Origin of the sequence: Kordia aestuariivivens, assembly GCF_014397005.1 — a bacterium.
Classification (GTDB): Bacteria; Bacteroidota; Bacteroidia; order Flavobacteriales; family Flavobacteriaceae; genus Kordia; species Kordia aestuariivivens.
Genome location: NZ_JACGWS010000004.1, coordinates 115,344 through 230,686, shown reverse-complemented (window position 1 = coordinate 230,686; position 115,343 = coordinate 115,344). Strand labels below are relative to the sequence as shown.

Genomic DNA, 115,343 nt, shown 5'->3' with positions numbered 1-115,343 from the left:
TGAAGCTGACTTAAAAAGGCAATTGTGGATTATTGATGCTTCCTTTGAAATTGACGTGTCTAACGAAAACAAAATTCTGGTTACGGAACCTATCAATCCAAATGAAAACAAACAAAAACCGTCAAAAGAAGCACTTTTATCGGAAAGTCTAAAAGTTGCAGATTACATTACAAACACAATCAACCTAACAGATGATATGTGTAATTGGCTCGTTTTTAAAGCGGTAGATTTAGAAGGAAACAATTACAGAATAGCAGACGCTTTTTACGATTTATTTAGCGGAATGCCAGGAGAAATCTTATACTTCGGATATCTACACAAAATAACGGGCAACGAAAAATTCAAAAAAATAGCAATCAATGCTATAAACTATTTAGAGCAAAAAATTAAAGTCTCGGAAAGTTCCATAAATGTCTTAGGATTATACACAGGTTGGGGAAGTATGCTCGATCTCTATACAAAACTAGCGATACTTTGGGAAGATGATGCATGTATAGAAAAGGCAGAAGAATTATTAAATACGATCGATTTTGAAGCACATCTTGAAAAAGATCAAGATTATTCATTGGTAAAAGGAGCCGCAGGATTTATGGTGGCAAACATCAATTTCTATAACGAAACAAAATCTGCGAAAGCTTTAGATTTTGCTGAAAAAGCAGCAGCATATTTGCTTAAAAAAGCACAGTATTCTGGAGAAATGATGGCTTGGAAAATAATCAGTAAAGTTCCACTAAGTGGTTTATCGCATGGCGCTTCTGGATTTGCACTCGCATTCGCGAAACTTTATGCGGTAACTCAAAAACCATTATATCTTGAAACTGTACAAAAAACATTAAACTACGAAAAAACCTTATTCGTTGAAGATCAGCAAAACTGGCAAGATTGCAGAGATATGATTACAAATAGCTTTCCCGGAAAAACAATGTGTGCAACGACTTGGGCGCATGGCGCAGTAGGAATTGGTCTGGCTCGTTTAGAAATGCTAAAACTGGGAATTGAAATTCCAAACTTGAAAGAAGATTTAGAAATCGCACTACAAACTACATTAAAAAATGGATTTGGCGGAAAACAATCGTTAAGTTTTGGCGATTTTGGAAACTTAGAATTACTTATTCAGTACAGTCAGTATTACAAAGATGAAAAAACAGCTAAACAATTGCAAAACATAGCACAATCGCTCATTGAAAGTATAGAAAAAGAAGGCTGGAAAATTGGTTCAAAAAACATTCAATCTTTAGGTTTAATGACTGGAGTTACAGGTATTGGATATCAATTTTTACGAATGGCGTATCCGGATATTGTACCTTCGCTACTTGTGGGTTCATAAAATATAAAAGTGATGTTAACGAAATTAAAAGATAAAATATGGCTTCAGATTTTTGTAATCTACACGCGATATTTAATAGGAGGAACATTTGTTTTTGCAAGTCTTATCAAAATAAAAGGAACACGTTTTACTTTGGAAAGTGGTGCGGAAAACCCAATAAATAGTGCTTGGCATTTTTTTGAAACTCTGTATCAATCTGGATTGTACTGGAAATTTATAGGAATTGCACAGCTTTTGGCTGGTTTCTTATTAATGACACAACGCTATGCGAAATTGGGCGCTATTGCCAACTTTCCAATCATTCTAAACATTTTCATCATTACGCTATCGTACTATTTTGCGTTTACGCCAGTCATTACAGGCGGAATGTTATTAGCAAATATTATGTTGCTCTTGTGGGATTGGAATGAATTAAAAGTACTATTCAACTTAAAGCCTACCTACACAAATCATCCGCGATTAGAGCGCGATAAAACTTGGGAAATTACAGGATTACTATTGTTCCTATTTACATTTGGATACAGAGCATTTGTTGACAAATACCAAATATTTTTCTGGTTTGGTACGTGTTTATTAATTGGCTTGATAGGGTTTATAATTGGTTTAAGAAGAAGAAAAATATTGCAACCTAAATAATCTTCTTAATCACACGAAGTCTGTGTGTATGACGCTGTGTCTCAACATTGAAAATTCCTGAATGATCAATACGATCAATACGAACTTTTCCGTGTGCATGAATGATGTAATTATCTTCCATAATGATTCCAACGTGAATAATACTGCCTTCTTCATTATCGAAAAAAGCCAAATCGCCAGGTTCACTTTCCTCAATAAAACTCAGTGCTTCACCTTGTGTGGCTTGTTGAGAAGCATCACGCAGTAACTTATAGCCATTCAGTTTGTATACCATTTGGGTAAAACCAGAACAGTCAATCCCGAAAGGTGTTTTTCCGCCCCATAAATACGGCGCGCCTAAATACATATACGAAGTTTTAATGATATTTTCTTTTGGGAAAATTTTACTCACCGTATTTCCATCGTGTTGATGTGCAAACAGCGACAACGGATTTAAAACGGCGCCAATAGGAATCGGCATTAAATGTGAATCATCCGTAATAAATTCCACCAAGTCAGCAGACAAAATTAAATCTTCTTTGTCACTTTCTTTGTAAATATCTTCGGTAACTTCTAAGTATTGTTTATTATCAATCCAACCTTCATATTTATCAAATGCAATACGAATCTTGCTCCATTTTTTACGTTGCTCCAGCACTTTAAAATGTTCTCCATACAGCACTTGCGACACAAGTTCACTTGTATCACTCGGTTCGGCACGAAGCGGAACAATACTCAAATTGCAAATTCCGTATTGCATGTATAAAAGTCAGATGATTTTTAAAATTGAAAAATTAAGCTCTCTCTAAAACTAATGCAGAAGCACCACCGCCGCCATTACAAATAGCTGCAGCTCCTAGTTTTGCATTGTTTTGTTCTAAAACGTTTAATAGAGTAATTAAAATACGAACTCCTGAACAACCTAATGGATGTCCTAAAGAAACGGCTCCACCATTTACGTTTACGTTTTTATCGGTTAATCCAAGAATCTTCATATTTGCCAATCCGACAACAGAAAATGCTTCGTTGAACTCAAAATACTCAATATCTTCAATACTAAGATTTGCTTTTGCTAATGCTTTTGGAAGTGCTTTTGCGGGTGCAGTTGTAAACCATTTTGGTTCGTGTGCAGCATCTGCATAACTTTTAATGGTTGCTAAAACTTTTAATCCTAACTCCGCAGCTTTTTCAGCGCTCATTAAAACCATTGCGCCAGCACCATCATTAATTGTAGACGCATTGGCAGCAGTAACAGTTCCATCTTTCGTAAACGCAGCACGCAAAGCAGGAATCTTTTCCATCTTTACATTTTTGTATTCTTCGTCTTCGTTTACAATTACAGGTTCTCCGCGTCGTTGTGGAACTTCCACAGGAACAACTTCATTTGCAAACTTTCCTTCTGCCCATGCTTTAGCAGAACGTTCGTACGATTGAATTGCAAACGCATCTTGATCTTCTCTTGAAAACTTATATTCAGTGGCACACGCATCTGCGCAAACGCCCATAGCTACATTATCATACACATCTACCAAACCATCACGTTGCATTCCGTCTTCCATTTTTGCAGGACCAAACTTTGTTGCAGTTCTTGCGTGGTAATAATGTGGAATTAAACTCATGTTTTCCATTCCTCCAGCAACCACAATATCAGCATCGCCTAATGCAATTGCTTGTGCAGCTTGCATCACAGCTTTCATTCCTGAAGCACACACTTTATTAATTGTTGTACAAGGAACAGTATCTGGAATTCCAGCAAAAATAGCTGCTTGTCTTGCAGGAGCTTGTCCAGTTCCAGCCTGAACAACATTTCCCATAATTACTTCTTGAACAAGTTCTGGAGCTAAATTTATTTGTGCCAAAGCACCTTTAATAGCGGTTGCTCCTAATTTTGGAGCCGGTATAGTGGATAAAGCGCCTAAAAAACTTCCGATTGGAGTTCTTGCAGCTGCTACAATGACAACTTCTTTACTCATGATTTTTGCTTAAAGTTTAATTGCTGCGAATTTAATTATTTTTTAGAAGATATCCGTACAATTTATCAATTTAAGCGATAATAACACGCGCTTAATTTTAGTATTTTTGAATATTAACATATATTCGTTTCATGAAGAACATCATAACCAAGTTATATAAGAACCAATCGTTTGTCTATAAAACCTTTTTATACATTCTTACGACAGTTTTGGTTGTGTATCTTTTTCCGAAAGGAGGAAAGTTTCAATATGAGTTCCAAAAAGGGAAACCTTGGCAGTATGAAACTTTAATTGCGCAGTTTGATTTTCCCATCACAAAAACTTCAGATGAGATAGAAGCTGAAAAAGCGACCATTACTGCAAATGCAAAAACATATTATACCTATGATACAAGCATTGCAGAGCGTGTTGAAAACGACTTCAATGAAGAATTTAACGAGCTTTTTTCACAAGATAGCATTTTTGAAACACTGGCATTTTCAAAATTAAAAACAAAAGCTAATAGATTGCTCACAAGTTTTTACCGAAATGGAGTTATTGATACCGTTGATGATTCTAAAACAGATCAACTAGTAGTATTGATAAAAGACAATGTGGAGCGAAATGTGAGTTATAACGGATTTATAAAACTAAATAATCTTCAAAATTATATCAAAGATTTTGTAAGACAAGAAGTGTTGGAAAACTATGAAACACAGTTGTACAGCCTCTTTTTTGATGTGATAGAGCCAAATGTTTCTATTGATACAAAAATGACGAATAGTGTGCTTACGCAAGAATTAAGCACCATAGCGCCCACACGAGGAAACATACAAGAAGGTATCCGAATTATTGCCAAAGGTGAAGTGGTTGAAGGCGAAAAACTAGCCATTTTAAAATCACTTAAAAAAGAATACGAATCGCAAGTATGGAACGAATCTAATTATAATTGGATTGTGTTTGGGTATATCATATTAGTAGCATTGGCGTTGTTGATGCTGTTGTTATTCATTCGGAAATACCGTCCTGAGATCTACGAAAACAATAACAAAGTAACGTTTATCTTCATGAATATTGTGTTCATGATTGTGTTGACAACGTTGGTTGTAAAATACAATGCAAACTACGTATATGTAGTGCCGTTGTGTATTTTACCATTAATTCTAAAAGCATTTTTTGATGCACGATTGGGATTATTTGCACACGTATTAACCGTTTTATTACTTGGTTTTATTGTGCCGAATAGCTCAGAATATATCTTTTTGCAAATCATCGCGGGAATTGTCACCATTTTAACGGTTTCTGAATTGTATAAAAGAGCGAATCTCTTTATTTCTGTCGGACAGATTACGTTGATTTATATTGTAGCGTATTTTGCGTTTTACATCACGCATGAAGGCGGGATTAAATTTTCAGAAGTATTTAGTAGAAACGAATTAGGACAAGTACATGTAACTTGGATTTACTTCATGCAATTTATGTTGTGTGGATTGGCAACGTTGTTTGTACAACCGTTAATTTATATCTATGAGAAGATATTTGGACTCGTGTCAGATGTGTCGCTGTTAGAACTTTCAGACACCAATTCCAAACTCTTGAGGCGACTTGCTAATGAAGCGCCAGGGACGTTTCATCACTCGCTCCAAGTGGCAAATCTGGCGGAAGCTGCAGCAAGTGAAATAGGCGCAAACACCATGTTGGTTAGAGTAGGAGCGTTGTATCATGATATTGGAAAAATGAACAATCCGACATTTTTCATTGAAAATCAGGCAACATCCGTAAATCCGCACGACGAATTAGCACCAGATGAAAGTGCTTCCATGATTATTGATCATGTATTGGACGGAATTGAAATTGCAAAAAGCAACAAATTACCAGACAGAATTATAGATTTCATCAGAACGCATCACGGAACATCTACCGTATATTATTTCTATCAAAAAGCAAAAGAAATTGATGAAGATGTAGCGATTGAAAAATTCCAATATCCGGGACCGATTCCATTTTCAAAAGAAACGGCAATTTTGATGATGGCAGATTCTGTAGAAGCGGCTTCAAAAAGTTTGAAAGAGCCAACATCACAAAAAATTGATCAGTTTGTAGAGCGTATCATTGACAAGCAAATGGACGAATTGCAATTTATGAATGCAGACATTACGTTAAAGGAAATTGTAACCATCAAAAAAGTGTTGAAAAAGAAGCTAAATAACATTTATCATTTACGAATTGAATATCCAGAATAAACGGTAGTTAATTGAAAATTAAAATATTGCATAAAAAAGAAGAAAAAAACACTAAAAAAACACATAAATAGTTGTTTCATTTAAAATGAAAAGTTACATTTGCAACCGCAATTTAACGATTGCGTAAGTTCTTTAAATCATAAGAAACATTGGAGAGGTGCCTGAGTGGCCGAAAGGAGCGGTTTGCTAAATCGTCGTACCTAGAAATAGGTACCCAGGGTTCGAATCCCTGTCTCTCCGCTTTTTTTTAATAATTAGATAACCAATTCGGGGTGTAGCGTAGCCCGGTTATCGCGCCGCGTTTGGGACGCGGAGGTCGCAGGTTCGAATCCTGCCACCCCGACATTTTAGAGTTACTACGGGCTCGTAGCTCAGCTGGATAGAGCACCTCCCTTCTAAGGAGGCGGTCATAGGTTCGAATCCTATCGGGCTCACAAGAGCGGACAAATTAACATTTTTGTTTTTTTGCCCGCTTTTTTTATTGCTTAAACTTATTGAAAGTGAGCGTGTTAATTCAAATATTGAATTTGCTTTAGTGGTTCGAACTACATCATTTTTACGATCATACGTGATTCCTTCGGGGAACATAAGTTTTTGGAATTTTTGTTTTTCATTATAATTTCCTAATCTCCATATATTGTGCAAGTTACATAGTAAATCTATTGAATTATCTATATAGTTTTCGAGGTTAGAACTATCTAAACTGTTTTTTTGTATTTCTTTTTGAATTTCTTCTTTTTCTTCATTGTATTTCTTTGAATATTTTTGATATAACGCACCATCTATTTTACCAATTACAAAACGTTCTTCAATATTGTTGATGTTTTCATCAATAGTCTTTAAACTGTACTTTAAATGCGCTGTATTATCTTCATTAGCTGTATTGAAGTATTCAAAGGTATGCTTCAATTGTATCTTTAGTGGCGCAATGTATTTTTTATCTAGTTGATAGTTGCTTAATATGTCATTGAACTTGTCATGCAAATCATTTGCATTTTTGTTGCAAGGACAACCAACTGTTTTACATTTATAATAATAAATGTTTTTCTTCTTTACCAAATAACCCGTTAATGGACTTTTACAAGCAGCACATTTTGTAAATACCTTTAATGGTAAATTTTCGTTCGCTATATTATGTTTTGATTTATGATTATTCATTGCTTGAATACCATGCACTTTTAAAAACAAATCTCTTGGAACAATAGCTTTGTGTTTTCCTTCAATGAGTTGATCGTCTAGTAGACTGTGTGAAATTAGTCCACAATACACCACATTTCGAAACATGTTTGTTAATCGTTGTTTGTATATTTTTAATCCGTATTGTTCAAGTCTTTTCACAATTTCAACATTGGATAAGCTTTCATTGGCTTTCCATTCAAAAGCTTTTCTTACTAAGTGTGCCTTTTCACTTGGAATTATAATAGGAATGTTCTTTTCGTCTCGCATATTCTTATAACCAATCGGTGCAGTTCCCATCCAATAGCCATTTAATAAACGATGACGCATTCCTGTAATGGTTTTGTCTCTACGTTGGTCATTATCATACTTACTGAAAAGTAAGTTTAGATTTTGATAAAAGCGTCCTGTGGAAGTTTGTGTATCTGCGGGTTGTGTAACCGCTATGAGATTGATTCCTATGCGACGTATTTTGGCTAAGGTATGAATTGCACTTTCTCCCGCTCTTGAAAAACGATCTGTGCTGTACACAATTATATGTGAAATCTTTTTTGTTTTTACAAATGAAAGTAATCGTTGAAACTCTTTTCGATCATCTGTTTTGGCACTTTCATTTGTTCCACCGAAATAGCCGCAAATATCCATTTCATTCTTGTTGGCATATTCAATACAGTATTTTAATTGACTGTCTAAACTTGTGTTATCTCGTTGTTTGATGTCCGAAACGCGTGTATAAATGACTGCTTTGTTATTTCGAATTGTTGTATGCTTACTCCGCTTGGCGAAGCTTTGAAATTGATTCAGATTGCTCATAGTTGGTAATGATGTTATGAGTTATTAATGATAATTCTTTTAAGGTACTAATAGTATCGATAGCTTCTTCATTAGACACATCAGCGAAACCATCGAAGCTTTTTAATTCTTCAATAGAAATCGTTTTTAATGTTGTTATGTCTTTTGCTATTTTCATATAAAGGAACTACTGTGTTGTTTCTCATAGCGCTTACATAGCTACAAGATGTTATTCCCTTTTTGAAAATTGTAAGATTTTTTGAAATCATATTATTCGATATTACGAAAAATAGGAATCTAAACCAACTATTCTATGATTAATTAATAGTTAAAATCTTACAATTTTATTATTTAAGGGAACCATTGTTATTTTAAATTATTGTTTATTTCATTTTATTTTTAAAACTTCTATAAAGATTATTAGAAAGAAGATAACTCTGGTCGGATAGGGTCGGATAGCGTCGGATAGCGTCGGATGATGTCGAATAAATAGTCAATATTTAAGTGAAAATATGAATACGAAAAGAATTGTTTGCAAGCTAGCGTACAATAATGTAGGCTTTTGTATACTATTTATTATCTCAAAAGGTCGTTGAGATATAGAAAAGGGTATTCCTAAGAATCAAAAAAGCTCCAATCATTACAATTGAAGCTTCTATTATCTAAAGAATTTTAGTTTTACGATAAATTTAAAAAATGGATTATTCTGTTATGGTAAACGTTTTTATGATTTCTGTAGCTTCTATCAAAAAAATATTATGAAGAAATGAATAGAAAATATTTTCTTATTTCTAAACATACTTTTAGTCTATTTTATTACAAATTTTAATAACCGTAACTTACATACGGTAAAACCATAATTACATAAAATGAATGAAAATTCTTTATTTTACATTATATTTAATTATATAATATTACTACTTTAGCAATAACTTTACGGTATTTATAAGATGTAAATTTCTGACTACTATTGATTTCATATACATTTGATTTAACGTTAATTATTAAATCAATCAACCATGAAAAAATTAGTATGTATCTGTGCATTAGTATTCGGAGTATCATTTTTTAATAGCTGTACACCTAATAGTGTAGAAGAACAGGAATATGAAGAATTTCAAGCAACAGACAAAGGAGACGTCACAGCTCCAGGAGTCGAAGATGAAGAAGATTCAAACGACTAAAATTATTTTATACATAACTGCAATAATTTCTATTATTGCAGTTTTCTCTCATGTATTTTTTCCCACTACTAACTCAGAAGTAGCACAAGCAAGATCAATACATGCAAAAGTCAAAAAAGAAAGGGATAGTAAGTTTAAAGAATTAAGACTAAATAACGAACAGTATTCTAGTGGAGAAATTGCAAAAAATGATTTTGACGAAGAAAACAGCGTTTTATTAACTGATTACCTTAGATTATATGATGAGTCTATTTTGAAATACAAAGAACTCGGTTTAGTTAAGCAAAAATCAAAAGTGTTCTACTTTAAAAACATGAATGTTTTTCTTTATCAAATAAGTGTTTTCATTGTATTACTTATTTTATCAATACTGTTTTATATAACTCTTCAACTAATAGAATACGAATCATTAAGAAAGGCATATCAATTTTGTTCTTTTGTATTCATGTCAATTGCATTTTATTATTTAGTTTGGATTTTTTATCCAAAATCCGATTTACCTTATTTAGCCTATATTTTTACAATGTTTGCTATTGCTGTAATTTTGAGCATTGCAACACGGTATTTTTTAAAATGGATGATTCAAAAAAGATCTATCATATTTATTCATAAGGAAAACTTTAAGCGTTTATGGTATTTCATTATCAACATAACACCGAACTTTATAAGTGACACTAAAACGAAAGAACAATATGTTGATGGATATACAAAAGAAATAGAGGAATTTAAAATACCCTACAATGAAGAATCGTAATATAAAAAAGGTAAAGCAACTACACAAACTTGGTTATCTCAAAGAGGATTCTTCCAACAAAGCAATTTTTGAAATCGAAAGAAAAGTAGAGGAACTCCGCAAAGAAGTGGAGCGAACGAAAAGAGAAAATGACCATTATTTGAGTCATTTACCTAAAGGTATTAATTTAGCGTTTTAATTGGATTCTTTGTCGGTTTCTTGTGGTTGAATAATTCCAAATTCAATTAATCGTTGTCGTATTTTTTGCTCTGCAAGGTTATCTATGAATAACTTTAAATATTCTGATTTACTGTAGTAATCTTCTTTGTTTTTTACAAAATGATCTACCAACTCAATAAGTTCAAAACGAACACCAAGCTTCTCTAAAAATATATCTTTAGAGTCATTAGATTCTAGTAACATTTCCCCTGTACCTTCTGTTAACCATTCACGGGACACATTAAATTCAGTACACAAAATATCAGTTAATACTTTTAATGATTTTTCTCTTGGATTATCAATTACACTATTTTTAATTTTATCAGCTGAAACTTGTGATAATAAACCATTACTTACTTGTTGGATTTTATACCCGCTAACATCTAATTCTTTCATAGCTTTTCGTATACGATTTATATCCATGTTATTTATTTTGTATGATTATTATTGTTTTTATATAATTTTACTTATATTTGTTTTGGTCATCAACCAAAGGTATTAAAATAAAGCGCAAAGAAATGTGCTAGTCATCATTTACTAACTGATTCGATAACAAATAGAATTGAATCATTATGATAAAATCGAATAACCGAATTAATTACCTAAAATTAGAGGGAGATTCCCCTTACTTTTTATGAAATTTTTTAGTTTATTTGTAGTTAAGTACTGTGTAAAGATTCCCTTTGTCTCTAAAATTGTGTTGCAACTAATTTTTAACAAGGGCGTAGCTGAAAACCCTAATCAATAGAGTAGGCTTTATTTAATTTTATACAATATGAAAACAAGCAATTTAAAACAAATTGGAAAGGTTGAACTTTCTAATGTTTATGGAGGAACTAAAGTCTACAAAACACATGTAGGTGACCCCGAAAAACCTTTGTATACAGATGCTCACATTGATAGAGACGAAGATGGTCAATGGAGTGCTGGTGATGAATTTGTAGTAACCATGAGTTAATTGTCTACAAAAAGATGATTTATTTAAACTAAACAATTAACATTTTAACTTAATACACTATGAAATTAAAAAGCATAAATAAACTAGTAACTTTAAAAATTGATACTGCTGATGTTTATGGCGGATGGGATGGTATTCTTGCTACGGGTTCGGGTACTATAAGCGGTATGGATTATGAAAGTGATATACATGTAGATTCAAATGGAGATGGTAAATGGAATTCGGGAGAGTCTGTTCATTTTTATCATACAACGCCTACCATAAATAGAATATAAGTTTTGATTCAAATTATTATCCATGCTACTTATGAAAACTAAGTATTTTATAAGTAGCATTCAACACTAAATTTATGAAACATATAATTTATATGATTTTCTTTTTTTCGCTATTTGGTTTTAGTCAAGAATCAAAACCTAAAAAGATATTAGATTCAGACTTACTCAAAGAAATACAATTGATTTGTAACAGAGATCAACTTTTAAGAGGTTCTTTATTGACTGAAAATAAAGACTTATTAACTAAGGAGGAAAGAAAAATATTGTGGAAAGTTCAAAATGATATTGATGATTACAATACCAAAAGATTTATACAAATCGTAAAAGAACATGGCTTTGTAGACTCTAGTAATTCTAACATAAAGTCAGCCGCTACTTATGCAATATTTATGCACTCAGCAGAAAAATATTGGGAAGAAATAAGAGTCCTAATTGATGAGGAGAAGAAAAAGGGAAATATGAGCGAATCTGCACATGGTATTATTACTTGGCATATAAAAGGACGACCAGAACCAACTATTAACTACCTTCCAAACAAAGAAAATGATTCTCTTAATAAGCAGTAAATATGATGTTTCAACAAATATTGTAATTCAATGGTTGAATTATTATGGTATCGTTTTTTTGAGATTGCATACAGAAGAATTTAGTATGCTGAATTACTTTTCTGTAAGTAACAAATCAATAAGTTTAACCATAAACGATATAAACTTAGAAGCTATTACAGGAATATGGCACAGGCGTGGGAGGCTTAGAAATTTGCCTAATTCATTAAACGATTTAGGAAAAGTAACAACCTATCTCAAAAAAGAAGAAGATAGCCTTATTAAGTCGATAGAAACGAGTTTAAGAACTACTAAAAAATATATTGGTTCATACATAAGTGAAATCGAAAATTATAAGTTAGATCACTTAATAGCTGCTAAAGAATGTAATTTGAACATTCCCGATTCAATAGTAACAACAAGCAAGAAAGGTTTGTTAGATTTTCATTCCAAGTACGATCAAATTATATCTAAAGATTTACGCTACGCTATTAATATCAAAACGGATGATATAAGTATTAATTCCACAGGAACTTTTAAAGTTACAGATGAATTGATTTCTGAATTGGATGATCATTTTGCGCCAATTTATGCGCAAGAATATATTGAGAAAGAATTTGAGATACGAATATTTTTTATTGAAGATAATCTTTTTTCAATGGGTATTTTTTCTCAACAAGACGAACAAACAAGAGTTGATTATAGAAATTATAATGATGAAATTCCTAACAGATGTGTTCCTATAAATTTACCAAAAAACATAAAAGAACAACTACTAGATTTTACACGAAAAGTAAAATTGAATACGGGTTCAATAGATATGATATATTCAATTGATGAACATTATGTTTTTTTAGAAGTGAATCCAATGGGGCAATTTGATTGGTTATCAAAGAATTGTAATTACTACATAGAAGAAGCGATTGCAAAAGAATTTATGGAATTATGAAACTTCAAAAAATAGAACAATTGCCTTTGACATTCCATAAGGCTACGATTACAGAAAAATCAAAAATTAAACATTCAAAAAAAGAACAGTTTATCACGATCAAAAAAATAACATCTGATAAAGTTCAAACCGAAAAGTTTTATAAACCAATATCAAAAATATTCTCATTTGATGAAACTTGATACTCCTTTCAAATTATATGCGAACTGTGTTACTGTAAAAGGTTTTAATAGAAGTACTATTTGTGATCTTCAACGAAATGATGTTAGGACAATACCAAATGATCTGTATGATATACTAACAAATCATGAAGGCAAGACTATCAATGACATCAAAAACCAGTATCATAATGAGTTTGATGACATTATCGATGAATATTTTCAGTTTCTGTATGATAACGAATTTATATTCTTTACAAAACAGACCTCTATTTTTCCGCCATTATCATTAAAATGGTCTGATCCTGCGATTATCAATAATAGTATCATTGATATTGATAAAAATTCTAGTTATGATGTACTCAAAGTTTTAAAACAACTCGATGATTTGCATTGTAGGCATTTAGAAATTAGAAATTTTGATGTTGCAAGAGTTGATGTGTTGGAAAACATATTTGATTACTTAAAAGAAAACGAATCATCGATACAATCGGTAGAAATATTACTACCTTTTTTTAAAGATGTTGAAAAGTGGATAGATTCTGCAAAACATAAATTTTTACGTGTGTCTTTTATAAGAGTATTTAACTGTCCATTTAATCAAAATATAATGCCAAGTGGAAACACTAAAGCGTATATAATGTATACAAAACAGCACTATGAAAGTGAGCTATGTTGTGGAAAAATAAGTCAAAATTTCTTTGCTGCAAACATGAAAGCTTTTACAGAAAGTGTAAATCATAATTCATGTTTAAATAAGAAACTTTCAATCGATAAAAATGGAAATATCAAAAACTGCCCATCTATGCAGAAAGGATTTGGTTCAGTCAATGACACTCAATTGAAAGACATTGTAACTGATAAAGATTTCACAAAAGTATGGAGTATTACAAAAGATCAAATTTTGGTATGTAAAGACTGTGAATTTCGTCATATCTGTACAGATTGCAGAGCATACAAAGAAAATCCAACAGATGAATTTTCTAAACCGCTAAAATGTGGTTATAGTCCGTATACTAATGAATGGGAAGATTGGAGTATAAATCCATTAAAAAAAGAAGCTATCACATATTATAAATTACAGGCGGATACTGAAAAGCCTTAAACAGAGTAAGGAACTTAAATTTTATTACTAATGGAAAAACTAAATTCAAAAAAAATCAGTTTAACAGAAGCACATAACATAACTGGTTATGGTTGCTCTACAACATGGACTTCATCAAGCGGAACGGGAAAAGACTCCTATTTTGACGATAATGATAATGGTAAGCTAGACAAAGGAGATACTATATTTTTTGACGATGGAAGAGTTGGAACAATGGGACAACCAATGATTGCGTAAAATACTGAAAAAGGGGATTTCATTAAATTCCCTTTTAAAAACTTAAACTATGAAAAAAATTCTACTGTTACTTATTGTTCTCATTTCATGTAAGGCAGAAAAGAAAATGACCGATTCTGAACTATGTAATGTCTTATCAAATTTACATTTGCAAGATCAATATTATAGGGGTTTAGAAGAATTAGAAGATCCGTTTTTCGTTGTCTTAGATTCTTTAATAGGAGCAAACAATTTGAGCCGTTCTGAATATGCAAAACTCCCCAAAGAAGAACAAATAGCATTCGGGAAAATTGCAAGAAAAATTACAGACTCAAAGCCAAAAATATCAGAACGGGAGCAAGATTCTCTAATGAGATTGCAAAAAGAACTTGATTACAAAGCGACTGAAAAACTATTGGAAATTGTTAAAAAATATGGATTTCCAGACACGGAGAAATTAGAATGTGAAAACTATGCTGCTCCTTTTTTAATTTTTGGTCATTCTCCTAAAAAGTATTGGAAAGAAATTGATAAGATCATAGAAAAAGAAAAATTAGCGGGTCGTATCGTTGAAGGAGATTACAAATATATTAAGTGGCATATTGGCGGCAGAAAACAAAATGAAACAGATCAAATACAAATACAAGTAAATTAATTTTGGTTAAAAATAACACGTTAAGAATGAATTCATTTTTTCATGATAAGTTAATTAGAGTGCACTTCTCCGAATACAAGTGCTATATTCAAAACGTGTTATTGATTGCAGAATTTTAGTCGAATTCTGCTGTTTAGGGCAAGGCGATTGATGGCTTAATAATTTTATCGTCGTCTTGCTAACTAAACAAAAATAGGGTTTATTATAAATACTCAAAACTTTTAAAGGTATATAATAGCATTCTAAATTTAAAATAAAGTCATAAAATAAGAATTAGGCAGAATATTTTATCTGCTAATAAGAAACAAAAACACTCACTTTTTTCATAATTATCCGAAGTTGTGTATAACACAGCAAGTTATACCCATGTCTTTTTTTAACCTACAAAATACAATGGAATCAAAAATTAAAGGAATCATTTTAAGTTTATCCGCACAGGAGATCATCTTAATTGTAGTCAGTGTGATAGTAGTCATAATTGTGGCTAAACTAAGTTACAACAATTATAAAAACAGACGGTTTAACAAAGTTGATTTGCAAATTGAGCATACATTAAAACATCAAGAATAACATTAATTGATACAGCTAGTATATTTATAAATTTAAAATAAATAAGATGACAATTTTTTTACTAACAACATTAGTTCTCCTATTAATATTGAATCTAATAATATTATTTTTTGTTTATAAAATTTTTAAAAAGAATGATTCAATCAATAAGATACACTATCTCATTTCCAATAACAATAGTCGAATAAATGATACATATACCATTATTATTAGAAATGAAAAGTTAAAAAATAAAGAAATTGAAAATACATGATATAATTAATTTTTTTCATGTTTACCCTCGATATCATTGCTATTAATAGCCATTAATATGAATGAAAACAAACAAAATGAATTTCAGCGTTACGTTTTATAAATACTTAATTATTGGCGAATTAATAGTTATTGCAATTGGATTGATTGTATACTTCTATTGGCTTAGAAAAAATAAAAAGTATACCCCTAAAAAACGAAATAAAGTAGATGATGATATTGAAGAAGAACTGAGAAAAAATAAATAAAATCCCTAGTAATTACTAGGATTGTGTACAAAGGTTCGTAATACTGAGTATGCAAGAGGTTCGATTTTTTTTTAAGAAGGGAAAATCGGTGTCTATCACCCTCAGACAGGCAAAGCGGCTTAACATGGTAGTTTTAAAAATAGTCGCTTTGCTACCTTAAAAAAATCAGTTTTCACGAGAACTAAGGATAGCATACCGTATTTTACTTTTATTAAGTTTTTGGTGGGTGCTACTTGGGTAAGCTACAAGTAGTACTATCGGTATGTTATGATTGGGTTGGGGTAACAGCCCATGTCTAATTACTGTTTTTAGACAAACAGGGCGGTATGGGGTGAAATGTAAGGTTGTACCTAGCCGCCTTGTCATCATAAAAATAAAGTAAATACTCGCTTTTACGGATAAAAAACAAGATTCCCGTTTTTACGGGAAATGAATATGAATAAAGAGAAAACAATATTTATTAAAGGATTTGTTGTTGGGTTTTTGTCCGCAGCAATATTTTTGGTACTCTTTGTTTTAGTTGGTGTTTTTCTTTTTGTAGTATAATAATAGTACTCTTTTCCCTAAAACCCCCCAACTTTTCGGGTGCAGTTCATACCTGACTGAGGTTTTTTTTTGTTTTGTTGCAAGTTGTTGCATGTTGTTGCAAATCGTTGTAGCGTTTTGTTGCTACTGGACTATTTCTTAATGCTAGGACTACACGTTTTGTTGCTGTTGCAATATTTCTTGTTGCAAATCTCTAATTTCAAAATTAGAAATGGAACGTAATGCCCTTATAATCAGGTGATTTTTTATAAGCTTATGTGTTATTGCGTTTTGTTGCAAGTTGTTGTGTTTTGTTGCTGCTGTAATATTTCTTGTTGCTTGGGCTACAAGTTTTGTTGCTAGCGTTGCCGTTTACGGATTGCTTTTCGTTTCCAAATATTCTTATTAATGGTATTGAATAACTTGTAAAATCAACACTTAATTAGAAAAGGTATAGTTTTTAGTTGAAAAGCATTGATTTCAGTTGATTCTAATTGATAGCAATTACGTTTTGTTGCTGATACCATAATTCTTGTTGCTTGGACTACAAGTTTTGTTGCTGATGCTATATTTCTTGTTGCTTAGACTACAAGTTTTGTTGCTGATGTCATAGGTATCGTCCTAAAATTTGTCTACACATTATAGAGTGTCCCAAATTTTTATTAATAATGGCACTAACCCATATTTTCCATCAATTTTTCATTTGCTATATCAATAGCAAATGAGAAAAACAGCTTGACAGCTTTAGTAAATTTGAATTTATTTCCATTAATAATAATTAAATTCTTATTTCTCCATGTCTTGATAAATTTATCAAATTCGGAAACTGTAGTTTTTTCTAAAATCTCCCATTTACTAGATTGTCTTAATAATTCTTTAGTTTCGCTAATATCAAAAGAGCCTACTTCTATTTTATCTCTAAAATTTTTACCTGAATAATCCAATTCTCTTGAAAGTATGGCTAGGAATAAAGTAAAATCACGTGTTCTTTTTTCGTTTACTTCATTAGAAGATAAGTAGCTAAAATCCGCTTCAATATTTAATTTGAAATTAAATGATTTTTCGAAAAACTCTGTGTATTCATCTTCAAGTTCCTGTATTGTATAAAACAATGGACTTGGTGAGATAATGAATTTTCCGTCTAATAATTCATTAACTATTTTTTTATGCTCACTTGGATACTCTTTCATAAACTCGCACTTTAGGTATTTTTATAGAAGCGTCTTTTAACTCAATTGTAATTCTATCGTCTTCTTTATATTCAGCCACCAAATCTTCTTCCAATAAAAGGTTGGTAATAGAAAAATATTTCGATAATGTAATTTCATCAGTATGTTTTTTCAAAGCATCAAAACACCACAAATAAAAATCTTCAACTTTATCTTCTTTTAATAGCTGTTCTTTAAAATATGTTGAATCTGGAAGCCATTCTTGTTCTTCAACCTGCTCTTCATAATAAATGTCAGAAGTTTTGTAAATGAATTGATCTACAAAAAATTCTGCTTCACTATGAAATTCTTTGAATATTGCACTTCCTTTGGTTTTCTTAATTGGATTTGGTAATGGTACTATATAGTTTTCTGGATAATCTACATTTTCCACAAAATGATAAAATCCACTTAAAATGATAGAATCATTTTTAATTCGGTCTAATAGTGGTCTTAATTCTCTTGTTAGTTTTTGTAAATTATGGTCTAATTCGGCACGGGCGTATATTACAGAACCATAAAGTTTTTTATATTCTCTCTTTAACTTAAAACTGTCGGCAACATATTGTTTTTCGCTGGTATATTTTTGGATTTCAACAAGAGCTGAATAAAATGATTCAGGATGTCCTTTTTCTAAAATCTTATTAAGTGGTTCAATGTATTCGTCAATCCAAAAAACTGCTTTTTCTAATCTTTTTGATAAATCAGAATATTCATCTGCATTTACTTTTAATGATTCTGTGTCGCTTAATAGCCTTTGGGTTTGTCTATGAATATCATTTAGAAATACATCAATTACAGTTATAATACTTTGAATAAGAACAATTATTTTGTTAGGCTTGTTTGTTGTTTTTAATTCCGTAAATAGCTCAAAAATAGTCCTGTATCTATCTTTTAAAGTTTGAGGTAAATCAAGTGTAAAATCATCAAAAATAAATTGCAAAAAAGAAGTATAGTGAATATCTAATTTATAGTCTTTTGTTGGAAGCTGTCTGCAAAACTTAACATCAATTAGTTTTGTTATTGAAATCTTAGGGTCATTACTGATATTATATTCTTCAATTAATTTTTCAAGAATATCGTTATCTATAATAAAGTCTGGCTTACTAGAGTTAAAAGCTTCCTGTACAAATTCATAATGATTTTGCAGAAATTTTAATATGTATTTACCTGATAACTTAATCATCTTTATATTTTACAAATAATGCTTGTTGTTCTAAAAAGCGTTTACTTTTATAAATGTCTGTCCTAATTTTTACAACATTCTCGTCAGTCGATTCTTTTACTTCTTTACTTGGGTTTTGCTCTCTTCCTTGTTTTGTTTTAATTGTTCTTGAAAATGTATTAAAAAGTATTTCGTAATTCGATGGAATAAATATCTCTGCATTTGGAAAGACTTTTTTAACCATCAAATAGTTTTGCAATCCTTTGTAGTCGTAATCAGGAAAAATAAGAACTTCTTTTGCTTTTAACTTATTCAAAACGGATTTTCCTAAACCACCATAAGTATGGATAAACACAAAATTATTATCAATTACTTTTTCGCATAAGAGAAATGAATCTAAATTTTCTACAATACAAATTTTATCTGTTTCTAAATTATTTACTTGAGCACAAAAAGTACCAAATAAATTAGTTGATTTTTCTAAATCTACAATTTCAGAATTTATCTTAATGTTTTTAAAACCTCTTATTAAGATTACATTTTGACTCTTTCTTTTTCCTGTTTTTGTGTTTCTATATGTTCCAATATTGCCAACAGCAGAATAACTATCTTGAAGTTCTTTAGGAAACTTGCTTTTGAAAAATAGTTGCAAATTTTCTTTATCGTTTAAGATATAACTTCCACCACCTGTAACAGCTTGCGAATAGGAAATAAAATTACCATTAAGTAAAGTTTTAAAGTCGCCACTTTTTTTAACAGACGCACTAATAGAGGAAGAGTTAATTTTTCCTTCTTCTAAAAGTTTTAATATGAAGTTATAAAAAGTCTTATTCTGCATTACGATAAATTACTGGGAACGATTGTAGCTCGCCAAATGAAATCTTTTTCCTTCTATTTTTCGAATCTGTTTGAGGTTCTTTTAATAAATAATATTTCTCAATCCCTTCAACTTTTCTAGGTGACGCAAAAATTGGGACAAAATGATTTACTTTACAGAATTGGATTAAATGCTTGACGTTTTTTTGACCGATTGCATCAAGTTCATCTACATAAATTATTGTACGGTTTTCAATATTATTATGAACTAATTCTTTTAGAATATTTAAGAATAAATATAGTTTTAAAACAATATTAGTTCCTCTTGATTGTACTTGTTTAGAAAGGTCTATAGTTTCAGTCTTGCCAGTAACTTTAGTTATCTCTACATTTATTTTGAATAAATCAACTATGTTGATTGCTTTACCATTACTGTTTGTTAGTTGTCTTTGTAATGCTTCTTTTGATTCTGAATTTTCATTATTAAAGTCTAAACCGTCTGAGAATTTGAGCTGAGAAATTTTTTCTAAATCTTCGATTAAATCAGTATTGTCATCAATCTTTACTTTAACACTCTGAATATTTGAGATAGGATATTCTGCTAACCTTTGATTATAACTTCTCGAAACAAAAGTTTTAAAATCATTGTATTGTGTAATAAAAGAATGTGTTGGACTTCCAATTTCGTGGGAAAGTGTATCTAAAAGGTTATTTATAACTTTTTCAGTTTGAGGAATGTTTATCATTTCTTCATCAACATCTCGAATGAATTTTTTAATGTCTTTCACATCCATTTTCAAAACATTGTGTAAATCATTTTTTAGATTATTTCTATTCTCTTTAATGCGTAGAAATTTTTTATATCTTGATTGAAAATCTTCTGATATTTTTTCAAATTCAATATCTAAAATCTCTTCAACTTCATAAATATCTCTTGAATCGAATATTTCTTGATATTGTTTCTTAATATTAGCTAAGTCATCTTTGTATTTGGTTCTTTCTTTTATTTTTAGTGATAAGGTATTTTTTGTTTTGCCAATTTCTAAATCTTTATCTGTTATTTTTTGAGCATTATTTTTTAGTTCTTTTTCAAGAACTTCAATCGCCTTTTCGTTACTTTCATTTTTGAGTTTTAATTCAGGTTTTTTGTCAATTCTTTTTAGGAATTCTGAATTGGTTTTAATTGAACTACTTAATGCTTGAATTTCCTTTTCAACACCTTTTCTATTTTGTACAATTTGTAATTGAGATTTTTTTTCTATTAATTCTTTTTCTTTAACTAAGAGTTCTTCTTGAAGGTTTTTGATTGTAGGAAGCTCTTTCTGTATCTCAACATCTGTAACATCTATTAAGCCGTCAAAAAATTGTAAAGGGAAATCGGAATTTGTAATTTCTTTTATAATTTTAGATTTATCAAGTTCCGCTATATCTCGATTTAAAAAAGAATAAATCTTTTTGATTGTTTCCTCGTCTTTAGAAATGTTCTGATAAAGTAGATTGTCAAAGCGTTTAATCGCATTTTCTTTTTTATCAATATTAGTTTTTAGATTTCTAATAGCATCTAAAATTTCTCTCTCAGTAAATTTACTTCGCTCCAATTGACTTAGTTTAGAAACTAAATCAGTATGTTTTTTTTCTTCGTCCTTTAAATTATTCTTTAAGCCTTGATAAAGTAAATTATCTGTAGTCGGTTCATATTCTTTTAGTTCGTCTAATTCTTTAAATATTAGCTTATTTTCATCTATAAGTGTGGTGATTTTGTTTTCTAATGTAGTTTTAGCACTTATTAAAATATCTCTTTCTTGAGTTAAGTTTACATCTATTTTGGTTTGTAAATCTTTGATTGAAATGGAAAGCTCACTATTATCATCCGTCTTTTCTGTTAACTCTTGTTCAACTGTGTTGAATTTTTTTAGAAACGTATTTTTTAATTTACCTAGAATTGATTCTTGACTTATAAATTCGTCATTAAGTAGTTTTAGTTTTTCGAAATCTGTTTTAATCGAAATTAAATGTTGAAGATGTGTTTTCTTTTTCTCAAACTCTTCAATTTTTTCAAAACTAGTACTGGAAAGTACATTTAAAGGAATGTGTTGTTGACCATCTGCTACCAAAAGAGCATTTTTAAATGACTTCTCATTAATATCGCTAGTTCTAATTAAGTGTCTGTAAATGTCTGTGAAGTTATTTGAGAATGATTTTCTTCCGTTTCTCTTTACATTTTTTTTAAGCCAAACTACAGGGTTTTTATTTTTATCAGAATTGTAAACTAAATTGTATAATTCTTCATTTGAGAGTTTAATAGGAACATCTGTTGGGTTTTTAAGCGTAAGTAATTGAAGAACATTATTCCATCTTCTTGCTTTAAATTTTCCATTGTTTGTTTCTACAAAACAGGATTCATCATATTCTCCCGTAATTTTATAATACTCTATTGTGTTTTCTGGCGTTGCTTTTACAAGAATAGAATAGTAGCCATTTTTTAATATTTCAAAGATTATAAAACTATGAAGACTAGTTCCATCAAAATAATGTTTCATTGAATCGGACAATTTTCTATCATCTTCAAATCGCATTTGGTCTTTATCAGTAATGTACAAGAAGTTTAGCGCATTAATGAAAGAACTTTTTCCAACATTATTTTCGGCTGCAATTTGAATACTTGAACTTTCTCCAACATGAATACTAGCTTTTGCATATAGTTCAGAATTTATGATTACAATTTTATTTAGCATTTCTTTTTGAGTGTTAGCAAAACAACTTTTTAGTTTTTCTAGGATTAGTATAGTGAATGTCAACAAAAATATAATCATTAATCAGCTACACATGTCATATATTACTTATAAATATAATAGGTTTTTTAATAACCTTCAAGATTAATTATTATAATTCGTATATGTTTTCTTTAATTTTACTAAAATTATATCTTAAATTAATCATTTATTATAGAACTGAATGAGTAAAGATACAATTACACAAATACCCGATGCTGATTTATCAAGTGCTGGAGATGATTTTCATGTCTTATGGACTATGAAAAAAACTTTTGAACTTTTAAGTTTTGATAAAGATAGCCTCAAATTAATATATATAGAAGGGATTGAAAAAGAGTTGGCAAAAAAAACAGACCCAACTGGAGAAAAGCTCTTAGGTGTTGATTTAACAGAGTATTATGGTAACGAAGAGTTTGAAAAGGCGTCTAAAGTCGTGATTTCTCAATTGAAATACAGTACGCTTAGAGCTACCGAAAATTACACTTTTTCAAAACTCTATGAAAGTAAAAAAAGTGGTTCTTATGATGGCTCATTAATTCATAGGTTGGCTACTATTTTTAAAACGTTATTAGATGAGTATGGTAGAGATTTGGTTTTAAAGAAAGTTACTATAAAACTGGTTAGTAATAGAATGTTCAATATTAACCAATTGAACATTATAGGAAATATTCAGCAACACCTAAAAACGAATAAGCGAAAAATCAGCTTCAATAAAGTGCTAACGGATTTGTCAATAAACATAAGTTCGTTAAAGAAACTGCATAAAGCCTCAAAGCTAAACCTCACAGAATTTACTGATTTCTTTAAGTTGCTTGATTTTGAAGATTGCGGAGTAAATTCAAGATACAACTTAAAGCTAGAACTAATTAAAGCTATTTCTGACACTAGTAACAGTAGTAAAAGTCAGTACAATCAGTTGTTCCAGTTAGTTTGGAATAAAATGATGCCTGAATCAAGAAATCAAAGGATAATTTTGGTCACAGATTTAATAGCTAGTCTTGGTTTTAATAGTGGTAGTATCGAAAATTTATTTCCTGTAAGTCAAAAATTTGAAAAAATAGAAAACATTATTCTTCGAGAACAAATAAAAGGAATATTAGATACAATTGAGAATAACAATGATTCACTTCCTATTTGTCTTCATGGAAAAGCTGGTATTGGTAAATCAACAATCACTCAACAGATTCAAAAAGATGTACCTAAATATTCTGAATGCATAATATTTGATTGTTATGGAAAAGGAGCTTATCAGAATCCTGAAGATAAGAGACATTTACATAAATACGCTTTACTTCATTTATCTAATGAACTAGCAAAAAGATTAGGTGTAAATTTTTTAACTGATAGGAATGAATCAAATGAAGTTTATTTAAAAGAAATAAGAAAAAGAATTGTTAGAGGAATTGAAGTCTTAAAAAATAGAAATCCTAATGCTACGATAACTATAATAATTGATGCAGGAGATAATTGTGTAACTGAGGCTAATAGTAATGGAGAAAAAAACTTTGTAGAAGATTTATTAAGAATAGATATTCCAAAAGGTCTAAATTTAATTGTAACAACAAGAACTTTCAGAAAAGATATTCTGAACTTACCAGATAACTTTATTGATATAGAAATCGATCCTTTTAGTTTGAATGAAACAGAGAAGTTTATCAAGTCCTATTTCAAAAGTATTTCATTGGAAGAAGTACAAGAGTTTCATGAATATACTTATGGAATACCAAGAGTTCAATTAAATTCTATAGGAAGAAAGAAACAACAGATAGGTGAAATCATAAAATCTTTAAAGCCAAAAGGAAAAACTGTTGAAAATTTAATCTATGAAACAATTGAAGAAGCTAAAAGGAAAGTTGGGACGAGCGATAAACAGAAAGTTGATTCTTTTTTTCAACTTTTAATTACACTACCTAGACCAGTTCCTATTGATTATTTATCAAAAATATTAGATGTAAAAAAACCTTTTTTAGAAGACATTTCTTTAGATATATGGAGTGGTCTAATTTATCAAAATAATAATTTTGAATTTAGAGATGAGGATTTTGAAAATTATATAAGAAAGGAATATTTTTTGGATAATAAAGAAAAGAATAATCTTGCTGATGTTTTTTTATCTAAAGCAAAAACAGATTCCTATGCTTCAATTAATTTAGGATATATTTTATATAACTCTAATAGATATGAAGAGTTAAAAAGTATTGTCTTAAAAAAACAGTATTTAGAAGTTCCTGTTGATCCTATAAGAAGCAGAGAAATATATATTAGTAGAACAAAGTTGGCAATGAAAGTTTGTAAGGACAATGAAGACAACCTAACTTTTTTTAAACTAATACTTATTGCTGCTGAAGAGGCAAAAACAGATAAAACACTAACAACATTATTAACTGATTATCCTGATTTAGTTTCTAAATTTAATGACGATACTTCTCTAATTCGGTTAAAACTAAATTCTGATGAAAAGTCTTGGGCAGGTTCATTTCATTTAAAATTAGCAGGATATCTTTCAAGAAATCCAAAGAATAAAAAAGAAGCCCTTAGACATCTAAAAACTGCTAGAGATTGGATAAGTTGGAGGTTCCATTCAAATTTCAAAGAGGATGGAAACGATTATGAAAATAGATTTTCAATTTCTAGTATAGATATTGCTTATCAAGCTGAAGCAGTATTAAGGTTGTTTGGAGTTGAGGAAGCTATAAGTTCAATAAATCGATGGACTCCTAAAAATGTTAGATTGTCAGCTGGAGATTACTTAACAAATAATATTTTATCGTTAGATATCTCTAGTCAGATATCAAATTGGTTAAAGTATAATAAGTTTCGAATTGACGTAAAAATATATTTAATATGCAAACTGTTTAAGTTCGAAAAGAAAATTGACTTTAACTTAAATGAAATTGCTATGCATTTTCAAAAAATACTCTCCAAAACGAATATTAAATTTGAACAAGGTTTTCAGTTATGCATTGTCAACTTTTGTGAGATATTAGCTAATTACAAAATAAATGAGCGTACAATATTAGGGCTCTTATCACATCTTACATATTCAAAAATTAAAAGAACTCCAAGCTTTTATAGTCAATATGGAGACAGAGATGAGATAAGTGAAATGAATTTGTTTTTTAAAGCAGAATGTTTAAAACATTCATTAAAAAACAAAAAATTATCCCTTGAATATATTTATCCAAGTAAGTTTGAAAATATTGATAAAATTGAAGACTATAAGAAAAGAAATTCAATAGAAAGAGATAAAAAAGAGTTTAAAAGTTTTTTTAAGTATGCTGTTACCATATATCAACTAAGAAGTGATGTTTTCTGTAAAGTAATTAATGCAGAAGAAATTGCTAAAGAATTTGAGAGCATATGTGAGAGTTATAATAAGGATTATGATTTTCATTATACAAATGGATATCAATCTAAAGAGAGGCTGAATTATTTAGTTAGCCTTCTTGTTGAAATTATTACATTATCAAATAAAAAAGAATTAATAGAGAAGCTTAATCTTTCATTTAGTGGCAAGTCAAACCAATTGACTTATCGATTTTCGATTTTAGAAAAATTAATTCATTTAGAAGGTTTTTCTAATATAAACCTCACGTTACTTAATGAAGTTGATGAGCTAATTAAGAATAGTTCGCAGACATCACAAAACATGGTAGAGAACTATATTAAATGTGCTCTGTTAGGTAAGAACATTGATGATGAAACAGGAAAGTACTTTTTTAATGAGTCAATAAATGCAATTAATGAAATAGATTATGAAGCCACTTCAAAAATAAAGTGTCTCTATGAATTAACAAATTTAGGAATAGAAGAATCTAGCCCAAGATTAGCTTATGAATTTTCAAGATTTGTAGAATATGCTCATATAAAACTCCAAGGATATGATCATTTTCCTTATCACGCTGCTGTTTCAGGGATTTCAAATTTAGATATATCATCTACTTATACAATTCTTTGTAGATGGCATCATAGAGATGTCATTGATATATCAGAATACATTACTTTATTATTTCATAAATCTTTAGATAAAGGTTTCAGTACAGTTGAAGTTTTAAGTGCTTTATTTCATTTAAGTATATATCATTACCATTCAGATGATTTAATAGATTATCTTAAACTAATTCTTGCTAAGTATGATGAAAAAAGAGATGTAACAAATAAAACAAAGTTTATTCATACACTATTTAGAAACTTGACTTTAGTTAAAAATAAAAGTGTAATTGAAGTAATTTATGAAGAAATTAAATCAGGAGCTTTTATAGAAAAAGGTATTGTTAATGATCTAAAGCATTATTTAGATTTTAGAGAAAGTGTTGAGAAAGAAGAAAATTCGACATATATTAATGATTTCTCTAAAGAAAAATATAAACATAATATTGATTTATCTGCGATAGATATTTCATCTACAAAGAATTTAGAAAATTCAATTATTCAAATAATAAATCAAACCGAAAAACATAGTAATCGATGGGAAATAAACAATTTCTTATCGGATATAAAGAGTAACTGTTCTTCTAAAGAATATATTTCACATCTTGACGCATTGATAGATATAGACTCAAGTTTACTGAGCTTTTCTTCATTAGAAACAGCATTAAAAGAAAGATTAGAGGAATGGAATATTCATCCTGCGGTAAGGCAATGGAAAAAAACAAAATTTGATTATGTAATTTTAACTTGGTTCAAACATTTTGGTGATCAATATTTAAACATATTTAGAATTAAAAAATTGGCTAAAATGTTTAACATAGAAGATGTTGAATTAGCAGAAATCATAATTAAAATCATTCCAGAAAAAATAGAGTTTTTATCAGATGAATCAATTTATAACTCATTTCAATTAACAAATTTAAAGTTAAGTAAAAAAGAGAATGAACAATTAATAGATTGGTCTTTATCTCGTTGGAATCAAAATATAAGGTTAAATGAAAGCGATGGTATTTGGAATGAATCTTTAATTCCTCCAACCGATTCAAACGAATCAATTGCAGGCTTATTGAGATTCTTGTTAGGTCAACCAGACAAAAGTTTGAGATGGAGAGCAATACATTCAATTAGACAGCTTTTAAATTTTGGGAACAAAAACGTATTACAAATACTATTATCTCAACAAAATGAAGTTGATTGCTATCCTTTTCAAAATAAAAATTACATTTTCTATTGGATATCATCTAAGCTGTATTTGTGGATAGCTATTGAAAGGATTAGTAACGAAAACCCTAATTTATTAGAAGAGTTCAATACTATATTTCTAAATGAATTAAACAATGATGGATTACCTCATGTCTTGATTAGATTTTATATTAAGAGAACTTGTTTGAATTTATATAAGCATAATTCATCTATTTTTAATCAAGAAGAACTTATATCTATTAGAGAGTGTTTAGAAACAAAACTTAAAAAAGTACAGGAAAGAGAATATATTAATCAACCCAGCAGATATTCAAGAACTGAAAAAGAATGGAGGTTTGATTTTGATACTATGGATACGATTCCATACTGGTACAATGGATTAGGGGATATTTTCGGTGTATCTGGTTATAAGGTGGCAGACATTTCAGATAAATATATTGTTGAGAAATGGGGTTATACAGGAAACACAAGTAAAGATGATTATGCTAGGTCTAATCTTAGAGAAAGTGATTGGTCACTAACAAGAAATGACCATGGAAGTAACCCTGAAATAGAAGATTTAAGTATTTATTTTGAGTATCATGCTATGTTTTGTGCAGCAAACGACTTGTTAGATAACGAACCTCAATTAGAGAGAGATGAATGGGATACATGGGAGCATTGGTTAGACTCCAAATCTATTACGTGGGATAAGTTTTGGATTTCGGATTTGGTTGATCCAATTCCATTACAAGAAAAATTTTGGAAAATAGAATATGATAAATTTGATAAGACTTGGAGAGATAATATTAATGAGGATAAATTTGATAAAGAAATAGGCTTTACTGATTTTTATGATGATAGTTTTATAATTCCTCATGGATATTACAAACGCTATATGGGAGAAAATACAGAGTCAATTAACATTCGCTCTGCTTTAGTCTCAGAAAAAGGTTCAGAAGCATTATTAAGAGCTTTTCAGACTGCAAAAAATCATCATGATTATGCATTTCCAATAGAAGATGATGGAGAAAGGTTTGAAATAAATCAATTTGGTTTTACTTATAAGAGTTGGTTAAAATACGCTGAAGGAGAATCGGAAGGTTTAGATAAGCATGATTATTTGTACAAAGATATTGGATATAGTATTCCAATTATTGGAGAAAAAGTTCAAAAATTATTTCCTCTAGAGTATAGTAAGGATTTAAAGAAAGGTTTTTTAGAAAAAAAACAAATATCCATTTATGAAAATTGGAATGAAGTTACCGATAGAAAATATAGAGACTCAAATCAGATAGAAAGTAATGGGAATATTTTAAAAATAGATTTCAAATTCATATTAAAAATTCTGCAAAAAACGAATAAAAATATGCTTATAAAATGCCAAATTGAAAGGCAATTGAAAGAACATATTTATGATTACCAAAGTGATTTAAGACCATGGGATCAAACAAAAATATATTTATTAAAATCAGATGGAACAATTAAAGTACTCAGAGGAGAAAGTATTGAAATTAGGTAAGACTCTAATCTTAGAATTAGAACTTGATTATACAGGAAACACTCTTGCTAGATGGATGGCTCATTATATAGCTGAATTAATTCAAAAAGTTGAAACTTCAGAATCAGAAGAAGAAAAGGAACAGTTAAAAAAAGAATGCTGTGAGTTAATTCTCGAACTTTGGAATAAACGAGAAAGAGTACCTATAAAAAAGCCAACAGAAAGACTTAAGCCTATTATCTCTGTGTTGGAACTTTTAAAAGAAAACGAACATCCTTTTATTCCATTTATCCTACCTAGTAATTCAAAAAATATAAAAAGTAAAACTTGGTCTGAATTTTTAAAAGTGGTTAAAGAAAGTTCAGAAAGAATATTCAATAAATCTCTATTATCACTTATTGATGATAAAATTTTAGAAAAAGATAATCAATGGGTTGAAAAGCATGGAGAGTTTTTAAGCAATGAAGAGATAGTAATAATAAAATATTTAAATGATATAAATGAGGTAGAAATACAATTTGTAGATGCCGCAGATGATAAAATAGAGAAAAAAGATTCAGAGAAATTAGATGAGTTATTTAATCAATTAGAAAACTTTATTGATGAACAAAAAAATGCTCTTTTAAGCCTCAAAGCTGAGTTTAAAAAAGATAAATAAATTTAAGATGATGCGTAATACTTTTGTTTATTAAGATAAATTGAACACTTTTTAGGATAGTGTCAATGTATTTAAAAGCTGTTGCTTAGAATTAATAACACCAACAAAAAGACTAACCATAGATAGCTTAGATGCTGTCCCATCATCAATAATCTAAGATGCTTTTAATAATGAGGTATGCTCATTTATAAACACGCTAATTGCCTTTAAATCCTCCACCAAAAAGTTCGAACTTTGAATGTTCGCGGTCACAAAATCCCTTTCATTTATTTGGAAGGGATTTTTTGTTTGTTATATTTTTAAATTCATTGATAATATTCTCTTTTTAACTTTAACAAATGAGTGTATCACTTTTTATTTTTAAATTACCTTTGTGACAAATTAATTTAGTCTAATGAGATTGTGCCCGCAGACATTTTACTTTTTTAGAATATTACTAACTAGTTTAGTATTTTTTTTACTATTAGGTTGTGTTTCTGATAATCAGAGTTTTGCGGTCTTAGAAAAGGGTGTGATACATTTGAAAACGAATCAAGTTTCAAAAGCTAAAGAACTTGTCATTAAAGGAAATTCTCTTTTTTATTGGAAACAATGGCCTTTAACTGAAAAAGGTGTTTTTCAAAAGCAATTACTGACACAACCTGATACCATTCAATGGCCAACTGCTGTTTGGAAAAATAAAGGGTATAGTCCCAGAGGCTATGGAACATTTCGTTTTCGAATAGAATTAGAAAATTTTGAAAAACAACTAGTATTAAATTTGTCTAGAGTTTTAGGTGCTGCAGAAGTATGGGTAAATGGTACAAAGTATGAAGTTCATGGTCACCTATCCAAAATAAGTAGCGAGTCTGAAAATGCCATTCCACCGTTGTCAGTAGAATTACCAAAAGAAAAATCTTTGGATGTAATGATTTTGGTGTCAAATTTCAGCAGTCGTTTTGGCGGTGGATTTCCTCTTAAAAATACCATCACTGAAAAGGAAAGTTTTTATAAAACCAAGGAAAAAAGAGCAACACAAGAGAGTATCATTACGATCTTAATAATGTTGTTTGGTGTTTTTCAAATTATAACCTACACAAATTTTCGAAAAGAAAAGTATTTTTTATACTTCGGTCTTTTTTGTTTAATAGGAGGTTCAAGACAGTTGTTTGTTGGAGAGGCTTTTATTCTAAAGATTTTCCCAGAAATTTCTTTTGAATTGGTACAAAGACTTCGATATGTCTGTTACTATGGTGGTTTAGCGCTGATTTTCTTGTATCATCATTATCTGTTTTATGGTTACTTTTCCAAAAAAGTAGTATTGTTCTTTACACTGATTCCTTGTGTAGGAGTAATTTATGTGATAATATCCCCCATTTTTTATGGAACGTATAGTGCTCCCATTTTTCAAATTTTTGGCTTTCTAGACATCCTTCTATGGTACTGGTTAATAGGCAAAGCTATTATAGATAAGAGACCGTTTGCAAAATTTGTGCTTTTAAATGCTATTGTACTTACCATTGTATTTACAAATGATATGCTCAATGCAATGTTGATAATTCAGACTAAATTTTTGGTAAATATTGGACTTTTAACTTATGTAGTATTGCAGGTGTATTTAAATTATAAAATTGTAAATGCAGCGCAACTGGAACTAAAAAGGATGGCTAAGAAAGTACAGAAAAAAGAAGAAGAAATCTCAAAATTATTATTTGAATCATATCATCATTTAAAATCGAAACGAGAATTGGTAGATGATTTAAAGAAAACTACCTACGATGATAGTATATCTGTCGATGAAATCATAAAAAATCTTAGGTCAGAATTATTAGAGGATAATCAGCTAAATATCATAAAAAACGATATCGAAATATTAAATTATGATTTTATCCAACGTCTAAAAGCGAGTGCTCCAAAATTAACAGAAACAGACTTAGAGCTTTGTACCTACATCCACATGGGATTAAGCAGAAAAGAGATTGCCAGACTACGTCATATTACAGTAGAAGCCGTTAGGAAAGCCCGCTATCGACTGCGAAAAAAACTGGAACTTTCCGCAGACAAAGACTTAGAACATTTTTTAAATAATATTTAGTAATTCACTCAGTTGTTTTCTTTATTTACTATAAATATTTCTGACTTAGCATTAGAAAAATTACATCAAAAAAAGGTGTTTTTAGTTATAATTTCAGGCAAAAATTAGTCAGAAGATTAGTTGCATCAAGGTACTTTGCAGGTAGTGTTTTAAGAATGTCACCTTACTTCACATTTGACTAGACTCTTCATATTCAGTACTTTTTAAGCCTGTCCCTCTCATTGTCCCCCTTCATTTTTAGTTCGTATTAAGATTCTTTGTTTCTTTTGCTTACATGGTCATACAAGCTATGGCTATAACATCATAAGTCCCAAATAAAAACTTATCTACTTTACACATGAAAAAACAATTTTCACTTCTACTATTTCTTATCATAGGTGTTTTTGGTTTTGCCCAAGAATGCAGCATATTAATGACTCCTCTTTCCATTCAAGAACGCACTAATGAAGCTACGCACATTATTGAGGGAAAAGTCATGGCGAGTAATGCGTATTGGGATGTCAATAAACACAACATCTATACGGTACATACAATAAGTACATACAAAAGCTTTAAAGGTCAAAGTAATGTCACCTTTAAGGTAGTAACCAAGGGAGGAAAAGTTGATGATCATTTTCAGCTAACTTCTAGTTCAGCGCATCTTCAACCAGGAATGGAGGGTACATTTTTTATGAAAAATTTTAGAGGGCAACTCGCTATTGCTGAAAGCCTATATGAATTGGTTGGAGCAGCCCAAGGTGTTGTTAAGTATGACAAATTTACAGACAAAGCATCGGATACTTTTAGCAAATATTCATCTCTTGATGGCGAATTATATCCTTCCATTAGGCGAGCTACAGGATATATGGAACGAATACTTCAAGCACGACCTTTACAAAACAGAACTATGGCGATACTAGCAAACCCTATAGTTTATAGTTTTTCTCCACTAACAGCTACAGCAGGTACACAAACGGTATTTACCATTACAGGTACTAATTTTGGAACAGATACAGGAACGGTAAGTTTTACCAATGCTAATGATGGCGGAGCAACTTATACTACTGCGCTAGATTCTCAAATCCTGAGTTGGTCTAATACAGAGATTCAGGTTGAAATTCCGTATTTGGCAGGTACTGGAAGTATCGTCGTAACTAATACAGATAATAGTTCTACAACTACTACAGTTCCTCTTACAATAACATATAGTCATTTAAACGGAACAAATGGTACAGTAGATTACCCTTCAACCCTTCAAGATGACAATGGTAGCGGAGGTTTTACTTTTGACTATCATACCGATTTCGATACCAGCGCAGCCAAAACCTATTTTGAAGGTGCTTTCGAATTGTGGAATTGTGAATCTGGAATAAACTTCATTTTTGGGAGCACCACAAGTACTGATCAATCTATAGATGATGGAATAAATATTGTGCGTTTCGATAATGGAAGCGAACTTGCTTCAGGAGTCTTAGGAGAAGTGACAACCAGATATGCAGGTTCTTGTGGCACCACAGGCAGAGCTATAGTTAATGAGATAGATATTACCTGGAATGATAGTACCAACTGGTATTATGGTAGTGGAGATCCGTCTGCCTCTGAATATGATTTCAAAACGGTAGCCTTACATGAATTAGGTCATGCGCATCAATTAGGTCATGTGATTGATACAGATCTTATTATGCATTATAGTCTAGGTGCTGGTGAAAATAAATATAATTTAGGTACAGATGATATAAATGCATCGGTTTACACTATGAGTGTTTTTACACAATCTCCAGGTTGTAGTATTACTGAAATGAGCTCAATTACATTATGCTGTGACGATATTATTATTAATACAGCTCCGCAAGATAGTGATGCAGCAGAAGACGGCTCGGTACAATTAACAGCAGCAGCTACTAACTATGACAGTGTGCAATGGTACGTGAGTACCGATGGAGGAACGAACTATTCAACACTTTCAGATGATTCTAATTATTCAGGAACCAATTCAACCACCTTAACCATAAGCAACACACCATTAAGTTTTGATGGCTATAGGTATGCCGCTTATTTTACGAATGTTTGTAGTGAAACGTCTTCAACCAGTGCAGCAACACTAACGGTAACAGCTTATACTGCTATTCCTGATGCAAACTTTGAAGCTGCTTTGGAAGCCTTGGGTTATGATGATATCACAAGCGATGGAAAAGTGCCAACAAGTTTGATTGAATCAATTACAAGTTTAAATGTTGAAAACTTAAATATTTCCGACATAACAGGGATTGAAGATTTTGTGGCTTTACAAGAGCTAACCATTGCAGACAATTCTATAACCTCACTTGATCTATCCAATAATTTGGCAATAGAATCAATTTATGCTGGAAATAATCAGTTAACAAGTATAAATATCAGTAATAACACATTACTTGAAAGATTATGGGTGCATGAAAGTAACCTGACAAGTATTGATCTTTCAAACAATACTGCATTACAAGTTTTAAGTGTGAGTAATAACAATCTTACCTCTCTAGATGTGAGCAATAATACAGCCATATATAATCTGTTTGCAAGTTACAACTCACTAACAAGTATAAACGTTTCAAATAATACAGCTTTACAACAATTTCATGTCATAAGCAATTCATTGACTGCATTAGATGTTACGAATAATACATCAATGACCAACTTTCAATTTCATTTTAACAATCTCACGGAAATAGATTTAAGTAATAATCCAGCACTAAGTTTTTTATCGGGTAGAGATAATAACTTAACGTCATTAGATGTAAGTAATAATCCTGTATTGGCAAAAATATGGTGCGGAGGAAATGTCATTACTTCTATCGATATCACTAATAATCCGTTAATAACGGTTTTTCAAATGGGAGGTAATGCCTTAACCTATGCAAATCTTCAAAACGGAGCCAATACCAATATAACTGGCTTTAGTTTGGCTAACAATCCTAATTTAGAATGCATCACTGTAGATGATGCAGCTTATAGCACTACGAATTGGACTAGCGTAGATGCTACAACCAGTTTTAGTGAAGAAGAATACTGTTCTTATACTACGATTCCAGATGCAAATTTTGAAGCAGCTTTAGAAGCGTTGGGCTACGATGATATATCTAGTGATGGACAAGTCCCTACAGTACTAATTGAGGTAATTACGAATTTGAATCTATCTAACAGATCGATTGCTGATCTTACGGGAATTGAAGATTTCACAGCACTTCAAAAATTGAATGCTTCTGATAATAATTTAACTTCTGTAGATCTGACTAACAACACCAATTTGGAAGAATTAAACATATCTGATAATGTAAATTTGACAAGTTTGGATGTGTCTAGTTGTGTGTTATTAGAAAGAATAAACGCTGAAGATAATGCATTTAGCACGCTAGATCTTTCAGCCAACACGCAATTAGATGCTTTATTTGTGACGGATAACGATGCACTTACTGAAATTGATTTGACTACGAATTCGTTATTAAGGGTATTAACACTAGATAACCTAGACAATATAGCATCTGTAGATATAAGCCAAAATGTATTGATGGATTCTCTGAAAGTCACGAATAATATAATCTTGTCAGATTTCAATATAAAAAATGGTGCAAATACAGATATTTTCTTCTTTCTAGGAAATAATAATAGTAGTTTAACCTGTATTTTGGTAGATGATGCTTCGTATAGTACCTCTAGTTGGTCTGCGATTGATAGTCAGGCGAGTTTTAGTGATACGTATTGTAGATATACCGCAATTCCAGATGCTAATTTTGAAACTGCATTAGAAGCACTAATTACTGATGATGTTTCAGGCGACGGGCAAGTACCAACAGTACTGATTGAGGTGCTTACAAGTTTAGATGTTCGTACGTTAAACATATCAGACTTAACAGGAATTGAAGATTTTGTGTCTTTAGAAGCATTGTATTGTTCTGATAATAATCTAACATCTTTACATACATCCAATCTTGTCTCTTTACAAACCTTATGGGCGGTAGCTAATGATTTAACAACAATAGACCTTACAAATAATCCAGACATTACAGACATACGAATAGAAGAAAATAATCTTACTTCAATAGATTTAAGCAATCAAACCAACTTAGCCATTTTACAAATAGATCGAAACGAACTCACGTCAATTGATGTAAGTAACTCTCCTTCAATTACTCGATTTAGAGCCTACAGTAATACTATTTCAGTGATTGATTTATCAAACAATCCTTTATTACAAGAAGTTAGAGTATCTGGAAATGTGTTACTTTCTCTGAACGTTCAAAATGGAAATAATACAAACATTTCTAATTTTTCAGCCGATGATAATGAATTTCTAGAATGTATTCTAGTAGATGACGCTAGTTATAGTAACACAAACTGGACGGCCATCGACTCACAAACCATTTTTAACGAAACAGCATGCGCTATTGCGTATACAGCAATTCCTGATACTATTTTTGAAGCGACACTAGAAGGCTTAGGGTATGATGATATTTCTGGAGACGGACAAGTGCCTACAGTATATATTGAAGGAGTAACTTCATTAGATGTAAGTAGTTTAGGCGTTAGCGACTTAACAGGAATTGAAGACTTTACGGCATTGGTCGATTTAGATGCTGAGGTAAATAATTTAACGTCATTAGATTTGAGTACTAATTTACTTATAGAAACTATAGATTTAGATTCGAATGACCTAGTTACACTAACCTTACCAGCCAATGGCAGTTTAGTGACATTTATTTGTAATAATAACCCAAACTTAACTACTGTAGATTTTAGTGGAAATACTAATTTGCAAACCATTCAGTGTGGTAGTAATGGACTTACAAGCGTAAATCTAAACGGTTTAAGTGCGTTGAGTTCATTAGCATTGAGTGGTAACAGTCTGAGTACTATAGATATTTCATCGGCTACAAATTTGGCCACTTTTGTTATTGGAAATAATACTTTAACAAACATAGACTTATCTAATAACACGAGTCTTACCTATTTAAATGTAGAATCAAATAATCTAAGCAGTTTAGATATAAGCAACAACACAGCTTTAGAATATTTAATACTTTCAGAAAACAATATTACTTCCATTGATGTTTCCAGTCATACAGCTTTAGTATGGTTATATGCAGGAAATAATCTCTTAACAACGATTGATGTTTCTTCTAATATCTTACTTGAAAAATTATGGGTGAACGAAAATCAATTAACCAGCATAGATGTTAGTAGCAACATTATACTTAAGGAATTGGTATGTTATAATAATTCAATTACATCAATAGACGTTTCTGGGAATTCATTTTTATCATGGTTTTTGGTAAATGATAATGCGTTGACGAGCGTGAATCTCCAAAGCGGGAACAACACAAATATCACCAATTTTGCAAGTTATAACAATCCAAATTTAGCATGCGTTTTAGTAGACGATGCATCGTACAGCAATACCAATTGGACACTGATTGATAATACAACAAGCTTTAATGAGACAACTTGTTCTACTGAGTATACAGTGGCAATAGATGTCTTTTTACAAGGAGCTGCTTTAAACCCAAACACAGGTGAAGAAAATCTCATGCGAGACGATTTAAGAGTGGCTGGATTGATTCCAACCACAAGTCCTTATACCGACGGATTAACCTGTGAAGCAACAGTATTTGATACAACAGGAAACGATGCTATTGTCGATTGGATACTTATTGAAGTACGTGACGCTACAGACAATACAATCGTAGTTCATTCACAATCTGCATTGCTACAACGTGATGGTGATGTTGTGGACGTAGATGGCGTTTCGGATGTAACGCTTACATTAGATAGTGATACCTACTATATTGCCGTACAACACAGAAATCATTTAGGTGTTATGACAGCAACTGCAGTTACATTAATAAGTGGCTCTATCAACTTTACTGATGCAAATGCTGAGATTACCTATGGAAGCAATGCACAGACAAGTTCTGGTATGCCAAGTGACGTAATTGCCATGTGGGCAGGTGATTGTAATGAAGATAACAGCTTACAATATTCAGGAACGAGTCCAGATACACCAAATATTTTATCGGCAGTACTAAATGATGCTGGAAACTTTTTAAATTTCCCGACGTACAGTATCACAGCTTACAATACAAATGATGCAAATATGGATGGTATAATTCAATATTCGGGAACCAATCCCGATACACCTTTTGTATTACAAAATGTATTGGCGCATCCGAGTAATTTTTTGGGTTTCAGCACCTATCAAATTATTGAACAACTCCCTGAAAACACATCTAACTAATAAGAAATAATTGAGCAAAAACTCAAACTAACCTACACTATCATGAAAACTCAACAAATAACGATACTAGTCATAATTTTCATTGCATCTTTTATCTTTAAAGCGAATGCACAAGATGGCTATACCTATACATTAATAGATAATGGTTCCTACAATTACACTATTGGAGCTGTTCCAAATACGAGCTCAAACACTTTTGCAACTTCGGTGCAGAGTTATGGTTTTACCATTGTCCTACCAGATGGTGTAACGGCTAACATTACATCTTCGCTAGGAAATACTGCCAGTGCCACTTTTTTCGATGGAAATGCTGTTGGGCAATCAGCAATCGACGGATACCTAATCACAGAAACCTTAGGAAGTCCTGTGTCATTGGCAGCACCATCAGCAGGAACGACTTCTAATATAGTTACCATTCAACTTAATGAAACACCAACTTCGGGAACTATATATATATTAGAAAATAATTCCGCTTTAGCAACAACAGTAACAGCGCTAAAAAGTTTTATGCAAGCAGATATGGAAGATGATGGAATGGCAACATACTCGAACAGAGTCGACGCTAATGCTTCAGGAATCTCAGGGACTTCTTCGTATGATTTTTCTACACTTTTAGTAGAAACGAATGAGTTAGCAGAAATTTTGATTTATCCAAACCCTGTTAAAGACATCATCAATATCACAAATACGAATGGAAACTTAGTGAAAGCAGAAATTTATAATTTGAATGGACAAGTGTTGCTTACTAAAGAAAGTAATTTAACAACAATCAATATCAATAAATTACCAAGTGGAATGTACATACTAAAACTCTATGCAGATACAGCAAGTAAAACAATTAAAATACTTAAAAAATAATTTGATTCATATCTGTAAATAAGAAAATCATTTTCAAATCCTCTACCAAAAAGTTTGAACTTTGAAGGTTTGGGGGCACGAATAAATGAAAGGAGGCTGTCTAAAAAGTATTAGAAAGCGTCATTCTGAACTTGATTCAGAATCTCATTGTGCTGATATTTAATGATTATGACAAACCGAATCAAGTTCGGCTTAACTAAAATTCAACTTTTAAGACAGCCTCTTTTTTATATGCACGCTTGGAACTAATATTGTTTTTAGAGGTTTGATTTGTGGTAGTATAATGTTTAATTTATAATTAAAAGCTTATTAAGTTTGCTCATAGATTCGTCCCAAAGCGTAACAATATAAAGTCCTGATTTTAGTTGTTCTACATTAAATTCGTTCCTTAAATCATTCCATTTAGATACAATTTTACCTGATAGATCCTTGATTTCGACACGCGTTATAGTTTTGTTAGTATTAATTCTAAATGCTTTTGATGTTGGGTTAGGATAGAGTATAATATTATCTGTTATTTCTTCCTCAATCGAATCTGTGCTTAAGGATGCAGTACTGCCAACTTTCATTCCATTTCCCAAACTCGTTATCCATACCTCATCTAAATCATAAGGATTAAAAAAAATACGTATCGGATGTTGAAAAGTATAAGAGGTTATTCTATTAAAGTCAGGATTTACACTTGTTGCGTTAGAGGAATACCAGAGTCCTTCTGATTCTGTACTTACATAAACAATATTTGGATCTGTGGGATGTACAGTTGAAGATTCCACTCTATATGAGTCAAATACTAAATTCCAATTTTGGCCTCGATCAGTAGTTTTATATAGTCCGCCTTTATCATTAGGTGCTCCTCCCCATCCAGAATGTACAGATACGTACCAAGTATTTTGATTGATATCATTGGGATCAATATAAATATCTTTAGTCCAATAGTGCATGTCATCATCCATAGAGACATCCAACCAAGTAACACCTTCATCAGTAGAAATAAATACACCCGAACTGTTTGTAAAGCCATTATTTCGACGCGCAGACCAAGTAGATACTAATGTTCCATCATTCAAGACTTCAACATTAAAAGGATGTCCTTCAGTTCTTGTCGGTGCGGTTGTTTGCGACCATGAAGCCGAAGTCAAATTGTTTAAATCTGTTGTCTTATAAATACCTCCATTTATACTATTTACAACACTTACATACATTTTATTTGAATCGTTTGGGTCTAAAGCTAACCAAATTACAGGCATTGCAAAATCTTCAAGCATATTCCAAGTAACACCATTATCTGTAGAATATAATATTCCGCCTGTACCTCCATCAATTCGGCTATCAGTTAGGTAAGTACTTTGATACATATCATGAACAGAAGAAACAGCTGCAAATAATGTTCCTGTTGTAGGATGCTTGAGGACATCATAGACTGTATTATAATCAAGACCTGAAAAATCAAACGACCATTTATAACCGCCGTCAGTACTTCTGATAGCAGTAATATCAGTATAGCTTGCAAATATATTATTTGCATCTATCCATGTTAATTGCCAACTAGAGGTGTTTTCTAAACCATTTCCAGAATAGGCATTCCCTGTTGGAGTAGCACTACCAGACGAATTAGCATCTTCAGATTCAACATAGGCCTGATTCCAGGTTGCACCTCCATCTTCACTTACATGAGCAAATCCGAAGTCTGTAAATATAAGTTTGTTCGGGTCGTTTGGAGCTACATCTAGTCCAAATACGATTTCTCCATACCACCAATTTCGATCTCCATTAAAACCAGACCAGCCTGTTGTGATGTTTTGATTATTAGCTGTTAAAAATACCTCTGTCCAGTTTAAACCAGCATCTGTTGTTTTGTAAATTACAGGGAAATTTGTGGCGCTGTCTACGCCACCAACATAAAAAATATTATTATTGATTAAAGATGATGAAATAAAGAATAAGTAATGATTCGAATGAATGCCATTTGTTGCACTTTCCCAATTGGTAGCTCCTATTTCTAGAGTAATTAAATTACTATAAATATAGATGTCCAAAGGACGAATACCTGGATATAAATTTGTAGCCAGTGCGGTTGTTCCCATTAAGCGTACAGTTCCATTCTCTTTAGTTCCTGTAAAACTTAAAAAGCCTTCGCCTGTTGGTATCCCAGAAGTAGCATCAAGACTAAAGTTTGCGCCATTATCAATGGAAACAACAAGACCTATTTGAGTACCTACGTAAATATCAGTTCCATCCCAGAAAACTCCTGAGATAAAAAAATCTGAGCCATTATTATATACTGAAGTAAATGTATTCCCTCCATCTGTAGACATAAATAATTCTGAGTAAGAACTTACTAAAATACGATTTGTGTTATTTGGATCGGCAGACATAAACCAAGTTTCTCCGAATGTAGGATCATTGATCGAATTCCAAGTTTGACCAGTATCAGTACTTTTTACTGGATACCATGTTCCATTCAAAAAGTTAGCATTGACTGTATACAAAATAGTAGGATCACTTGTAAATTCAATGGGATGTATTCCTCCAGTAGAAATAATTTGTGAGTAATCTATTTCAGACCAACTCTGGCCAAAGTTAGCAGTATGAAAAACTTCGGTCATGTCACATTGAATATAAATTTCAGAAGCATTATGTGGACTTATTGAAGGAGCGAACAATGCTCCACCTCCTCCTATACCTCGACTATCCCAACTGCTTGGTTGTGCAAAGAGAGAAAATGAGACCAAAAGAAATACATGAAAAAATATAAATTTAAAATTCATACTTGGTGGGTTTTAGGTTAAGTTTCGTTCTAAGAAATTATTGTTTAAAAAGTGTTAAATTCCTGATTTTTAGCGTTGTACTAAAGGTAATATTTCTCTTTAACATACAGTTATTTTTAAAAGCTAAATTTTGTAAAATCCCATCAATAGTCTTTATCATCAAAAAATATTCCTCAATTAGCAAACTAATCGTCCTCAAATCCCTAACCAAAAAGTTTGGACTTTGAAGGTTTGTGGTTTACAAAACTTTCTTCAGTGAAAATTCTAGCTCTTTAATTCCAATTTTTACACACATACCTAAATTATTCACGCTCAGGAATCAAATCACTACGCTTAGGGATTTTTAAAGAAATTCAGCTCCTTATTTCCGCAATTTTGAAATGTCAAACAGTACTACAAAAACCAATCATAGTATTGACTGACATGAATACCGTAATCACAGAAACAGTTTTCGATTGAGTAGCTACGATCCTTTCTACTGATTACAAACGCGGAATCCGAAAAGCGTGTGTTGAATAGAGTAGGAGAAATCAATTAAATTTAAAATTATGTCAACAAATTATTCAATTGAATTTGGTAATGAAACAAACGATACATGGACTTTATGTATTTATCAGAAATTTCCTGAATCTCCAGGTTTGGAAAGTGTATCTTGGAAGCAAACAAGAGTCCCAAAAGGAGGAAACTCAGCTTTACAATGGAATATAAATTACTCAGCATGCTTGGTTAATTATAAACAAAATAATAGTAAAGGAGTATATAGTGCTTCTCAAAAATTATATACTGATTTAGGAAAAAAATGGAGTTGTGTGTTTAAGGAAGGAGTACAACAATTAGAAAGTGATGGCACAGCAGAACTAGGACATTTAGTAATTGAAAATAAATCTTTAAAAAGAGCTGATCTTGGTATCGGTGTAGATGGAGATTTAGCTTTAGTACAAAAAAATGTTTATAGTGCTAATAGTGCTCAATTCATAGCTAAGCCTAAATATTATGCTGCTTTATTCAGAAATTTAACAAAAGGAGAAGTTATATCTGGAAATGAAATTCACCCTCCAATCGAGGTTGTCTTTGATGGAGGGCAAACTGAGAAAAAATTTATTGCAAAAGTAGAAGGTAGTAAGTTTATTTTTGAAGAAGTAGGAACTAATACAAGATTTGAAGCTCCTTATGACGAAATAAAAGAGGTTTTAAATAGCTAAACTAAATCAGATAAAGGCATCTAAAATTGTTAAGTTTAGGTGCCTTTTAAAAATAATAATTATGAATAATTTAATAGATAAAATGTTGTTCGCAATGCAACAGCAAAACTTAGTATATAATTATAACTTTTTATACTATAGCAATAAAGAAGTAGTAGATTCAAAACTATTTTATAACCATCCAGATGGATGGCTTTATAATGATATAGGCGAAGATGGAGAAATAAGTTTTAATAATTCAACTAAGTCCTGTCTTATTCAAAAAAGCGCAGGGGAATCATTGATGACTCTTAATCAAGTAATTAGCGAGTTTCCTAGATCGGAAGAAGTTCTTTGTGGTAAACAAATAACTGCTGTAGCTGTTATAGAAAACCCTAAGGCTGCAAATTATAACTTTAACATAACTTTCTCTTTGTTTGACGGAGTATCAGATAGTAGTAAAATTATCTTTTTTAAACCTGGTGATAAAAAAGAGATTAATATAGTGCTGAATGTGGATGATAATGCAACAAAACTGATTGTAGAATTAAAAAGTTCTTCTCCTAAAGCAATCATTTATGTAAACAAAATATATGCTAATATAGGAGAAATTGCTTTAGAAACTTTACCATGTGTTGTAAATGGAATAATAGGAGAAAGAAAGCAATACATTGTTACAGAAAATGCACCTGCAGAAGAACTTTCATTATGCAATGGATTTTCAGAACTTACAGATGAATATACTCGTTTAAAATCTGTAATCAATAATAGATTTGGTGTTAATAATGCCACGGGAAATCCTTATTTAATTAATATGGGAGGATACTTTAGTAGAGCTTGGGATAATAATTCTGGAGTAGACCCAGATGCCACAAATAGAAAGTCTCTTGGAAATGAAACAATAAAAGGTGATAGAGTTAGTACAATAGAAAATGATATTTTCCTTAAACATCATCACGGACTTGATTTTTCTAAGGATAAGCAAATACTTACGGGAGATAAAGGAGTAGCAACTGTAATTAATTTAAACTCGACCTCTAATACCAAAGATGAATCGGAAGGTAAAGAAACTCGTCCTAAAAACATAGCTGAATTGTATACAATAAAATGGGCGTAAGTTCTAATTATCAGTTAACTAATTTTTTATATAAAAAGTAAATTGAAGATAGGTTCGCTTAAATATACTTCACCAAAAAAACAAAACATCTTTCAAAAAGCAGCTTTATACCGGGCACTAAAAGGAACTTTATGATTCGCTTCTAAAATTAGTAGATTGTCCTCAATATAAAGTTCCTTTATCTTTTTCACATTCACTAAATAATTACGATGTGTTTGTTTAAAATTAGTTTTACCAATATATCTTTTATTTTGGAAAACTAAATGAATGTATTCATATTCATAAAAAATACGCCCATACCTAAATTCTTCACGCTCAGGAATCAAATCACTACGCTTAGGGATTTCTAAAGAAATTCAGCTCCTTATTTCCGCAATTTTGAAATGTCAAACAGTACTAGAAAAAATAACTAATCATAGTGCTTACTGACATGAATACCGTAATCACAGAAACACATTTCGATTGAGTAGCTACGATCCTTTCTATTGATTACAAACGCGGAATCCGAAAAGCGTGTGTTGAATAGAGTAGGAGAATCAATTAAAATTTAAAATTATGAGTAATTCAAAAACTTCCGTTACTACATTCGGAGAAGGATATGTTATTAAGCCTGGAGAAAAACAAAACTATTCAGCAGCAAGTGAAGATGGTGTTTGGTATAGTTTTAATGTGAGTAAAGCATTTTCAACAGTAGACAAAAAACAAGCCGTATTAACTATCATAAATGGATGGGCAAGTGGTCCGGGAACTTCTAATGGACCTTGGTGTTCTGTAGAAAATACAAGTGCTGATCCAGTTAAGTACAATTTGTTAATTCTTTCAGTAAAATCGTAAATCATTTTAAACTTTTCGAAGAATTGACACAAAAATTATTAAAAATGGCGGAATCCGAAAAGCCTGTATTAAATAGAGTAGGAGAACCAATTAAAATTTAAAATTATGGCATATTTAGACATTAAAGCAGAAAATGAATTATTTACTATTGGACTAGATAGTAATGATTGGACAAGTTTAACTGTAAATGGAGAATTCATAGAGCCAACAATTAACGGATGGAACTATTCACAGAAAAATCAAGGTCTGATAGAATTTATAGCAGTAGCTAATCTTACGAATACTGAAAATAAAGGAAATGTCTTTGTTTTAAAAGGTAAAGGCGACACATGTTACATTTGTGTATTATCGTATACATCACCTTTTGTTGTTCATGGTACACTTTTTACAGCTAATAATATTTTTGGAGCTGAAAATGGACCATTCGGCTTTACACAGCCGAGTATGCAAGGGGGATTTCCCTTAAAATAGAGGGTTAAATTTTTAGGGTGCTAAAATAAGTAGTTTACTATTTCACCTAAAAAACAAACCTTCTTTTAAAAAAGCAGCTTTGTAACGGGCACTAAAAGGAACTTTATAATTGGCTTCTAAAATAATTAGATTGTCCTCAACATAGAGTTCCTTTATCTTTTTCACATTGACTAAATAATTCCGGTGTGTTTGTTTAAAATCAGGGTTCGCTAAAACGTCTTTTATTTTAGACAATGAAAGTTTAATGAAATACGAACCTTCATCACAAATCAAACTGCAATATTTTTCACTCACTTCAATATAATTAATGGTGTTCACGTTTACTTTCACCACTTTTTGCTGTTTCTTGACAAACAAAAATTCAGGACCAATTACGGCATTTGTTGTTGCTCCGCTAATCGTATTTTCTTGACCGTGATAGGTTTCAATAGCTAATTCAATAGCGTATAAAAGTTCCATTTCATTGAACGGTTTCAATATATAGGAAAACGGTTTTGTATACTTAGCTTTATCAAAAATGGCTCTGCTTTGTATACTAGTTAAGAATAAAAACGGAATCCGAATTTCATCAGCATCTAATTGTTGCGCAAAAGTGATGCCTTCTGGTTTTCCATCAATCATGATATCTAAAATGATCATGTCATAAACCTGTTTTTTAACTTCTATATTTGCTTCATGTATATTAATTACATGCGTGACGCTATACTCGTTTGTCTCTAATAGTAAAGTCAATTCGTGTGCTTCTTCTAAATTATCCTCTAAAACTAAAATCTGTAAATTTTCCATGTAAGTTATGCTTTGGGAAGTTTAATTTTTACAACAGAACCTTTCGGTAGATTCTTCTCTATGACAAAATTTCCTTTGTTCTTCTTAATCAAGGTTACGCACAATAACAAGCCAAGTCCGACACCTCTAGAACGATCAATATTGGAAATTGTAATCTCTTTCAAATAGTGAATTTGATCAAGTAGCACTTCAGAAAAACCAATTCCTGTATCGATAATTTCAATACAACAATCATTTTCATGATAGAAGGTTTTTACTTGAATCTCACCATGTTCAGGTGTATATTTTATAGCGTTATCCAGAAGGTTTCGGAGCACAATTTTTAATGATTCTCTATCAAAAACACCTAAAATAGAATCTTCAAAGTTGGTTTCTATTGAAATATGTTTAGCTGCTGCTAAATGTTTAAAATCAAACAAAACTTGTTCAATAATGAGTTGCAAAGGATTCGTTTTTAATTCAAAAAGCAATTGCTTGCTTTGTTCCAATGACCAATGTAAAATATTGTTGAGCAAACCATACATGCTTTCGGAAATAAAAGCGGAGGTTTCAATAGTTTTTTCAAGACTTTCAAGATCATTGCTAATAATTTGGTCTTTCAACTTCCGATGTTGTTTCCGCAAGGCATTTACGGGCGAACGTAAATCGTGAGAAACTACGGAAAACAAATAATCTTTTGTGGCATTCAAATCATTTAAGATTTCTTTTTGCGCAGCAATCGTTTTAGTTGCTTTTATCTTTTCGCGATAAAAATACGTGCCAGTTCCAAGTAAAATCAATAAAACAATCGAAGCGTATAGAAAACCATTTCGTTCAGCAATTTTCACTTTGTTCTTAGCTTCTAAAATAACGACTTCCTTTTGTTTTTCTTTAATAGCATCTAGTTTCTCTCTCTGTGCAGTTTCCCAAATCTTAATTTGATTATTTAACGAATCATTCCATTGTTCGTATTCTTTTCTATATGTCAATGCTTTTGCGAAATCTTTTCGATTTTCTTCCACAATAGCCATGTTAAAAGCGGTTGTTCTTTTTAAGCGAAATCTTTCACCTAATTTAGAAAGTTCGTATGCTTTTTTAAAATAGGGAATTGCCAACTCATCTTTATATTGTTCATAATATAAATTAGCCAAATCACCATAAGAACTTACCAATTGAAGTGTATCTTTTTTTAACTCTTGTGCTTTAGTGCTTTTAAGTAAATACAATTCTGCTTGATCAAATTGTTGTAGATGTAAATAACAAATTCCTATATTATGTTCAATTATACTGGTGACTAGACCTTGCTTTTCATGATTGCTTATGTTTTCAATCTCTTTAAAATTATTAAGTGCTTTTTGAAATTTTTGTTGTTCTAAAAAAATTTCACCCAAAATCATTTTAGTCAAATAATAAAAATCAAAATCTTTAGATATTTTTGTAAATTCTTTTTCAGCTTCATTATATATTTTTTTCATCTGAAAACTAACACCTCTGTAGTAGTGGCTATAATTAATCACTTCTAAGTTACTTTTATCAGTTAGTTGTTTTGCGCAATAAACCAAGGTAGAATCCCATTTTTTTTTAGCAAAATAAAGAGAAGCTTTTTGATAATAATCATAAGCACTATATTTAATTATTTTTGCTTTAATAGAATCAAGAACAATTTGCTCATGCCATGTTTGCGCAAATGTGTAAGTCGAAAAACCTAGTGTAAAAAAGAGGATAAAAATCGTTTTTTTTATCATTGTTTATTTACTTAATGATACAAATTTTAATAATGAAAATATAGGAGGAAAATCAATTTTAGAATTTGAATTATGTGTCTGTACTGTTGTAATAGTTCCCCTTGAAGTTCTAGGGTCTACATTTATTAAAAAGACCTGTACTGTCTTAATATTTTCTAATGGAATAGAATGTGGACTCTCCTCAGGCGTTAGTCTTTTTAAAAAAATGTTTAAAGGATAAAAGAAATACTCTCCTTGAACCTGTAAAAGATTTGGGTCTTTAGAAAAATAGATGTGAATATTTAATTGTTCTTGTCCTGAATTATTAAAATGTACACTATAATTCAGGTTTAAGTCTTCAATTTTTATATTAAAGTCTATGTCAATAAAAAGAATGGATTGTATTTGAATGCTTTCAGCTACATCATCATTGATTGTAATATATGCTTGTACTACAGGAGAAATTAGTTGATGACTCTTCCCATTTTCAGAAGTATCATCTTTTTTTCTAATTTTAGGAGCTTCTAGTCTTTGTTTAAAGTTGTAATGTATTGAGTTTTCTATGGTATTTGTCCTAGGAATTAGTGTTCCAGGAACAACCATATTTCTATTGTCTAATAGATTAATAAGTTCACTTAATCGCAATTCTATGACTTTTAATTTTTTTATTGAAACTTTACGATTCTGGTTTTTAAAATACTTCTTGGAGTTTTCATTTTGTTCACTTATATCAGGTTTAATATCTTCTGCTATTTTGCTAATGCGTTCTCCTAATTTTAATAATTCTTTTTTATTTTCTTCAAAATTCATGGCATATTAATTTTGTATTAAATGAAAGTAATTGATCTAATTTTAAGATTGATTATGTGTTTGTACTGTAGTTACAGTTCCTCTCGAAGTTTTCGGATCTTTATTGATAATAAAAACTTCAACAGTATTAACTTGAGACAGAGGGAGATTATTCAATTCTTGTAGTTTTATAGATTTTTTTAGAAATCTTATATCAAAAGAATAGAAATCGTATTTTACTCCACTTTTCTCTGGTGTATTAAAAATGATATAGATATTTAATTGATATTTCCCAATACAATTAAGACATACATTATATTTTAAAGTAAAATCTTTATTTTTAACATTTTTGCTTCTCCCAAGAAAAACAACGGCGCATATTCTAATATGTTTATAGGGGTTTTTCAATAAAAATGCATGTGAAGTAGGTGGAGTAAGACTTTCAAACGATAGGCTTTTAAAACCAAATTTTGGTAAGTTGATAGGGACAGTATTAGGCATATTATAAATACTACAATCTATAGGAATATTTTTATTATTGATTGTCTCGATATCAACTTTTGTAATTAATCTTCCAGGAATTAAAATCTCTTGATTTGCAATTTTATTAAAAACCTCACTGCTTAGTTTTAACTTTTTGTTTTTAGGATTCTTTTTTTTACCCATAATAATTAGATTTAGGTTCGTAATTCGTCAATTTAGACAACTAAATGACGTTGTATGTTAATAATATGGTGCTACTAAAATAAATAAAATAAGATAATCAACTATTTATTCTATGGTATTTACTTACAGTTTATAGATTTAGAGAAAATAGAGAAACTGGCTGCTATTTTTTTATAAAAATAATAATCAGTTGCTATTCAGCTTTTAACCATGCATCCAAGTTGTGTTTAACAAAAAAATAGTACTTAATGATTCGTTAATTAAATTCAGCTACTTAGGTAGAATACTTTTTTTATTGTAAGTTAGTAGAGGGTAATAAGTAAGATATAATTCTTTTTAATCTGTAATAATAAGCTTCTACTAACCATAGATTTTACAGGTTTCAATAGTATTATTTCATTGTACAACGGTAGGGAATTACATGAAAAAAATCATACTAACATTGGTGCTAATCATCATTAGCAATGAAGTTTCGTATTGTCAATATCGTATTGATGGTAGGGTAACTGATGAAAACTCAGTGCCACTTCCCGATGTATTTATAAGTGTAATCAAAAATAATAGTTTACTCAAAAATCTCATCACAGACAGCTTAGGATATTACAAAATTGAAAAGCTGCCAAAAGGAACTTACCAACTAAACTTTAGCCACATTGCGTATGTAGATTCGCTTTTAGTTATTGATCTTCAAGGAAATACAACTCAAAACTTTAGCTTCAAAAAAAACGCAGCACTTTCAGAAGTTGTCATTACAGCTGAAAAAAGTATGATTGAACGCAAAACAGATCGATTGCGCTTCAATGTTGCAAATTCAGATTTAATCATCGGAAGTAGTGTTTGGGAAACGTTGAACAAAACACCTTTTGTATCAACCAATGAAAACGGCGGAATTGAAATAGCGGGCACAAGTGGCGTAATTGTGTACATCAACAACCGAAAAAAAAGGCTTTCTGGTGAAGTATTGATGAATTACCTCAAAAGTTTACCTGCGGATAATTTAGAAGCCATAGAAGTCATTACAACGCCATCAAGTCGGTTTGAAGCAGAAGGCGGTGCAGGAATTCTGAATATTGTCACCAAAAAAAATAAAGAAGAAGGTTTAGTAGGAAGTGCAAGCTTGAGTGCGCGCCAAACACGATTGTTCTCAGAAGCAGGAAGCATCTATCTCAACTACAGAAAATCGAAGTGGAATCTATACTCAACAGCATATTTAAGCAACCGAGAACGCTTAACAAACTACGAAAAAGATATTTTCTATCCAGAAACGACCTCGACAGACATTCAAACGCGTTTTATTGACAGAGAAAACGAGTCTAAAACATTATTTTCAGGCGCGAATTTAGGTGTCGATTACGAAATCAATTCAAAACATATCATAGGTGTATTACTTGAATATTCAGGTTCCGATGAAACTCAAAAGCGAGATGCGGAAAGTTTTGATACGTACGTCATCAGTGATTCATTAACATTCACGAAAAACAATGACAAAGCAGATGATTACAACTATTCCATCAATCTAAACTATCAAGGAAAACTAAATGAAAAAGGAACATTGTTGACGGTTGATGCAGATGTATTAAAGTTTTCTTCGGATAATGTTGGAATCAGCAAAACAGATGTGCTTTCACTAGAAAACAATGACGTTTTATACATTCGTGATTGGTTCAGAAATGCAACAGTGCAAGACATTCAAAACAACTCTTTTAAGCTTGACTTTATTCTTCCCGTAAACGATAATTTTTCCATAGAAACTGGCGTAAAACTGTCATTCTCTACGGTAGATAATGAATTAGATTTTGATGATAGAAATATCGTTTTAATGATTTGGGAAGACGATCCAACACGAAGTAATTTCTTTGAATACGATGAAAATATCAATGCTATTTATGCAATTGTAAATCATACGCTAAACGAAAAATGGTCGTATCAACTAGGAACACGATTAGAAAATACGGTTGCAAAAGGAAAACTAGAAGGTGTACAAGTTGTCGATAGAAACTATACCAACATTTTCCCAACAGCGTTTCTAAAATATGCGCCAAACAACAAACATAGTTATGTATTCTCTATATCAAGTAGAATATCGCGTCCTAGTTTTTGGGATGTCAATCCGTTCCGAGAATACACAACTGACAAAACTTTTTTTGAAGGAAATCCGTTCTTAAATCCATCTCGATACTATCGCCAAGAACTCAATTACACAAAAGGCAAAGGAAAAGTTCGTATTGTGGCACAAATTGCCGCAAGTCAATTGCTAGATGAGTTTTACGCGCTTCCTTTTAGTGGAGAAGATGGAACAATCATCAATAGAAAAACAAATTACGGAAACAAATATTCATACTCTGGAAGCATAACTATTGCGACCAGAATACAATCGTGGTGGCGCTTAAATGCATCGTCACTTTTTGGTCATGTGCAAACCACAGGAAGTTATGCAGATGACACAATAACCATTGACAGTAATACGTTACTATTAAACCTTTCGGCGAATCAGACTTTTACTTTATCCAAAGAAAAAGGAATCTCTCTAACTGTATTCGCGAAAAACACATTCCCCTTTACATTGGTCAATACCGAAATTGGTAATCGACTCGAAACTGAAATTGTTCTTAGGAAGAATATCGGAAACTTTAGTTTGTCCCTATCTGGAAGAGATCTATTTAGGAGCAACAAAGACCGATACGACATCCAAGTTGGTGACATTCGAATTAATGATACCAATTATCATGACACGCGAAGTGTAGCATTTGCAGTGCGTTACGCTTTTGGAAAATCAACAGTTAAAGAGCAACGATATAGAGATCCAGGGAATAGTGATATTCAAAGACGTCTCTAACAGTTGTAAACATATAAAAGAGTGTAAGTTTTTCATTTAACTATAAAATGAAGGGCAATTGTCATGTCCTTACTGATGACATTTTTATTAATCACATAAATATTTTAACAATGAAGAAAAATTCAAAAATCACTTCAAGCTTAAAGTCTAAAGAAGTTGTAAACAAAGCGTTAAACAACTCTAAAGAAGACCAATTAGACCTTTACAATGCAATTTTTGGCGGAAGATTAGCTAACAATTGCCCTGTAGTAGCAGTAAGCGCAAAAACGTCACGAGCATCTGCTTATGACAAAATTGACACGTTCTTACAAGCTGCACCTATGAACCCTGGAACTACGGCTCCAGCGGACCCAATAGGATAGTAAAGCTGACTAGATAATCTCTTACACTAGAGGTTATCTAGTTTTTTAAAACAATCAGATTAAAAATCAAGTTATGTATAGAGTCACTTCTTTTGTATTAAAAATTGTCAGCAGATGCAATCTCAATTGTTCATATTGTTATATGTATAATATGGGCGATCAAACATATTTAAAACAGCCAAAATTTATGGCATTAGAAACGGTGCAAGTCTTTGCCGATCGTTTACATGATTATTGCGAAAGTTCTAAAATTGAATATGTTCAAATTGTATTTCATGGTGGCGAACCGCTATTGGCTAAACCTGAATATTTTGAAGAATGTGTTTCAATTTTCAAAAATACAGTACCAAAAGTTGAGTTTATATTTACGGTACAAACAAATGGAGTTACGCTCACTCAAAACTGGTATACGCTATTCCAGAAACTACAAATCTCGGTCGGAATCAGTATTGATGGGCCAAAAAAATATCATGATGAATACCGCGTTTTTCACAACGGAAAAGGCTCGTATAATCTAGTTGCAGAAGCCATTCAACTTGGAAAGAAAAACAACCTAGCCGGCTTACTATTAGTTGTAAATATTGGCATTCCTATAAATGAATTATACGCAGAAATGAAAAGTTTAGACGTAAACAGTCTCAACTTACTATTACCAGATGGTCATTACGATCAAGCACCTTTAGGCTTAGATGTCAATAAATGGAACGATAAAAATTACACGCCGTATGCCGATTGGTTTATGGACTTATACAAAATATGGAAAGCTGATAAAGACCGTCCGCAAATTTACTTTTTTGAAACCTTAGTGAAAATGATCATGGGACAAGAAGGTATTGGAAATCAACTCATCGGAAGACGCACCAATGGCGTTATTGTATTAGAATCTGACGGAAGTGTAGAAGTAGTAGATTCGCTCAGAGCTTGTTTTGAAGGCATCACGCGAAATGAAATCAATGTACATAACAATCGATTAGAAGATATCTTTGAAAATGATACGTTTCAACTCTATTACAGAGCGCACGACAATGTTGCAGAGCAATGTCTCAACTGTCCTGTATTAGATATCTGTGGTGGCGGATTCTTAGGACATCGTTATTCAGAAGAAAACGGTTTTGACAATCCAACAATGTATTGCAAAGACATGGTACGCTTAATTTCGTTCATTCAGAATGATATCTTAAGTTCATTACCTGAAGAAGCAGTCGCGGAATTAGATGTAGAGCCGTTAATTTATGAAGAAATCATCAATAGTTTTGATGAAGAAAACGAAATCAAAATTGATCCTGAAATTCAGCAACAATTAATTTCATTCAAAAAAGAAATGTTAGTATGAAACTACAAAAAGGAATCCGTCTTTTTACAGGAATAGAAAATATTTCCGATCAATTGCTGCTAAACACAGGAGCACGACAGGTGTCAGCATATAATGGATTGAACTATTTTGAAGATTCTTACATTCCATTGCAAACCTGGCGTTCGCCAACTGCACAAGAAGTAAAAACATTGGTTGAAAAAAACACGAAAGGCTTTGATTATAGAAAGAGTTTATATGTTGGCGACATTCCAAAAAAGCTCAAAAAAGCATTTCAATTATTAGAATTGGAAAAAGTCGTTGATGCCTACGAAGTGATGCCAACGTTTGAAAAAAACAAATCGCACATCAAAAAAATCAACAAAGAACTACATGCGTTTTTAGAAGAACTATCTTCTACGGGAGATTTTAAATTTCATAAAATTACGTATGCAATACCAAACAGAGAAACAATGACAAGTTTCTATGTGGAAGGTGCGTTTCTATATTTGGGTTTACATATTGATCAAAGTAAGCATTTTAAAATTCACACAGCGCACAAATCAGGCAATCGAATCTCTATCAATCTGAGCAACGAAATACGAACATTGGTGTACACAAATCTGACCATGATTCAAGTGTATAACCTCTTACGAGATAAAATGGATTTGACAAAAACAAAGCTCAATCCAGATAATATTGCGTCACATTTCTACACACATTATCCAGATTATCCTGTGGTGAAAATCGCTGTAAAACCTTATCAATGCTACATTGCACAAACAGATAACTTTTTTCATGATGGTTCTACAGCTGGAACCAAAGAAATTGACATTACAATAGTATACACAGGTTTATTTGATCAACTTCCTTAAAAATTTGTCAGATGGAAATTACACACAACGGCATCCGATTACACAGTAACATTGATAACTTTTTTGATGGAGTTCGAATCAATTCGGGCACCACACATCATTCCCAACTTGAAAAAAGTAAAGTGAACTATTTAGATTGGTCTTTTGTGCCACAATATGAAGACGAAGCATATATGGTAAAGCGCGATTGGCGTAAACTTTCTGAAAAAGAAATCAACGCGTTAACCGCGACAAAAAACAGAAATCATTACAACACCATTTATATTGGCGACATTCCAAACGAATTAAAAAATACTTTTGAAGAATTACGATTCAAAGAATGTCTACGACCAAAAGATGTGCTTGAATGTATGAAACGCGATCCTAAAGTTACGCTAGATTTGAGCAATACCATGCAAAACTATTTAAGTGATTTTGCCAATGAACAACCGTTTCATTTTCACTTCATAGGCGCAAATCTTCCGAATATTGATATGGTTGCAGCAGATACCAAGGTACTTCCGCTAGATCATCAAGAAGAAGATAAAAAATGCATGGGAATTCACAATGATGGCGCAGAATTGCGAACGGTGCATACAACCTACAAATCGGGAAATCGATTCACGATCAATTTAGGCACTGAAACACGTTATTTCTTATATGTAAATCTCTCGCTTACGCAAGCGTATAATATGCTCAAAAAGAAACTTGGACTTTCAGTAGAACATGTAGATTTATACAACATATCAAAATTATTTTTTAAATATTTTCCAGATTATCCTGTGATAAAAATTCCGCAAAAACCCTATCAATATTACATTGCGGCAACCGATCACTGTTTCCATGACGGATCAACGCAAGGAATGACAACACTCGATGTGTTGATGATTTATTTTGGAAGATTTACACAATAACATTCATAATTAAATAGGAATTATAGATGAAAATAAAGAGACAAATCATGATTCACAATTCGCTTCCCGATGGCGCAGATGCGCTCACCATAAATTCGGGAACGGTGTATCACACACATCACAAAGCGGCTTTAGTGAGCTATTTAGACGAAGAATTTATTCCTGAATATGTATCGCATGCGTACGTAAATAAACGCGATTGGCGAAAACTAACCGAAGACGAACTTGCTGCTTTGGCAGTAGATGAAACGCGAAACGATCATAATACGGTATATGTTGGTGAAGTTCCTGCTGAATTAAAAGCGTGTTTTCAAGAAATTGGACTTCAAGAAAGCATGGACAGAGATGAGGTTTTTAGACGATTTGAAGCAAATCCGCCGTTGACAATGAAAGCGACACAATTGCTCAACGATTTTTTAACGCCATTAGCGAACAATAAAAAATTCAACTTTCATTGTATTGGTGTGAATTATCCAAATGTAGAGTTGGTAGCTGCGAATACAACGATGTTGCCAAAAGGTTTCAAGCAAGCAGAAAAGAAGTTTTTGGGCATTCATAATGACGGAACACAACTCATGACGATTGATACAGCGCATGAATTTGGAAATAGAATCAGTATCAATCTTGGAAAAGATTCGCGGTACCTTTTGTTTGTAAATTTACCACTAAAAGAAGCACACAACATGCTCAAAGAAAAACTGAGCGCGGCAGAAATTGCGCAAGTAAATGTGTCAAACATTCCTGAATATTTCTTTAAGCATTTCCCTGATTATCCTGTCATTCGCGTTCAGCAAAAACCATATCAATATTACATTGCCGCTACGGACAATTTTTTCCATGACGGATCAACCTTAGGCAGCACACATTTAGATGTTTGTATTGTATATTTTGGAAGTTTTCAATATTAAAAATTAAAAGTCATGACAACAGCAACAGCAAGCGCAGTAACGATAAAAAAAGGAATTGGAATTCATAGCAGATTGCCAAATGGGTTTGAAGATATACAAATAAATTCAGGTGTTGTGCATCATACTTCTCATGAAGGTTCACAAGTCAATTACGAGCACTTTTCGTTTATGCCATTATACATTGATGAAGCGTACATTCCGAAGCGCGATTGGCGACCGTTGGAAAAAAGAGAACAACAAATATTGGAGTCTGTTACGGATTTAAAAGATCACAACAATATCTATTTGGGTGAACTTCCAGAAAAGGTAAAACAGTACATTAAAGAAATCGATTTTAGTGTCTGTAAAGGGCGAACAGAGGTGATGCAACGTTTTGCTGAACATAAAGAATTGACACTAGCGTTGAACACCGAATTGAGCAATTTTTTAACTACAATTGCTAATGACAAGCCGTTTAAATTACATTGCATTACTGCGAATTTACCCAATGTAGAAATGGTAGCGTGCGACATTACCCGATTGCATCCAGATTTTACCATTCCTGAGAAAAAATACATGGGCATGCACAATGACGGAACGCAATTTATGACCTTGCATACAACCTACAAACACGGAAACCGAATTTGCATCAACCTAGGAACAGAAACGCGGTATTTTCTATACATCAATCTTTCCATGATTCAAGTGCATAACATGCTCAAAGAAGTAACAGATATTAGCAAAGTTGATGTGTACAATGTGGCAGAAACTTTCTTTAAATACTTTCCAGATTATCCTGTGATTAGAATGGCACAAGCACCTGGGAATTATTACATTGCGCCAACTGACAATTGTTTTCATGATGGTTCTACACTCGGCAACAAGGAGTTAGATATCAATATGGTGTATTTTGGGAATTTTACGCATTGATGGAAATCTGTCATTCCTGCGAAGGCAGGAATCTATTGAAAATTGTGCTGCTTTTTTTGCCACGGATTCACGAATGTTTTTTAGTTTGTTTGTGGGCACGCGTTGCAAAATCGCACTAGCGAAATGGAAACAACATTTTAGTGTCAGAGACTTCTCGATACAAAATTTCTCCGAAATTCCACTCGAAGTGACGCGACTGATAAGAAAAGCATTCGTGAATTCGTGGCAAAAACTAATTTAGTTTAATACGTCACCTTGAACTTGATTCAAGGTCACATAAAGTTGTGTGAGATGCTGAATTGATACTGAATCAAGTTCAGCAAATGGTTCAGCATGACGTTGAAAAAAAAGCCTCACTATTTCTAGCAAGGCTTAGTTTTTATAATTTTTTTCGTCTAACAGTCTAACAGTCTAACAGTCTAACAGTCTAACAGTCTAACAGTCTAACAGTCTAACAGTCTAACAGTCTAACAGTCTAACAGTCTAACAGTCTAATAATCGAATCAAGAAAGACAAATACGTTCTTGTAATTTTTGGATCAAATTTGATTTCAATTCAATGATTTCAGGAGTTTGTTCTTGACGTTGGTAATAATCGATCATCAATTTCGTATAGTTGATAAATACATCATCCGTTGGAATTGGTCCTGGTTCAAAATCATAAATTTGTTCTGCTGGTAAGTTAAAAAATGCGCCACCAGTAGTATGATTTACACGATCGTGTTCTAATTCATAGTTTTTCGCGTCCGCTGTAATTTCACCTGATTTATCACAACATCCGTAAATATGTAAGGTCATGTAACGATCTGTAGATGGATTTCCCATTTGGTGAATCATCGCGTTGACAACTTTCACAATAGCACCTTCCGTTAAAATTTCTTTTTTCGCAAAACGCAATTGATTGTTTCTATTTTGATAGATAAAATGGTGCACGTTTCCAAATGCTTGAACTACGCCCCATTGTGTATATCCGTGATTGTGAATAGAAGAATAATCGCCAGGATTCCAAGACATTGCCATGATTTCAAACTTTCCGCCATCATAAATCATTTTTCTTCCGTAACCATCTTCTACCGGATGATCAAAATCTGCATACGGTTTCAAATCTTCAGGTGTGACTTTTGCGCGTTTAACAAATTCTTCAATACGTGCTGCAGTAATGGTTTCCTCATTTTCTACGGCTGTTTGTATCAACGTTTTTAAAGTTTCTAAAGTCTGCGATAAAACTGCTTCTTGTAACATGTCCTTGTGGTTTTTTAATTCTATTTCTTACTAAACTATTTTATTATGTATTGCATAATGATCATATCTATCCATTGATTGTTTTTAAACCCAATTTTATCTTGGCGACCAACAACAGTATAACCCAATTTTTCATTGTATACAATACTTCCCGTATTTGTGGCGAATACTTTTGCAACTAAGTGTCCGTATTGTAATTGTTTGCATTTCGCAATTAAATACTTTTTCATAATTGTTCCGTATCCTTTACCTAGCTTGCTTTCTGTGAAATACACGGCAGTCTCACAAGCAAAACGATAACCTTCTCTGTCACTATATCGTTTAATAATTCCCCATCCAATCACGATTTTATTTTCTGTGAATACAACTAATTTTTCACGGTCATGAAAATTATCGATCCAACCAGCAATCGTATTCGCGGTTTTCAAGGTTTCCTCCATCGAAGCTGTTCCTAGCTTGATGTATTCATTATATATATCTGCAACTATTTGATAATCTGCTGCAGTAATTTCTCGTATGTTCGTTCCTTCTTGCATTTCAATTACATACTAATCTTTCAATGTCAATACTTTTCCAGGTGTAATGGCTTGCATTTTTTTATCTTGAATGACAAGCGAACCATTTACCCATAAATGCTCAACACCAGATGATAATTCTCTTGGCGAGAGATAGGTTGCGTTTGCTTTCACCGTATTCGGATCGAGTAAAACAACATCTGCATAATAGCCTTCTTCAATGAGTCCTCTGTGTTGCAATTGGAAAAACTCAGCAGGCAAATAGGTGATTTTGTGAATCGCTTCTTCCCAACCGAGCATTTTTTTGTCAAGTACAAAACGCTGTAAAAACTCAGTAAAAGCTCCGTGCGATCTTGGATGTGGTTGCCCAATACTTTTTGGTGCGTTGATCGGATAACTCCATGAATCGGTACAAATCATCGCGTTTGGCCATAGCACTGCCTTGTCAATATCTGCTTGATCGATGCAATGATATACAACCCACGTTTCCGTGCTTGCTGCTAATACATTCGCAATTGCTTGCGCTTCAGAAATATTGTTTTCTTCCGCAATTTCACTGACATTTTTATTGTAAAATGCTTTTTCATCATCTGAAATGATCAACATGCGCGACATGTCATAATCTTTTTGAATGATCCATTCCGCAATAGCGGTTACATTTTTGGCATCTTTCATTTTATCAGAAACCGCTGCAATACCATCTTGAAGCATGTATTTTGGGATAAATGCTCTCAACTTGGTAGAAACTGCCGTGTACGGATATACATCGCAAGCCGCTTGTAATTCGCTGGTTTTATTAAATTCTTCAAGCATTTTTAAAACCTTCGGAATTTTTCCCCAGTTTTCTTTTTCAGCTGCTTTGATATGACTGATTAATACTCTGATGTTTGCTTGTTTTCCAATGGTTAGCGCTTCTTCAACAGCTTCTTCCAATCCATCACGTTCATTTCGTACATGTGAAGCATATACGCCACCTTTTTCGGCAATAACTTTCGTCAAGGCAATAATTTCGTCCATTTCAGCAAAACAACCTGGCGCATAAATTAATCCTGTGGAAATTCCCAAAGCACCTTCGTCCATAGCTGCTGCTGCAGAAGTTTTCATGGCTTCTAGTTGCGATGGTTGCAAATTGTGCCAATCGTCCATATTTCCAGCTCTTAGCGTACTATGACCGACTAACGTTGCAATGTTGAATTGTAATTTATTTTTTATTTGGTCGAAATATTCTTGGAGTGATCGCCATTCGAATGGAAACCCAATTTCGTCTGATAAACGATGCATGGTTTTTTCTAAATGTTCACCAATTGGCGCAGGCGATGTTCCGCAATTTCCAAATATTTCCGTTGTAATTCCTTGATAAAGTTTATGATCGGCAGCATTTGGAAAGAAATAGCCAAAACCTGTTGATGCATGCGGATCTATAAATCCGGGAGTTAGAATCAATCCTGTGGCGTCAATTGTTTTTGCCGCTTCTGGAATGTCAAAATTTTCATCTGCATAGTGAATACAAACAATGCGCTCATTTTGGATTCCTACGTTTCCAATTCTAGCCGCTTGTTTGCGTCCTGTGCATATTGTTGCATGTTGTATGTAAAAATCTAACATGTTGCTTCTAAGGTTTTTTGATCGATGGTATATTTATCTATTAAATTCGATTGAATTTCACAGTTTTGCAAACTTTGCATCGCTACCATTCCATTGTTCATTTCTATATTTGGTTGAACGATATCTTCTAAAAAATACCGATCTGACGGACTTAAATCGTGTGCGCGTGCATTTGGTAAATACGAAGCCATTCGCAAGTTGAGTGTTCTTCCAATTCCAGTTTCAAACATGCCGCCAATCCAACATGGAATGTTGTGTTCGGCACAATATTGAATGATTTCAATGCTTTTCATCACGCCACCAACACGTCCTACTTTTAGATTTACTTCATCTAATAGCCCTAAGTGATGGAGTTTCATTAAGTCACCAATCGATTTTATTTCTTCATCGTAACAGATGTATACGTCAGGATTTTCTTTTTTGGCTTTTAGCAACACATCAAAACGATTTGGCGCAAAAGGTTGCTCAATCATGGATTGATACGTATTTGCGAAATAATTGAATATTTCTAAATCGTTTTCACCAAAACTACCATTCGCATCAAAGCTTACATACGTATCTGCGGCAAATAACATCGGGTTGATTTCTTCAAAGAAGTCAATACGTACGTTGGGCGATATTTTAAATTTTAATCGTTTGTAACCAGTTTCTAGCGCATTTTTGACCACTTTTTTCATACGATCAAGTTCTGTGTAGAGTCCTAATGAAATTCCAACCGGAACATGATCTAGTGGTTTGTTTTGTAATAATTCAAACGGCGATTTCCCTGTATTTTTTTCAATTACTTGCAATGCTGCCATTTCTACGGCTGCTTTGGTAAAGTTCCAACCGCGAATTTTATCGAGCAATTTTAAAAGATCACCAAACGTTTGATTTGTAACTAAAAAAGGAACAATGAACTGATCTACCAGTGCTATTGCTCCTTCTATAAATTCGTCAGAATAATATGGGTCAGGTCGGCACGAACACTCGCCATACCCTTTTACTCCGTGTATATCTTCCCATTCAATGATTAACGCTTCACGCGAATTCCGTACGCCAATTCCAGATACAAATTGTTCTTTTTGTGGGAGATTGAGACGAATTAATCGAATGTTTTTAAAGGATATTGGGAGTTGTAATATGTCTTCTTTTTGCGTCATAGTTTTAGCCTTTTAGGGTAGGCTTTTCTTGTTTTTTACAAAACGCTGCAATATACGGAATCTTAGGGACGTATTTTGTTAATGTGTTAAATTTTATATGTCAAATCATGTAAAAATTTATAAATCTACAATTTTAGTAGACTTTTGTTGCGAATTAAACAAAAATAAGAATTGCTTTCACCATCTAGCGAAAGCAATTCTTTTCATAAACTTTTTACTTAAGTGAGAAGGAAAAATTATTTTCTTCTCCATGTTGTTCCATTTGCCCAGTAGATCAAATCACCTGAAACAGATGCAACTCCTGTGAATGGTTTGTCATCTGTAAAATCAACATTGATAACTGCTTGTGCTAGTTGAATAGATAATCCGTGAAATGGTCCACGTCCATTACTATACTTAACTTCTAAATGATTGTTTGAACCTGAAACTTTTATTTCTACTTTAGCTTCGTCAATCCATACTCCGTTAAAAAAATCCATAATATTTTGTTTTTAGTTGTATTCCTACTCATGGGCTTTTCGGATTCCGCCTCTTTTTTTAAGTGGTTTTTGTTCCACGTTTTTATTTTTAGTAATCTCTTTGAGTATTCGATTTTTTAGAACTGTAAACACAGTTAAGTTGATACTGCTAATGATTAATTAAAAATGGTTGGTAAATTAAAATTGCTAGCGTTTTTATTTCTGATGTGAAATTAGCTTGAAATAGGAGGTGAGAATTAAAAAATGGCACAAGAAGGAGATTTTTATGCACAAGATGTAAGATTTGTATCACTAAATTTTTTACTTAGTGTGCAAAGAATATTAAATAGTAAAGTATGAGTTTTAAGTTTTATACTAATGGAAGAATGATTTATTTTAACGTACGAATCTTTTTTGTAATGTCTTTGTATTTCTCGCTCAAGGTTGCTTTGTGATTGCCCGAAAGTATGATAAGATTGTCTCCTGGGACAATTTCTTCTACTTTTTGAAGATTCACGATAAAGTTGCGATGCGTTCTGTAAAATTTGTTCGGATCAAGTAATTCCAGAATTTTTACAAGCGAAATTAGAATGACAAATTTTTCTTTTTCAGTGATGATATTGCAATATTTTTCTTCAACTTCTATGTAGATGATATCATTTGTATGCACCTTTTTGAGTGATTTCCCTTTTTTGATGAATAGGTTATCGTTTCCGATGACAAGGTTTTCATCGTCACTTAGGAAAGCATCGTTTTGATCATAGAATTTTTCCAAAGCTCTTTCAATGGTATATAAAATTTCAAGTTCGTTGAAAGGTTTGATGAGGTAACTATACGGATGTGTCAGTTTTGCACGCCCAAAAATCGTACGATCTGTGGAACTTGTTAGGAATATGAATGGTTTTGCAGCATTTGGAATTGCATTGATCGTTTCAGCGAAAGCGATACCATCAGGTCTTTCATCTAAAAAAATATCAATAATAGCAATGTCTATTTTTTCATTATAGAAAAGATTTAAGGCACTTTTGAGCGTGTTAGCAACACCAACAATGTTGAAATCGTTTTGTTTTAGTACTGAAACTAACGCGTCACTTTCAGTTATGGTATCTTCAACAATAAGTACATTTACAGTGTTCATTGGGTAGGTTTTTTTGGTAGTGAAATTATCATTTTGGTTCCTTTTCCGAGTTCGCTTTTTATGGAGAATTTACCATTATTTTTTTTAATCATCGATTTACATAATTGCAAGCCTAATCCGGTTCCGATGATGTTTTCATGTTTCTTTTTTGAGAGCAACACCGTTTCTTTTAATAGTTCTTCTCGTGTTGAGTTGTCCATTCCGATACCTTCATCTTCAATGACTAAATTACAAAATTCATCATTATTATTTTGAGTGTATAGTGTAATTTTTCCTTTCGGATTTGAAAATTTGATTGCATTGTCAATTAGGTTTCGTAAGATAATTTTGAGCGATTCCTGATCTGCAAATACAACATCGCTTTTTGAAATGTTGTTTTCAAATGAAAGTTCTTTGTCTGCCAATATTGCCTTGTAATTGTAGGCTACGTGTTCTGCCGTATGAAACAAGTGTAGTTTGGCAATTTCAAAATACGATTGTTTGGTTTGCAATAGTGCCCAATTCAGTAAATTATCGAGTAAATTATACGCACCATTTACAATGGCACTATTGTTTTGCAATAGATTGTTTACTTCTTTTAAGTTTTCTGTTTCTAATGTGTTTACCAATTTTTTATTACTCGTTTTAATGGCATTTACAGAAGAACGCAAATCGTGACTTACAATGGAAAAGAGTTTGTCTTTTGTTGCATTTAATTCATCTAAATCTTCTTTTTGAGCATTGATGATTTTATTTGATTTTACTTTTTCACGATAGAAATAAGCACTCGCCACTAATAATAAAAGCAGCACAATAGCAGAATATAAAAACGTATTGCGTTCGGCTTGCTTCACTTTATTTTCCGCCTGAAGTACCACCACTTCTTTTTCCTTTTCATTAATGGCGTATTTTTTTTCTTCTTGTGCGGTTCTCCAGATATCATTTTGATCGTTGACAGAATCTTTCCATTGTTCAAACTCTTTTCTGTGCTGAAGAGCTTTCGATAAATTTTTCCGATTTTCTTCTACAACCGCCATATTTTCTGCTGTATTTTGCTTAGAAACAAAATCGTTAGTCGTTTTTGCTAACTGATATGCTTTTTCAAAATAGGGAATAGCTAGTTTATCTTTGTATTGCTGATAGTATAAATTAGCCATATTTCCGTAAGAACTGATTAATTCTAAGGTGTCTTTTTGTTGTTCGTGTAGTACAACGCTATTCTTTAAATACAGTTCGGCTTCCTCATATTCTTCGAGATGCAGGTAACACAAACCAATGTTATGTTTCAGGTTTCCTTTTTTGATCCCTAACAAATCTTGTGTTGTGATGGTATCAATTTCTTTAAAATAAGTAATGGCTTTCCTGAATTCTTCTTCTTCTAATGCTATAGCGCCTAAAATGACTTTTACATTGTTGTTTAATTCAAATGTATTGGAAATTTCAGCAAATTCTTTCTCTGCTTCTTCGAATACTTCTTTTTCATAAAAACTGAGACCTCTTAGAAAATGACAATAATCAATAAGCTCACGATCTTTTTTTCGTACGCTTAACTCTTTCATTGTGTACAATAGGGTAGAATCCCATTCATCTTCTATAAAGAATCGTTGCGCTTTTGAAAAATAACGATTTGTATTGAATTTATGTGTTTTACTTTTGATCACTTTCTTAAAAGCACTTATGTCTTTTTCATTTTGTGAGAAAAGAAATAGTGGAAGTAAAGTAAAGATTAATAAGAATGCCTTTTTAGTGACAACACACATGTATTATTTTTTCTACAATGTACTTAAATTAAAAAAGATATAAAAGCAGCGACACTAGAATCGCTGCTCTTTTCATGTCAATGTTATGTTTTTAGGAGGTCTTTTTACATAGGTCTTTTTACAGTCGTTACAGTTCCTCTAGAGGTTCGGGGATCTTCATCTTGCAAAAATACTTGAATTGTTGTGAGTTCTTCTAAGTTGATTTCGGGTGTTATATTACGATCAAAAGTAATTTGAAAAGAGTTATCCCAATATGGATTTTCTTCGCTATTTGTTTCTGAATACAACACGTAAATGTTTAATTGTGGTAGTCCATAGTCATTAAGTGTAAGTTGGTAATTCATTTGAAAGTCTTCCATTTCATGTAATGCTTTACTAGTTTTAGCAGTCAATAATAAACCAACAATCAACACTTCGTCTACAAGAATAGCGGAAGCAGCAGGCGGAAGTATAAAATCATCTTTAATGATTCCTAGAGTTATATCATTTATCGATGATACGCCACCTGTAAAACTTTCGTAACAAGGCATTGGGCTTGGGAAAGGGTTAATTTTGGTAGTTGAATTAATAATTGTTTCTATGGCACTCATTCTCTCTTTAGTAACAGTCACATCATCTTCTGTTTTTAATATTGTGTTTTTTGTGTTCATAATATAAAGTTTTAGATTTTTAGTGTTCCTACTCATAAGGCTTTTCGGATTCCGCCGTTTTTGATTATAATCGAGAATTTGTATAGAATTGCTATTCTTTAATAAAGCAATTCTATACAAAGAGAAAAAATAAAGTTATTGATTAATAGAAAAATAGAATAAAATGGCAATTTTTTGGAACGAAAGCTATAAATTTTAGTACAAGAGTACGTTCATGATAAAGCACAAAAAAAGCGAACCGAAGTTCGCTTTTTTTTGTAATCTATTTTTTAGGTTGAACGAAAACGATCAATTCTTCTGGAGATTTAATTTTTCAAGAACTTCAGAAGGTACAATCGTTTTAGTGAAAAGTGCTAATTTTTCTGAATACGGAATAATTTTCCAACCGTTATCTTTTATCGCAATACCTAAGGAATTTCTGTAATAACTTATTTCTTTTCGCTCTTCAGAATATGATACTTTTTTTTCTTTAGCTTCTATTTGTTCTTTTACAAGTTCTATAACTTCTTTATCTACGATATCTTTAAATTTTATATACACATTAACTTGACTTTCTACTAACGCATATTCTACATTATCATACATAATACTTTTTGATACAGAAATTATTTTAGAATTTTTATTTTCACCGTCTAAAAGTTCATTAGTGTCTAATGCTTTCAACTTTTCTAAGAACTCTGATTTTGACATGATTTTAAAATATTTTTCATAATAAAAATCAAGTGCCTTTTCATAGTTTTTTTCTTCCATTGCTTTTAAATATGTATTGAAAGCTGTTCGAAGATCATTAGAAGTTTGTTGTGCTAAACTTGTTGATATTGATAAAAATAAAGTGAATATTACAATAATTTTCTTCATATAAGAAGTAGTTTTTTAGAAAGATGGAATGAAAAATAAATACTATCGATCACTTCCCATAATAATATTCCGAATCCAATCGTTTGGAACCATATCAATGGTCAAATTTACACGTTCTTCAGGACCATTATTGATCACTCTGTGCGGATCAGTTAATCGTAAATACCAACATTCGCCTGGCATCATTGGCACTTCTGTACCATTTAAGAAAAACTGAATACCTTCTTTGTTTAGAATAGGAATTGTCAATCGAATGACTGATTTATGAATTTCCAAACCAAGTGTCGGATCGGTGTGTTCTTGCACTACAGAATTTGTTGCTAAACGTAGCAAACGAACTAATGTAACATCAGTATTTGCCTTAAATGTATCCACAACACTTTTTAAGTATGGAGCTGATTCTAAATATTCAGTATCCAACCAATCACACCACGAACCATCGGCATAATCGTCCGCAGGTGGCGGCGCTGGTAATGAAGTATCAACCGTATGCGCAGGCGCTCGTAACGGAATTACATTGTAATACTCAAAGCTTTGAAGTTTTAACGCTTCAAACTCAGCTAACATTTTGTCAGCATCAAATGTAAAAGGTAATTTAATTCGATCTTTACTTTGTGTTTTAGGAGTTGCATGCGCCATAATCTATAATTTTAATAGGTGTGTTATTGCTTAAAAATCTAAAGTACTAAAAAAGTATAAAACTGTCAGCACAAAAATAGTAAGAAGCATCAAAACAGTGAGATTTATGTACGATAAGTCGCATAAAAAAAGCTGCAATGATGAACACTGCAGCTTTTCTTATATGTTATAAAAAACGATTATGGTGTTGCGCTAAATCCGCCTTCATCATCAAAGTTTTGTCCACGACCATTTCGTTCATTTTTCTTTTTCTGATTGAATCGATAGGTAAAAGAAAGGTTCATTGTGCGTTCTCTCCATTGAAATGCGCCATCACTGTTAAACGTATCTGTAAATGATTCTGATTGCCTTTTTCGCGAATTAAAAACATCACTCACATTAAACGCAATAGAAGCGCGTTCATTTAATAGATCTTTACTAAACGCAAGATTCATAGAGAAAATTCCTTTTCGTTTGTTTTGTGCATCTTCGCTTGGACCTCTATACGACAAACGTGTTTGCCAATCGATACTTCCTGGAAGCGTCACTTTATTGTTGATTCTGACAAACCAGCTTAAGTTGTCTGCATCAAAATTTACACCATTAAAATCACCTCTATTATACGATTGAAAAAGATTGAAATTTCCGTTTACACGCCACTTTCTAGATGGATTATAGGTTAATGTAAATTCAAAACCAAAACGATCGTTTCTGGCTAAGTTAATGGGCGTTCTGCGAATAATTGGCACTTCTTCACCATTCAACAACGTTGTTTCGCCAGTATCTTCACTAATAAAATTGAATACATCCGTAGCACGTTGAAAATAGATAGAAGTATTTAATGTTAATTTTCCAAAACGATTCAAATAACCTAAATCAACTCCGTTAGAATAACTTGGATCAATATCAGGATTTCCTTGAAAAACATTGGTAATACTTGAGCGTGAAGGAAATGGATTGATAAATCGTGAACGCGGTCTACGAATTCTTCTGTTGTATCCTAAAGTGATACTTTGATCTTCCGAAATTTCATAACCAATATTTACAGTAGGGAAGAAGCCTACATAATTTTTCTTATCAAAATCGCCACTTGTCACTTGATCAATCGTAATACGTGTACTTTCCATTCGCAATCCAAGTAAGAAAGAAAACTTGTTAATTTTGTTTCCGTACTGCGTATATACAGCATTTACATATTCGCGATAGTTAAGTACGTTACTCAAATTTGTATCAGGGACAAATGTTTCGTCTTCTAAAAAAGCAACTAAATAATCGGTGTTTAAATCTAAAAAATTACCGCGATACCCAAGTTCAAACTGAGCCGTTTCTCCAATTGGAAGGATATAATCTGTTTGTAATAAAATACGATCTTGACTTTCTATAGTAGCTACTTGTTCTGCAAGTACATTATCTACCGAAATAAACGATCGTTCATCTTCAGTACTGCTTTCATACTGAAAATCCATTGTGAGTTTGTGTCCGCTTTTCTCGAAGTTTTTATCAAAATTTAACGCATATTGAATTGTTTTATCATCTTCAAATTCAGGATCAAAACGTGAACTTACATTGGTAACATTCAAACCGGAATCAAATTGTGTCAATATATTGGTCGTACTACTTTCATTGTTACTATCTCTATACACCAAAGAAGCTGTCACTGATGTAGATTTATTTACATACCATTCAACACCAACGTTGCTATTAAATCCTTTTCGGATACGATCAAAGTTTCGTTGTTCATCCAAAAATGTATTTGGGTCATCTCCATTAAAATATTCTGTAAAAGTTTCTGAGTTCCCAGGAACATCTCTACGGTTGTAACCAGAAGTTGTAAAGAAATTAAAATCGCCAGTTCGGTAATTGATGTTTCCTGAAATTCCATAACCGAGCGGATAGGCAACATTTGTCGTAATGGCACCATTCATTCCTTGCAATTTGCTGCGACGAAGAATAATATTTAAAATTCCGCCAGTTCCTTCTGCGTCATAACGCGCAGATGGCGAAGTGATAATTTCTACCTTTTCAATAGCATCTGCTGGCAATTGACGTAATGCATCCGTTGAGTTCAACCCGACTAAACCAGAAGGTTTTCCGTTGATTAAAATACGAACGTTGTCATTTCCACGTAACGATACATTTCCTTCTACATCTACAGAAACCGAAGGTACATTGTCGAGTACGTCGCTTACCGTTCCACCTCTAACCGTTAAATCTTTTCCAACATTATAGATTTTTTTATCAAGTTTCAACTCAACCGTAGTTTTCTCTGCTATAATTTCTATGGCTTCTAAACTTTGCGAATCTTCCGCAAGGAAAAAATTACCAATAGATGTATTTTCTACTAATGATTTTGCTTTTATTTTTTGTGAAGCAAACGAAATAAATTCTACTGTAATATCATACGTATCGGCATCTACTTCAATATTGAACGAACCATCTGCTTTGGTAATTCCACCAGTAACAGATCTTTTTTTGGCAGTATCTTGAAAGATAATTGTAGCGTACTCAAGTGGTTGCTTTGTCTTTTTATCAAATACTTTTCCTGTAATCTTTACTTTTTTAGTAGATTTTCCTTGTTGTGCATTGGAAATAGGAATCATTCCTATGAGGAATAGGAATAGCAGTAATTTTTTCATTTCAGTACGTAGTTTTCTTAGTATGATTTTTTTTGGTGTGAGTTTGACTGCAAAGAAAAGACATGGTTTAACGGATAATGGTTAAAGTTCTGTTAAAAGAAAACCCAGCAATATTGCTGGGTTTTGAAGTTATAAAATCGTTTTAATATTTTCTGGTGGTCGTCCAATCACGGCTTTATCTCTGTTTACAACAATTGGTCGTTCCATTAATTTTGGATTTGAAAGCATCAGTTTCATAATATGCGCTTTCGAAATTCGTTTGTCTTTATAATTTTCTTTCCAAAAAGGTTCGTTTTGGCGAACTAAATCGATGGGTTCTATCCCAAGAAGTTCAATGATTTCTGTCAATTCTGCTAAAGAAAGTCTATTCTCTAAGTATTTAATAACCTTAAACTCTAGCCCTGATTCTTCTACAATAGCAAGTCCTTCTCTCGATTTTCCACATCGTGGATTGTGGTATATTTTTATCATAATTTTATTTGTAAATTTTTACAAGGTCTCCATTTCCGTACAAAGAATCAATTTCTGATTGCAAGTAAAAAGATAAATCTTCTGTGTAAAAATCGGTTACGGTAGCTTTTTTTGAATTGAATTCAGATTCACTTGGCGCACTATATCCACCTTCATAAGTATATAATCCATAGTTTACTATAATGGTATCGTTTCGTACTTGATGTACTTTAGCAAAGGAATATTCTTTGGATTTTTCTTTGAAAACAATCACGTCGTTAGCTTCCAAATGTTTGATGTTTTCCGCCATAAGTGCATCATTATTTCTTGAAGTATAAATACCAAAACCAATTAATAATGCAATAATAACTACACCAGCATACAAGTAAAGTGGCGATTTGAAATGATGTTTCTCTAAAGCCAACTTATCTTTCATCTGTTGCGGCATTTGCTTCTTAGTCAATACCTGATCGCAATTTCCACAAATAGATGAATATTTTTTATTGGTTGGGAAAAGTGGAATAAAAAACAATGTCCCGTAATTCACAACTGCATGTGCATGAATATCTGTTGCTTCACAGTTTGGACATTTGGCACCTTGTAATTTCCGTGTTCCTAAATCTTTAGAACTTCCTCCATAAATAATCATTGTTATATTTTAAAATTAATACTAGCAATAATACTGAAAATTTTACTGTAAAATATTGAATTACAGTATATCTTCATTGTTTTTCTGGCCCATAGTCATAAGATATGCTTTCAAAAACTCGTCAATATTTCCATTCATGACTGCGTCAACATTTCCTGTTTCATGCGCTGTACGTACATCTTTGACTAATTTATACGGATGCATTACATAATTTCGGATTTGTGATCCCCATTCTATCTTCATCTTGCCAGCTTCAATATCGTTTCGTGCTTCCAATTGCTTTTTCAATTCAATTTCATACAACTGCGATTTCAACATTTGCATGGCACGCGTTCGGTTATCTTGCTGTGAGCGTGTTTCCGAACAAGAAATCTGAATTCCAGAAGGTTTGTGTTTTAACTGAACCTTTGTTTCAACTTTATTTACATTCTGTCCACCTGCGCCACTAGAACGTGAAGTGATAATTTCAATATCTGCCGGATTGATGTCAATTTCAATCGTATCATCAACCAACGGATATACGTATACAGACGCAAACGAAGTATGACGTTTTGCATTGCTATCAAACGGAGAAATACGCACCAAACGATGCACACCATTTTCACCTTTAAGCCAACCAAAGGCATAATCGCCTTCAATCTCTAACGTCACCGTTTTAATTCCTGCAACATCACCAGCTTGGTAATTAAGTTCCTTTATTTTATATCCTTGTTTCTCGGCAAACATTAAATACATTCGCATTAACATCTCTGCCCAGTCACAACTTTCGGTTCCGCCAGCACCAGCAGTTACTTGTAGCACAGCACTCATACTGTCACCTTCGTCAGATAACATATTTCGGAACTCTAAATCTTCAACTTTTGTTTTTGCTTTTTCAAACTGTGTTTCCACATCTTCGGGAGTAGCATCACCTTCTTTATAGAATTCGTACAATACTTCCAAATCTCCAATTAGATCAGAAACAGCGTTGTAATCACCAACCCATTTCTTCTCTCCGCGGAGTTTTTTCATAATAATTTCAGCTTCTTTAGTATTGTCCCAGAAGTTAGGATCGTACGTTTTCTCTTCTTCATTTGAAATTTCGACAAGCTTGGCATCTATGTCAAAGATACCTCCTTAACGCACCAAGGCGATTGATAAGATCTTTTACGTGATCTGATGTTATCATGTTTATTATTTTTATTCTCACAAAAATAAGATGTTTTGTGTATATTCATAGCGTAAAATAGAAAAACCGTAGCAATCATGCAGAAAGCTTCTTTTTGTAAAAGTATAAACGGTTTTACTTTGAGTTAAAATGATATTACAATGAAGAACTATATACTCTTGGTTTTCATTTTCTTAGCTGCGACAACAGGTTTTTCGCAAGAGAAAAAGAAACAACATCCACGCGAAAATTATACTGGATTTTTTAATTTTTCTTACGAAGAAAAAACAGATAAGATTTTTTTAGAAGTCGATAAACTGAATACAGATTTTTTATATGTCTATTCATTGGCGAGCGGAATTGGTTCCAACGACATTGGGTTAGATAGAGGACAAATTGGCGATGGAGTTGTCGTGCAATTTCAAAAAATGGGAAATAAACTTATGTTGGTACAGCCCAATTTAAGATACAGAGCAAATACCACAAACAATCTTGAACGTAAAAGTGTGGAACAAGCGTTTGCAAAATCTGTGTTATTCGGTTTCCCGATTATTTCAGATAAAAAAAATAAATATATTATTGATTTAACACCGTTTTTATTGCAAGATGCGCATGGTGTTATTCAGAGTTTAGCCGATAATAAACAAGGTGCTTATAAGATAGATACAACCAAAAGTGCACTGTCATTGCCAAGAACCAAAGCATTTCCTGAAAATGTAGAATTTGAAGCCTTATTAACATTTAAAGGAAAACCAAAAGGTGGAAACATTAGAAGTGTCACACCAAATGCTTCTTTAGTTTCAGTAACACAACATCATTCATTTGTGAAATTACCAGATGCTAACTACAAACCGAGAGTTTTTGATCCACGAAGTGGCGCGATTAGTATTTCGTATTACGATTACGCAACGCCAATTCAAGAACCGATGCTGAAAAGGTTTATCACGAGACATCGTTTGGAAAAGAAAAACCCAAATGCAGCTAAAAGTGAAGCAAAAGAACCAATCATATATTATCTCGATCCCGGAACACCCGAACCTGTACGTTCAGCGTTGCTAGATGGTGCACGTTGGTGGAATGAAGCTTACGAGGAAATTGGCTATGCAAATGCGTTTCAAGTAAGAATGTTACCAGAAGATGCAGATCCAATGGATTTGCGTTACAATGTCATTCAGTGGGTGCATCGTTCCACGCGTGGTTGGAGTTATGGTGCTAGTGTGGTAGATCCGCGAACTGGAGAAATCATTAAAGGACATGTAAGTTTAGGGAGTTTACGAATTCGTCAAGATTTCCTTATTGCGCAAGCGTTGCTAAACGCGCCTTTTGCGAATAACGATACAAATCATCAACCAATGTTAGAAATGGCGTTGGCACGAATTCGACAATTATCAGCGCATGAAGTTGGACACACCATTGGTTTTGCACACAATTTTGCTTCAAGTACCAACAACCGGAGTTCTGTGATGGATTATCCGCATCCAGCAGTGAAAATTACCAATGGAAAGATCGATTTATCAAATGCGTATGCCACAGGAATTGGTTCGTGGGACAAAGTAACCGTTGCATATACATATAGTGAATTTGCTTCCAAAGTAGATGAAAAACAAGGCTTACGAGCTATTTTAGATACATCTTATAAAGAAGGACATCGTTTTATCTCAGATGCAGACGCACGACCAGCTGGTGGCGCACATGCAAATGCTCATTTATGGGACAATGGAAAAAGTGCTGCTTCTGCCTTGCAAAATGTATTAGAAGTACGCGCGTTAGCCATCAAGAATTTCTCAAAAGATAACATTCGTAGTTACGAGCCATATACGGTTTTAGAAGATGTTTTTGTGCCGTTGTATTTCTTTCACAGATATCAAACAGAAGCAACCACTAAGCTTATTGGCGGATTGGACTATAATTATGCGACTAAAAATGATGGACAATTAATAACCAAAGTTGTTTCACCAAAAATACAACGCGAAGCTTTGACTGTTCTGTTGAAAACGCTTGACGCGAAAACACTCAAAATTCCACAAGATAAACTCGATTTATTTCCGCCAAGAGCGTATACATATTGGCGATCAAGAGAATCGTTCAACGGAAAAACTGGCGTTGGATTTGACGCGATGAGTCCAGCAGCAACGGCAAGTGATATGACATTAAAGTTTCTATTTCATCCAGAACGTGCTGCACGTTTAATTCAACAAAAAAGTAAAGATGAAGATCAATTAAGTTTTACGGAAATGGTTAATGAGGTTTTGAAAAATACGTTGTATAAAATCTATGTAGATGCGCATGAACGCGAATTAGGACATGTAATTAATGTAAATGTGTTAAAACATTTGATGAGTTTGGCGAACCATCCAAATGCTTCTCCTGCAGTAAAAGCGCAAAGTTCATATCTATTAAATGAAATTAATAACACGTTAAAACTATCTTCATTAGAAAAAGAAGAGAATGCTTATAAACGCTATTACTTTGAACAAATAGAACAGTTTAAAAAATATCCAGAAAAGTTCAAAATAGAAGTTTCTCCGAAAATTCCTGATGGTTCGCCAATTGGAAGTGATAATTGTTATCACACTCAATACTAAGTACTGAATCTGAACACTAATTTTTAAATTGAAAACTATTTTTGAATAACGAATAACAAAAAGAATTAAGTATTAAAAAAACAGCGTAAAAAACTAAAGAAAAATATTCGTGAATTCGTGGCAAAAAAAGAATTAGATTTTCAATCATTTAATTTTCACAAACAACAAAAACCTCAATACTAACAAAAAAATGCGAATTAATTTAATAAGCGATACGGTAACCAAACCGACACCACAAATGCTCAAAGCAATGTTTGATGCAAAAGTGGGCGATGATGTGTTTAAAAAAGATGAATCAGTAAATCATTTAGAGCAAAAAGTAGCCGAAATGTTTGGAAAAGAAGCAGCATTGTTTTTTCCAAGCGGAACGATGGCGAATCAAACTGCAATAAAGTTACACACAAATCCTGGTGATCAGGTAATTTGTGATAAAGATGCACATATATATAATTATGAAGGTGGCGGCGTGAGTTTTAATAGTGGTGTTTCGTGTAAATTGGTCGATGGACATCGCGGAATGTTTACTGCCGAGCAAGCCAAAGCAGCCATAAATCCACCTGATTTTTATCACAGTCCGTTAACAGCTTTAATCGCGCTAGAAAATACAGCAAATAGAGGCGGCGGCGCATGTTGGGATTTTAGTGAAATTGAAAAAATTCATAAAGTTGCCAAAGATCATGAGTTAGGTTTTCACCTAGATGGCGCCCGTTTGTGGAATGCGTTGGTTGAAAAAGGAGAAACGCCTGAACAATACGGAGCATTATTTGATACTATTTCTGTGTGTTTTTCAAAAGGATTAGGCTGTCCTGTCGGATCTGTGTTGGTTGGAAATGAAGAAACCATTCACAAAGCATTGCGGATTCGTAAGATCTTAGGTGGCGGAATGCGTCAGGCTGGCTATTTAGCTGCAGCAGCAAGTTATGCATTAGATCATCAGATGAAACGTTTAGCGGAAGATCATCAGAAGGCTAAAGAAATAGGGAAGACGCTAGCAGAATTGGCAATCATTAAAAAAGTAGAGCCAATTGATACTAATATTATTATTTTTTACCTGCAAGATGATATTGACGAAAAAGCTTTTTTGGAGAAACTAGAAGCGCTAGGAATTGACTTGATTGGTATGGGAAGTGGAAAGCTACGAATTGTAACACATTTAGATTATACTGCTGAGATGCATCAAGAGTTTTTAAAAATCATTCAAAAAATCATGTAAAGACAAAAAGCGGTTGTGTGAGAAGTATTCTTTTCACACAACCGCTTTTTTATGACTAGTTACTTTCTATTCAGTTAAGTCTTTCACTTCGGCGCTTCCTGCATTCTTCTTCACAGATTCGATTCCGTTTTCCATTCCTGCTTCGCTTGAATACATTTGACTACTTCCAATAATTTGCCCATTTCCTGCTTTTAAACTAAAATGAAACTTTCCATTTTTGGCAGTTTTACGTTCAAATTTACTATCATCCGTAGAATTCTTTTTACAAGACTCAACACCGTTTTTTGCGCCGCTTTTATCAGCGTAACCTTGACTAGACATAATGATTTGCCCGTTCTTAGCTTTTAAATTAAAGTAAAACTTTTGATTGTTTTCACTTTGGAATAATTCAAACATAGTTAATTAGAGATTTAGTTAGATGTAGTAAATATATCAAAAATATCTTGGAAAAGAAATGCTATTTGTTTCAATTCATAAAGATTATACAGGGTTTTTCCCCAAAGAATGCATTTAATCGATAATTGATGTATTTAAACTAAATATTATGTACGCATAGCACCTCAATAATTGTTTAACTTTCTAAATTGATAATTTCGTAGCTTGTTAATCAATAATAATAACAATTAATAAATAATCATTTTAAGACATGAGAAAAAATCTATTATTTGGACTAGCCTTAGCCATTGGGTCGTTTGCCTTCGGACAAGACTTGCCAACAAACCCAGAACCTGGAAAATGTTACGTTCGTTGTGTAACTCCTGACGTTTACGAAAACCAAGAAGTACAAATTATGGTATCGCCAGCTTACAAAAAGTTGAAAGTAGTCCCAGCTACGTATACCACAGTAAATGAAACAGTGTTATCTAAGGTAGCAGGAGAAGAGTTAGCAATCGTACCAGCTGAGTACGGAACTGAATCTTTTGAAGTAGTTACGAAAGAAGCATCTCAACGTTTAGTGAAAGTCCCATCACAAAAAAGTAGAGATACAGAAACTGTTGTTGTAAGAGAAGCAAGTTATAGCTTAAAAGTTATTCCTGCGGTTTACGAAAACAGAACTTTTGAAGTGGTTACACAACCAGCATATCAAAAAGTAGTAATTGTCCCAGCAGTTTACGAAACAAGAGATGTGGTTATCACAACTAAAGAAGCTTCTCAGCGTATGGAAGTAATTCCAGCAGAATGGGGAACTGAAACAGTTACATACAAGAAGAGAGAATATGGTTCTTCAATTAAAGTTGTACCTGCATCTTTTACAAGTGACTATGAGTCAGTTGAGGTTAAACCAGCTGCTGCTGAATGGCAAATGAGTAAACTTCCACCAGCAGATTGTAATTCATCAAACCCTGATGATTGTAGATATTGGTGTTACAAAGGTATTCCTGCACAAAATGTAACAATCGCTGTTAAGCGTTTGGCTGCTGATGCTTCTTCAGAAAGAACACCTGATTGTGATCCTAACAATAATGGAGGAAAGCCATGTGGTGAAGGAACATTCACAAGAACAATAATGGTAAAGCCTGCAAGCACAAGAATTATTCCTATTCCTGCAGTTACAAAAACGATCAAGAAAACAGTAATGGTTACACCTCCAACAACTCGTGTTGTTGATGTACCAGAAGTACGTAAAACAATTAAGCGTAGAGTGATGGTAACACCTCCAACTACGGAAAGAATTGAAATTCCTGCAGTAACTGAAACTGTAAAGAAAACAATCATTACAAACGAAACTACTCGTGTAGAAGATATTCCTTCAATAAGCAAGACGTATAAGAAAACAGTAATGACATCAGCTCCAGCTGCAAGATCAATTCCAATTGCTCAAAAACAAACTACGTTAAAAACTACAAAATTAGCACAAGACGCTAGTGTAGTAGCAACAGAAGTTCCTGCAGTTTACAAAACTGTAACGAAAGAAGTATTGACTAAGAAAGGTGGATTAACTACTTGGAAAGAAGTTGATTGTAAATTCTTAACATACAACGACCTTAACATCAACTGGAATTTAGGTAGTGCAACATTAACACCTGCTGCAAAGCGTGAGATTGATGCTAAATTATTACCTGTATTACAAACTGGAGTTTCAGTAGAAATTGCATCTCACACAGATTCAAGAGGAACAAAAGATAGTAACGAAGCGTTATCACAAAGAAGAGCACAAGCAGTAACAAACTACTTAATTGCTAAAGGTATCAACGCTAGTAAAATTGTTTCTAACGGATACGGAGAAAGAAGATTATTAAACAGATGTGCTGATGGTGTTTCTTGTACAGAAAGAGAACACTTAGCAAACAGAAGAACACAATTTAGAGTTTTAGATCAAAAGAACTAAGATTTTAAAAAGATACATTCATACAAAAAGGGAAGCCAATTGGCTTCCCTTTTTTTTTGCTCTCAATGAAAAGCTCCTTAGATTAAGCTTGTCATTATATCGTTTTCCTGTTTACGAAAACATGTCCATTCCGGGAATATTAGGCATTCCGTCTTTTGCAACAGCACCAACTTCAGTTTCATGCACTTGTCCTGCACGCTCAATTGCTTTATTTAGTGTTAAAATTAAATAATCTTCGAGCTGCTCTTTATCTTGCAATAATTCATCTGAAATTTCAATCGACTTGATCTTTCTATTCGCGGTAACTGTCACATTTAGAAGGTTATCTGAGCTTTTTTCATCAATCAAAACTGAATGCAAACGTTGCTTTGTTTCTTCTACTTTTTGCTGGGCTTCTTTCAATTTTCCCATCATTCCCATTAAATCTCCAAACATTTGTATATAATTAAAGGTTAATTTTTACAAAATTATTAAATTGTAAGCTTTTAACATACTTTTCAAATGAAAAAAAGTAGTTACACTAAGAATCAATCTTATACTTATAAAATTCTGTAAAAAGAATAGCACACACATGAAAGATACCTTATCCATACCAACAGCAGCCAAAAAACCTACAAAACTTGAAAAACATGGCGATGTTAGAATTGACGATTATTATTGGTTGAATGATAGAGAAAATCCAGAAGTCATAGCGTATTTAGAAGCAGAAAACGCGTATAATGATGAAATGACGGCGCATACGAAGGATTTTCAGAAAGATTTATTTGAAGAATTAAAAGGGCGAATCAAAGAAGACGATTCGTCAGTACCGTATAAATTAAACGGATATTGGTACATCCGCAAATATGAAGAAGGAAAAGATTATCCAATTCACACACGTAGAAAAGAAACATTGGATGCGCCAGAAGAAGTACTGTTTGATGTAAACGAAATGGCAAAAGGACATTCGTATTATAAACTATCTGGTATTAGTATTAGTCCCGATAACAAATTAGTGGCATATGGTGTAGATACCGTGAGTAGAAGACAATATGTAATTCACATAAAAAATCTGGAAACAGGTGAAATCTACAAAGAACGCATTGAAAACACTACCGGAAGTGCTACTTGGGCAACGGATAACAAAACATTGTTCTATGCCAATAAAGACGAACAAACCTTGCGTTCTGAAAAAATATACAAGCATAAATTAGGAGACGATGTTGCAAATGATAAAGTGGTTTTTCATGAAAAAGATGAAGCGTATATCACTTTTGTATACAAATCAAAATCAAAAAAATATCTAATCATCGGTTCATACAGTACGTTGACGATGGAATACAGAATACTAGAAGCCAACAATCCTGATGGAGAATTCAGAGTCTTTCAAGAACGCGTTCGTGGACTAGAATACGGTATTTCGCATTACAATGATCATTTCTATGTAATGAGTAACAAAGATGCTTCCATTAACTTTAAACTCTCTAAAACACCCGCAGACAAAACGGGTATGGAACACTGGGAAGATATCATTCCGCATCGTCCAGATGTTTTATTGGAAGATATCGAAATTTTTAAAGATTTCTTAGTGGTAAGTGAGCGTGATAATGGTTTAAATAAAATCAGAATCATGCGATGGAACGGAAAAGAAGATTATTACTTGCCGTTTGATAACGAAACCTATACTGCAAATACAAGCACAAACGTAGATTTTGATACAGACATATTACGGTATACATACAATGCTATGACAACACCAGCGTCTGTAATCGATTTTAACATGGTTACTAAAGCCAAAGAAGTCAAAAAGGAGCAAGAAGTTCTTGGCGGAAAGTTTGATAAAAATAACTATACTTCTGAGCGTCTTTGGGCAACTGCCGTAGATGGAACAAAAATTCCAATGTCTGTTGTGTATAGAAAAGGAATCAAAAAAGACGGAAGCAACCCTGTATTGCAATATGCATATGGTTCGTATGGTTCTACCATTGATCCGTATTTTTCTTCTTCACGCTTAAGTTTACTCGACAGAGGATTCATCTATGTCATTGCGCATATTCGTGGTGGCGAATACTTAGGAAGAAACTGGTATGATGATGGAAAACTAATGGACAAGAAAAATACATTTACAGATTTTATCGATTGCTCTAAATATCTAATCGAACAAAAATACACATCACCAGCACATTTATACGCTTCTGGCGGAAGTGCTGGTGGATTGTTGATGGGCGTTATTTCAAACTTACATCCAGAACTATACAATGGAATTGTTGCAACTGTTCCGTTTGTAGATGTCATTACAACGATGTTAGATGATAGCATACCGTTAACAACTGGCGAATATGACGAATGGGGAAATCCAAACGAAAAAGAATATTATGAATACATGAAATCATATTCTCCGTATGACAATGTAGAAGCTAAAGCGTATCCAAATATGCTTGTTACCACAGGATTACACGATTCGCAAGTGCAATATTGGGAGCCTGCAAAATGGGTTGCAAAGCTTCGTGATATAAAAACGAATGACACTATTTTATTGCTTCATACGAATATGGATGCAGGACACGGAGGTGCATCTGGACGTTTTGAACCTTTAAAAGAAGTAGCCGAAGAATACGCGTTTTTACTGGACTTAGAAAATATTAAGGAATAATTAAAAAATTTAACTTAAATTTGCAAGGTTTTGCATTTTTTTCAAAACTTACAAAAATAAAACCCTGTACAACTTACTAGTTTTTATGGAACAACAAATTAATGCTTTTGATAATGTACTCGAACTCATTGGGAATACGCCTTTAATAAAGTTAAATCACATAACTAAAAATATCAAAGGAAATTTCTATGCAAAAGTAGAGTCATTCAATCCAGGACATTCAACAAAAGATAGAATCGCTTTATACATCATTGAAGAGGCAGAACGAAAAGGTATTCTAAAGCCAGGCGATACTATTATAGAAACAACTTCAGGAAATACAGGATTTAGTATTGCAATGGTAAGTATTATCAAAGGATACGAATGTATACTAGCGGTAAGCTCTAAATCATCGTCAGATAAAATAGACATGTTGCGTTCTATGGGCGCAAAAGTATATGTGTGTCCAGCACATGTAAGTGCTGATGATCCACGTTCATACTATCAAGTTGCAAAGCGTATTCATGAAGAAACACAAGGTTCTGTATACATCAATCAATACTTCAATCAATTAAACATTGATGCACATTACAAAACCACTGGTCCAGAAATTTGGAAGCAAACCAACGGAAACATTACACACTTTGTAGCGTGTAGTGGAACAGGAGGAACCATTTCAGGAACTGCAAAATATTTAAAAGAACAAAATCCAGACATTCGCGTTTTAGGGGTGGATGCGTACGGATCTGTCTTAAAAAAATATCATGAAACTAGAGAGTTTGATGCAGAAGAAATCTATCCCTATCGCATTGAAGGATTAGGTAAGAACTTAATTCCAACAGCAACAGATTTTGATGTAATTGATAAATTTGTCAAAGTAAAAGATGAAGAAAGCGCGCACAAAGCCCGTGAAATATCAAAAACGGAAGGTCTTTTTGTTGGATACACAAGTGGCGCAGCGATGCAAGCCATAGAGCAACTAGCTGAAGAAGGAGAATTTGACGAAAACAGTAATGTCATTGTAATTTTTCCAGATCATGGTTCGCGATACATGAGCAAAGTATACAGTGACGAATGGATGCGTTCACAAGGATTCTTTGACAGTAAAAACCTTGAAGAAGCTCAAAAAATAGAGTACATTAAATAAGAAGAAAACTTTTTTTATAACATACTTAAAAGCAGCATAGTAACAATTATGCTGCTTTTATGTTTTAGCGTTCAAGATATCGTAAAATAGTTCCCAAAAAAATATGAAACTAACATAAAAGTGTAATAATTATGATAGCCACGTAAAAATATTTATTTTTGCCGTTGAAGTTTTTACAAAAACTTCTTAAATTACTACGATAACCCGAATTGACACACAAAGAAAACTTAGATAGATGAAGGATTTATTTGCGAAAATATACAAGGACAAAGGACCATTAGGAAAATGGGCATCACAAGCAGAAGGATATTTTGTTTTTCCCAAGTTAGAAGGCGAAATCTCGAATCGAATGAAATTTCAGGGAAAAGATGTCATCACTTGGAGTATCAATGACTATTTAGGACTAGCAAATCATCCAGAAGTACGTAAAGTAGATGCAGAAGCTGCTGCGGCGTATGGTTCAGCATATCCAATGGGCGCGCGAATGATGTCTGGTCACACAGACTTACACGAGCAACTTCAAGATGAATTGGCTGAATTTGTCGGAAAAGAAGCAACATACTTACTAAACTTCGGATATCAAGGAATGGTTTCTACGGTGGATGCGTTGGTATCTAAAAATGATATCATTGTATACGATGTAGATTCGCATGCATGTATTATTGATGGTGTACGTTTACACATGGGAAAACGTTTCACATTCAAGCATAACGACATTGAAAGCTTAGAAAAAAACTTAGAACGCGCTACTAAAATGGCAGAACAAACTGGCGGAGGAATCTTAGTGATCTCTGAAGGTGTGTTTGGAATGCGTGGTGAGCAAGGAAAGTTAAAAGAAATCGTAGCGTTAAAGAAAAAATATAACTTCCGTTTATTTGTTGATGATGCACATGGTTTTGGAACGCTTGGCGCTACAGGTGCTGGAGCAGGAGAAGAGCAAGGCGTACAAGACGAAATTGACGTATACTTCGCAACCTTTGCAAAATCAATGGCAAGTACAGGAGCATTTATTGCGGCTGACAAAGAAATCATCGACTACTTAAAATACAACTTACGTTCGCAAATGTTTGCGAAATCGTTACAAATGCAATTGGTTGTTGGCGCATTAAAACGTTTAGACATGTTACGCACAATGCCAGAACTCAAACAAAACCTTTGGAAAATTGTTGATGCACTACAAAGTGGATTAAAAGCAAGAGGATTTGAAATCGGAAAGACGCAAAGTTGTGTTACGCCAGTATACCTAAAAGGAAGTATTCCAGAAGCAATGGCATTGGTAAAAGACTTGCGTGAAAATCACGGAATCTTTTGTTCAATTGTGGTATATCCAGTAATTCCAAAAGGATTAATTCTACTACGAATGATTCCTACGGCATCACACACATTACAAGACGTAGAAGAAACGTTAGTCGCTTTCTCTGCAATTCGTACGAGATTAGAAGACGGAACTTACAAAAGACTTTCTGCGGCGGTTATGGCGGCTATGGGAGAGTAGTTTTGTTTAAAATATATATTAAAAAACCCGAAACTGGAAAGTTTTGGGTTTTTTTATGCCTAATTAAAAATATATTTTTCACTCCACACGCACCGCTTCCTCAACAGCATTTCCATTCTCATACACAGTAAACTTTACCACTTTTCCATCTGAATTTTTCTCAAACTTAAAACGCAATGGCGCTTCTTTAATAAAAAGTGACGTTTCAGACTGTGCAAACAATTCAGAATTCAATTGTCCTGCTTTAATGCGCAATGTGTTATCTTTCATAGAAATGGTAACCATTCCTGTATTTGGTGCTTTGTATGTTCCTATCAATGATTTCATAGACGACATTGACAATTGAATGCTCAAGGTATTTGAGTTTTTTGACGCTTGTTGATGATCGTAACTTAATACTCTTGACATACGCCAAACACCATTTTTATTTTGCCAAACATGTGTAAACTTTGCAGATTCTACAAGTTGTTCGTTTCCTCCATTTTCTGTGACATAAAAAAGGTGTTTACCAGTAATAATCGCGCCATAATTTTGTAATGGATATACGTGTATTGTTCCGAATACGGCTTCTCTGCGCAATCTAACGTTCGGATCTTTGCAAAGTCCTGTTTTGACCAAAGAAATTAACTTGTCTGAAGTCTTTGTCAAGCCGCCTTTATCATGATAAAACTCTAAATCGTCGGTTAAAAACTGTTTAAAATCGTCTACAGCACATGAATTATAGGCTTTCCAAAATTTGGCATCCAATGCTAAAATTTTATCCTCTAAACTATCAGGAGAACCCATTTCTGATTCTTGACAGAAAACAGAGTTTGAAAAAATAAGCATTCCCAAAAAGAGCATGCTTGCGAAGTAATTTTTAATTGATTTCATTTTTTTGATTGATGATTAATTATAAATCTAAGACGATGGTAGAAGAAATCGGTTACAACTTTTTGTTTTTTTCTAAAATGAGTAATTCTGAAATGCCCATTACATACTTTTTTAATCCAATTTACAGGAAGAAACAAAAATTTAACATTCAATACTAAAGTTGTAAAACATTGAAAAACAATGCCTTATTTATCCTGTTTAAATTATCTCTTAAGTTTATTAAGATTAAGTCTAAATAAACTTTGTCAATTCAAAATCACATAATATATTTGCCAAAACAAAAACCAATACTCTTAAAAAATATTCAAAATGAAAAAAGTAATACTAGGATTCTTGACACTTTCTAGCTTCATATTTACAGCATGTTCAGACGATGACGGAAATGAACCAATAGACACTTCAATTGTTGCTCCAGCAACGTACGAATTTAGTAGAGACGGAAGTTCTTCCGTAAGTTACAGTGGACAAACCACAAGAATCCAAATGGGAGAAGAGTTTATCGCAGCTTTGACAGATAACACACGTACAGAAACTGCGCTTGATGGAATGTTTGCGCATGCAGAAGGAAACAATGACTTTAGCAATACAGATTTAAACGCTTCCGATAAAAGTATTCGCAGCAAAACGGCAGCTTCATCAGATTATTTCTCAGCAAATACAACAGACGCAAACGCAATCAAAGCAGATTTTGATGCATGGATAGCGAATCAAGTTTCAGACGTATTCCCAAATTGGGCAACAACCGCAACTGCTGGAAACGCAGGAAACTTGCAAGAAGCAGGTGGCGGATCTACACGATACATTAGCGGAAAAGGATTAGAATACAATCAAGTAATAAGCAAATCGTTAATTGGCGCGTTGATGGTGGATCAAATGCTAAACAATTATTTAAGTCCTTCAGTTTTAGATGCAGGAAGTAATATTGCAGATAATGATGCAGGAATTGTAGCTGAAGGAAAATCATATACGAATATGGAGCACAAATGGGATGAAGCATTCGGGTACCTTTACGGAACGGACAATGCAACAAATCCAATATTAAATCAAGACAGTTTCTTAAACAAATACCTTTCAAGAGTTGAAAATGATGCTGACTTTGCAGGAATTGCTTCTGAAGTATACGAAGCGTTCAAACTTGGGAGAGCGGCAATCGTAGCAAAAAATTACGAAGTTCGTGATGCACAAGCAAATATTATCAGAGAGAAAATTTCAACAGTAATTGGTGTAAGAGCTGTATACTATTTACAAAGTGGAAAAAATGTATTAGCAACAGATAAAGCAGCTGCTTTTCACGATTTATCAGAAGGATTTGGATTCATATACAGTTTGCAATTCACGCGCAAGCCAGGAACAAACGAACCATATTTCACCAAAACAGAAGTTGACGGATTCATCAATCAGTTGATGACAGGAAATGGTTTTTGGGATGTAAGTCCTGCAACTTTAGATGAAATTTCTGAAGCTATTTCATCCGAATTCAGCTTTACAACAGCACAAGCTTCAAACTAAAAAAAATTAATTGGAATTAGTATAAAAAAGGAGTTGAAGTTTTTGGAATACTCTAACTCCTTTTTTACTTTTGCAATGTTTATTTAGAATAAATAGAAATAAGATGATAAAGAAGATTTTTTCAGGAGTACTTTTAGTGATATTTATTGCAGCATGTAGTTCAAGTGATGACAATGTAACGCCTGAAACACCTGGCGAAACTTCATTTGACAGAGCAGGAATGCTACGCAATATCGCTGACAATATTGTGATTCCAGCGTATCAAGGATTAACGACAAGTTTAAGTACGTTAGCAACTGCGAAAGATACTTTTGTAGCAACGCCAAATCAAGCAAATCTTGATGCGTTACGTTCCGCTTGGCTCACTGCGTACAAATCATGGCAACATGTAGAAGCATTCAATATTGGAAAAGCAGAAGAAATTCTATACAGCTTCCAAATGAACATTTATCCTGTAAGTACAACGGATGTTGAAAATAATATTGCTACTGGAACCTACGATCTAACACATCCAAATAACAATGACGCGGTTGGTTTTCCTGCGTTAGATTACATGTTATATGGACTTGGTGCAACAGACACAGACATCTTAGAAAAATATACAACAAACGCCGAATCGAGTAAGTACAAAACATACCTTACGGATTTAGTAAGTCAGATGCAAATGCTTACGCAAGAAGTACTAAGCGATTGGACAACAACATACAGAGATACATTTATAGCAAGCACAGCAAACACAGCGACAAGCGCGACGAACAAATTTATCAACGATTTCATTTTCTACTACGAAAAAGGATTAAGAGCTACTAAAATTGGAATCCCAGCCGGAAACTTTTCAGCAACGCCTTTACCAGAAAAAGTGGAAGCATTCTACAATCAAGAAGTATCGAAAGAATTAGCATTAGAAGCATTAACAGCTGTGCAAAATCTTTTCAACGGAACACAATATAATGGAAGCGCTTCTGGCGAAAGCTTCAAAACATATTTAACATTTTTAGATAGAACTGAATTAGCTACTTTAATAAACACACAGTTCAACACCGCGCGCGGAAAAATTCAAGACTTAAACGCGAATTTCTTCACGCAAATTAACACGGACAATACAAAAATGACGCAAGCGTATGACGCACTTCAAGCAGCAGTTGTATTGTTAAAAGTGGACATGCTGCAAGCGTTTAATGTGAGCGTTGATTATGTAGATGCTGATGGAGATTAAATCATATAATTAATTATAATACAGAAGGTTGTCGTACTAGGACAACCTTTTTTTGTGAAAAAGAATGAATCGTTTTCAAACATATGTACAACAACAAACCAACGCGACGCCATTGGCTGTATTTCGTATAGGTTTTGGGTTGCTAATGTGTTATAGTATCATTCGTTTTTGGTTAAAAGGTTGGATAGAAACTGTCTATTTAGAACCAACATTTCACTTCTCATACTACGGTTTTGAGTGGATTCAACCATTAGGAAACTACACCTATCTATTATTCTTTATCTGTGGATTATCGGCGTTTTGTGTAGCGTTAGGATTAAAATACCGTTTATCGATAATCCTATTCTTTTTGAGTTTTACGTATATCGAATTGCTCGAAAAAACTACCTATCTCAATCACTATTACTTCATTAGTATCTTGAGTTTTCTGTTGATCTTTCTTCCTGCGAATGCAACGTTTTCAGTAGACAATCTATGGCGAAAAAGAAGCTACACCCAAATTCCTAAATGGACCATTGATTCGATTAAATTATTACTTGGAATTGTCTATTTCTATGCAGGTTTAGCCAAAATAAACTCAGATTGGTTGTTGAATGCAATGCCGCTTAAAATCTGGTTGCCTTCAAAATACGATTTGCCAATCATTGGAGAAACGCTCATGCAACAAAACTGGTTTCATTACGCAATGAGTTGGTCAGGAATGTTATACGATTTACTAATTCCGTTTTTACTATTGTACAAACGAACACGCTGGTTTGCGTTTGCTTTGGTGGTGTTCTTTCATGTATTTACGCGTGTTTTATTCCCGATCGGAATGTTTCCGTATGTAATGATTGTGAGTTCATTAATCTTCTTTGAAGCGGATTTCCACAAAAAAATCATTGCGTTTCTCCGAAGAATGTTGCAAGCTGTGATAAAGGTAAAAACGAACGCAATTCAAGTATTTCCTGAATATCATGTGCGTTTTAAATCGATTGTAATTCCAATTGTGATTGCTTTTTTTACGATTCAACTCTTATTACCATTTCGATACTTATTACATCCGGGCGAATTATTTTGGACAGAAGAAGGTTATCGATTTTCGTGGCGCGTGATGTTAATGGAAAAAATGGGCAACACAACCTTCAAAATTGCAGATGGCGAAACGGGAAACTTTTTCTACGTGAAAAACAGCGACTTTCTCACACCTTTACAGGAAAAACAGATGAGTTTTCAACCTGATTTCATTCTCGAATATGCACATTATTTAGGCGATCATTTTACCAATCAAGGACACAAAAACGTACAAGTATTTGTAGAAAGTTACGTGGCTTTAAACGGACGATTAAGCCAATTATATATAGACAAAACAGTTGATTTATATCAACAAAAAGAATCATTCCAACATAAAAACTGGATTTTACCAATGAGAGATTAATGAATCATCCTTACTGCGAAATGTCATATCGAGCATTATTGAAATCAAAATATATTTAGATTGAAAATAACTAGCGTAGCTAACGAGATAACTAATGAACTCAGACCAATAAAGAAAATAGTATAGAACAAATGAATATAAAAAATTTTAGCATACTAAGTTTGCTTTGTTTATTCAGCATTTCCCTAGCTGCACAACAAAAAATTTCTGGAACTGTAACTGCAGCAAACAATACACCAATTGCAAATGTGGATATTTACGATAAAGTTTCCGGTAAAATTACCACGACAAATACGGACGGTTATTATGAATTCATCACAGAAAAAGAAAACATTACGTTGGTCTTTTTCTCGTTTGAATATGAAGTTGTAGAAAAAGCAATTGTTGTCAACAAAGAAGTTGTTTTAAACGTACGTTTAAATGCGCTCGGAGAACAACTTTCAGAAGTAGAACTCAATATCCGAAAAACGAAAGTATTCGCGCTAAAGCGATTAAAAGATGTGGAAGAAACCGCGATTTACGCAGGAAAAAAGACGGAAGTAGTGTTGGTTGAACAATCCATGGCAAACTTGGCTTCCAACAACGCGCGCCAAATATACAGTCAGGTTGTGGGTTTAAATATTTACCAAAATGATGATGCAGGTTTGCAGTTAAATATTGGTGGACGCGGTTTAGATCCGAACCGAACGGCAAACTTCAATACACGTCAAAATGGCTATGACATTAGCGCAGATGTGTTGGGTTATCCTGAAAGTTACTATTCGCCTGCGGCAGAAGGTTTACAGGAAATCCAAATCATTCGTGGTGCGGCTTCTTTGCAGTACGGAACGCAGTTTGGCGGTTTGGTGAACTTTGTCATGAAAAAACCAAACGAAGCAAAACCAATTGAATTGATCACACGAAATACGATTGGAAGCAACAATTTATATACAAATTTTACGAGCGTTAGCGGAACGGTTGATAAATGGAGTTACTATTCGTTTTTCAATTATAAAAAAGGCGACGGATTTCGTCCAAATTCTGAATTTGAATCGAAAAATGCATACGCACATATTGGCTATCAATTCAATGAAAATACTAAGCTTGAAGCTGAAGTTACGTATTTGCGGTATTTGGCAAAACAAGCGGGCGGGTTAACTGATGCAATGTTTGCTGAAAATCCTTTTCAGAGCAATCGTGAACGAAATTGGTTTCAAGTGGATTGGCTGTTGTACAATTTAAAATTTTCGCACAGATTCTCAGAAAACACCAATTTTACATTTAATGCATTTGGCTTAAAAGCTTCGCGAAATGCGCTTGGTTTCCGTACAAATAGAGTGAATCAGATTGATCCTGGAACCGAACGCGATTTGATAAAAGGCGATTTTAACAACTTCGGATTTGAAGCGCGATTGTTGAATAAGTATGAAGTATTCGGGAAGAAATCAACGTTTTTGGTAGGAACAAAATTTTACAAAGCAGACAATACAAGTGCGCAAGGTCCGGGTTCTGAGGGAAGCGATCCGAATTTTGAATTTCAGTTGGATGATTTTCCAAACTATCAAAATCAATCTGCGTACGAGTATCCAAACTTGAATATGGCAGTTTTTGGTGAAAATATTTTTTATCTGAATGATAAATTATCGATCACACCAGGTTTTCGATTTGAACATATCAAAACAGAAAGTGACGGATTTTTCAAGCGAATTAATACAGATGCTGCCGGAAACGTCATTTTAAACGAAACGGTTGACAATAGCGAAGTGCGCGAACGTTCGTTTGTGTTGTTCGGATTGGGCGCGAGTTACAAACCTTCGGACGCGTTGGAAATCTATGGAAATGCTTCACAAAATTACCGTTCGGTGACGTTTACAGACATTAGTATTATCAATCCTGCATTTGCGATCAGTCCAGATATTGACGACGAAAAAGGAATGACCATCGATTTCGGATTGCGTGGAAATTACAACAATATTGTTTCGTATGATGTGGGCGCTTTCGGATTGTTTTATAATAACCGAATTGGGTTTATTCAACGTGCTTTTCCTGATGGAAGCGTAAAAACGGAACGTGGAAATATTGGTGACGCCGTCATGTATGGTTTTGAAGGTTTGCTAGATTTTAATCTGAATGAAATCTTCATTAAGAATAACGATTATAGTTTCAACTACTTTATCAACGCAGCCGTAACCGATTCGGAATATACTAAAACACAAGAGAATGGAGTAGAAGGCAACAAGGTTGAATTTGTGCCGAATGTAAACTTGAAAACTGGAGTTCGTTTTGGGTATAAAAACTTCTTATCAAGCATTCAATATAGTTACATTTCACAGCAATTTACAGATGCTTCAAATGCTGTAGAAAGTAATTTAGGTGGTGTTATTGGTGAAATTCCAGCGTACGATATTTTAGATATCTCCATGTCGTATACTTATAAAAACTTCAAGTTAGAAGCTGGAATTAATAATGTATTAGACAACAACTATTTCACACGCCGTGCGACAGGATATCCTGGTCCAGGGATTATTCCATCTGTGAATCGGAATTTTTATACGACACTTCAAGTAAAATTTTAATGAAACTCAGTTTTGTCACTTCGAGCGCAGTCGAGAAGTATTCGATTAAAAGCACATTTGCTAAGAGTCTCAATAATGCTCGATTTGACATATTTATAAAGTATTCTAGCGCGAATTCACGAATATTTTTTAGTTTGTTTGTCGTTACGAATTGTAAATCCGTACCAGCAAGGGGGATTCCACAATAGATGCGGAATTACAAATTAGCTATTAAGTTTAATAAAATTTAGCTTTGTCACTTCGAGCGCAGTCGAGAAATAATTGACTAAAAGTACATTTATTAAGAATCTCGACTGCGCTCGATTTGACATGTTTGTCACATAATTTTATGAAATTTTGAAATACTTTATTATTTTTATTGAAAGAAATCTATGTAAATTTAATTAATATTATATGTTTAATATCAAATTAGGAGGAAAAGAATTAGGGTATTTGATAATTTTATTTGCATTTCTAGTCATAATATTTTTTACAATCTTCATTTATTCAATTTTATTTCTTGATGATTCATTTGCTAACATTGCAAACATTTCTGGACTTATCTCAACTGTATTTTATTTCATAGTATTTAATAAAATCTATAGGTTAAGAAATTCTAAATTGAAACTTGAAAAAGAAGATGCCGAATCAAAACTCAAAAAATACACTTTCCTAAAACTAGACAAACACCTAATTTCTAGCATTAGTCAATATTTAGTATTCTTTTCTAACTATGTAAAAGACAGTAAAAAAGTAAATATTACGATGCATGCTTCCGAAGTAGAAGGCGGTTTGGATATTGCTTTTGATTTTCCAGAAACAACTACTAGAGAAGAATTGCAAATTTGGTTGGATGAATATTTAGGTTTTCTAACAACGGATAAAGAAAATTTTCAAGTAAATACAGTTGCTGAAGTAACTAACGAAAAAGCTGATGTTTTAATCTTAAAGTTAAAAAGTCAAGTACAACATTTTAAACATTCGTTAGACATTTTAAAATTAGAAAACAATTTATTGAAAAGTCATAATGAGCAAATTTCTGATATTACGAAGCTTCTCGCGAGTAAAGGAAATCAACTTTTTGTAGCTGCTGCTGAAAATAGTACAGTTATCAAAGAACAAAGGAATACAACTGATAAAACACAATTCATAGGAAATTTAATTAATAATAGTAACATTCATATCTCAGAAATTGATGATAGAATTGTTGATTTAATCAAAGAGTTTTCTAAAAATAATAAAGAAGAAAAGAAACTACTTTCTAACTTAGAAACGTTACAATCTGATAAATCTTCTGAAAAAGAAAAGAAGAAATCGGGAAGTTTGATTCGTAAGTTTCTAGAAACTTGTAATACGGAAGTCGCTAAAGAAATCATTCAAACTATTGCCGAAAAAGGTGAAGGTTGGGTTCAATATATTGCTGGCATGTTTTAGATGTAACAATTATATTTCTATCTTTTTTCTTGTTCTCAACTGCGCTCGAACTGACAGATAAAAAAACTTAATTAGGTTCAGAAGAGGCTTTAATAAAAAATCACTGTATTTATGGCTAGTTCTAATGAAAAAAGCGAACTGAGAAGTTCGCTTTGTATCGATAGTTTTTTTAATAATTTTTATTACAACGGTTCTAAAAATAAATCTTGTCCGTCAATATATGATAACGATAATCTGGTAAGACCATCTGATCGTTCTTGATACAGAAATCTATTTCCCTCAATAGTTGTAATCAGTGATAGTGGTTCATTATTTGGCGTACCGCCTAAACTTTCTAAAGTAAATGTATACGGATATTCGCCAGTATCGTGAATTAAATTGTCTGCACTCACTACTACGAATCCATCATCTCTGAATTCGTATGTGATATTTTGCATGCTGTAATCTGTAATTTGATTTGCAGAAAATGGTGTGTAAATGTACACTAACTTCCATTCGCCAAGCATTAAGTTTTCTTGTGCGGGTTCTACAGGTTCTGTTGGCGGCGTTATGGGTTCTGTGGTTTGCTCAACAGTTTCTTCATCAGGAGTTACTGAATTGTCATCGGAAGTACAACTTACGAATGTGGTAAGCATAAGAAGTACTAATACTAATTTTTTCATCGGTGGTGGTTTTATGTTAATACTACGAATATACGAATTTTCATTAAAACACATATATAGTAAACTGTAGGTAAAGTAGTTGATGCACTACGTTATACATTTATTTACAACCGAATCATGAGAATTTATTAGGTTAATCTAACTTTCGTAACAAAACTTTTGCTTCTTGAAAGTTAAAATTATCTTCATCTTCAGTACTTTTTTCTAAAGCTTTCATTGCTTTTTCTTTGTCATTATCCTTTAAATGAATTAATGCTTCATACCAATATCCTTTAGAACTTAAATACGGATCCGCTACTTTTGATAGCTTTTGAAAAGTAGTAATTGCTTTGTCATTTTGATTGAGTTTGTCATACGAAGCGCCAAGCCATAGTAAACTATGCGGATACAATTCATTAGAAGTTTCTATAGCAGCAAAGTATTCAGCGGCAGCTTGATAGTCTTCTTTCTTAAATACTAATTCTCCTTTTGTAAATGTAGTTACTTCTCCTTTTTCAATGAATGAAGGCAATGTTGAATAATCGACGTACGAATCATAATAAGAAGAATACGATGGATTCATTTGCGAAAAGTAAATTCCGAAAAATAATACAATAACTCCAGCAATAGCGAGGTAACGATAGTATTTTTGAAAAGGTCTTACTTTTGATTGTTCACTAAAATATACTTTTTCAGCATTTTTGATGTTTGCCGATAAATCTTGATATTCTTTGCTTCGGAGTTTCGATTTTAGTTTGTCAACTTCCTCACGATTCAATTTTTCTTGAAATACAGAATAATCACTATTGTTTCCAACTGCTTCAAAAAGTTCTATTTGAATTCTGAGTTCACTTCGAAGTTCAGCATCTTCCTTTAATTTTTGCTCAAATTTCTGCAGTTCTAAGCCTGTCATTTCACCTTTTAAATAACGTTCCATGTCTGCTAAAAGCATTGCTGTTAATTTTGACGCCATTGTTTTATTTTTTGGTATTTGTTATCTTCTTTAATTAGTTTAATCAATTTTGTTCTGCATTTAAAAACACGCTGTCGTACCGTATTCACAGAAGCATACGCATATTCGATGACAATTTCTTCATAGGTTAAACCGTTGAAATAACTACTTAAAACTTCTTTGCAATTTTCAGAGAGTAAATCAAATATTTCTATGTAAAAATCAAATAATTGTTGTTCAATAATAAAGGAACTCAATTCTTCCTCTTTATCTACTAGGGTCAATGTGTCTGTTTTTATTACCTTGTTTTTCAAAGTTTTTAGCCAAAGATTTTTACAAACCACGAATAAGTAGGCTTCAAACGATTTTATTTCGGATCTTTTTTCTTTTTGAGTTACGATGATATACATAAGTCCATCGTGAAAAACATCGGAAGCATCTTGAGAATCGCCTCTATTTTTCATGACATACGACTTAATTTTCGGAAATAACTTGGTGTAAAGTTCCTTTATAATAAGTTCATTTCCAGTGATAAGCGCATCAATAAATCTTTCACTATCTTTCATACATCTAATATTATTAAAAATATTGGGTAATGTTTCGGTGTTTTTATCCCCTTCATATAAACGCAAAAATTAAATATTATGAGAAATATACAAAAACTTATTGCATTCGTGTTTGTATTCGTGGTTTGGTCATGTACAACAGATGATTTTGTTACACAAGACAAAGAGAGTTTAGTAACTGCAAAAAATAATAGCAGTGAAAACACAAGTCGTAAATCATTCTTTTTTCCTACCTATTCAGATACGTCAATGGTTGTTCAGTATAAAGCTGGTACACCAGATGCAGAAAAAAATAATATACGAACTTTTAATGGTGTAGGGAATTATGAAATTTGTCATTGTGACAATCAAGATATTGAACTTTGGTACTTTGGCGGAGTGATAGATGCTGAACCAAAAAGACGTGCTATCAAAGGTCAAATTGATCCAGAAAGTACTACTGGACTACTTGAAGTTGATTATGAATTTGTTTTTGGATTGGATTTAGATAGTCCCTTCATTGGAACGGATGCCGATACAGGCTATATTCCATACATAAAAACTGTAAATACAGGAATAACGATTGCAATTGTGGATACTGGAATCGCTACCGGATTGACTGTATTTAACACAGGGATGAGTCCTAATCAATTTTTATACAATGCAGAATTCACTGAAATTAGCGGTGATAAATCGGGATGGGATTTTGTCAATGAAGATGCGAATGCCTATGATGACGATATCGGAAAACACGGAAGTATTATTGCAAATATGATTACCGATGCATTAACGGCGAATGCCATACCACATCAAATATTACCTGTTAAAGTTGCCAACGCTAGTGGAGGCGCAAGTTACTTTGATTTCCTTTGCGGAACCTTATATGCAGCAGAAAGAGCAGATATAGTAAGTATAAGTATGGGTTGGTATGATGAAGGAGACGAAGAAGATTTAAGTGCTATTTTTTCAAATATTATAGAAGCCAATAACGATGTAATTATGATAACATCAGCAGGGAATTTAGCAAGTAATAATGATATGCTAAATCATTTTCCTTCTTCCTACGAACATAACAATGTTATTGCCGTTGCTTCGGCGAATTCGAGCTTTACCAAAATATCTGACTTTTCCAATTACGGTGCCATCAGTGTAGACTATTTTGCATTGGGAGAAGGAATTCCGTTTTATGATGTATCTGTACAAGGAACTTCCTTTGCAGCACCGCAAGTTACGATTGAAGTCGCCAATATATTTGATGATTTAGGCATCTTACCTCCGGAAGATTTAAAAGAAGAATTAAATTCAAGAGGAACAACGGTCATAACAGATTTTACCTTACTTGATGGCGAATATCGAAATACACTCAATAATAAATATATTATTCCATTCGATTAAAAATTAATGTTTATTTTAGAGGAACTATGTCTTTTCCTCTAAAAATCATAAGCTTATTTTTTACTTGTTTAACAAGTATTGTACATGCGCAAAACAATGTGTCAGGTACTATTGATAGTATAAACACAATTGCCAAAGTCGCAGATCGTATACAAGCATTTGAAGAAGTAATCAAGCAATCAGACACTATCCAAAAAACAGAAAGATTAGGAGCGCTTTTTCATGAAGTTGGTCGCAGTTATTATAAGGCTGAAAATTATGAAAAAGCGTTGTTTAATTTGTCAAAAGCTATCGAAATTAAACATGAGTTTTCTGATAAAACTACGCTCAATAAAAGCTTATTTCTAAAAGCATTTATATACCAAAGACAAGAAAAAATAGCACAATCGTATCAAATGCTTTTAGAGATCATTAGCGCAAACCAAAGTGATTTACATACCTGTTATGCCTACAAAACACTTGCAGAGATTGAAACCGAAAAAGGAGATTTTTATAAGGCATTAGGCTTCTTAAATAAGGCATTATCTAATGAGACATTTAGTAACAACAATACATTTAAGAGTGAGCTCTCTAGAACCATTCTTTGGGTGTATGGCGCTATGTATGAAAGTGGAACAAGTGTCCAACCAAATAGAGATGACTTAGCTATTGTACAATTACATCAAAAAGTGATCGAAGAAAATATAGAAATAATAGCTAAGACACCATTTAATTTAGCATCAACCTATAATAATTTGGGAATTGTATATGATGTTTTTGGGGAATTTGAAAATTCATTAAAGTTTTACAAAAAAGCACAAAGTATATACAAAGACTTAGAAGATTCAACCTATGAATTATTAGATGTTATACTTAATATTGGTGTCATTTATTCTAGGCAAAAAAAACATACACTTGCAAATCAACAATACCAACGTGTTATTAATGAATCAGATGATATTGATCAAATTGCCAATGCGTATGATAACATGGGATATTATCAAACAGCTATTAGTGCTGAAGAAAAATTGCCTTATTTTGAAAAAGCAATTTCAATTGTTTTAGAACGAGAAAATATACTGCAAGAATTTCAATTACCAACATTAGCTGAAATAAAACAATCTGGTTACGAGCAAGATATATTAATATATTTGATTGATTTAGTAGCTCATTACGTGCAGGCTTTCAAACAAGAAAAAGAAAAGTCTTATCTTATAAAAGCCAAAAAAACGGTCACATTGATTGACCAACTAGTGTCTTTAATTCGCTATGAAACTGATACCGAAGCTTCCAAATTATTTTGGATAGAAAAAGGCGTGAATACCTATGTTTTAGCCGTAGAAATTTGTTATCTATTGAATGATACTGCAAGTGCTTTCTATTTTATGGAAAAAAATAAAGCGTTGTTGCTGCAAGAAAATATAAAAACATTCCAAACAAAACTTACATCAGATATTCCAAAGGAATCACTAGAACGCGAATACCAACTGCATTATGATGTTTTAACCTTGGAAGAAGTATTTCAGCAACATCTTGAAAATGCTGCATGGAAAGAAAAGTATAGCGTAAAAAATAAAGAATACCAGACGTTTATGGATTCCATGAAACGTGTGTATCCTGAATATATTAAAACAAAACAAAAAGTTGCGATTACATCGTTAGAAGCTGTTATGGAAGAGTTTTCCGCCAAAGAAACCGCTTTTGTAGAATACATTTTGCATGAAACTGATGGTTACGGAATTTACTATGATACAGATGAACCAATTTTCTTTAAAATTTCGGATGTTCCTGCATTTCAAAAGCAACTAAAAACGTTACAAGCATTCATGACCAAACGCAGGATGAAACCTTCAGAATTGAAAGCATATCAAGAAGTTGGTTATCATGTTTTTCAGCAATTGTTTCCGTTTGAAAATGCTGCGGAACGATTAAAAGACAAAAAAATTACTATTATCCCTGATGAAGCATTACAGTATATTCCGTTTGAACTCTTACCAACACAACAAAGCGGAAAACTTTCAGAAGTATATTTTGTAAATACTGTTGAAACGTCGTATTTGCAATCGTTTTCATTATTTCAGCAAATCAAACAAAAGCAAAATTCACCAACGCAAAAGCTCTTAGCTATTGCGCCAAATGAGTTTGAAGATTCCACATTGCCAACATTGACAGGAACGGAAAAAGTATTAGAATTCTTATCAAAATATGATGTGTCAGTACTATTAACCAAAGAAGAAGCTTCCAAAGAAAATTTTCTAAAATACAGAAACGATTTTGAAATCATTCATTTCAATACACATGCGGGTTTAGATACGAATACACAAACACCTTGGATTGCGTTTAACGAAGAAAAAATGTCACTCAATGAACTTTTCGGATTGGAAAATCAGGCAGATTTAGTGATTTTAGATGCGTGTAAAACTGACGATGGAATCAATCTTTCTGGAGAAGGACGCATCAATCTGTCAAGAGGATTTTTCTATAACGGAACACAAAGTGTATTGGCTTCGCAATGGAATGTAAATGAGCAAGCTGGAAATGAAATTTTACAAGAATTCTACACAGAAATCGAAAAAGGAACGACAAAATCCAAAGCATTGCAATTGGCAAAACTAGCATACTTAACAAAACATGATCGCTCACAAAATACACCGTATTATTGGGCAGCCTTTACACTGACAGGAAGTACTAATTCTTTGACGCTTCAACCTGTACAAAACTACACCTACATTGTCATTGGAATTGCGATTTTAGTATTCTTAGTACTATTTTTCTATTATCGAAAGAAGATTTTAGCGTAAGCGAGACCATTCTGAATAAAATCATTTTTAGTTCGTACTGTCACATCGAGCGCAGTCGAGATGCAATTGAAATGTTGAGCGAGTAAAAATAACTAAGGTAAATATCTGAAAATAAGATTGTTGATTTTATATGTTACTCTTTTCATTTTTTATTGGGTAATGATTCTCAGAAAACACACCATATACATATAATCAGAAACCATCAATAATCATTGAAGTTATATGTATAATAGATACAAACCTCAGACCAACTGAAAAACTGTATCACAATTTTTGCGTTGATTATGCATATAAAAAAAGGCTTTCTGTAACAGGAAAGCCTTTTGAGTATATCAACTTTTCCTATAAGGTTTCATAACGTTAATTTCTATCAAAAAATCACAGATTTTAAAAATAACAGAAGCATTTCATAAATAATGTATACTTTTAGGCGTCAAACACATTACGAAGTCTATTCATGAAGATACTCATCACGGGAATTGCTGGTTTTATTGGATCGCATGTTGCAGAACATTTACATAATTTAGGTCATGAAGTTGTTGGAATTGATAATTTTTCAGATTATTATCCTGTCGATTTAAAAAATAAAAATGCTGCGGTTCTCAAAGCCAAAGGAATTGAAATTTTAGAAGCCGATTTACGCGATATTGCTTCCATTAGCAAATTACCCGAAAGTATTGAATACATATTTCACTTTGCAGCACAACCAGGAATTGCTGCGACTTCAACGTTTGAAGATTACTTAACGAACAACGTGATTGCCACGCAAAATTTACTTACGTATGCATTAGCACAAACTTCATTACAATTATTTGTCAACATTGGAACCTCATCTATTTATGGTTTAAATGCTACGTTTCCCGAAACGGTGGCGCCAAAACCAGCTTCGCATTATGGAGTTACCAAATTAGCCGCGGAACAATTGGTGTTATGCAATTCACGATTGAACAAACTCAACGGATGTTCCTTACGTTTATATTCCGTATACGGTTCGCGAGAACGTCCAGATAAGCTTTTTACAAAACTCTTAGATTGTGGATTGAATGATAAAACATTTCCTTTATTTGAAGGCAGTTTAACGCATTTACGAAGCTTTACGCACGTAAGTGATATTGTGAAAGGAATCACAAGTGTTATTGGCAAAGAAGATGTGTGTAATGGCGAAATTTTCAATATTGGAACCGAAGCCGAATACACGACACAAGAAGGTGTTGATGCCGTTGAAAAACTTTTAAATGCAACGATAAAATTTAAGATGTTGCCGCCACGTTCGGGCGATCAACAACGTACTAAAGCAAATATTGACAAAGCACGAAAGTTGCTAAACTACAATCCGACTGTTACATTAGAAGAAGGTGTAGCTGAGCAATTGGAATGGTTTCGGAATTTGTAAATTAATTTGAAAATTTGACAAGCTCAATATAAAGCTTTTCAACTTCTAACGTCACTTCGAGTGATTTTCTATCATATCGAGCGCAGTTGAGATAGATAGAAAATTGTATCGAGAAGTACTTTGAAACTAAAATTTAATATGTGTTAATTTAACTCTTCTGCTGTTTCAAAACTGTACTTTTTTTACAGAAAAACCGTAATATTCATAAGTGATAGATTTTTAAATTGTTGATTATTAAACTCTTAATATCAACACAGATGAAAAAAAAGAACCTAAAAAACTTCGCGCTAAACAAAAAATCAATCTCAAAATTACAATCTAGTTCACATATTGTTGGTGGAACCGATTGGCCAGATACTGCAAAATATTGTCCAGATCCAAATGGAAGTAATGGTTGTTCAGATCCGTGTAACCCTATAAATATTCCAACGATTGACATTCCTACCATAAACGATAGCTGTTTTTCATTATGTGATGATAAATGTAATGATTGGTAGAAACTAAGGATATAAACGACAAGCGATCTTCGGATCGCTTTTTTTATGTCTAAATAAAATGAAAGACTATTTTTTAGAAATCAAATACATTTCCGTTCGTAAACGGTCTTTATAACCTCTGTTTGTATTGTCAATCGGATTCAAATCAAAGGTTTCTTGATAGGTGATTTCGTAATTTGGAAATGCTTTTTCAACACTTTTCTTGCCGCCAATCATCACCAAAACTTTAAATGTATTTTCTTTTGGAATTTCTAAATCGTGACTGTGTACAAGTGGAATTTTTCCACCATAATCCCACACCAATTCTGGCGATTGAATATTGAACATGTATACTGGAACTTTTTCTTCTTTTGCTTTGCGCGATATGTCTTGGAGCGAATTGTAGTTTGGATTGTCTAAAAGCGCATTTGCCAATGGAAAACCAGTGACAATAATCATCATTACAAATACAATGATGAGGTAAAATGAACGCTGAATCTCTTTTTTGAAAAGATATTTTAAGATAAAAAATCCAATCGGAACTAATGCTAAAGACGTCAAAATAAATCGGAAGTAAAATCCTGATAAGCTGTCTTTTAAGAAAATATAACCAACAATTGGGAACACTAATCCAATCAATCCAACAATTCCAAAATTTAAGTACACCGGAAACGTTTCACGCTTATCTCTATTCGTTTTAAACGTTCGAAACATATATTCGATATAAAAACTTGTCGTGTATGCTAATGGAATCAATACAGGCAATAAATAGCGCGATTTCTTTTCAGGAATAACCGACAATAAAATGACCGCAGCAAGCGTCCAAAACAAGCAAAATTTGTATGCTTTTAAATTCTTAACTCTCGATTTTAAATACGGATAGAGCAAACCGACAAACGCAACCACTGTCCATATTCCTGATTGTACAAAGAAACTCCAATAGTAGTAAAACGGACGTACATTACGATCTTGCCAAGCGGTGGTTTCTTTCTCCGCAATTGCCGTTGCCGTTTCGGTGTCCATTTCATAAATATAAAGTGCCCACCATGATGATAAAATTGCCGTAACGACTATTAAACCCAACAATGGCAACCATTTTTTCTTAAAATTGGTGTATTTATAAACGATGCTATACGCGATGATAAACGGTAAAAACAATGCAAAATGTGACACAGGACCTTTGCTCATAAACGATAAGCCAATAAAAATTCCTGCAAGCAACGAGTTACGCCATATATTTTCTGCGGAAGCGAAAAAATGAAATATATAGTAAATTCCAACGAGCATAAAACCGTGCGCAAAAATGTCCCAAGTTCCGTTGCGTCCAGCAAAAATGATGTAAAACGAAGTTGCTAAAATCAAGCTGCTGATAAACGCATGTTGTTTGTTCTTTAAAAAGTGACTTCCAAAACGATAAGAGCACAATATCAATATCAAAGTTATAATCGCGGAAGGAATTCGCAAGGCTGCCAAACTTTTAAAACCGAATGCCATTCCAGAAATTGCGGCTAGCCAAGTTGGTAACGGCGGTTTTTCGTAGCGTGCTTCGCCGTTCATAGTCGTAAGCAACCAATTTCCATCGCTTACCATTTCGCGTGCTGTAATGAAATTACGAGCTTCCATGATATTTGGATATAATACATCAAGATTCACAAAAAATAATGCAAAACATACGATAACTAAGATCCAAACGTAATTTTTTTCGTGTATAAAATTCATGACTGATTTCTTAAGAGCATTATATTTCTAACATACGTAACAATTCCAAAAACGTGACCAGCAATTAAAATTGGGTCTTTTCTAAAAATGGCATACGTAAATATCAAACTAGATCCGAGCAAACTCAACATCCAAAAACCAAAAGGCAAGCTGGATTGTTTTTGTTTTTCAGAATAAATCCATTGATATACAAAGCGTAAGGTAAAAATAATTTGTGCCACAACGCCCAAAATCAATAACCAATCAGGAATGGCTTCGTTGTTCAATAAATTATCAACATCTTGTTTTTTATTGTTGTACCCAAACGCAATAATAATGAGTGGAAATATTAAAATGAAGATCCGAATGAATTGGTGCATTTTACGCCATTCGCCTTGCAATTGCATGTTTCTGATGTAAATAAAGTACGTTAATACTTGTCCAAGCATGATAGCTAAATCGTCTCGTAAATAGCCGTAAATAAAGAGTAGGAAGGAAGCAATTAAACTGAGTTTCCAGAATAATGATGGCGTTAGTACCTTTTTCTTCTTTTCAGAGATGATCCATTGTAACAAGGTTCTTCCCGAAAATAATAATTGCGCAAGCGCGCCAATTGCAAAAACATACCATGAAGTCATCATCCTTTCTTAGCAATAGAATAGTTGATGTACTTTTTCTTCATCCAAACATACGCAAAGCAGTCCATTAAAGGCCCTAATAAGCGATTCCATAAACCGTATTTTGCTTCGCCAGCAATTCTTGGAAAATGTTGCACAGGAACTTGCTTTACTTTTCCTTCTTGCAATAAAATCATCGCGGGCAAAAAACGGTGCAATCCTTTAAACATCGGAATGCGTTTTGCATAGTCTGTTTTGATAATTTTTAACGGACAGCCTGTATCGTCCATTCCATCTTTGGTGAACGTTCTGCGAATACCATTCGCAATTTTTGAAGACATATTTTTTACAAACGAATCTTTTCGGTTGGCACGAACGCCAGTCACCAAATCGTATTCGCCAATATGTTCTAGGAGTAAATCAAAGTCGGAAGGCGTCGTTTGTAAATCGGAATCAATATAGCCAACTAAACTTGTGGTAGTTTCGTCAAATCCGGCTTTAATAGCGGCACTCAATCCACGATTTTCAGCAAAAGAAACAAAATTAAAAATGTCACTATTTGCACAGATTTTTTCAATCAATTCCTGGCTTTTATCTTTAGAACCATCATTTACAAACAAAACGAATACTGGAATTTTTGCAGATTGTGCATACGCTGACAACTCTTTTTCAACTCTTTCTAAATTATCTTCCTCATTATATACAGGAACGACGATTGTAAGTTTTGTATCCATTTACTAAGACTTTGTTTCTAAAAATACCTTAAAAATATGCGCCAAAGTTATTGTTTTTTTACAATATCGACTTGTATTACCATGATTTAATAGTAATTTCTTAACAACAACCAGATTCCGGCGTACAACCAGCGTTTACATTAGCTTGTACTTCAGATAATTTCATCTTTGGTTTCTGTGCTGGAATTCCACAATTATCCTTTGCCAAGCAATCGGTTTGTTTCGTTGTTAATACGAAGTGATTATCTTCAAAATCCAATCCGTATTTACCAATAGTTTCTGCTTGATATTCTACCTCAACTTCCAAATCTTCAATCTGTAATATCTTTTCAGACAGTTCAATGATGTTCATTAATTTCTTTGGTTCCAATCGGTGATCAATATCAGTATCAGACCATAATTGAAAATTCACCACTTTTTCTGTGCGAACCACACCGCCGCAATCAATAAAATGTTTAGACACCATTCCAACTTCGGTCACATGAAAATGACTTTCTACTTTTTGTGCGTTTGGTAAATAAAAATCGAGTTGTTCTAAATTGTGTAAGCGGTTTTTAACTTCTGATAATTTCATAATTCTATATATTAAAAGATTAACATTTTTTGTTGTTGGATAACGAAACAGTAATGGTTTCCATATGTTGCAAAACTTCACTCCAAGTTTGCGTGTTGATGCAATAGCAAATATTCTTTCCAGAGATTTGTCCCTGAATCAATCCAACACGTTTCAATTCTGACAAATGTCTAGAAATTGTCGGTTGAGCGAGTGGAAGCTCCATCACAATATCATTACATATACACGATGGACTTTTCGCCAAATAGTGCATAATGGATAAGCGTGCCGGATGCCCAAGTGCTTTTAAAATTTCTGACATTGTATTTACTTCTTCAGTAAACCCTGTTGTTTTTGTTATTCCCATATTGCAATATTAGAATATGTTTGTTGAGTAGAAAATTTTTAAGTGTTAAAGTTTTAAAAAAGTGAAGAAGAAATAGAATAGTAGTATTGTAAAGTCAATTTACGAGATCCCGTTTTGCAACGGGATTAGTTTAACGTACAATTTTCAATGCGTCTTAGATACTGAATCAAGTTCAGTACAAGCTTTTTAAAAATGAGTTAAACTAAAAAAAAGGGAGGCCCTACCATAAACCTCCCTTTCAATAAGAGTTGTGTTAAAAACACAACAATAAGTAAGAATTCAAATAAATGAACTCCTATTTGCTGTTTATCTGAAATATTGTGCTGTTTTCGGCTTAAAAGAAACAATACACAAATTTAGAAGGATTGAGTGTTTGTGTAATAAATAACTACATATTCATTCTAAATTCAGTGTTGTAAAACTATTGAATCCATTAGATAATAGTGCAGGTTTTAAATTCCTTTCTACAAACTTCACATTTAATCGATCAAAGCTATTGAATGTAAGATTTTTTATACGTAAAAAATGAAAGTTTTTATAATAAAATAAAAAGAGATGTTCTTTTTGTAAAAATTTAAAACAAAAAGACCGTATTTCTTATTAAGAAGTACGGCTTTAAGTATCGTTATTTACTAGTTACCTAAACAAGTATATTCAAATGTATATATATTGTATTCAGAACTTTTTTCTAAAACTATAAAAATGGGCAGAATCGTTTAAATGCATTGTTCGTTTGATATAATGTACGGTTTGAAGGAAAATTTTGATAGTATACAAATTATAGTTCATAGAACCCTATAAAAGAAGTAAGGGGAACTTTTTTCAAAGTTCCCCTAAGTATAGTGGATTCCCCTAAATCCCTAAAACTGTATTGCATGATTCAAATGTATGCAGAAGTCTTAAGTATGGGATAAGGTGTCATGTTATAAAAGCTACGGTAAAACCGTAAAAACGTTTTTTTGAAGCGATTTTTAAGTTTTTTTGCAATGTATGACCACTTTTTTTCCAGTAAAAACTGTTGTCAAGAACAAAAAGTCAATTCCGCCATCGGAAATGGATAGTTTTTTTCGAATCGCAGCGACCGATTCTGGAAAATTACGCGTCGTAATATTTGCCTTTTTTAAATTTAACTCTTTTTTGATAATCTTCTTCGTATATGGAAGTATTTTTTGTACTTCAAAACGTCTTCCAGGAAATGGAATTAACGAATCGGAAGTATATAAATGTGAATGTTGATGTAGTTTTTGAAGCTGAAATGCTTTTGCAATACTCAAAAATGCACCTGCTTTTAGAATGGCAGCATTGGGTTCGTACAGATATTTTTTAGGAAGCCCGTAAGTTGATTGGAGTTCTTTTTCTTCTGAAAGATCAAAGTCGAAGGTTTCTGAGGTTTCTTTTTTTAGATTGACAGTTTTGATCAAAACATCGTTTGTGCTTGCATTTTTATCCAACAACCAAAGTAGTTCTTTCACTTCGTTATGAACCGCCACAACATGCACTTCTTTCACATGTTTTAAGGAACGCAAACCATTTGTAATATCGAGTAGTGGAGCCGTTTTGATTAAAAGAGTTGTTGCGTGTTGGAATAATAGATTTTGATGCGTGACAACATCGGGCAAACAATCTTCTAGTAAAAACACTTTTCCTTTTACATCATTTCTGCGAGATGGATCAATATATATACAATCAAAGGTTTGTGGTGTATTTTGTAAATATTCAATTCCGTCTGTCGCGATGGTTTTAATATTTGAAACCTCAAGTACTTTGTAATTATGCGCAACGATTTTAGATAATTCTGGCGAAATTTCACAATGTGTAACTTCTTGAAACTGTTTTGAAAACGCATAACAATCGACACCAAACCCGCCTGTCAAATCAATCAAGGAAGTTCCTTTGATCAAACTTGCTTTATACTTAGCTGTTTGTTCAGATGAAGTTTGCTCAATGTTTAATTTATTTGGAAAATAACTATTTGCCGCATTAAACCAAGTGGGTAATTTCTTTTCACACCTGGCTTTCGCTTGAATTTGCTCTATGATTTCAGCAAATGGAATGCCGTCAACTTCTTTGTGTTTTAATAAAAGCGTTGTTGGATCATCATGAAGATGCTCAGTAATAAATTGTTGAATTTTTGGTGTTAACAGCGCTAAATTCAATGGTTAAATGTCTTTGGTGAGCGATTGTACAATTTTATTCTCGGAAAGAAACTCTTTCAAAATCACTTTAATCGCCGTATAAGATGGCACAGCAATAACCATTCCTAGGATTCCGAATAATAATCCCCAAATAATAATGACTAGGAAAATTTCTAGCGGATGTGATTTTACAGAATTAGAAAATATAAGTGGTTGACTTAAAAAGTTATCGACCAATTGCGCAACTACGAAGAAAATCATCACGCCAATCGTGTTCGGTACAATAACAGCACTAAAATGATTTGGAATTTCACTATCTAAATTACTTGTCATGCACAAAATCATCATCAAAACACCGCTAAATAAAGGTCCTATATATGGAATCAAATTTAATAAAGCACATAAAAAGGCAATTACAATGGCATTATCAATTCCGAAAATAAGCAACGCAATTGTGTAAATTATAAATAGGATTAAGATCTGAAAAACCAATCCGACAAAGTATCTTGATAATAAATCTTTAATCTTTTCAAACGATTTACTCAATCTTTTTTCTTTGTTATTTGGCATGAAAACCATAATTCCTTCTTCTAGTAATGCACTGTCCTTCAGTAAGAAGAAAGAAATAAATAATACAGATAAGAGTCCGATACTAAAGTTTCCAAAGCCACTGATGAGCGAGTTGAAAAAGTTTGGAAGAATCGTATAATCAATGTTTGTAAGTAGTTTTGAATCTTTGAGTGATTGATCTAAATCAATACTGTTAGTCGCCAAATACTCAGAAATTTGCGAATATAAGGCTTCAATATTTGCTTTTAATTCGTCGATATTGAGCAGTGATAATTTTTCTCCTTGTTCCACGACTAGTGGAATAAACATTGAAATTAAGCCAATTAATAAACCAATCATTAATGTCATGGTGAAAATAACGGCAAGCGTATTTTTGAATTTTAACCGCCTTTTTAAAAAACGAATGATAGGCCTTCCAATCAACGAAATTACCGCTGCAATTGCTATATATAGAATGACAGATTGAACTAGATAGAGAAAATATAGGAGTGCTAAAACACCGAAAATAATTCCCACAGCTTTTAAAATTCCGTTTGCAATCGTATTTGAAGTCATGTTTGTCAGTTTGTAGCTAAAATTAATATAATATAATTAGTTCGCAAGCATAAGTTGGCGTGTTATTTCGTAGAGCACAATATTTGTAGCTTGAACCACATTCATACTACTGTTTTGACCAAACATTTCAATATGTGTCACCAAATCAGATTCGTACAACGTTTCTGGATTTACGCCAAAACTTTCATTGCCAATCACCAAGGCAATTTTTTCAAACTTAGAAAAATCAACTTCATGAATGGCTGTACTTTTCTCGGTAATTTCTAATGAAATAATGCTGTAATCCTCTTTTTGAAGTTGTGCAATCACTTCGTGAATGTCTTCTTTAATTTCAAAAGGCACTACTTTTTCGGTAGCGCGCGCAGTTTTTGTCATCTTTCTACCGAATACAGGAATATTTTCGCCACAAAAAAATATCTTTTCAACACCAAAAGCATCACTAATTCGAAACAACGAACCAATATTTGGCGCATTCGAAACCTGATCCGAAACTAACACAATAGGAAAATTTCGTTTCGTAAATTCTGTATTATAATGCGTGAGTTGTGGCATGAATATTATCTAAAAAAAGGTTATAACTCATATTAATCAATCATCATTTTATTAAAATCAGTAGCTCTCTTTTTTTGATCGAACCAAAAAAATGCAGGAATTCCAAAAGTTATTGCACCAACTATATAACCTAAATACCAAACAATAACAGTGAGTACAGCTGCAACTAGAAATGCAATCAATAGTAATGTCATATTCATTTCACCATATAGCCTATTGATGTGTTTCTTTGTATGATGTCCGCAATGTTTGCAACGTTCATTAAATTCTTCACCAATTTCATCTTTCAAATCATATCGATTATCAGATTTTACTTTGATATAATTTATTTTTCCACAGGAAGGCGATGTGCAATAATAACTAAGTCTCATAGCCAATTTTAAAAGAGTGGGTTAATTTTTAAAAGCGTAGTGTACAATATTTGCACCCATTCGTAAGGCTTTCAAGCGAATTTCATCCGAATCGTTATGAATCTCTTTATTTTCCCAACCGTCGCCCAAATCACTTTCAAATGTAAACAATAATACCAATCTATTTTCATGGAACAATCCCAAAGCTTGTGGACGCAAACCATCGTGTTCATGAATTTTTGGTAATCCTTTCGGGAACGAATACGGTTGTTTAAAAATTGGATGCGTTGCCGGAATTTCTTTTAATTCCTGATTTGGAAATACTTTTTTCAGTTCCTTTCGGATATACTGATTCATTCCATAATTATCATCAATATGTAAAAAACCACCAGAAGTTAAGTACTTCCGAAGATTTTCGGCGTCTTCATCTGAGAAAAATACATTTCCATGTCCAGTCATGTGAACAAACGGAAACTGAAACAAATCGGTGCTGCCAACTTCTACCGTTTGCGGTTTTGCTTTAATTGCGGTATTGATATTTTCATTGCAAAACTGAATCAAATTCGGAATTGCAGTCGGATTCGAATACCAATCGCCACCGCCAGCATATTTCAAAATTCCAATTTCTTGCGAATGCGTAAGCGAAACGCTCAATAAAAATAAAAGGATCGTAAGCTTCTTCATGTAAAATCGTCTTATATATGGCAAGTTAAACTTTAAGATCATGAAACGAAAATATTTAATAACACTTTCACTTTTTACCATACTATTTTTTACTTCTTTCACAAATATGATACCTAAAAAACACAATGCTGTTGTCGTTTTAGAATTATTTACTTCGCAAGGTTGTTCAAGCTGTCCGAGTGCAGATGTGTTGTTAGACAAAGTTGGAAAAGAATACCAAGATGCAAATGTATTTACCTTGTCGTATCATGTTGATTATTGGGATTATATCGGTTGGAAAGATCCGTTTAGTCAAAAAAAATTCACGGAAAAACAACGTTTGTACGCGCAAAAATTTAACGATAACCGAATTTATACGCCAGCAGTTATTATCAACGGAAAAGAACATTTTGTCGGTTCTAATCGTTTAAAAATGTATGCCAAAATAAAAGAATATAAAGAGAAAGTTTCTACGAATACTATTTCGCTTGGCGCGATAAAACAAACGGCAAACAACATTCAATTCAATTATAAAATCACGGGCGATCTTTCAAATACCAAAGCTAGAGTTGTGTTGGCAATTCAAGAACGAACAACGGAAGTAAAAAGTGGTGAAAACGCTCGAAGAACCTTAAAAAACAACAATATTGTTGTCAGCGAGCACTATCTGACGGAAGTCAAAAAAACAGGAAAGTACACGATAAACATCCCGAAAATCGTCACTAAAAATGATCAATTAACGGTTTTACTAATTCTTGAAAATGATAAGTTGGATATTTTGAGTGCGGATAAATTGGTTGTTGGCTTTTAGGTGTTAGGTCGCTTCGCTTTTGGGTCGCTAATTCGTCTTTGCGAGGCGTTTGCGACGAAGCAATCTGTTTAATAAGAAGAAGATTGCCACAAGTTTTTTCAAAACTTTCGCAATGACGTTTCGAATTAGTGCTGATACTAAAACTAAAAATAGATTCCTGCCTTCTCAGGAATGACAAATTACTCATGATTCATAAAAGCAACCGAATGACACGCCACAATCGCAGCGGTTTCGGTACGTAATCGTGTGTCGCCCAAAGTTACAGGAATGTAGTTGTGTTGAAGTGCTAACGCGATTTCTTTGGTTGAAAAATCACCTTCAGGACCAATTAAGATTGTCACATCTTGTTGTGGTTGTAATGCTTCTTTTAACGATTGTTTTTTATTTTCTTCGCAATGTGCGATAAATAACTGAGTATCTGAATGTTCCTTTATAAAGTTTGAAAACGAAATTGCAGGTTTCAATGCTGGAAAATAGGCAGTTAATGATTGTTTCGTTGCCGATTGAATAATTTTTTCAAAACGTTCCGCTTTAATCACTTTTCGTTCCGAATGATCGCAAATAATAGGCGTAATCGTATCAATTCCGATTTCGGTAGCTTTTTCTAAAAACCATTCATACCGATCGTTCATTTTTGTAGGCGCAACTGCCAAATGCAATTTGTAACTTTTTGGTTCTTGAAATTCATGCGATATAATTTCAATGACACAATTTTTCTGATCAGCAATTGTAATTTTTGCCGTAAACACGAACCCTTTTCCATTCGTAATATGCAGCACATCATCTTCCTTTTTACGTAAAACGCGTACAATGTGTTTACTTTCTTCTTTCGAAAATGTAAAGTGTTTTGTTTCGGGCGTTAATTCTGGTGTGTAAAAAAGTTGCATGTAGAAGTCTTGAATTTTGAATGCTAAATTATGAATTATAAATGTAAACTTTGACTCCGCTCAGCTTACGCGTTTATTTTTTCTAAAAATCTCAATACTTAATACTAATAGCTAAATACTAGATTTTAATTCTCGAACTCGCAGAAATAGATGCGTCCACGAAATCTTCTTGTAAATATTTTAAATAGCCAACAATTCCAATCATGGCTGCATTATCAGTTGTGTATGCAAACTTCGGAATGTGTGCTGTCCAACCGTATTTTTGTTCACCATCTTTCAACGCTTTTCTAATTGCGGAATTTGCAGAAACACCGCCACCAATTGCAATGGTTTTAATGCCAGTTTCTTTGGATGCTTTTTTCAATTTATCAATAATAATATTCACAATCGTGTATTGAATAGACGCGCAAATATCCACTAGATTTTCTTCAATGAAATTTGGATTTTCTTTGACTTGTTTTTGAACAAAGTATAAAATAGCCGTTTTCAATCCTGAAAAGCTAAAATTTAAACCTGGCGCTTTCGGTTTTGGAAACGGAAACGCTTTCGGATTTCCTTCACGAGCTAGTTTGTCAATAATTGGTCCCGCAGGATAGGTCAATCCTAAGATTTTCCCGCTTTTATCATATGCTTCACCAACGGCATCATCTAGGGTTTCGCCAATGACTTCCATATCAAAATGATCTTTTACCAATACAATTTGCGTATGTCCGCCAGAAATGGTCATTCCCAGAAATGGAAATTTCGGAATAGATTGCGCTTCATCTTCAATAAAATGAGCTAAAATATGTGCTTGCATGTGATTGACTTCAATCAACGGAATGTTCAATCCGAGCGACAACGACTTTGCAAATGAAGTTCCTACAAGTAAGGAGCCCATTAATCCAGGTCCGCGTGTAAAAGCTATTGCTGTTAGTTGTTTTTTGTCGATATTTGCAATAGTTAATGCTTGATGAACAACTGGAACAATATTTTGTTGATGTGCGCGTGAAGCTAATTCGGGAACAACGCCTCCATACGCTTCATGAATTTTTTGATTTGCAACAACATTCGACAACACTTTCCCGTTCTGTAAAACAGCGGCAGAGGTATCATCACAGGATGATTCAATTGCTAAAATATATACATCTTTTGTGCTCATAAATTTTAAAAGGCATAAAAATTGATATAAAGTCACAAAGATATGCTAAACATCGTGTTTTGTATTGTTTTTTTTATGAATTTGCAGTGTTAAAATAGCATATAATCTAAATAGAAAATATCATCAAAAAAATCTGGAAAATAATCAAGCGTGTATTGGTAGCAATTTTGCTATTCTTTCTCTTGTTGATGATTTTATTTTCGATTCCAGCTGTGCAAACTGCTCTTGGGCAAAAAGCTACAAATTGGTTAAATGAAACGTATGACACAAACATCAATATTGATCGTATTGGTTTAAAGTGGAATGGCGATATTTCATTGAAAGATATCTACATTGAAGATTACTTAAAAGATACCTTAATTCATGTAAAAGCATTGGAAACTTCTATTTTAAGTTTTAACAATGCAATTAATAGTAAACTTGAATTTGGCACCGTAAATATTAAAGGACTAACCTTGAATATCAACACTGAGAAAGATTCAATAGATACTACATTGGATGTTTTTATTGCCAAACTTGATTCTGAACCTTCAGACGGAACACCTTCTGGTTTTTTATTGACGACTTCAAAAATGAAATTGTCTGATGGTAAATTTAGATATAAAGATCAAAATAATGAAACACCTGATATGCTCGATTTTACAGAGCTTTCAGGAACAGTGAAAGATTTTAAAGTGCAAGGACCAAATGTATATGGAGACGTTCGGGGATTGACATTTTTAGATAGTAATGGCTTGCGTGTAAACGAAATGTATTCAAAATTTCAATATACGTTGACACAAATGCGTTTTGATGAATTAATTGTCAAAACAAAAGGTTCACGCCTGAATGGAGTCGTTGTTTTTGATTACGATCGAAAGGATTTTGCAAATTTTTTAGATAAAGTAAAAGTCACCGCAACATTTACCGATTCCGAACTAGATTTTAGCGAGTTGAATTATTTTTACAACGAATTTGGAAATAAAAAAGGAACATTCAATACGGAGATAAATGGTGTTTTGAATGATTTTACGACGAAAGATTTCAATTTTAAATCGCCAAGTACACTTGTCAAAGGTGATGTTAGATATCAAAATTTATTCAACTCAAAAAGACCTTTTTATATGAAAGGTGATTTTGATCGGTTTACGTCTAATTATTATCAATTGTCTGCTTTATTGCCAAATATACTAGGGAAAAACTTACCGACATCTTTAAATAAATTGGGACAGTTTAACCTGCGTGGCGCTACTGAAATTACAGAAACTGAAATTACTGCCGACGTTCAAATTGATACCGAAATTGGAAGTGCTGAATTAGATATAAATATTAAAAACGTAATTGACAATATCAATGCTTCTTACGAAGGAGAAATCATATTAGAAGATTTTAATCTTGGAAAATATATCGAAGATGAAACTGTTGGAAAAGTCTCGCTTGATGTTTTTGTTGATGGAAAAGGATTTACCGAAGAAAGCTTAAATACGGAAGTTGTTGGAAAAGTGAGTAAGCTTGGCTACAATAATTATGTATACAAAAACTTGAATGTTTCTGGAGTTTTAAAAGATCAATTGTTTGATGGGAGTTTATCTTCAAAAGATCCGAATGCAAAATTTAATTTTCAAGGATTGGCAAACTTTGCCGGTGAGATTAACGAATTCCGTTTTCAAGCTTCTATTGATTTATTGGACTTATACAAGCTTAATTTTGTTGAAAGAGATAAAACTTCTATCCTAAAAGGTGATGTTGTGTTGGATGTTGTTGGAAATAATATTGATAATATGGCAGGAGATATTTTCTTTAAAAAAATATCCTACACCAATCAAAATGCAACGTATGCATTTGAAAACTTTAGCGTCAATTCTGAGTTTGAAAAAGATATTCGAACGCTTACGGTAGATTCTCCAGATATTATTGGTGGAACGGTTACAGGACGTTTTCATTTTGACGAAGTCATTGATTTAGTGCAAAATTCTGTGGGAAGTATTTATGCGAATTACAGACCTATTGAAGTGCTTCCAAATCAGTATTTAACATTCAATTTTAAAATCTATAATAAAATTGTAGATGTGTTTTTACCAGAGGTTGAAATGTCTAAAAACACATCACTTCGTGGAAGTATTATTGGTGATGAAAATAAATTTAAACTTACGTTTAAAACACCACAAATTATAGCCTATGGAAATACGATTGACGATGTAGAAATTCAGATTGATAATAAAAACCCAGTATTTAATACGTATATAGAAATTGCAGGATTGACCACAAAATGGTATGATGCGAAAGAGTTCAATTTGATTAATACAACGTTGAATGATACGTTGTATTTTAAAACAGAATTTTTAGGCGGAAAAGGATTTGAAGATATTTATAACTTAAGCTTTTATCATACGATTGACAGCACAAACAAATCAGTTGTCGGAATCAAAAAATCTGATGTTTCTTTTCGTGGGAACAAATGGTTTATCAATGAAGAAAATAACAGAAAAAACAGATTTATTTTCGATAAAAAACTCGATTCTATTTTCATTGAAAAAATCGTGATGAGTCATGAAAATGAAGAAATTGATTTGGAAGGACAACTTTTCGGTGAAAACAATAAAAACATAAACTTACAATTCATCAATGTTGGTTTAGAAAAAATTACACCATCTATTGATAGCATTCGCTTGGGCGGAATCGTGAATGGAAAATTGGACATCAAGCAAATTAATGGCGGTTATGTGCCAAAATCGAATTTAGGAATTGAATCCTTAGAAGTAAATGACAAATTGCTTGGAGATTTAACGCTGAACATTTCAGGCGATGATCGTTTGGAAAAATTTGATGTCAATACAAAACTGG

General features: G+C 32.8%; 93 protein-coding genes, 3 tRNA genes and 1 pseudogene (2 of these 97 cut by a window edge). 50 read left to right on the top strand and 47 right to left on the bottom strand.

Annotated elements, in window-relative coordinates; translation table 11 throughout:
* Both H2O64_RS08420 and H2O64_RS08415 read left to right on the top strand, forming a co-directional pair.
* Positions 1-1,327: the end of a type 2 lanthipeptide synthetase LanM family protein gene (locus H2O64_RS08420; protein WP_235982812.1), read on the top strand. 1,547 nt of this gene lie to the left of the window's left edge; 1,327 of the gene's 2,874 nt are visible here — the last part of the coding sequence; the start codon falls outside the window, past its left edge; the stop codon is at positions 1,325-1,327.
* Between the two features lie 12 nt (positions 1,328-1,339).
* Positions 1,340-1,963: a hypothetical protein gene (locus H2O64_RS08415; protein ID WP_187561740.1), complete on the top strand. Its 624-nt coding sequence runs from the start codon at positions 1,340-1,342 to the stop codon at positions 1,961-1,963.
* Here the strand turns inward: H2O64_RS08415 and H2O64_RS08410 are convergent.
* On the bottom strand, positions 1,956-2,702 hold the full coding sequence (locus tag H2O64_RS08410) for a C40 family peptidase (RefSeq protein ID WP_187561739.1): 747 nt from the start codon (positions 2,700-2,702) through the stop codon (positions 1,956-1,958). The genes H2O64_RS08415 and H2O64_RS08410 overlap by 8 nt on opposite strands.
* 34 nt (positions 2,703-2,736) lie before the next feature.
* The gene (locus H2O64_RS08405; RefSeq protein ID WP_187561738.1) at positions 2,737-3,915 is read right to left on the bottom strand and encodes an acetyl-CoA C-acyltransferase; all 1,179 of its coding nucleotides are present in this window, start codon (positions 3,913-3,915) and stop codon (positions 2,737-2,739) included.
* A 131-nt stretch (positions 3,916-4,046) separates the two neighbouring features.
* On the opposite strand from H2O64_RS08405, the gene H2O64_RS08400 reads away from it, so the two are divergent.
* The 4 genes from H2O64_RS08400 to H2O64_RS08385 all read left to right on the top strand — a co-directional run bounded on the left by H2O64_RS08400 (position 4,047) and on the right by H2O64_RS08385 (position 6,571).
* The gene (locus H2O64_RS08400) at positions 4,047-6,137 is read left to right on the top strand and encodes an HD family phosphohydrolase (protein WP_187561737.1); all 2,091 of its coding nucleotides are present in this window, start codon (positions 4,047-4,049) and stop codon (positions 6,135-6,137) included.
* Between the two features lie 151 nt (positions 6,138-6,288).
* Positions 6,289-6,377, top strand: a tRNA-Ser gene (locus H2O64_RS08395).
* 28 nt (positions 6,378-6,405) lie between these two features.
* Positions 6,406-6,480, top strand: a tRNA-Pro gene (locus H2O64_RS08390).
* Positions 6,481-6,497: 17 nt separating this feature from the next.
* A tRNA-Arg gene (locus tag H2O64_RS08385) sits at positions 6,498-6,571 on the top strand.
* Positions 6,572-7,313: 742 nt separating this feature from the next.
* Here H2O64_RS08385 and H2O64_RS24360 read toward each other — a convergent pair.
* A pseudogene (locus H2O64_RS24360) lies at positions 7,314-8,126 on the bottom strand (recombinase family protein); the annotation flags it as partial.
* Positions 8,083-8,283, bottom strand: coding sequence for a hypothetical protein (locus H2O64_RS08370; protein ID WP_187561736.1), 201 nt, complete (start codon positions 8,281-8,283; stop codon positions 8,083-8,085). The pseudogene H2O64_RS24360 and the gene H2O64_RS08370, both read right to left, overlap by 44 nt.
* Positions 8,284-9,124: 841 nt before the next feature.
* Here H2O64_RS08370 and H2O64_RS08365 point away from each other — a divergent pair.
* Genes H2O64_RS08365 through H2O64_RS08355 form a run of 3 tightly spaced genes read left to right on the top strand, consistent with a single transcriptional unit; the run spans position 9,125 to position 10,221 of the window.
* Positions 9,125-9,289, top strand: coding sequence for a hypothetical protein (locus H2O64_RS08365; protein WP_187561735.1), 165 nt, complete (start codon positions 9,125-9,127; stop codon positions 9,287-9,289).
* On the top strand, positions 9,267-10,043 hold the full coding sequence (locus H2O64_RS08360) for a hypothetical protein (RefSeq protein WP_187561734.1): 777 nt from the start codon (positions 9,267-9,269) through the stop codon (positions 10,041-10,043). The genes H2O64_RS08365 and H2O64_RS08360 overlap by 23 nt, the downstream gene beginning before the upstream one ends.
* A complete protein-coding gene (locus H2O64_RS08355) occupies positions 10,030-10,221 on the top strand; it encodes a hypothetical protein (protein ID WP_187561733.1) in 192 nt (63 codons plus the stop codon). Before H2O64_RS08360 ends, H2O64_RS08355 begins: the two co-directional genes overlap by 14 nt.
* On the opposite strand, the gene H2O64_RS08350 is transcribed toward H2O64_RS08355, so the two are convergent.
* Positions 10,218-10,637 (bottom strand): hypothetical protein, encoded by a 420-nt coding sequence (locus H2O64_RS08350; RefSeq protein WP_187561732.1) that lies wholly within the window; start codon positions 10,635-10,637, stop codon positions 10,218-10,220. The two genes, H2O64_RS08355 and H2O64_RS08350, sit on opposite strands and share 4 nt — an antisense overlap.
* A gap of 379 nt (positions 10,638-11,016) precedes the next feature.
* On the opposite strand from H2O64_RS08350, the gene H2O64_RS08345 reads away from it, so the two are divergent.
* The 8 genes from H2O64_RS08345 (at position 11,017) to H2O64_RS08310 (ending at position 16,172) form a co-directional block, all read left to right on the top strand.
* Positions 11,017-11,199, top strand: coding sequence for a hypothetical protein (locus tag H2O64_RS08345; protein ID WP_187561731.1), 183 nt, complete (start codon positions 11,017-11,019; stop codon positions 11,197-11,199).
* Positions 11,200-11,258: 59 nt separating this feature from the next.
* The gene (locus H2O64_RS08340) at positions 11,259-11,474 is read left to right on the top strand and encodes a hypothetical protein (protein ID WP_187561730.1); all 216 of its coding nucleotides are present in this window, start codon (positions 11,259-11,261) and stop codon (positions 11,472-11,474) included.
* Between the two features lie 74 nt (positions 11,475-11,548).
* A complete protein-coding gene (locus H2O64_RS08335) occupies positions 11,549-12,040 on the top strand; it encodes a hypothetical protein (RefSeq protein WP_187561729.1) in 492 nt (163 codons plus the stop codon).
* The gene (locus H2O64_RS08330; RefSeq protein WP_187561728.1) at positions 12,018-12,968 is read left to right on the top strand and encodes an ATP-grasp domain-containing protein; all 951 of its coding nucleotides are present in this window, start codon (positions 12,018-12,020) and stop codon (positions 12,966-12,968) included. The genes H2O64_RS08335 and H2O64_RS08330 overlap by 23 nt, the downstream gene beginning before the upstream one ends.
* A 171-nt stretch (positions 12,969-13,139) precedes the next feature.
* On the top strand, positions 13,140-14,231 hold the full coding sequence (gene gwsS / locus H2O64_RS08325; RefSeq protein WP_187561727.1) for a grasp-with-spasm system SPASM domain peptide maturase: 1,092 nt from the start codon (positions 13,140-13,142) through the stop codon (positions 14,229-14,231).
* A gap of 30 nt (positions 14,232-14,261) precedes the next feature.
* Positions 14,262-14,468 carry a hypothetical protein gene (locus H2O64_RS08320; RefSeq protein WP_187561726.1) on the top strand — a complete coding sequence of 69 codons (207 nt, stop codon included), beginning with the start codon at positions 14,262-14,264 and terminating at the stop codon, positions 14,466-14,468.
* A gap of 49 nt (positions 14,469-14,517) precedes the next feature.
* Positions 14,518-15,102, top strand: coding sequence for a hypothetical protein (locus H2O64_RS08315; protein ID WP_187561725.1), 585 nt, complete (start codon positions 14,518-14,520; stop codon positions 15,100-15,102).
* Between the two features lie 884 nt (positions 15,103-15,986).
* Positions 15,987-16,172 (top strand): OPA3 family protein, encoded by a 186-nt coding sequence (locus H2O64_RS08310; protein ID WP_187561724.1) that lies wholly within the window; start codon positions 15,987-15,989, stop codon positions 16,170-16,172.
* 1,199 nt (positions 16,173-17,371) lie between these two features.
* On the opposite strand, the gene H2O64_RS08305 is transcribed toward H2O64_RS08310, so the two are convergent.
* The 4 genes from H2O64_RS08305 to H2O64_RS08290 are packed head-to-tail and all read right to left on the bottom strand — an operon-like array spanning position 17,372 to position 22,621.
* Entirely contained in the window at positions 17,372-17,887 is a 516-nt protein-coding gene (locus H2O64_RS08305; protein WP_187561723.1) for a condensin complex protein MksE, read from the bottom strand.
* Positions 17,868-19,091 (bottom strand): hypothetical protein, encoded by a 1,224-nt coding sequence (locus H2O64_RS08300; RefSeq protein WP_187561722.1) that lies wholly within the window; start codon positions 19,089-19,091, stop codon positions 17,868-17,870. The genes H2O64_RS08305 and H2O64_RS08300 overlap by 20 nt, the downstream gene beginning before the upstream one ends.
* Positions 19,084-19,908, bottom strand: coding sequence for a Wadjet anti-phage system protein JetD domain-containing protein (locus tag H2O64_RS08295; RefSeq protein ID WP_187561721.1), 825 nt, complete (start codon positions 19,906-19,908; stop codon positions 19,084-19,086). The genes H2O64_RS08300 and H2O64_RS08295 overlap by 8 nt, the downstream gene beginning before the upstream one ends.
* Positions 19,898-22,621, bottom strand: coding sequence for a coiled-coil domain-containing protein (locus H2O64_RS08290; RefSeq protein ID WP_187561720.1), 2,724 nt, complete (start codon positions 22,619-22,621; stop codon positions 19,898-19,900). Before H2O64_RS08290 ends, H2O64_RS08295 begins: the two co-directional genes overlap by 11 nt.
* 220 nt (positions 22,622-22,841) lie before the next feature.
* Between H2O64_RS08290 and H2O64_RS08285 the strand changes: the two genes are divergently transcribed.
* The 5 genes from H2O64_RS08285 (at position 22,842) to H2O64_RS08265 (ending at position 39,107) form a co-directional block, all read left to right on the top strand.
* Positions 22,842-29,294, top strand: coding sequence for an AAA family ATPase (locus tag H2O64_RS08285; RefSeq protein WP_187561719.1), 6,453 nt, complete (start codon positions 22,842-22,844; stop codon positions 29,292-29,294).
* The gene (locus H2O64_RS08280; RefSeq protein WP_187561718.1) at positions 29,248-29,931 is read left to right on the top strand and encodes a hypothetical protein; all 684 of its coding nucleotides are present in this window, start codon (positions 29,248-29,250) and stop codon (positions 29,929-29,931) included. Before H2O64_RS08285 ends, H2O64_RS08280 begins: the two co-directional genes overlap by 47 nt.
* A gap of 520 nt (positions 29,932-30,451) precedes the next feature.
* On the top strand, positions 30,452-32,005 hold the full coding sequence (locus tag H2O64_RS08275) for a 7TM diverse intracellular signaling domain-containing protein (RefSeq protein ID WP_187561717.1): 1,554 nt from the start codon (positions 30,452-30,454) through the stop codon (positions 32,003-32,005).
* A 337-nt stretch (positions 32,006-32,342) separates the two neighbouring features.
* The gene (locus H2O64_RS08270; RefSeq protein ID WP_187561716.1) at positions 32,343-38,249 is read left to right on the top strand and encodes a matrixin family metalloprotease; all 5,907 of its coding nucleotides are present in this window, start codon (positions 32,343-32,345) and stop codon (positions 38,247-38,249) included.
* A gap of 42 nt (positions 38,250-38,291) precedes the next feature.
* Entirely contained in the window at positions 38,292-39,107 is an 816-nt protein-coding gene (locus H2O64_RS08265; protein ID WP_215907141.1) for a T9SS type A sorting domain-containing protein, read from the top strand.
* 287 nt (positions 39,108-39,394) lie between these two features.
* Here H2O64_RS08265 and H2O64_RS08260 read toward each other — a convergent pair whose 3' ends face one another.
* Positions 39,395-41,875 carry a T9SS type A sorting domain-containing protein gene (locus H2O64_RS08260; RefSeq protein WP_187561715.1) on the bottom strand — a complete coding sequence of 827 codons (2,481 nt, stop codon included), beginning with the start codon at positions 41,873-41,875 and terminating at the stop codon, positions 39,395-39,397.
* Positions 41,876-42,423: 548 nt separating this feature from the next.
* Here H2O64_RS08260 and H2O64_RS08255 point away from each other — a divergent pair.
* Both H2O64_RS08255 and H2O64_RS08250 read left to right on the top strand, forming a co-directional pair.
* The gene (locus H2O64_RS08255; protein ID WP_187561714.1) at positions 42,424-43,077 is read left to right on the top strand and encodes a hypothetical protein; all 654 of its coding nucleotides are present in this window, start codon (positions 42,424-42,426) and stop codon (positions 43,075-43,077) included.
* A gap of 61 nt (positions 43,078-43,138) precedes the next feature.
* Positions 43,139-44,173 (top strand): hypothetical protein, encoded by a 1,035-nt coding sequence (locus H2O64_RS08250; protein WP_187561713.1) that lies wholly within the window; start codon positions 43,139-43,141, stop codon positions 44,171-44,173.
* Positions 44,174-44,265: 92 nt separating this feature from the next.
* Here the strand turns inward: H2O64_RS08250 and H2O64_RS24355 are convergent, their stop codons facing one another.
* Positions 44,266-44,499 carry a LytTR family transcriptional regulator DNA-binding domain-containing protein gene (locus tag H2O64_RS24355; RefSeq protein WP_187561712.1) on the bottom strand — a complete coding sequence of 78 codons (234 nt, stop codon included), beginning with the start codon at positions 44,497-44,499 and terminating at the stop codon, positions 44,266-44,268.
* Between the two features lie 229 nt (positions 44,500-44,728).
* On the opposite strand from H2O64_RS24355, the gene H2O64_RS08240 reads away from it, so the two are divergent.
* Both H2O64_RS08240 and H2O64_RS08235 read left to right on the top strand, forming a co-directional pair.
* Positions 44,729-45,007 carry a hypothetical protein gene (locus H2O64_RS08240; protein ID WP_187561711.1) on the top strand — a complete coding sequence of 93 codons (279 nt, stop codon included), beginning with the start codon at positions 44,729-44,731 and terminating at the stop codon, positions 45,005-45,007.
* 105 nt (positions 45,008-45,112) lie between these two features.
* Positions 45,113-45,478 (top strand): hypothetical protein, encoded by a 366-nt coding sequence (locus H2O64_RS08235; RefSeq protein WP_187561710.1) that lies wholly within the window; start codon positions 45,113-45,115, stop codon positions 45,476-45,478.
* Positions 45,479-45,520: 42 nt separating this feature from the next.
* On the opposite strand, the gene H2O64_RS08230 is transcribed toward H2O64_RS08235, so the two are convergent.
* The 4 genes from H2O64_RS08230 to H2O64_RS08215 are packed head-to-tail and all read right to left on the bottom strand — an operon-like array spanning position 45,521 to position 49,422.
* A complete protein-coding gene (locus H2O64_RS08230; protein WP_187561709.1) occupies positions 45,521-46,264 on the bottom strand; it encodes a LytR/AlgR family response regulator transcription factor in 744 nt (247 codons plus the stop codon).
* 5 nt (positions 46,265-46,269) lie between these two features.
* Positions 46,270-47,988 carry a tetratricopeptide repeat-containing sensor histidine kinase gene (locus tag H2O64_RS08225; protein WP_187561708.1) on the bottom strand — a complete coding sequence of 573 codons (1,719 nt, stop codon included), beginning with the start codon at positions 47,986-47,988 and terminating at the stop codon, positions 46,270-46,272.
* Positions 47,989-47,991: 3 nt separating this feature from the next.
* A complete protein-coding gene (locus H2O64_RS08220) occupies positions 47,992-48,777 on the bottom strand; it encodes a hypothetical protein (RefSeq protein ID WP_187561707.1) in 786 nt (261 codons plus the stop codon).
* A gap of 42 nt (positions 48,778-48,819) precedes the next feature.
* Entirely contained in the window at positions 48,820-49,422 is a 603-nt protein-coding gene (locus tag H2O64_RS08215; protein ID WP_187561706.1) for a hypothetical protein, read from the bottom strand.
* A gap of 421 nt (positions 49,423-49,843) precedes the next feature.
* On the opposite strand from H2O64_RS08215, the gene H2O64_RS08210 reads away from it, so the two are divergent.
* The 7 genes from H2O64_RS08210 (at position 49,844) to H2O64_RS08180 (ending at position 57,496) form a co-directional block, all read left to right on the top strand.
* On the top strand, positions 49,844-52,258 hold the full coding sequence (locus tag H2O64_RS08210) for a TonB-dependent receptor family protein (protein WP_187561705.1): 2,415 nt from the start codon (positions 49,844-49,846) through the stop codon (positions 52,256-52,258).
* Between the two features lie 110 nt (positions 52,259-52,368).
* Positions 52,369-52,620, top strand: coding sequence for a hypothetical protein (locus H2O64_RS08205; RefSeq protein WP_187561704.1), 252 nt, complete (start codon positions 52,369-52,371; stop codon positions 52,618-52,620).
* A 73-nt stretch (positions 52,621-52,693) separates the two neighbouring features.
* Positions 52,694-53,953, top strand: a complete 1,260-nt coding sequence (locus tag H2O64_RS08200; RefSeq protein ID WP_187561703.1) for a radical SAM protein — start codon at positions 52,694-52,696, stop codon at positions 53,951-53,953.
* Positions 53,950-54,786, top strand: a complete 837-nt coding sequence (locus H2O64_RS08195; protein ID WP_187561702.1) for a hypothetical protein — start codon at positions 53,950-53,952, stop codon at positions 54,784-54,786. Before H2O64_RS08200 ends, H2O64_RS08195 begins: the two co-directional genes overlap by 4 nt.
* 11 nt (positions 54,787-54,797) lie before the next feature.
* Complete coding sequence (locus tag H2O64_RS08190) at positions 54,798-55,679, top strand: hypothetical protein (RefSeq protein WP_187561701.1); 882 nt, start codon at positions 54,798-54,800, stop codon at positions 55,677-55,679.
* A gap of 26 nt (positions 55,680-55,705) precedes the next feature.
* Positions 55,706-56,587 (top strand): hypothetical protein, encoded by an 882-nt coding sequence (locus H2O64_RS08185; RefSeq protein WP_187561700.1) that lies wholly within the window; start codon positions 55,706-55,708, stop codon positions 56,585-56,587.
* Between the two features lie 12 nt (positions 56,588-56,599).
* Positions 56,600-57,496, top strand: coding sequence for a hypothetical protein (locus H2O64_RS08180; protein WP_187561699.1), 897 nt, complete (start codon positions 56,600-56,602; stop codon positions 57,494-57,496).
* Between the two features lie 503 nt (positions 57,497-57,999).
* Here the strand turns inward: H2O64_RS08180 and H2O64_RS08175 are convergent.
* From H2O64_RS08175 to prfB, 14 genes are all read right to left on the bottom strand, one after another.
* Positions 58,000-58,737, bottom strand: a complete 738-nt coding sequence (locus H2O64_RS08175; protein WP_187561698.1) for a cysteine dioxygenase family protein — start codon at positions 58,735-58,737, stop codon at positions 58,000-58,002.
* Between the two features lie 35 nt (positions 58,738-58,772).
* On the bottom strand, positions 58,773-59,273 hold the full coding sequence (locus H2O64_RS08170) for a GNAT family N-acetyltransferase (protein WP_187561697.1): 501 nt from the start codon (positions 59,271-59,273) through the stop codon (positions 58,773-58,775).
* Between the two features lie 12 nt (positions 59,274-59,285).
* A complete protein-coding gene (locus H2O64_RS08165; RefSeq protein WP_187561696.1) occupies positions 59,286-60,857 on the bottom strand; it encodes an N-acyl-D-amino-acid deacylase family protein in 1,572 nt (523 codons plus the stop codon).
* On the bottom strand, positions 60,851-61,999 hold the full coding sequence (gene menC, locus H2O64_RS08160; RefSeq protein ID WP_187561695.1) for an o-succinylbenzoate synthase: 1,149 nt from the start codon (positions 61,997-61,999) through the stop codon (positions 60,851-60,853). The genes H2O64_RS08165 and menC overlap by 7 nt, the downstream gene beginning before the upstream one ends.
* 236 nt (positions 62,000-62,235) lie before the next feature.
* Complete coding sequence (locus H2O64_RS08155) at positions 62,236-62,478, bottom strand: hypothetical protein (RefSeq protein ID WP_187561694.1); 243 nt, start codon at positions 62,476-62,478, stop codon at positions 62,236-62,238.
* Positions 62,479-62,848: 370 nt separating this feature from the next.
* On the bottom strand, positions 62,849-63,595 hold the full coding sequence (locus tag H2O64_RS08150; protein WP_187561693.1) for a LytR/AlgR family response regulator transcription factor: 747 nt from the start codon (positions 63,593-63,595) through the stop codon (positions 62,849-62,851).
* Positions 63,592-65,334: a sensor histidine kinase gene (locus H2O64_RS08145; RefSeq protein ID WP_187561692.1), complete on the bottom strand. Its 1,743-nt coding sequence runs from the start codon at positions 65,332-65,334 to the stop codon at positions 63,592-63,594. Before H2O64_RS08145 ends, H2O64_RS08150 begins: the two co-directional genes overlap by 4 nt.
* Positions 65,335-65,438: 104 nt before the next feature.
* Positions 65,439-65,984: a hypothetical protein gene (locus H2O64_RS08140; RefSeq protein WP_187561691.1), complete on the bottom strand. Its 546-nt coding sequence runs from the start codon at positions 65,982-65,984 to the stop codon at positions 65,439-65,441.
* A 288-nt stretch (positions 65,985-66,272) separates the two neighbouring features.
* A complete protein-coding gene (locus H2O64_RS08135) occupies positions 66,273-66,842 on the bottom strand; it encodes a hypothetical protein (RefSeq protein ID WP_187561690.1) in 570 nt (189 codons plus the stop codon).
* A gap of 42 nt (positions 66,843-66,884) precedes the next feature.
* The gene (locus H2O64_RS08130) at positions 66,885-67,481 is read right to left on the bottom strand and encodes an aspartyl/asparaginyl beta-hydroxylase domain-containing protein (protein ID WP_187561689.1); all 597 of its coding nucleotides are present in this window, start codon (positions 67,479-67,481) and stop codon (positions 66,885-66,887) included.
* A 179-nt stretch (positions 67,482-67,660) separates the two neighbouring features.
* A complete protein-coding gene (locus H2O64_RS08125) occupies positions 67,661-70,096 on the bottom strand; it encodes a TonB-dependent receptor domain-containing protein (protein WP_187561688.1) in 2,436 nt (811 codons plus the stop codon).
* Between the two features lie 129 nt (positions 70,097-70,225).
* Positions 70,226-70,567, bottom strand: a complete 342-nt coding sequence (gene arsC, locus H2O64_RS08120; protein WP_187561687.1) for an arsenate reductase (glutaredoxin) — start codon at positions 70,565-70,567, stop codon at positions 70,226-70,228.
* Positions 70,568-70,571: 4 nt separating this feature from the next.
* Positions 70,572-71,195, bottom strand: a complete 624-nt coding sequence (locus H2O64_RS08115; protein ID WP_187561686.1) for a zinc ribbon domain-containing protein — start codon at positions 71,193-71,195, stop codon at positions 70,572-70,574.
* A 60-nt stretch (positions 71,196-71,255) separates the two neighbouring features.
* Positions 71,256-72,363, bottom strand: a protein-coding gene (prfB, locus tag H2O64_RS08110) for a peptide chain release factor 2 (RefSeq protein WP_187561685.1) whose coding sequence is annotated in 2 segments (ribosomal slippage) — positions 71,256-72,299 and positions 72,301-72,363 — 1,107 coding nt in all. Because the reading frame shifts where the segments join, the coding sequence is not laid out codon by codon here.
* Positions 72,364-72,503: 140 nt separating this feature from the next.
* Between prfB and H2O64_RS08105 the strand changes: the two genes are divergently transcribed.
* Positions 72,504-74,927: a zinc-dependent metalloprotease gene (locus H2O64_RS08105; RefSeq protein WP_187561684.1), complete on the top strand. Its 2,424-nt coding sequence runs from the start codon at positions 72,504-72,506 to the stop codon at positions 74,925-74,927.
* 190 nt (positions 74,928-75,117) lie between these two features.
* Positions 75,118-76,140: a threonine aldolase family protein gene (locus H2O64_RS08100; RefSeq protein WP_187561683.1), complete on the top strand. Its 1,023-nt coding sequence runs from the start codon at positions 75,118-75,120 to the stop codon at positions 76,138-76,140.
* A gap of 66 nt (positions 76,141-76,206) precedes the next feature.
* Here the strand turns inward: H2O64_RS08100 and H2O64_RS08095 are convergent, their stop codons facing one another.
* Positions 76,207-76,536, bottom strand: a complete 330-nt coding sequence (locus tag H2O64_RS08095) for a YegP family protein (protein ID WP_187561682.1) — start codon at positions 76,534-76,536, stop codon at positions 76,207-76,209.
* A 250-nt stretch (positions 76,537-76,786) separates the two neighbouring features.
* Between H2O64_RS08095 and H2O64_RS08090 the strand changes: the two genes are divergently transcribed.
* Complete coding sequence (locus tag H2O64_RS08090; protein ID WP_187561681.1) at positions 76,787-78,469, top strand: OmpA family protein; 1,683 nt, start codon at positions 76,787-76,789, stop codon at positions 78,467-78,469.
* A 111-nt stretch (positions 78,470-78,580) separates the two neighbouring features.
* Here H2O64_RS08090 and H2O64_RS08085 read toward each other — a convergent pair whose 3' ends face one another.
* On the bottom strand, positions 78,581-78,904 hold the full coding sequence (locus H2O64_RS08085) for a YbaB/EbfC family nucleoid-associated protein (protein WP_187561680.1): 324 nt from the start codon (positions 78,902-78,904) through the stop codon (positions 78,581-78,583).
* Positions 78,905-79,040: 136 nt separating this feature from the next.
* Here H2O64_RS08085 and H2O64_RS08080 point away from each other — a divergent pair, with 136 nt between their 5' ends.
* From H2O64_RS08080 to H2O64_RS08070, 3 genes are all read left to right on the top strand, one after another.
* Entirely contained in the window at positions 79,041-81,101 is a 2,061-nt protein-coding gene (locus tag H2O64_RS08080; protein ID WP_187561679.1) for a S9 family peptidase, read from the top strand.
* Between the two features lie 85 nt (positions 81,102-81,186).
* Positions 81,187-82,227 carry a PLP-dependent cysteine synthase family protein gene (locus H2O64_RS08075; RefSeq protein ID WP_187561678.1) on the top strand — a complete coding sequence of 347 codons (1,041 nt, stop codon included), beginning with the start codon at positions 81,187-81,189 and terminating at the stop codon, positions 82,225-82,227.
* Between the two features lie 235 nt (positions 82,228-82,462).
* On the top strand, positions 82,463-83,722 hold the full coding sequence (locus H2O64_RS08070) for an aminotransferase class I/II-fold pyridoxal phosphate-dependent enzyme (protein ID WP_187561677.1): 1,260 nt from the start codon (positions 82,463-82,465) through the stop codon (positions 83,720-83,722).
* A gap of 78 nt (positions 83,723-83,800) precedes the next feature.
* On the opposite strand, the gene H2O64_RS08065 is transcribed toward H2O64_RS08070, so the two are convergent.
* A complete protein-coding gene (locus H2O64_RS08065) occupies positions 83,801-84,595 on the bottom strand; it encodes a nuclear transport factor 2 family protein (RefSeq protein WP_187561676.1) in 795 nt (264 codons plus the stop codon).
* Positions 84,596-84,904: 309 nt separating this feature from the next.
* Between H2O64_RS08065 and H2O64_RS08060 the strand changes: the two genes are divergently transcribed.
* The 5 genes from H2O64_RS08060 (at position 84,905) to H2O64_RS08040 (ending at position 92,705) form a co-directional block, all read left to right on the top strand.
* The gene (locus tag H2O64_RS08060; RefSeq protein WP_187561675.1) at positions 84,905-86,104 is read left to right on the top strand and encodes a DUF4856 domain-containing protein; all 1,200 of its coding nucleotides are present in this window, start codon (positions 84,905-84,907) and stop codon (positions 86,102-86,104) included.
* 103 nt (positions 86,105-86,207) lie between these two features.
* Positions 86,208-87,320 (top strand): imelysin family protein, encoded by a 1,113-nt coding sequence (locus H2O64_RS08055; protein ID WP_187561674.1) that lies wholly within the window; start codon positions 86,208-86,210, stop codon positions 87,318-87,320.
* Between the two features lie 64 nt (positions 87,321-87,384).
* Positions 87,385-88,737 carry an HTTM domain-containing protein gene (locus H2O64_RS08050; RefSeq protein WP_187561673.1) on the top strand — a complete coding sequence of 451 codons (1,353 nt, stop codon included), beginning with the start codon at positions 87,385-87,387 and terminating at the stop codon, positions 88,735-88,737.
* 131 nt (positions 88,738-88,868) lie between these two features.
* Positions 88,869-91,292, top strand: a complete 2,424-nt coding sequence (locus tag H2O64_RS08045) for a TonB-dependent receptor domain-containing protein (RefSeq protein WP_187561672.1) — start codon at positions 88,869-88,871, stop codon at positions 91,290-91,292.
* Between the two features lie 600 nt (positions 91,293-91,892).
* Positions 91,893-92,705, top strand: a complete 813-nt coding sequence (locus H2O64_RS08040; RefSeq protein ID WP_187561671.1) for a hypothetical protein — start codon at positions 91,893-91,895, stop codon at positions 92,703-92,705.
* 182 nt (positions 92,706-92,887) lie between these two features.
* Here H2O64_RS08040 and H2O64_RS08035 read toward each other — a convergent pair whose 3' ends face one another.
* The 3 genes from H2O64_RS08035 to H2O64_RS08025 all read right to left on the bottom strand — a co-directional run bounded on the left by H2O64_RS08035 (position 92,888) and on the right by H2O64_RS08025 (position 94,864).
* Complete coding sequence (locus H2O64_RS08035; RefSeq protein ID WP_187561670.1) at positions 92,888-93,367, bottom strand: hypothetical protein; 480 nt, start codon at positions 93,365-93,367, stop codon at positions 92,888-92,890.
* A gap of 133 nt (positions 93,368-93,500) precedes the next feature.
* The gene (locus H2O64_RS08030; protein WP_187561669.1) at positions 93,501-94,319 is read right to left on the bottom strand and encodes a tetratricopeptide repeat protein; all 819 of its coding nucleotides are present in this window, start codon (positions 94,317-94,319) and stop codon (positions 93,501-93,503) included.
* Positions 94,304-94,864, bottom strand: coding sequence for an RNA polymerase sigma factor (locus tag H2O64_RS08025; protein ID WP_187561668.1), 561 nt, complete (start codon positions 94,862-94,864; stop codon positions 94,304-94,306). The genes H2O64_RS08030 and H2O64_RS08025 overlap by 16 nt, the downstream gene beginning before the upstream one ends.
* Positions 94,865-94,942: 78 nt before the next feature.
* Between H2O64_RS08025 and H2O64_RS08020 the strand changes: the two genes are divergently transcribed.
* The 4 genes from H2O64_RS08020 to H2O64_RS08005 all read left to right on the top strand — a co-directional run bounded on the left by H2O64_RS08020 (position 94,943) and on the right by H2O64_RS08005 (position 100,908).
* The gene (locus H2O64_RS08020) at positions 94,943-96,238 is read left to right on the top strand and encodes a S8 family peptidase (protein WP_187561667.1); all 1,296 of its coding nucleotides are present in this window, start codon (positions 94,943-94,945) and stop codon (positions 96,236-96,238) included.
* Between the two features lie 98 nt (positions 96,239-96,336).
* Positions 96,337-99,018, top strand: coding sequence for a CHAT domain-containing protein (locus H2O64_RS08015; protein WP_187561666.1), 2,682 nt, complete (start codon positions 96,337-96,339; stop codon positions 99,016-99,018).
* Between the two features lie 457 nt (positions 99,019-99,475).
* A complete protein-coding gene (locus H2O64_RS08010) occupies positions 99,476-100,411 on the top strand; it encodes an NAD-dependent epimerase/dehydratase family protein (protein ID WP_187561665.1) in 936 nt (311 codons plus the stop codon).
* Positions 100,412-100,668: 257 nt separating this feature from the next.
* The gene (locus H2O64_RS08005) at positions 100,669-100,908 is read left to right on the top strand and encodes a hypothetical protein (protein ID WP_187561664.1); all 240 of its coding nucleotides are present in this window, start codon (positions 100,669-100,671) and stop codon (positions 100,906-100,908) included.
* Between the two features lie 66 nt (positions 100,909-100,974).
* Here H2O64_RS08005 and H2O64_RS08000 read toward each other — a convergent pair whose 3' ends face one another.
* From H2O64_RS08000 to H2O64_RS07955, 10 genes are all read right to left on the bottom strand, one after another.
* Entirely contained in the window at positions 100,975-102,606 is a 1,632-nt protein-coding gene (locus tag H2O64_RS08000) for an ArnT family glycosyltransferase (RefSeq protein ID WP_187561663.1), read from the bottom strand.
* A complete protein-coding gene (locus H2O64_RS07995; RefSeq protein ID WP_187561888.1) occupies positions 102,603-103,223 on the bottom strand; it encodes a lipid-A-disaccharide synthase N-terminal domain-containing protein in 621 nt (206 codons plus the stop codon). Before H2O64_RS07995 ends, H2O64_RS08000 begins: the two co-directional genes overlap by 4 nt.
* Complete coding sequence (locus tag H2O64_RS07990) at positions 103,223-103,936, bottom strand: glycosyltransferase family 2 protein (protein ID WP_187561662.1); 714 nt, start codon at positions 103,934-103,936, stop codon at positions 103,223-103,225. The genes H2O64_RS07995 and H2O64_RS07990 overlap by 1 nt, the downstream gene beginning before the upstream one ends.
* Before the next feature lie 100 nt (positions 103,937-104,036).
* On the bottom strand, positions 104,037-104,510 hold the full coding sequence (locus H2O64_RS07985; protein ID WP_187561661.1) for a DUF6428 family protein: 474 nt from the start codon (positions 104,508-104,510) through the stop codon (positions 104,037-104,039).
* Positions 104,511-104,529: 19 nt separating this feature from the next.
* Positions 104,530-104,856 carry an ArsR/SmtB family transcription factor gene (locus H2O64_RS07980; protein ID WP_187561660.1) on the bottom strand — a complete coding sequence of 109 codons (327 nt, stop codon included), beginning with the start codon at positions 104,854-104,856 and terminating at the stop codon, positions 104,530-104,532.
* 971 nt (positions 104,857-105,827) lie between these two features.
* Complete coding sequence (locus H2O64_RS07975) at positions 105,828-107,012, bottom strand: class I SAM-dependent methyltransferase (RefSeq protein ID WP_187561659.1); 1,185 nt, start codon at positions 107,010-107,012, stop codon at positions 105,828-105,830.
* A 3-nt stretch (positions 107,013-107,015) separates the two neighbouring features.
* Complete coding sequence (locus H2O64_RS07970) at positions 107,016-108,116, bottom strand: AI-2E family transporter (RefSeq protein WP_187561658.1); 1,101 nt, start codon at positions 108,114-108,116, stop codon at positions 107,016-107,018.
* A gap of 36 nt (positions 108,117-108,152) precedes the next feature.
* The gene (locus H2O64_RS07965) at positions 108,153-108,668 is read right to left on the bottom strand and encodes a TrmH family RNA methyltransferase (protein WP_187561657.1); all 516 of its coding nucleotides are present in this window, start codon (positions 108,666-108,668) and stop codon (positions 108,153-108,155) included.
* A gap of 32 nt (positions 108,669-108,700) precedes the next feature.
* Positions 108,701-109,039, bottom strand: a complete 339-nt coding sequence (locus H2O64_RS07960) for a hypothetical protein (protein WP_187561656.1) — start codon at positions 109,037-109,039, stop codon at positions 108,701-108,703.
* 21 nt (positions 109,040-109,060) lie between these two features.
* A complete protein-coding gene (locus tag H2O64_RS07955) occupies positions 109,061-109,702 on the bottom strand; it encodes a DUF4159 domain-containing protein (RefSeq protein WP_187561655.1) in 642 nt (213 codons plus the stop codon).
* Positions 109,703-109,742: 40 nt separating this feature from the next.
* Between H2O64_RS07955 and H2O64_RS07950 the strand changes: the two genes are divergently transcribed.
* On the top strand, positions 109,743-110,492 hold the full coding sequence (locus H2O64_RS07950; protein WP_187561654.1) for a DUF1223 domain-containing protein: 750 nt from the start codon (positions 109,743-109,745) through the stop codon (positions 110,490-110,492).
* Between the two features lie 179 nt (positions 110,493-110,671).
* Here the strand turns inward: H2O64_RS07950 and H2O64_RS07945 are convergent, their stop codons facing one another.
* Entirely contained in the window at positions 110,672-111,379 is a 708-nt protein-coding gene (locus H2O64_RS07945; protein WP_187561653.1) for a 16S rRNA (uracil(1498)-N(3))-methyltransferase, read from the bottom strand.
* A gap of 118 nt (positions 111,380-111,497) precedes the next feature.
* The gene (tsaD, locus tag H2O64_RS07940) at positions 111,498-112,520 is read right to left on the bottom strand and encodes a tRNA (adenosine(37)-N6)-threonylcarbamoyltransferase complex transferase subunit TsaD (protein WP_187561652.1); all 1,023 of its coding nucleotides are present in this window, start codon (positions 112,518-112,520) and stop codon (positions 111,498-111,500) included.
* 188 nt (positions 112,521-112,708) lie between these two features.
* On the opposite strand from tsaD, the gene H2O64_RS07935 reads away from it, so the two are divergent.
* A protein-coding gene (locus H2O64_RS07935) for a translocation/assembly module TamB domain-containing protein (RefSeq protein ID WP_235982806.1) crosses the window boundary here: on the top strand, positions 112,709-115,343 show its 5' portion. 1,862 nt of this gene lie beyond the right edge of the window; only the first 2,635 of its 4,497 coding nucleotides appear in the window; its start codon is at positions 112,709-112,711; its stop codon lies beyond the right edge, outside the window.

What these genes read in the sequence shown, in the direction of transcription:
- H2O64_RS08415 (WP_187561740.1), top strand. Translation starts at nt 1,340, where the DNA reads ATGTTAACGAAATTAAAAGATAAAATATGGCTTCAGATTTTTGTAATC.
- H2O64_RS08410 (WP_187561739.1), bottom strand. Translation starts at nt 2,702, where the DNA reads ATGCAATACGGAATTTGCAATTTGAGTATTGTTCCGCTTCGTGCCGAA.
- H2O64_RS08405 (WP_187561738.1), bottom strand. Translation starts at nt 3,915, where the DNA reads ATGAGTAAAGAAGTTGTCATTGTAGCAGCTGCAAGAACTCCAATCGGA.
- H2O64_RS08400 (WP_187561737.1), top strand. Translation starts at nt 4,047, where the DNA reads ATGAAGAACATCATAACCAAGTTATATAAGAACCAATCGTTTGTCTAT.
- H2O64_RS08370 (WP_187561736.1), bottom strand. Translation starts at nt 8,283, where the DNA reads ATGAAAATAGCAAAAGACATAACAACATTAAAAACGATTTCTATTGAA.
- H2O64_RS08365 (WP_187561735.1), top strand. Translation starts at nt 9,125, where the DNA reads ATGAAAAAATTAGTATGTATCTGTGCATTAGTATTCGGAGTATCATTT.
- H2O64_RS08360 (WP_187561734.1), top strand. Translation starts at nt 9,267, where the DNA reads ATGAAGAAGATTCAAACGACTAAAATTATTTTATACATAACTGCAATA.
- H2O64_RS08355 (WP_187561733.1), top strand. Translation starts at nt 10,030, where the DNA reads ATGAAGAATCGTAATATAAAAAAGGTAAAGCAACTACACAAACTTGGT.
- H2O64_RS08350 (WP_187561732.1), bottom strand. Translation starts at nt 10,637, where the DNA reads ATGAAAGAATTAGATGTTAGCGGGTATAAAATCCAACAAGTAAGTAAT.
- H2O64_RS08345 (WP_187561731.1), top strand. Translation starts at nt 11,017, where the DNA reads ATGAAAACAAGCAATTTAAAACAAATTGGAAAGGTTGAACTTTCTAAT.
- H2O64_RS08340 (WP_187561730.1), top strand. Translation starts at nt 11,259, where the DNA reads ATGAAATTAAAAAGCATAAATAAACTAGTAACTTTAAAAATTGATACT.
- H2O64_RS08335 (WP_187561729.1), top strand. Translation starts at nt 11,549, where the DNA reads ATGAAACATATAATTTATATGATTTTCTTTTTTTCGCTATTTGGTTTT.
- H2O64_RS08330 (WP_187561728.1), top strand. Translation starts at nt 12,018, where the DNA reads ATGATTCTCTTAATAAGCAGTAAATATGATGTTTCAACAAATATTGTA.
- gwsS (WP_187561727.1), top strand. Translation starts at nt 13,140, where the DNA reads ATGAAACTTGATACTCCTTTCAAATTATATGCGAACTGTGTTACTGTA.
- H2O64_RS08320 (WP_187561726.1), top strand. Translation starts at nt 14,262, where the DNA reads ATGGAAAAACTAAATTCAAAAAAAATCAGTTTAACAGAAGCACATAAC.
- H2O64_RS08315 (WP_187561725.1), top strand. Translation starts at nt 14,518, where the DNA reads ATGAAAAAAATTCTACTGTTACTTATTGTTCTCATTTCATGTAAGGCA.
- H2O64_RS08310 (WP_187561724.1), top strand. Translation starts at nt 15,987, where the DNA reads ATGAAAACAAACAAAATGAATTTCAGCGTTACGTTTTATAAATACTTA.
- H2O64_RS08305 (WP_187561723.1), bottom strand. Translation starts at nt 17,887, where the DNA reads ATGAAAGAGTATCCAAGTGAGCATAAAAAAATAGTTAATGAATTATTA.
- H2O64_RS08300 (WP_187561722.1), bottom strand. Translation starts at nt 19,091, where the DNA reads ATGATTAAGTTATCAGGTAAATACATATTAAAATTTCTGCAAAATCAT.
- H2O64_RS08295 (WP_187561721.1), bottom strand. Translation starts at nt 19,908, where the DNA reads ATGCAGAATAAGACTTTTTATAACTTCATATTAAAACTTTTAGAAGAA.
- H2O64_RS08290 (WP_187561720.1), bottom strand. Translation starts at nt 22,621, where the DNA reads ATGCTAAATAAAATTGTAATCATAAATTCTGAACTATATGCAAAAGCT.
- H2O64_RS08285 (WP_187561719.1), top strand. Translation starts at nt 22,842, where the DNA reads ATGAGTAAAGATACAATTACACAAATACCCGATGCTGATTTATCAAGT.
- H2O64_RS08280 (WP_187561718.1), top strand. Translation starts at nt 29,248, where the DNA reads ATGGAACAATTAAAGTACTCAGAGGAGAAAGTATTGAAATTAGGTAAG.
- H2O64_RS08270 (WP_187561716.1), top strand. Translation starts at nt 32,343, where the DNA reads ATGAAAAAACAATTTTCACTTCTACTATTTCTTATCATAGGTGTTTTT.
- H2O64_RS08265 (WP_215907141.1), top strand. Translation starts at nt 38,292, where the DNA reads ATGAAAACTCAACAAATAACGATACTAGTCATAATTTTCATTGCATCT.
- H2O64_RS08260 (WP_187561715.1), bottom strand. Translation starts at nt 41,875, where the DNA reads ATGAATTTTAAATTTATATTTTTTCATGTATTTCTTTTGGTCTCATTT.
- H2O64_RS08255 (WP_187561714.1), top strand. Translation starts at nt 42,424, where the DNA reads ATGTCAACAAATTATTCAATTGAATTTGGTAATGAAACAAACGATACA.
- H2O64_RS08250 (WP_187561713.1), top strand. Translation starts at nt 43,139, where the DNA reads ATGAATAATTTAATAGATAAAATGTTGTTCGCAATGCAACAGCAAAAC.
- H2O64_RS08240 (WP_187561711.1), top strand. Translation starts at nt 44,729, where the DNA reads ATGAGTAATTCAAAAACTTCCGTTACTACATTCGGAGAAGGATATGTT.
- H2O64_RS08235 (WP_187561710.1), top strand. Translation starts at nt 45,113, where the DNA reads ATGGCATATTTAGACATTAAAGCAGAAAATGAATTATTTACTATTGGA.
- H2O64_RS08230 (WP_187561709.1), bottom strand. Translation starts at nt 46,264, where the DNA reads ATGGAAAATTTACAGATTTTAGTTTTAGAGGATAATTTAGAAGAAGCA.
- H2O64_RS08225 (WP_187561708.1), bottom strand. Translation starts at nt 47,988, where the DNA reads ATGATAAAAAAAACGATTTTTATCCTCTTTTTTACACTAGGTTTTTCG.
- H2O64_RS08220 (WP_187561707.1), bottom strand. Translation starts at nt 48,777, where the DNA reads ATGAATTTTGAAGAAAATAAAAAAGAATTATTAAAATTAGGAGAACGC.
- H2O64_RS08215 (WP_187561706.1), bottom strand. Translation starts at nt 49,422, where the DNA reads ATGGGTAAAAAAAAGAATCCTAAAAACAAAAAGTTAAAACTAAGCAGT.
- H2O64_RS08210 (WP_187561705.1), top strand. Translation starts at nt 49,844, where the DNA reads ATGAAAAAAATCATACTAACATTGGTGCTAATCATCATTAGCAATGAA.
- H2O64_RS08205 (WP_187561704.1), top strand. Translation starts at nt 52,369, where the DNA reads ATGAAGAAAAATTCAAAAATCACTTCAAGCTTAAAGTCTAAAGAAGTT.
- H2O64_RS08200 (WP_187561703.1), top strand. Translation starts at nt 52,694, where the DNA reads ATGTATAGAGTCACTTCTTTTGTATTAAAAATTGTCAGCAGATGCAAT.
- H2O64_RS08195 (WP_187561702.1), top strand. Translation starts at nt 53,950, where the DNA reads ATGAAACTACAAAAAGGAATCCGTCTTTTTACAGGAATAGAAAATATT.
- H2O64_RS08190 (WP_187561701.1), top strand. Translation starts at nt 54,798, where the DNA reads ATGGAAATTACACACAACGGCATCCGATTACACAGTAACATTGATAAC.
- H2O64_RS08185 (WP_187561700.1), top strand. Translation starts at nt 55,706, where the DNA reads ATGAAAATAAAGAGACAAATCATGATTCACAATTCGCTTCCCGATGGC.
- H2O64_RS08180 (WP_187561699.1), top strand. Translation starts at nt 56,600, where the DNA reads ATGACAACAGCAACAGCAAGCGCAGTAACGATAAAAAAAGGAATTGGA.
- H2O64_RS08175 (WP_187561698.1), bottom strand. Translation starts at nt 58,737, where the DNA reads ATGTTACAAGAAGCAGTTTTATCGCAGACTTTAGAAACTTTAAAAACG.
- H2O64_RS08170 (WP_187561697.1), bottom strand. Translation starts at nt 59,273, where the DNA reads ATGCAAGAAGGAACGAACATACGAGAAATTACTGCAGCAGATTATCAA.
- H2O64_RS08165 (WP_187561696.1), bottom strand. Translation starts at nt 60,857, where the DNA reads ATGTTAGATTTTTACATACAACATGCAACAATATGCACAGGACGCAAA.
- menC (WP_187561695.1), bottom strand. Translation starts at nt 61,999, where the DNA reads ATGACGCAAAAAGAAGACATATTACAACTCCCAATATCCTTTAAAAAC.
- H2O64_RS08155 (WP_187561694.1), bottom strand. Translation starts at nt 62,478, where the DNA reads ATGGATTTTTTTAACGGAGTATGGATTGACGAAGCTAAAGTAGAAATA.
- H2O64_RS08150 (WP_187561693.1), bottom strand. Translation starts at nt 63,595, where the DNA reads ATGAACACTGTAAATGTACTTATTGTTGAAGATACCATAACTGAAAGT.
- H2O64_RS08145 (WP_187561692.1), bottom strand. Translation starts at nt 65,334, where the DNA reads ATGTGTGTTGTCACTAAAAAGGCATTCTTATTAATCTTTACTTTACTT.
- H2O64_RS08140 (WP_187561691.1), bottom strand. Translation starts at nt 65,984, where the DNA reads ATGAACACAAAAAACACAATATTAAAAACAGAAGATGATGTGACTGTT.
- H2O64_RS08135 (WP_187561690.1), bottom strand. Translation starts at nt 66,842, where the DNA reads ATGAAGAAAATTATTGTAATATTCACTTTATTTTTATCAATATCAACA.
- H2O64_RS08130 (WP_187561689.1), bottom strand. Translation starts at nt 67,481, where the DNA reads ATGGCGCATGCAACTCCTAAAACACAAAGTAAAGATCGAATTAAATTA.
- H2O64_RS08125 (WP_187561688.1), bottom strand. Translation starts at nt 70,096, where the DNA reads ATGAAAAAATTACTGCTATTCCTATTCCTCATAGGAATGATTCCTATT.
- arsC (WP_187561687.1), bottom strand. Translation starts at nt 70,567, where the DNA reads ATGATAAAAATATACCACAATCCACGATGTGGAAAATCGAGAGAAGGA.
- H2O64_RS08115 (WP_187561686.1), bottom strand. Translation starts at nt 71,195, where the DNA reads ATGATTATTTATGGAGGAAGTTCTAAAGATTTAGGAACACGGAAATTA.
- H2O64_RS08105 (WP_187561684.1), top strand. Translation starts at nt 72,504, where the DNA reads ATGAAGAACTATATACTCTTGGTTTTCATTTTCTTAGCTGCGACAACA.
- H2O64_RS08100 (WP_187561683.1), top strand. Translation starts at nt 75,118, where the DNA reads ATGCGAATTAATTTAATAAGCGATACGGTAACCAAACCGACACCACAA.
- H2O64_RS08095 (WP_187561682.1), bottom strand. Translation starts at nt 76,536, where the DNA reads ATGTTTGAATTATTCCAAAGTGAAAACAATCAAAAGTTTTACTTTAAT.
- H2O64_RS08090 (WP_187561681.1), top strand. Translation starts at nt 76,787, where the DNA reads ATGAGAAAAAATCTATTATTTGGACTAGCCTTAGCCATTGGGTCGTTT.
- H2O64_RS08085 (WP_187561680.1), bottom strand. Translation starts at nt 78,904, where the DNA reads ATGTTTGGAGATTTAATGGGAATGATGGGAAAATTGAAAGAAGCCCAG.
- H2O64_RS08080 (WP_187561679.1), top strand. Translation starts at nt 79,041, where the DNA reads ATGAAAGATACCTTATCCATACCAACAGCAGCCAAAAAACCTACAAAA.
- H2O64_RS08075 (WP_187561678.1), top strand. Translation starts at nt 81,187, where the DNA reads ATGGAACAACAAATTAATGCTTTTGATAATGTACTCGAACTCATTGGG.
- H2O64_RS08070 (WP_187561677.1), top strand. Translation starts at nt 82,463, where the DNA reads ATGAAGGATTTATTTGCGAAAATATACAAGGACAAAGGACCATTAGGA.
- H2O64_RS08065 (WP_187561676.1), bottom strand. Translation starts at nt 84,595, where the DNA reads ATGAAATCAATTAAAAATTACTTCGCAAGCATGCTCTTTTTGGGAATG.
- H2O64_RS08060 (WP_187561675.1), top strand. Translation starts at nt 84,905, where the DNA reads ATGAAAAAAGTAATACTAGGATTCTTGACACTTTCTAGCTTCATATTT.
- H2O64_RS08055 (WP_187561674.1), top strand. Translation starts at nt 86,208, where the DNA reads ATGATAAAGAAGATTTTTTCAGGAGTACTTTTAGTGATATTTATTGCA.
- H2O64_RS08050 (WP_187561673.1), top strand. Translation starts at nt 87,385, where the DNA reads ATGAATCGTTTTCAAACATATGTACAACAACAAACCAACGCGACGCCA.
- H2O64_RS08045 (WP_187561672.1), top strand. Translation starts at nt 88,869, where the DNA reads ATGAATATAAAAAATTTTAGCATACTAAGTTTGCTTTGTTTATTCAGC.
- H2O64_RS08035 (WP_187561670.1), bottom strand. Translation starts at nt 93,367, where the DNA reads ATGAAAAAATTAGTATTAGTACTTCTTATGCTTACCACATTCGTAAGT.
- H2O64_RS08030 (WP_187561669.1), bottom strand. Translation starts at nt 94,319, where the DNA reads ATGGCGTCAAAATTAACAGCAATGCTTTTAGCAGACATGGAACGTTAT.
- H2O64_RS08025 (WP_187561668.1), bottom strand. Translation starts at nt 94,864, where the DNA reads ATGAAAGATAGTGAAAGATTTATTGATGCGCTTATCACTGGAAATGAA.
- H2O64_RS08020 (WP_187561667.1), top strand. Translation starts at nt 94,943, where the DNA reads ATGAGAAATATACAAAAACTTATTGCATTCGTGTTTGTATTCGTGGTT.
- H2O64_RS08010 (WP_187561665.1), top strand. Translation starts at nt 99,476, where the DNA reads ATGAAGATACTCATCACGGGAATTGCTGGTTTTATTGGATCGCATGTT.
- H2O64_RS08005 (WP_187561664.1), top strand. Translation starts at nt 100,669, where the DNA reads ATGAAAAAAAAGAACCTAAAAAACTTCGCGCTAAACAAAAAATCAATC.
- H2O64_RS08000 (WP_187561663.1), bottom strand. Translation starts at nt 102,606, where the DNA reads ATGAATTTTATACACGAAAAAAATTACGTTTGGATCTTAGTTATCGTA.
- H2O64_RS07995 (WP_187561888.1), bottom strand. Translation starts at nt 103,223, where the DNA reads ATGACTTCATGGTATGTTTTTGCAATTGGCGCGCTTGCGCAATTATTA.
- H2O64_RS07990 (WP_187561662.1), bottom strand. Translation starts at nt 103,936, where the DNA reads ATGGATACAAAACTTACAATCGTCGTTCCTGTATATAATGAGGAAGAT.
- H2O64_RS07985 (WP_187561661.1), bottom strand. Translation starts at nt 104,510, where the DNA reads ATGAAATTATCAGAAGTTAAAAACCGCTTACACAATTTAGAACAACTC.
- H2O64_RS07980 (WP_187561660.1), bottom strand. Translation starts at nt 104,856, where the DNA reads ATGGGAATAACAAAAACAACAGGGTTTACTGAAGAAGTAAATACAATG.
- H2O64_RS07970 (WP_187561658.1), bottom strand. Translation starts at nt 108,116, where the DNA reads ATGACTTCAAATACGATTGCAAACGGAATTTTAAAAGCTGTGGGAATT.
- H2O64_RS07965 (WP_187561657.1), bottom strand. Translation starts at nt 108,668, where the DNA reads ATGCCACAACTCACGCATTATAATACAGAATTTACGAAACGAAATTTT.
- H2O64_RS07960 (WP_187561656.1), bottom strand. Translation starts at nt 109,039, where the DNA reads ATGAGACTTAGTTATTATTGCACATCGCCTTCCTGTGGAAAAATAAAT.
- H2O64_RS07955 (WP_187561655.1), bottom strand. Translation starts at nt 109,702, where the DNA reads ATGAAGAAGCTTACGATCCTTTTATTTTTATTGAGCGTTTCGCTTACG.
- H2O64_RS07950 (WP_187561654.1), top strand. Translation starts at nt 109,743, where the DNA reads ATGAAACGAAAATATTTAATAACACTTTCACTTTTTACCATACTATTT.
- H2O64_RS07945 (WP_187561653.1), bottom strand. Translation starts at nt 111,379, where the DNA reads ATGCAACTTTTTTACACACCAGAATTAACGCCCGAAACAAAACACTTT.
- tsaD (WP_187561652.1), bottom strand. Translation starts at nt 112,520, where the DNA reads ATGAGCACAAAAGATGTATATATTTTAGCAATTGAATCATCCTGTGAT.